At 55.5% G+C, this 115,343-nt stretch carries 107 protein-coding genes, 3 tRNA genes, 1 pseudogene and 1 other annotated feature (2 of these 112 running past the window's edge); of the genes and pseudogenes, 50 read left to right on the top strand and 61 right to left on the bottom strand.

Annotated features, from left to right (window positions below):
• Both thiP and thiQ read left to right on the top strand, forming a co-directional pair.
• Positions 1-1,000, top strand: partial view of a thiamine/thiamine pyrophosphate ABC transporter permease ThiP gene (gene thiP / locus B3B59_RS07095; RefSeq protein WP_286808513.1) — the 3' portion only. It extends 611 nt beyond the left edge of the window; the window shows 1,000 of its 1,611 coding nt (coding positions 612-1,611); its start codon lies beyond the left edge, outside the window; the stop codon is at positions 998-1,000.
• On the top strand, positions 984-1,685 hold the full coding sequence (gene thiQ, locus B3B59_RS07090; protein WP_233801948.1) for a thiamine ABC transporter ATP-binding protein ThiQ: 702 nt from the start codon (positions 984-986) through the stop codon (positions 1,683-1,685). Before thiP ends, thiQ begins: the two co-directional genes overlap by 17 nt.
• Here the strand turns inward: thiQ and B3B59_RS07085 are convergent.
• Together B3B59_RS07085 and araC are read right to left on the bottom strand one after the other, a co-directional pair.
• Positions 1,682-2,449 (bottom strand): DedA family protein, encoded by a 768-nt coding sequence (locus tag B3B59_RS07085; RefSeq protein WP_046885000.1) that lies wholly within the window; start codon positions 2,447-2,449, stop codon positions 1,682-1,684. The genes thiQ and B3B59_RS07085 overlap by 4 nt on opposite strands.
• A gap of 129 nt (positions 2,450-2,578) precedes the next feature.
• Positions 2,579-3,424 (bottom strand): arabinose operon transcriptional regulator AraC, encoded by an 846-nt coding sequence (gene araC, locus B3B59_RS07080; RefSeq protein ID WP_046885001.1) that lies wholly within the window; start codon positions 3,422-3,424, stop codon positions 2,579-2,581.
• 335 nt (positions 3,425-3,759) lie between these two features.
• On the opposite strand from araC, the gene araB reads away from it, so the two are divergent.
• The 6 genes from araB to rluA all read left to right on the top strand — a co-directional run bounded on the left by araB (position 3,760) and on the right by rluA (position 13,929).
• Positions 3,760-5,469, top strand: coding sequence for a ribulokinase (gene araB / locus B3B59_RS07075; RefSeq protein WP_286808510.1), 1,710 nt, complete (start codon positions 3,760-3,762; stop codon positions 5,467-5,469).
• Positions 5,470-5,479: 10 nt separating this feature from the next.
• Positions 5,480-6,982, top strand: a complete 1,503-nt coding sequence (gene araA / locus B3B59_RS07070) for an L-arabinose isomerase (protein WP_046885003.1) — start codon at positions 5,480-5,482, stop codon at positions 6,980-6,982.
• A 53-nt stretch (positions 6,983-7,035) separates the two neighbouring features.
• The gene (araD, locus tag B3B59_RS07065; protein WP_040077200.1) at positions 7,036-7,731 is read left to right on the top strand and encodes an L-ribulose-5-phosphate 4-epimerase; all 696 of its coding nucleotides are present in this window, start codon (positions 7,036-7,038) and stop codon (positions 7,729-7,731) included.
• Positions 7,732-7,862: 131 nt separating this feature from the next.
• Complete coding sequence (gene polB / locus B3B59_RS07060) at positions 7,863-10,220, top strand: DNA polymerase II (protein WP_286808507.1); 2,358 nt, start codon at positions 7,863-7,865, stop codon at positions 10,218-10,220.
• A gap of 130 nt (positions 10,221-10,350) precedes the next feature.
• Positions 10,351-13,257, top strand: coding sequence for an RNA polymerase-associated protein RapA (rapA, locus tag B3B59_RS07055; RefSeq protein ID WP_286808505.1), 2,907 nt, complete (start codon positions 10,351-10,353; stop codon positions 13,255-13,257).
• Positions 13,258-13,269: 12 nt separating this feature from the next.
• Positions 13,270-13,929: a bifunctional tRNA pseudouridine(32) synthase/23S rRNA pseudouridine(746) synthase RluA gene (gene rluA / locus B3B59_RS07050; protein WP_040077204.1), complete on the top strand. Its 660-nt coding sequence runs from the start codon at positions 13,270-13,272 to the stop codon at positions 13,927-13,929.
• Between the two features lie 28 nt (positions 13,930-13,957).
• Here rluA and djlA read toward each other — a convergent pair whose 3' ends face one another.
• Positions 13,958-14,776, bottom strand: a complete 819-nt coding sequence (gene djlA / locus B3B59_RS07045; RefSeq protein ID WP_040077205.1) for a co-chaperone DjlA — start codon at positions 14,774-14,776, stop codon at positions 13,958-13,960.
• A 240-nt stretch (positions 14,777-15,016) separates the two neighbouring features.
• Here djlA and lptD point away from each other — a divergent pair, with 240 nt between their 5' ends.
• The 6 genes from lptD to apaH are packed head-to-tail and all read left to right on the top strand — an operon-like array spanning position 15,017 to position 21,743.
• Complete coding sequence (gene lptD, locus B3B59_RS07040; RefSeq protein ID WP_286808502.1) at positions 15,017-17,365, top strand: LPS assembly protein LptD; 2,349 nt, start codon at positions 15,017-15,019, stop codon at positions 17,363-17,365.
• A 54-nt stretch (positions 17,366-17,419) separates the two neighbouring features.
• On the top strand, positions 17,420-18,706 hold the full coding sequence (gene surA, locus B3B59_RS07035; protein WP_040077208.1) for a peptidylprolyl isomerase SurA: 1,287 nt from the start codon (positions 17,420-17,422) through the stop codon (positions 18,704-18,706).
• Positions 18,706-19,692, top strand: a complete 987-nt coding sequence (gene pdxA, locus B3B59_RS07030) for a 4-hydroxythreonine-4-phosphate dehydrogenase PdxA (protein WP_286808500.1) — start codon at positions 18,706-18,708, stop codon at positions 19,690-19,692. The genes surA and pdxA overlap by 1 nt, the downstream gene beginning before the upstream one ends.
• Entirely contained in the window at positions 19,689-20,510 is an 822-nt protein-coding gene (rsmA, locus tag B3B59_RS07025) for a 16S rRNA (adenine(1518)-N(6)/adenine(1519)-N(6))-dimethyltransferase RsmA (RefSeq protein ID WP_046885009.1), read from the top strand. The genes pdxA and rsmA overlap by 4 nt, the downstream gene beginning before the upstream one ends.
• 3 nt (positions 20,511-20,513) lie before the next feature.
• On the top strand, positions 20,514-20,891 hold the full coding sequence (apaG, locus tag B3B59_RS07020) for a Co2+/Mg2+ efflux protein ApaG (protein ID WP_040077213.1): 378 nt from the start codon (positions 20,514-20,516) through the stop codon (positions 20,889-20,891).
• 3 nt (positions 20,892-20,894) lie between these two features.
• Positions 20,895-21,743 (top strand): bis(5'-nucleosyl)-tetraphosphatase (symmetrical) ApaH, encoded by an 849-nt coding sequence (apaH, locus tag B3B59_RS07015; protein WP_046885010.1) that lies wholly within the window; start codon positions 20,895-20,897, stop codon positions 21,741-21,743.
• 42 nt (positions 21,744-21,785) lie between these two features.
• On the opposite strand, the gene folA is transcribed toward apaH, so the two are convergent.
• From folA to B3B59_RS06945, 14 genes and pseudogenes are all read right to left on the bottom strand, one after another.
• Positions 21,786-22,265, bottom strand: a complete 480-nt coding sequence (gene folA, locus B3B59_RS07010) for a type 3 dihydrofolate reductase (protein WP_006173915.1) — start codon at positions 22,263-22,265, stop codon at positions 21,786-21,788.
• A 114-nt stretch (positions 22,266-22,379) separates the two neighbouring features.
• Positions 22,380-24,245, bottom strand: coding sequence for a glutathione-regulated potassium-efflux system protein KefC (gene kefC, locus B3B59_RS07005; RefSeq protein ID WP_286808496.1), 1,866 nt, complete (start codon positions 24,243-24,245; stop codon positions 22,380-22,382).
• The gene (kefF, locus tag B3B59_RS07000; RefSeq protein WP_286808495.1) at positions 24,238-24,768 is read right to left on the bottom strand and encodes a glutathione-regulated potassium-efflux system oxidoreductase KefF; all 531 of its coding nucleotides are present in this window, start codon (positions 24,766-24,768) and stop codon (positions 24,238-24,240) included. Before kefF ends, kefC begins: the two co-directional genes overlap by 8 nt.
• Before the next feature lie 105 nt (positions 24,769-24,873).
• Entirely contained in the window at positions 24,874-25,107 is a 234-nt protein-coding gene (locus tag B3B59_RS06995; RefSeq protein WP_046885013.1) for a YgdI/YgdR family lipoprotein, read from the bottom strand.
• 88 nt (positions 25,108-25,195) lie between these two features.
• Positions 25,196-25,684, bottom strand: a complete 489-nt coding sequence (locus B3B59_RS06990; RefSeq protein WP_233801930.1) for a toxin-antitoxin system YwqK family antitoxin — start codon at positions 25,682-25,684, stop codon at positions 25,196-25,198.
• 124 nt (positions 25,685-25,808) lie between these two features.
• Positions 25,809-29,033 carry a carbamoyl-phosphate synthase large subunit gene (gene carB, locus B3B59_RS06985; protein ID WP_040077219.1) on the bottom strand — a complete coding sequence of 1,075 codons (3,225 nt, stop codon included), beginning with the start codon at positions 29,031-29,033 and terminating at the stop codon, positions 25,809-25,811.
• An 18-nt stretch (positions 29,034-29,051) separates the two neighbouring features.
• Complete coding sequence (gene carA, locus B3B59_RS06980; RefSeq protein WP_046885014.1) at positions 29,052-30,200, bottom strand: glutamine-hydrolyzing carbamoyl-phosphate synthase small subunit; 1,149 nt, start codon at positions 30,198-30,200, stop codon at positions 29,052-29,054.
• 454 nt (positions 30,201-30,654) lie between these two features.
• The gene (gene dapB, locus B3B59_RS06975; RefSeq protein WP_286808492.1) at positions 30,655-31,476 is read right to left on the bottom strand and encodes a 4-hydroxy-tetrahydrodipicolinate reductase; all 822 of its coding nucleotides are present in this window, start codon (positions 31,474-31,476) and stop codon (positions 30,655-30,657) included.
• Between the two features lie 189 nt (positions 31,477-31,665).
• Entirely contained in the window at positions 31,666-32,616 is a 951-nt protein-coding gene (gene ispH, locus B3B59_RS06970; RefSeq protein ID WP_040077224.1) for a 4-hydroxy-3-methylbut-2-enyl diphosphate reductase, read from the bottom strand.
• 1 nt (position 32,617) lies between these two features.
• Positions 32,618-33,067, bottom strand: coding sequence for an FKBP-type peptidyl-prolyl cis-trans isomerase (fkpB, locus tag B3B59_RS06965; RefSeq protein WP_040077225.1), 450 nt, complete (start codon positions 33,065-33,067; stop codon positions 32,618-32,620).
• Positions 33,068-33,119: 52 nt separating this feature from the next.
• On the bottom strand, positions 33,120-33,620 hold the full coding sequence (gene lspA / locus B3B59_RS06960) for a signal peptidase II (protein WP_046885016.1): 501 nt from the start codon (positions 33,618-33,620) through the stop codon (positions 33,120-33,122).
• Positions 33,620-36,436, bottom strand: coding sequence for an isoleucine--tRNA ligase (ileS, locus tag B3B59_RS06955; protein ID WP_263616186.1), 2,817 nt, complete (start codon positions 36,434-36,436; stop codon positions 33,620-33,622). The genes lspA and ileS overlap by 1 nt, the downstream gene beginning before the upstream one ends.
• 33 nt (positions 36,437-36,469) lie before the next feature.
• Positions 36,470-37,408: a bifunctional riboflavin kinase/FAD synthetase gene (ribF, locus tag B3B59_RS06950; RefSeq protein ID WP_046885018.1), complete on the bottom strand. Its 939-nt coding sequence runs from the start codon at positions 37,406-37,408 to the stop codon at positions 36,470-36,472.
• Positions 37,409-37,415: 7 nt separating this feature from the next.
• Positions 37,416-37,613 (bottom strand): annotated as a pseudogene (locus tag B3B59_RS06945) (DUF2575 domain-containing protein).
• A gap of 123 nt (positions 37,614-37,736) precedes the next feature.
• Between B3B59_RS06945 and rpsT the strand changes: the two are divergent.
• Complete coding sequence (gene rpsT / locus B3B59_RS06940) at positions 37,737-38,000, top strand: 30S ribosomal protein S20 (protein ID WP_001518655.1); 264 nt, start codon at positions 37,737-37,739, stop codon at positions 37,998-38,000.
• Positions 38,001-38,059: 59 nt separating this feature from the next.
• Here the strand turns inward: rpsT and nhaR are convergent, their stop codons facing one another.
• The 4 genes from nhaR to dnaK form a co-directional block, all read right to left on the bottom strand.
• Complete coding sequence (nhaR, locus tag B3B59_RS06935; protein ID WP_286808488.1) at positions 38,060-38,959, bottom strand: transcriptional activator NhaR; 900 nt, start codon at positions 38,957-38,959, stop codon at positions 38,060-38,062.
• A gap of 60 nt (positions 38,960-39,019) precedes the next feature.
• On the bottom strand, positions 39,020-40,195 hold the full coding sequence (nhaA, locus tag B3B59_RS06930; protein WP_046885020.1) for a Na+/H+ antiporter NhaA: 1,176 nt from the start codon (positions 40,193-40,195) through the stop codon (positions 39,020-39,022).
• Between the two features lie 170 nt (positions 40,196-40,365).
• On the bottom strand, positions 40,366-41,505 hold the full coding sequence (gene dnaJ / locus B3B59_RS06925) for a molecular chaperone DnaJ (protein WP_046885021.1): 1,140 nt from the start codon (positions 41,503-41,505) through the stop codon (positions 40,366-40,368).
• 87 nt (positions 41,506-41,592) lie between these two features.
• The gene (gene dnaK / locus B3B59_RS06920) at positions 41,593-43,512 is read right to left on the bottom strand and encodes a molecular chaperone DnaK (RefSeq protein WP_040077235.1); all 1,920 of its coding nucleotides are present in this window, start codon (positions 43,510-43,512) and stop codon (positions 41,593-41,595) included.
• A 296-nt stretch (positions 43,513-43,808) separates the two neighbouring features.
• On the opposite strand from dnaK, the gene satP reads away from it, so the two are divergent.
• From satP to B3B59_RS06900, 4 genes are all read left to right on the top strand, one after another.
• Positions 43,809-44,375 carry an acetate uptake transporter gene (satP, locus tag B3B59_RS06915; protein WP_040077236.1) on the top strand — a complete coding sequence of 189 codons (567 nt, stop codon included), beginning with the start codon at positions 43,809-43,811 and terminating at the stop codon, positions 44,373-44,375.
• Between the two features lie 230 nt (positions 44,376-44,605).
• On the top strand, positions 44,606-45,679 hold the full coding sequence (locus B3B59_RS06910; protein ID WP_286808486.1) for a FecCD family ABC transporter permease: 1,074 nt from the start codon (positions 44,606-44,608) through the stop codon (positions 45,677-45,679).
• A complete protein-coding gene (locus B3B59_RS06905; RefSeq protein ID WP_414671880.1) occupies positions 45,676-46,452 on the top strand; it encodes an ABC transporter ATP-binding protein in 777 nt (258 codons plus the stop codon). Before B3B59_RS06910 ends, B3B59_RS06905 begins: the two co-directional genes overlap by 4 nt.
• A gap of 25 nt (positions 46,453-46,477) precedes the next feature.
• Positions 46,478-47,602, top strand: a complete 1,125-nt coding sequence (locus B3B59_RS06900) for an ABC transporter substrate-binding protein (protein ID WP_286808485.1) — start codon at positions 46,478-46,480, stop codon at positions 47,600-47,602.
• Here the strand turns inward: B3B59_RS06900 and B3B59_RS06895 are convergent.
• The 3 genes from B3B59_RS06895 to tal form a co-directional block, all read right to left on the bottom strand.
• Positions 47,577-48,890 carry an MFS transporter gene (locus tag B3B59_RS06895; RefSeq protein ID WP_286808484.1) on the bottom strand — a complete coding sequence of 438 codons (1,314 nt, stop codon included), beginning with the start codon at positions 48,888-48,890 and terminating at the stop codon, positions 47,577-47,579. The genes B3B59_RS06900 and B3B59_RS06895 overlap by 26 nt on opposite strands.
• Positions 48,891-49,012: 122 nt before the next feature.
• Positions 49,013-49,600 carry a molybdopterin adenylyltransferase gene (mog, locus tag B3B59_RS06890; protein WP_040077241.1) on the bottom strand — a complete coding sequence of 196 codons (588 nt, stop codon included), beginning with the start codon at positions 49,598-49,600 and terminating at the stop codon, positions 49,013-49,015.
• Between the two features lie 110 nt (positions 49,601-49,710).
• On the bottom strand, positions 49,711-50,664 hold the full coding sequence (gene tal, locus B3B59_RS06885) for a transaldolase (RefSeq protein WP_040077242.1): 954 nt from the start codon (positions 50,662-50,664) through the stop codon (positions 49,711-49,713).
• Positions 50,665-50,924: 260 nt separating this feature from the next.
• Between tal and B3B59_RS06880 the strand changes: the two genes are divergently transcribed.
• Both B3B59_RS06880 and yaaA read left to right on the top strand, forming a co-directional pair.
• Positions 50,925-52,355 (top strand): alanine/glycine:cation symporter family protein, encoded by a 1,431-nt coding sequence (locus B3B59_RS06880; protein ID WP_286808483.1) that lies wholly within the window; start codon positions 50,925-50,927, stop codon positions 52,353-52,355.
• 66 nt (positions 52,356-52,421) lie between these two features.
• Positions 52,422-53,195 (top strand): peroxide stress protein YaaA, encoded by a 774-nt coding sequence (gene yaaA / locus B3B59_RS06875; protein ID WP_286808481.1) that lies wholly within the window; start codon positions 52,422-52,424, stop codon positions 53,193-53,195.
• Positions 53,196-53,226: 31 nt separating this feature from the next.
• Here yaaA and B3B59_RS06870 read toward each other — a convergent pair whose 3' ends face one another.
• From B3B59_RS06870 to yjjY, 7 genes are all read right to left on the bottom strand, one after another.
• Positions 53,227-53,526, bottom strand: a complete 300-nt coding sequence (locus B3B59_RS06870; protein ID WP_046885026.1) for a DUF2502 domain-containing protein — start codon at positions 53,524-53,526, stop codon at positions 53,227-53,229.
• A gap of 215 nt (positions 53,527-53,741) precedes the next feature.
• Positions 53,742-55,028, bottom strand: a complete 1,287-nt coding sequence (thrC, locus tag B3B59_RS06865; RefSeq protein WP_046885027.1) for a threonine synthase — start codon at positions 55,026-55,028, stop codon at positions 53,742-53,744.
• Positions 55,029-55,031: 3 nt separating this feature from the next.
• Positions 55,032-55,961 (bottom strand): homoserine kinase, encoded by a 930-nt coding sequence (gene thrB, locus B3B59_RS06860; RefSeq protein WP_046885028.1) that lies wholly within the window; start codon positions 55,959-55,961, stop codon positions 55,032-55,034.
• 1 nt (position 55,962) lies between these two features.
• On the bottom strand, positions 55,963-58,425 hold the full coding sequence (gene thrA, locus B3B59_RS06855; protein ID WP_286808479.1) for a bifunctional aspartate kinase/homoserine dehydrogenase I: 2,463 nt from the start codon (positions 58,423-58,425) through the stop codon (positions 55,963-55,965).
• A 24-nt stretch (positions 58,426-58,449) separates the two neighbouring features.
• Positions 58,450-58,567 (bottom strand) — a sequence feature (Thr leader region).
• Positions 58,506-58,574: a thr operon leader peptide gene (gene thrL / locus B3B59_RS06850; RefSeq protein WP_072039575.1), complete on the bottom strand. Its 69-nt coding sequence runs from the start codon at positions 58,572-58,574 to the stop codon at positions 58,506-58,508. (Overlaps the previous feature by 62 nt.)
• A gap of 212 nt (positions 58,575-58,786) precedes the next feature.
• Entirely contained in the window at positions 58,787-59,473 is a 687-nt protein-coding gene (locus B3B59_RS06845; RefSeq protein WP_207292965.1) for a tRNA/rRNA methyltransferase, read from the bottom strand.
• A gap of 398 nt (positions 59,474-59,871) precedes the next feature.
• Positions 59,872-60,012, bottom strand: coding sequence for a protein YjjY (yjjY, locus tag B3B59_RS06840; RefSeq protein ID WP_085938930.1), 141 nt, complete (start codon positions 60,010-60,012; stop codon positions 59,872-59,874).
• Positions 60,013-60,107: 95 nt separating this feature from the next.
• Between yjjY and arcA the strand changes: the two genes are divergently transcribed.
• Positions 60,108-60,824, top strand: a complete 717-nt coding sequence (arcA, locus tag B3B59_RS06835; protein ID WP_040077250.1) for a two-component system response regulator ArcA — start codon at positions 60,108-60,110, stop codon at positions 60,822-60,824.
• A gap of 45 nt (positions 60,825-60,869) precedes the next feature.
• Here arcA and creD read toward each other — a convergent pair whose 3' ends face one another.
• From creD to creA, 4 genes are read right to left on the bottom strand one after another with little or no spacing between them, the layout of a single operon-like run.
• Positions 60,870-62,210, bottom strand: coding sequence for a cell envelope integrity protein CreD (gene creD / locus B3B59_RS06830; RefSeq protein ID WP_286808477.1), 1,341 nt, complete (start codon positions 62,208-62,210; stop codon positions 60,870-60,872).
• A gap of 57 nt (positions 62,211-62,267) precedes the next feature.
• Positions 62,268-63,692, bottom strand: a complete 1,425-nt coding sequence (gene creC, locus B3B59_RS06825; RefSeq protein ID WP_286808476.1) for a two-component system sensor histidine kinase CreC — start codon at positions 63,690-63,692, stop codon at positions 62,268-62,270.
• A complete protein-coding gene (gene creB, locus B3B59_RS06820) occupies positions 63,692-64,381 on the bottom strand; it encodes a two-component system response regulator CreB (protein WP_286808475.1) in 690 nt (229 codons plus the stop codon). Before creB ends, creC begins: the two co-directional genes overlap by 1 nt.
• Positions 64,382-64,395: 14 nt before the next feature.
• A complete protein-coding gene (creA, locus tag B3B59_RS06815) occupies positions 64,396-64,866 on the bottom strand; it encodes a protein CreA (protein ID WP_046885034.1) in 471 nt (156 codons plus the stop codon).
• Positions 64,867-65,079: 213 nt separating this feature from the next.
• Here creA and robA point away from each other — a divergent pair, with 213 nt between their 5' ends.
• On the top strand, positions 65,080-65,949 hold the full coding sequence (robA, locus tag B3B59_RS06810; protein WP_040077258.1) for an MDR efflux pump AcrAB transcriptional activator RobA: 870 nt from the start codon (positions 65,080-65,082) through the stop codon (positions 65,947-65,949).
• Here robA and gpmB read toward each other — a convergent pair.
• Positions 65,946-66,593, bottom strand: coding sequence for a 2,3-diphosphoglycerate-dependent phosphoglycerate mutase GpmB (gene gpmB / locus B3B59_RS06805; RefSeq protein ID WP_286808474.1), 648 nt, complete (start codon positions 66,591-66,593; stop codon positions 65,946-65,948). The genes robA and gpmB overlap by 4 nt on opposite strands.
• 49 nt (positions 66,594-66,642) lie before the next feature.
• Between gpmB and yjjX the strand changes: the two genes are divergently transcribed.
• Positions 66,643-67,158: an inosine/xanthosine triphosphatase gene (yjjX, locus tag B3B59_RS06800; RefSeq protein WP_233801901.1), complete on the top strand. Its 516-nt coding sequence runs from the start codon at positions 66,643-66,645 to the stop codon at positions 67,156-67,158.
• Here yjjX and trpR read toward each other — a convergent pair.
• Positions 67,149-67,478 carry a trp operon repressor gene (trpR, locus tag B3B59_RS06795; protein WP_286808473.1) on the bottom strand — a complete coding sequence of 110 codons (330 nt, stop codon included), beginning with the start codon at positions 67,476-67,478 and terminating at the stop codon, positions 67,149-67,151. The genes yjjX and trpR overlap by 10 nt on opposite strands.
• Before the next feature lie 56 nt (positions 67,479-67,534).
• Complete coding sequence (gene sltY, locus B3B59_RS06790; protein ID WP_233802041.1) at positions 67,535-69,472, bottom strand: murein transglycosylase; 1,938 nt, start codon at positions 69,470-69,472, stop codon at positions 67,535-67,537.
• A 219-nt stretch (positions 69,473-69,691) separates the two neighbouring features.
• Here sltY and ettA point away from each other — a divergent pair, with 219 nt between their 5' ends.
• On the top strand, positions 69,692-71,359 hold the full coding sequence (gene ettA, locus B3B59_RS06785; protein WP_040077264.1) for an energy-dependent translational throttle protein EttA: 1,668 nt from the start codon (positions 69,692-69,694) through the stop codon (positions 71,357-71,359).
• Positions 71,360-71,435: 76 nt separating this feature from the next.
• Here ettA and B3B59_RS06780 read toward each other — a convergent pair whose 3' ends face one another.
• A complete protein-coding gene (locus tag B3B59_RS06780; protein ID WP_286808472.1) occupies positions 71,436-72,335 on the bottom strand; it encodes a LysR family transcriptional regulator in 900 nt (299 codons plus the stop codon).
• Positions 72,336-72,443: 108 nt separating this feature from the next.
• Between B3B59_RS06780 and B3B59_RS06775 the strand changes: the two genes are divergently transcribed.
• Positions 72,444-73,445: a zinc-binding alcohol dehydrogenase family protein gene (locus tag B3B59_RS06775; RefSeq protein ID WP_040077266.1), complete on the top strand. Its 1,002-nt coding sequence runs from the start codon at positions 72,444-72,446 to the stop codon at positions 73,443-73,445.
• Between the two features lie 140 nt (positions 73,446-73,585).
• Here the strand turns inward: B3B59_RS06775 and nadR are convergent, their stop codons facing one another.
• From nadR to serB, 3 genes are read right to left on the bottom strand one after another with little or no spacing between them, the layout of a single operon-like run.
• Entirely contained in the window at positions 73,586-74,818 is a 1,233-nt protein-coding gene (gene nadR, locus B3B59_RS06770; protein ID WP_040077267.1) for a multifunctional transcriptional regulator/nicotinamide-nucleotide adenylyltransferase/ribosylnicotinamide kinase NadR, read from the bottom strand.
• A 35-nt stretch (positions 74,819-74,853) separates the two neighbouring features.
• Positions 74,854-76,236, bottom strand: a complete 1,383-nt coding sequence (gene radA, locus B3B59_RS06765; RefSeq protein ID WP_046885038.1) for a DNA repair protein RadA — start codon at positions 76,234-76,236, stop codon at positions 74,854-74,856.
• Between the two features lie 11 nt (positions 76,237-76,247).
• Entirely contained in the window at positions 76,248-77,216 is a 969-nt protein-coding gene (gene serB / locus B3B59_RS06760) for a phosphoserine phosphatase (RefSeq protein ID WP_286808471.1), read from the bottom strand.
• A 118-nt stretch (positions 77,217-77,334) separates the two neighbouring features.
• Between serB and B3B59_RS06755 the strand changes: the two genes are divergently transcribed.
• Together B3B59_RS06755 and lplA are read left to right on the top strand one after the other, a co-directional pair.
• Positions 77,335-77,979, top strand: coding sequence for a YtjB family periplasmic protein (locus tag B3B59_RS06755; RefSeq protein ID WP_040077271.1), 645 nt, complete (start codon positions 77,335-77,337; stop codon positions 77,977-77,979).
• Positions 77,980-78,017: 38 nt separating this feature from the next.
• Positions 78,018-79,034 carry a lipoate--protein ligase LplA gene (gene lplA, locus B3B59_RS06750; protein ID WP_040077273.1) on the top strand — a complete coding sequence of 339 codons (1,017 nt, stop codon included), beginning with the start codon at positions 78,018-78,020 and terminating at the stop codon, positions 79,032-79,034.
• 59 nt (positions 79,035-79,093) lie between these two features.
• On the opposite strand, the gene deoD is transcribed toward lplA, so the two are convergent.
• The 12 genes from deoD to B3B59_RS06690 all read right to left on the bottom strand — a co-directional run bounded on the left by deoD (position 79,094) and on the right by B3B59_RS06690 (position 90,414).
• On the bottom strand, positions 79,094-79,813 hold the full coding sequence (gene deoD / locus B3B59_RS06745; protein WP_040077274.1) for a purine-nucleoside phosphorylase: 720 nt from the start codon (positions 79,811-79,813) through the stop codon (positions 79,094-79,096).
• 130 nt (positions 79,814-79,943) lie between these two features.
• Positions 79,944-81,167: a phosphopentomutase gene (deoB, locus tag B3B59_RS06740; RefSeq protein WP_040077275.1), complete on the bottom strand. Its 1,224-nt coding sequence runs from the start codon at positions 81,165-81,167 to the stop codon at positions 79,944-79,946.
• 53 nt (positions 81,168-81,220) lie between these two features.
• Positions 81,221-82,543 carry a thymidine phosphorylase gene (deoA, locus tag B3B59_RS06735; protein ID WP_040077276.1) on the bottom strand — a complete coding sequence of 441 codons (1,323 nt, stop codon included), beginning with the start codon at positions 82,541-82,543 and terminating at the stop codon, positions 81,221-81,223.
• Between the two features lie 54 nt (positions 82,544-82,597).
• A complete protein-coding gene (gene deoC / locus B3B59_RS06730) occupies positions 82,598-83,377 on the bottom strand; it encodes a deoxyribose-phosphate aldolase (protein ID WP_040077277.1) in 780 nt (259 codons plus the stop codon).
• Positions 83,378-84,018: 641 nt separating this feature from the next.
• Positions 84,019-84,801, bottom strand: a complete 783-nt coding sequence (locus B3B59_RS06725; protein WP_040077278.1) for a TatD family hydrolase — start codon at positions 84,799-84,801, stop codon at positions 84,019-84,021.
• Entirely contained in the window at positions 84,798-85,868 is a 1,071-nt protein-coding gene (locus B3B59_RS06720; RefSeq protein WP_046885051.1) for a patatin-like phospholipase family protein, read from the bottom strand. The genes B3B59_RS06725 and B3B59_RS06720 overlap by 4 nt, the downstream gene beginning before the upstream one ends.
• Before the next feature lie 136 nt (positions 85,869-86,004).
• Positions 86,005-86,166: a DUF1328 domain-containing protein gene (locus B3B59_RS06715; RefSeq protein WP_046885052.1), complete on the bottom strand. Its 162-nt coding sequence runs from the start codon at positions 86,164-86,166 to the stop codon at positions 86,005-86,007.
• Positions 86,167-86,292: 126 nt separating this feature from the next.
• Positions 86,293-86,910 carry a molecular chaperone OsmY gene (osmY, locus tag B3B59_RS06710; RefSeq protein WP_046885053.1) on the bottom strand — a complete coding sequence of 206 codons (618 nt, stop codon included), beginning with the start codon at positions 86,908-86,910 and terminating at the stop codon, positions 86,293-86,295.
• A 304-nt stretch (positions 86,911-87,214) separates the two neighbouring features.
• A complete protein-coding gene (prfC, locus tag B3B59_RS06705) occupies positions 87,215-88,804 on the bottom strand; it encodes a peptide chain release factor 3 (RefSeq protein WP_046885054.1) in 1,590 nt (529 codons plus the stop codon).
• 90 nt (positions 88,805-88,894) lie between these two features.
• Positions 88,895-89,572: a pyrimidine 5'-nucleotidase gene (gene yjjG, locus B3B59_RS06700; RefSeq protein ID WP_040077282.1), complete on the bottom strand. Its 678-nt coding sequence runs from the start codon at positions 89,570-89,572 to the stop codon at positions 88,895-88,897.
• A 16-nt stretch (positions 89,573-89,588) separates the two neighbouring features.
• Positions 89,589-90,032, bottom strand: coding sequence for a ribosomal protein S18-alanine N-acetyltransferase (rimI, locus tag B3B59_RS06695; RefSeq protein WP_040077283.1), 444 nt, complete (start codon positions 90,030-90,032; stop codon positions 89,589-89,591).
• On the bottom strand, positions 90,001-90,414 hold the full coding sequence (locus tag B3B59_RS06690) for a DNA polymerase III subunit psi (RefSeq protein ID WP_040077284.1): 414 nt from the start codon (positions 90,412-90,414) through the stop codon (positions 90,001-90,003). The genes rimI and B3B59_RS06690 overlap by 32 nt, the downstream gene beginning before the upstream one ends.
• 101 nt (positions 90,415-90,515) lie before the next feature.
• On the opposite strand from B3B59_RS06690, the gene rsmC reads away from it, so the two are divergent.
• The 4 genes from rsmC to B3B59_RS06670 all read left to right on the top strand — a co-directional run bounded on the left by rsmC (position 90,516) and on the right by B3B59_RS06670 (position 92,010).
• Positions 90,516-91,544 carry a 16S rRNA (guanine(1207)-N(2))-methyltransferase RsmC gene (gene rsmC / locus B3B59_RS06685; RefSeq protein ID WP_040077285.1) on the top strand — a complete coding sequence of 343 codons (1,029 nt, stop codon included), beginning with the start codon at positions 90,516-90,518 and terminating at the stop codon, positions 91,542-91,544.
• Between the two features lie 147 nt (positions 91,545-91,691).
• Positions 91,692-91,777: transfer RNA gene (locus B3B59_RS06680), tRNA-Leu, on the top strand.
• Between the two features lie 28 nt (positions 91,778-91,805).
• Positions 91,806-91,891 (top strand) — tRNA-Leu (locus tag B3B59_RS06675).
• A gap of 33 nt (positions 91,892-91,924) precedes the next feature.
• A tRNA-Leu gene (locus B3B59_RS06670) sits at positions 91,925-92,010 on the top strand.
• 28 nt (positions 92,011-92,038) lie between these two features.
• On the opposite strand, the gene B3B59_RS06665 is transcribed toward B3B59_RS06670, so the two are convergent.
• Positions 92,039-92,269, bottom strand: a complete 231-nt coding sequence (locus B3B59_RS06665; protein WP_040077286.1) for a DUF1435 domain-containing protein — start codon at positions 92,267-92,269, stop codon at positions 92,039-92,041.
• A 151-nt stretch (positions 92,270-92,420) separates the two neighbouring features.
• On the opposite strand from B3B59_RS06665, the gene fhuF reads away from it, so the two are divergent.
• Positions 92,421-93,209, top strand: a complete 789-nt coding sequence (gene fhuF / locus B3B59_RS06660) for a siderophore-iron reductase FhuF (protein WP_046886516.1) — start codon at positions 92,421-92,423, stop codon at positions 93,207-93,209.
• 314 nt (positions 93,210-93,523) lie between these two features.
• Here the strand turns inward: fhuF and B3B59_RS06655 are convergent, their stop codons facing one another.
• Positions 93,524-94,867, bottom strand: a complete 1,344-nt coding sequence (locus B3B59_RS06655; protein ID WP_040077289.1) for a PTS sugar transporter subunit IIC — start codon at positions 94,865-94,867, stop codon at positions 93,524-93,526.
• Positions 94,868-95,196: 329 nt separating this feature from the next.
• Here B3B59_RS06655 and B3B59_RS06650 point away from each other — a divergent pair, with 329 nt between their 5' ends.
• On the top strand, positions 95,197-95,655 hold the full coding sequence (locus B3B59_RS06650; RefSeq protein WP_046886515.1) for a YbaK/EbsC family protein: 459 nt from the start codon (positions 95,197-95,199) through the stop codon (positions 95,653-95,655).
• 32 nt (positions 95,656-95,687) lie between these two features.
• On the opposite strand, the gene bglJ is transcribed toward B3B59_RS06650, so the two are convergent.
• Together bglJ and B3B59_RS06640 are read right to left on the bottom strand one after the other, a co-directional pair.
• The gene (bglJ, locus tag B3B59_RS06645) at positions 95,688-96,323 is read right to left on the bottom strand and encodes a DNA-binding transcriptional activator BglJ (RefSeq protein ID WP_040077290.1); all 636 of its coding nucleotides are present in this window, start codon (positions 96,321-96,323) and stop codon (positions 95,688-95,690) included.
• On the bottom strand, positions 96,320-97,054 hold the full coding sequence (locus B3B59_RS06640; RefSeq protein WP_040077291.1) for a helix-turn-helix transcriptional regulator: 735 nt from the start codon (positions 97,052-97,054) through the stop codon (positions 96,320-96,322). Before B3B59_RS06640 ends, bglJ begins: the two co-directional genes overlap by 4 nt.
• A 365-nt stretch (positions 97,055-97,419) precedes the next feature.
• Between B3B59_RS06640 and B3B59_RS06635 the strand changes: the two genes are divergently transcribed.
• The 9 genes from B3B59_RS06635 to opgB all read left to right on the top strand — a co-directional run bounded on the left by B3B59_RS06635 (position 97,420) and on the right by opgB (position 104,884).
• On the top strand, positions 97,420-98,196 hold the full coding sequence (locus tag B3B59_RS06635; protein WP_046886512.1) for a threonine/serine ThrE exporter family protein: 777 nt from the start codon (positions 97,420-97,422) through the stop codon (positions 98,194-98,196).
• A complete protein-coding gene (locus B3B59_RS06630; protein ID WP_286783758.1) occupies positions 98,187-98,660 on the top strand; it encodes a threonine/serine exporter in 474 nt (157 codons plus the stop codon). The genes B3B59_RS06635 and B3B59_RS06630 overlap by 10 nt, the downstream gene beginning before the upstream one ends.
• Positions 98,661-98,725: 65 nt before the next feature.
• The gene (locus B3B59_RS06625) at positions 98,726-99,367 is read left to right on the top strand and encodes a TetR family transcriptional regulator (protein WP_286808470.1); all 642 of its coding nucleotides are present in this window, start codon (positions 98,726-98,728) and stop codon (positions 99,365-99,367) included.
• Between the two features lie 41 nt (positions 99,368-99,408).
• Entirely contained in the window at positions 99,409-99,861 is a 453-nt protein-coding gene (locus B3B59_RS06620; protein ID WP_046886510.1) for a MarR family winged helix-turn-helix transcriptional regulator, read from the top strand.
• Positions 99,862-99,943: 82 nt separating this feature from the next.
• Positions 99,944-100,372, top strand: coding sequence for an organic hydroperoxide resistance protein (locus tag B3B59_RS06615; protein ID WP_040077297.1), 429 nt, complete (start codon positions 99,944-99,946; stop codon positions 100,370-100,372).
• A gap of 107 nt (positions 100,373-100,479) precedes the next feature.
• A complete protein-coding gene (dnaT, locus tag B3B59_RS06610; protein ID WP_046886509.1) occupies positions 100,480-101,025 on the top strand; it encodes a primosomal protein DnaT in 546 nt (181 codons plus the stop codon).
• Positions 101,022-101,759, top strand: a complete 738-nt coding sequence (gene dnaC / locus B3B59_RS06605; protein ID WP_040077299.1) for a DNA replication protein DnaC — start codon at positions 101,022-101,024, stop codon at positions 101,757-101,759. The genes dnaT and dnaC overlap by 4 nt, the downstream gene beginning before the upstream one ends.
• Before the next feature lie 76 nt (positions 101,760-101,835).
• On the top strand, positions 101,836-102,318 hold the full coding sequence (locus B3B59_RS06600) for a DUF2501 domain-containing protein (protein ID WP_046886508.1): 483 nt from the start codon (positions 101,836-101,838) through the stop codon (positions 102,316-102,318).
• 274 nt (positions 102,319-102,592) lie between these two features.
• Positions 102,593-104,884 carry a phosphatidylglycerol--membrane-oligosaccharide glycerophosphotransferase gene (gene opgB, locus B3B59_RS06595; RefSeq protein WP_286808467.1) on the top strand — a complete coding sequence of 764 codons (2,292 nt, stop codon included), beginning with the start codon at positions 102,593-102,595 and terminating at the stop codon, positions 104,882-104,884.
• Positions 104,885-104,964: 80 nt separating this feature from the next.
• Here the strand turns inward: opgB and B3B59_RS06590 are convergent, their stop codons facing one another.
• On the bottom strand, positions 104,965-105,987 hold the full coding sequence (locus tag B3B59_RS06590; RefSeq protein ID WP_286808465.1) for a zinc-binding alcohol dehydrogenase family protein: 1,023 nt from the start codon (positions 105,985-105,987) through the stop codon (positions 104,965-104,967).
• A gap of 145 nt (positions 105,988-106,132) precedes the next feature.
• Here B3B59_RS06590 and B3B59_RS06585 point away from each other — a divergent pair, with 145 nt between their 5' ends.
• Positions 106,133-107,047 (top strand): GntR family transcriptional regulator, encoded by a 915-nt coding sequence (locus B3B59_RS06585; protein ID WP_046886505.1) that lies wholly within the window; start codon positions 106,133-106,135, stop codon positions 107,045-107,047.
• 212 nt (positions 107,048-107,259) lie between these two features.
• The gene (locus B3B59_RS06580; RefSeq protein WP_212478244.1) at positions 107,260-108,621 is read left to right on the top strand and encodes an MFS transporter; all 1,362 of its coding nucleotides are present in this window, start codon (positions 107,260-107,262) and stop codon (positions 108,619-108,621) included.
• A 38-nt stretch (positions 108,622-108,659) separates the two neighbouring features.
• Here B3B59_RS06580 and tsr read toward each other — a convergent pair whose 3' ends face one another.
• Complete coding sequence (gene tsr / locus B3B59_RS06575; RefSeq protein WP_046886503.1) at positions 108,660-110,324, bottom strand: methyl-accepting chemotaxis protein; 1,665 nt, start codon at positions 110,322-110,324, stop codon at positions 108,660-108,662.
• An 86-nt stretch (positions 110,325-110,410) separates the two neighbouring features.
• The gene (gene hpaR / locus B3B59_RS06570) at positions 110,411-110,851 is read right to left on the bottom strand and encodes a homoprotocatechuate degradation operon regulator HpaR (RefSeq protein ID WP_040077306.1); all 441 of its coding nucleotides are present in this window, start codon (positions 110,849-110,851) and stop codon (positions 110,411-110,413) included.
• Between the two features lie 270 nt (positions 110,852-111,121).
• Between hpaR and hpaG the strand changes: the two genes are divergently transcribed.
• From hpaG to hpaH, 5 genes are all read left to right on the top strand, one after another.
• A complete protein-coding gene (gene hpaG, locus B3B59_RS06565; RefSeq protein ID WP_286808462.1) occupies positions 111,122-112,399 on the top strand; it encodes a 4-hydroxyphenylacetate degradation bifunctional isomerase/decarboxylase in 1,278 nt (425 codons plus the stop codon).
• A complete protein-coding gene (hpaE, locus tag B3B59_RS06560) occupies positions 112,396-113,862 on the top strand; it encodes a 5-carboxymethyl-2-hydroxymuconate semialdehyde dehydrogenase (protein ID WP_286783764.1) in 1,467 nt (488 codons plus the stop codon). Before hpaG ends, hpaE begins: the two co-directional genes overlap by 4 nt.
• Before the next feature lies 1 nt (position 113,863).
• Positions 113,864-114,715 (top strand): 3,4-dihydroxyphenylacetate 2,3-dioxygenase, encoded by an 852-nt coding sequence (gene hpaD / locus B3B59_RS06555; RefSeq protein ID WP_040077310.1) that lies wholly within the window; start codon positions 113,864-113,866, stop codon positions 114,713-114,715.
• A 9-nt stretch (positions 114,716-114,724) separates the two neighbouring features.
• Positions 114,725-115,105 carry a 5-carboxymethyl-2-hydroxymuconate Delta-isomerase gene (locus B3B59_RS06550; RefSeq protein WP_286808461.1) on the top strand — a complete coding sequence of 127 codons (381 nt, stop codon included), beginning with the start codon at positions 114,725-114,727 and terminating at the stop codon, positions 115,103-115,105.
• Between the two features lie 132 nt (positions 115,106-115,237).
• Positions 115,238-115,343, top strand: the start of a protein-coding gene (gene hpaH, locus B3B59_RS06545) for a 2-oxo-hept-4-ene-1,7-dioate hydratase (protein WP_286808459.1). The gene runs 698 nt beyond the window's last position; the window shows 106 of its 804 coding nt (coding positions 1-106); its start codon is at positions 115,238-115,240; its stop codon lies off the right edge, out of view.

Here is a 115,343-nt window from a genome sequence, read left to right as displayed (position 1 = left end):
TATGCTCTGCTTCGCCAGTTTTGCCACTGTGCTCTCACTCGGCGGCGGGCCGCAGGCGACCACCATTGAGCTGGCTATCTACCAGGCCCTGAGCTATGACTATGATCCTGGCCGGGCGGCGCTGCTGGCAATCATTCAGATGGTCTGTTGTCTGGCTCTGGTCTTACTGAGCCAGCGTCTGGGCAAAGCCCTCGCCGTAGGCACAAGCCAGCTCAGCGGCTGGCGCGATCCCCAGGACAGCCTGCGTAGCCGACTTACGGACGCTATGCTGATTACGCTGGCACTGCTGCTGCTGCTGCCGCCGCTACTGGCGGTCGTGGTGGATGGCCTTAACGGGAATCTTTTCAGCGTGCTGCAACAGCCGGTGCTCTGGCAGGCGTTAACGACCTCGCTACGCATTGCCGCAGGCGCCGGCCTGCTCTGCGTGATCCTGACCATGATGCTCCTCTGGAGCAGTCGTGAGCTCTATGCCCGGCAGGCCACTGCCGCAGGACAGCTGCTGGATTTGAGCGGCATGCTGATTCTGGCGATGCCCGGCATCGTACTGGCGACCGGCTTTTTCCTGCTGTTTACCCGCACCGTCGGGCTGCCCGCTTCGGCGGACGGCATTGTCATTTTTACCAATGCGCTGATGGCCATCCCTTATGCCCTTAAGGTTCTGGAAAACCCGATGCGCGACCTCAGCGCCCGCTATACGCTGCTTTGCGGATCATTAGGGATGCAGGGGTGGCAACGGCTAAAGGTGGTGGAACTGCGCGCCCTGAAACGCCCGCTGGCGCAGGCGCTGGCCTTTGCCTGCGTACTCTCGATTGGTGATTTTGGGGTGGTGGCGCTGTTTGGCAATGACGATTTCCGCACCCTGCCGTTCTGGCTCTATCAGCAGATTGGCTCCTATCGCAGCCAGGACGGAGCCGTTACGGCGCTTCTGCTCCTGATGCTCTGCTTTGCCTTGTTTACCGTTATTGAAAAACTTCCGGGGCGTGATGCTAAAACTGACTGATGTGACCTGGCTTTACCAGCACCTGCCGATGCGTTTTACCCTCTCTGTGCCGCAGGGAGAGTCGGTTGCCATCCTCGGCCCAAGCGGTGCGGGGAAAAGCACCCTGCTCAATCTGATCGCCGGTTTTCTGCAGCCCGCCAGCGGGACAATCTTGATAGAAAACCGGGATCACACCTGGACGCCCCCTTCCCGGCGCCCGGTGTCGATGCTGTTCCAGGAAAACAACCTTTTTACCCACCTGAGCGTTCGGCAGAACATCGGGCTGGGGATGCACCCTGGCCTGAAGCTCAATGGCGATCAACAGCGCAAGCTCGCGACCATCGCCGGCCAGATGGGTATCAGCGATCTGTTGGACAGGTTGCCAGGAGAGCTCTCCGGGGGCCAGCGCCAGCGTGCCGCGCTGGCGCGCTGCCTGGTGCGAGAACAGCCGATATTACTGCTGGACGAACCCTTTTCCGCCCTCGATCCTGCTCTGCGTCAGGAGATGCTATTGCTGGTCAAAGAGGTCTGCGAGCGTCAGCAGCTCACCATGTTGATGGTGTCGCATAGCGTGGAAGATGCGGCCCGCATCGCCAGACGTTCGATAGTCGTGGCTGACGGGCGTATCGCCTGGGACGGTGAGACCCGCGTGCTGCTTAGCGGCGACGCCAGCGCCTCGCATCTGCTGGGCATTGCGCGCGGTTAACGGCTCACGACCTTCAACAGAATCTCACCATAGACGGGCATCAGCGGGTGGCGAATAAGCGCCACCAGCGCCACCACCGCCACGCCCAGCAGCAGGGGTGCCAGCCACAGTAATCGCGATCGCGGCAGCCAGGCGCTCAGCTTATCGACGTTAGCCCGGGTACTGCGCCACAGACGCCAGCAGAGCCAGGCCGCCAGCCAAAGCAGCAATGCCGTTGCCAGCAGTAACCACTTAAAGCCGCCGCTATCCTGACCTGCAGGAATATCGATAGCCGCTCCGGCCAGAATGCCAGGCAAGAAGTAGAATGGCGGCCAGAAGAGGCAGCCAATGATATTTGGCACAATGAATTTTTTGATCGGCAGATCGAGCATGCCAGCCACCATGGGCACCAGCGGACGCGTCGGGCCAACAAAACGTCCCACCAGAATCGTAAACATGCTGTGTTGATGCAGGGCATGCTCGGTTTTATCCAGCAGCGCTTTGTTCTTTTTCATGAAAGACCAGCGATGCAGCGGCTTTTTGAAACGCCAGCCCAGCCAGAACGAGATCCAGTCGCCCAGCAGGCAACCGATAATGCCCGCCAGCCAGGCCTGCCAGAAATTAACCTCGCCGCTACCTATCAGCGCGCCAAGACCAGCCATCATCACCGTACCGGGGAGGATCAGCCCGACCAGCGCCAGCGATTCCAGAAAAGCCACCAGCGCAACGGCAATGAGGGAGTAAGTAACGGACTGGGTGATGAAGTGTTCCAGCAATGCCTGCATAACTTTTCCGGTCAGATAACGAAGCAGGGATTCTGCGAAGAGCCGCCTGCTGCGTCAAGACATCAATTGTCTGAATAGTTTACCGGGTGTGAACAGACTTGCGCCATGTCGTTTATCTTTTTTTACGCTTTATTCACAACCTGCACGGAATTCGCTGGGGCTGGCGCCGGTGCATTTCTTAAAGACGCGAGAAAAATAGAGCTGATCCTCAAACCCGACATTGCGCCCGACGCTGGCGATCGGCATGCGGGTGGTACTGAGCAACAGCTTGGCCTGGCTGATACGCTGATCTTCGCGCCAGCTCAACACGCTCACCCCCAACTGCTGGCGGAACAGATGCGAGAGGCGTGACGGCGACAGGCAGACATGCTGGGCTACGCTGGCAATATCAAACTGGCTGTCCGCCAGATGATCGCTAATGTACTGGCAGGCATCGCGCACCCGGTGATCCAGCGGCGGGTTAAGGGATTCATTGATGGCTTCCATACGTCTGAGCAGCAGTTGCTCCAGCAGGTTAATTGCCAGCAGCTCGGCATAGCGCCCCCCCGCCTGCCCTGCCTCGATGATCTGCGCAAACAGTTCACGAAACAGCGGTTGATGCACCTCGTCCGGGCGATAGAAACCGGTGTGGGCAAACATGGATGGCCAGCTCAGCCACTCCTGCCAGTAAGCGCGCGGACGGAAGTAGACCCACTGGTGATACCACTCGCTGGCATCCGGATGACGACCATAGTGGTGAACCTCCCCGGGAGGAAAGAGGAGGATGTCGCCCGGACGGCAGACAAAGGTCTGATCCTGATTTTTAATCACGCCTTCGCCACGCACCGTCAGGTTAAGGATATAGCCCTTCATACCCAGCGGGCGATCGATATAAAAATCGAGATATCCCTCAGCCTCAATAGGGGTCAGCCCCGCCACCAAATGCGCGTTGAACGAATAGCCTGGCAGTAAGGGATCGTTTTGCGTTTCAGCCATAAATTCAATACTCCTGGCAGAGGGTAAGGAAACCAATTGTCCATATCTACAGAGCCGACCTGAAAAAAGGCGTCTGAAAGCCGTGAACGGGATGACTTCTCGTTAAGGTACGGCGCTTTAGCGTACTGCGTCACATTTTCGCCGTATCAGAGGCCGATAATCAGTAACAAAAGTGTCTATAACTACGGCAGAAATGTCCACATTGAATATTTGCACAGCGTCACACTTTCCACAGGCATAGCAAAATTATCCATAAGATTAGCGAATCCTGCCTGACGATTTTTCCCCCCACTCTCTAATGTTCTTCCATACCTGTATTTTGATGGAGCAGCACCATGGCAATTGCAATTGGCCTCGATTTTGGCAGTGACTCGGTACGCGCCCTGGCAGTGGAGTGCACAACCGGTCAGGAGATAGCGACAAGCGTGGAGTGGTATCCGCGCTGGCAAGAGGGGCGTTATTGCGATGCGCCGAACAACCAGTTTCGTCATCACCCCCGTGACTACATCGAGTCGATGGAAGCGGCGATCAAAACCGTACTCGCCGGGCTGAGTGCGGACCAGCGTAGCCAGATTGTGGGCATTGGCGTGGACAGCACCGGCTCGACCCCCGCCCCCATTGATGCCGACGGCCACGTTCTGGCGCTGCGCCCTGAATTTGCCGATAACCCGAATGCTATGTTCGTGCTCTGGAAAGACCATACCGCAGTTGAAGAAGCCGAGGCCATCACCCGTTTGTGCCATCAGCCGGGTAAGAGCGATTACTCACGTTATATCGGCGGTATTTATTCCAGCGAGTGGTTCTGGGCCAAAATCCTGCACGTGACCCGCCAGGATCCCCGCGTTGCCCAGACAGCAGTGTCGTGGATCGAGTTATGCGACTGGGTTCCGGCCCTGCTGTCTGGCACCACCCGCCCGCAGGATATTCGCCGCGGCCGCTGTAGCGCCGGCCACAAATCCTTGTGGCACGAAAGCTGGGGCGGTCTGCCACCCGCGACCTTCTTTGACGAGCTCGATCCCATCATCAATCAGCATCTCGACCACCCGCTGTTTACCGATACCTGGACCGCAGACGTGCCGGTGGGCAACCTCTGCGCCGAGTGGGCTGAACGTCTCGGTCTGCCACAAACCGTAGCGATCGCCGGCGGCGCGTTTGACTGCCATATGGGCGCCGTGGGCGCAGGTGCGCAGCCAAACACCCTGGTGAAAGTCATCGGCACTTCGACCTGCGACATCCTGACCGCCGATAAAGCCAGCGTCGGCGAGCGTGCGGTAAAAGGTATTTGCGGCCAGGTTGATGGCAGCGTCGTCCCCGATTTTATCGGCCTGGAAGCGGGTCAGTCGGCGTTTGGCGATATCTATGCCTGGTTTGGCCGCGTGCTGGGCTGGCCGCTGGATCAACTGGCAGCGACCCATCCGGAACTGAAAACGCAGATTGCCGAGAGTAAAAAACAGCTGCTGGTGCAGCTCACCGATGCCTGGGCGAAAAACCCCTCCCTGGAGCATCTGCCGGTGGTGCTCGACTGGTTTAACGGCCGCCGTACCCCCTTCGCTAACCAGCGCCTGAAAGGGGTGATTACCGATCTTAACCTGGCGACAGATGCGCCGGCGCTGTTTGGCGGTCTGATTGCCGCTACCGCCTTTGGCGCACGCGCCATTATGGAGTGTTTCACGGAGCAAGGAATTGCCGTCAACAACGTGATGGCGCTGGGCGGTATCGCCCGTAAGAACCCGGTGATCATGCAGGCCTGCTGCGACGTTCTGAATCGACCGCTGCAAATTGTCGCCTCCGATCAGTGCTGCGCGCTCGGTGCCGCCATCTTTGCCGCCGTGGCCGCTGGGGTCCATGCCGATATTCCTGCTGCGCAACAGCATATGGCCAGCGCCGTGGAAAACACCCTTCAGCCGCGTACCGCCCAGGCGCAACGCTTTGAACAACTTTATCAGCGCTACCAGCAGTGGGCGAAAAGCGCTGAGCTTCACTATCTCCCTGTCGCCGCACCGGCAAAAAACAGCCCGGAATCCACGGCAACCCTGACACATTAAGGACACGATAATGACGATTTTTAATAATTATGAAGTGTGGTTTGTGATTGGTAGCCAACACCTCTACGGGCCGGAAGCCCTGCGCCAGGTGACGCAACACGCTGAACATGTGGTCAATGCCCTGAATGCCGAGGCCAAACTGCCGTGCAAACTGGTGTTGAAACCGCTGGGCACCTCCCCGGACGAGATCACCCATATCTGCCGCGACGCAAACTACGACGATAAATGCGCAGGCATGGTGGTGTGGCTGCACACCTTCTCCCCGGCAAAAATGTGGATCAACGGCCTGTCCATTCTCAATAAGCCGCTGCTTCAGTTCCATACCCAGTTCAACGCGGCCCTGCCGTGGGACAGCATCGACATGGACTTTATGAACCTGAACCAGACCGCTCACGGCGGCCGCGAGTTCGGCTTCATTGGCGCGCGTATGCGTCAGCAGCATGCCGTGGTCACGGGCCACTGGCAGGATGCTCAGGCACACAAACGCATTGGCGCCTGGATGCGTCAGGCGGTCTCTAAACAAGATACCCGTCAGCTCAAAGTGGTGCGCTTCGGCGACAACATGCGCGAAGTGGCCGTTACCGACGGCGACAAAGTGGCTGCGCAGATTAAATTTGGTTTCTCCGTGAACACCTGGGCCGTGGGCGACCTGGTACAGGTGGTGAATGAAGTTGCCGACGGCGACGTTAGCGCGCTGGTGGACGAGTATGAGAGCAGCTACCGCCTGACGGCCGCCGCGCAGATTAACGGCGACAAACGTCAGAACGTGCTGGATGCCGCGCGAATCGAACTGGGGATGAAACGCTTCCTTGAACAAGGCGGCTTCCATGCCTTTACCACCACCTTCGAAGATCTTCACGGCCTGAAACAGCTACCAGGCCTGGCGGTTCAACGTCTGATGCAGCAGGGCTACGGCTTTGCGGGCGAAGGCGACTGGAAAACTGCCGCTCTGCTTCGCATTATGAAAGTGATGTCAACCGGTCTGCAGGGCGGCACCTCCTTTATGGAGGATTACACCTACCACTTCGAAAACGGCAACGATCTGGTACTGGGCTCACACATGCTGGAAGTATGCCCAACCATCGCCGTGGAAGAGAAACCGACCCTCGACGTGCAGTATCTGGGCATTGGCGGTAAAGCGGATCCGGCACGCCTGATCTTCAATACCCGTACCGGCCCGGCTATCAACGCCAGCCTGATCGACCTGGGCGATCGTTTCCGTCTGCTGGTGAACTGCGTGGATGCGGTCGAAACCCCGCACGCCCTGCCGAAGCTGCCGGTAGCCAACGCCCTGTGGAAAGCACAGCCAGACCTGGCGACCGCCTCCGAAGCCTGGATCGTGGCGGGCGGTGCCCACCATACCGTCTTTAGCCATGCGCTGGATCTGAGCGACATGCGTCAGTTCGCTGAACTGCACGACATTGAAATTGCCGTCATTGATAACGACACCCGCCTGCCAGCCTTTAAAGACGCGCTGCGCTGGAACGAAGTCTACTACGGCTCAAAACGTTAACAGGGGAACCTTTGGCCTGCCGCAGGGCGGGCCTCTTTTTCCTGGAGGAATGCATGTTAGAAGATCTGAAACGTCAGGTACTGGAAGCGAATCTGGCGCTGCCGAAGCACAACCTCGTTACCCTCACATGGGGTAACGTCAGCGCTGTCGACCGTGAGCAAGGTGTCTTTGTCATCAAACCCTCAGGGGTGGATTACAGCGTTATGACCGCTGAAGACATGGTGGTGGTCAGCATTGCCACCGGCGAAGTGGTGGAAGGAACCAAAAAGCCCTCTTCCGATACGCCAACCCACCGCCTGCTTTATCAATCATTCCCGTCGATTGGCGGCATTGTGCACACCCACTCACGTCATGCCACCATCTGGGCTCAGGCCGGTCAGTCTATTCCCGCCACCGGAACCACCCATGCGGACTACTTTTACGGCACCATCCCCTGCACCCGTCTGATGACCGATGCCGAAATTAACGGCGAATACGAATGGGAAACAGGTAACGTCATTGTCGAAACCTTCGAGAAACAGGGGATCGACGCGGCGCAGATGCCGGGGGTGTTGGTTCACTCCCACGGCCCGTTTGCCTGGGGTAAAAACGCCGAGGATGCGGTTCATAACGCCATCGTGCTGGAAGAGGTGGCTTATATGGGCATCTTCTGCCGCCAGCTGGCGCCGCAATTACCCGATATGCAGCAAACATTGCTGGATAAGCACTACCTGCGTAAGCACGGCGCAAAAGCCTATTACGGGCAGTGAGCACCGCCTCTCCCCTGTCGGGGGGAGGGGTAAGCCAGGGCCTTCCGGCCGAACACACCTGTATAAAACCCCAGCAAAAACCCTTTAACCAGGCTATAATCACGCCTGGTTTTGTTTGATGGGATAATGGCGTGACGCAGGCGCGAGAAGGCTTTTTACTGACCCGACACTGGCGAGACACGCTGCAAGGTACCGAGGTGGCGTTCTGGCTGGCTACGGACGAGGGTCCGCTGCATGTTACGCTACCGCCGCAGGAATCGGTGGCCTTTATTCCCGAACCTCATGTTGAAAAGACCCGAACGTTGCTGCGCGACGAAAACGGCTGGCGCCTTACGCCGCTTGCATTAAAAGATTTCCAGCGCCGCACGGTGTATGGCCTTTACTGTCGCGGTCACCGCCAGCTTATGCGCTTTGAAAAAGTGCTGCGCGAGGCGGGCGTTACCCTCTATGAGGCCGATATCCGGCCGCCTGAGCGTTTTTTAATGGAGCGCTTTATCACCGCCCCCGTCTGGGTCGATGGCACCCTGCAGGGTAACCGGCTGGTCAATGCGCGGCTAAAACCAAATCCTCACTATCGCCCGTCGCTAAAATGGGCCTCGCTGGATATCGAAACCACTCGTCACGGTGAGCTCTACTGCATTGGCATTGAGGGGTGTGGCCAGCGGGTTGTCTATATGCTGGGGCCGCCGAATGGCGAGGCTTCTGGCCTCGATTTCCAGCTGGAATATGTTTCAAGCCGCCCCCAGCTTCTCGAAAAACTCAACGCCTGGTTTGCCCAGCACGATCCCGATGTGCTCATCGGCTGGAATGTGGTGCAGTTCGATCTGCGCGTTTTGCAAAAGCATGCGGAACGCTATCGTATCCCCCTGCTTCTGGGGCGCGACAACAGCGAGCTGGAGTGGCGCGAGCACGGCTTCAAGAATGGGGTCTTCTTTGCGCAGGCCAATGGACGCCTGATTATCGACGGCATCGAAGCGCTGAAATCCGCCTTCTGGAATTTCTCGTCATTTTCCCTCGAAGCGGTGGCCCAGGAGCTGCTCGGCGAAGGAAAAGCGATCGATAACCCCTGGGACAGGATGGACGAAATTGACCGCCGTTTCGCCGAAAACAAACCTGCCCTCGCTACCTATAACCTGAAAGATTGCGAGCTGGTGACCCAGATTTTCCATAAAACGGAAATCATGCCTTTTTTGCTGGAGCGCGCCACGGTCAACGGCCTGGCGGTGGATCGTCACGGGGGCTCGGTAGCGGCCTTTAGCCATCTCTATTTTCCTCGCATGCACCGGGCGGGCTATGTGGCCCCGAATCTCGGCGATGTGCCGCCGCAGGCAAGCCCTGGAGGCTACGTGATGGACTCCAGGCCAGGGCTGTATGACTCGGTGCTGGTGCTGGATTACAAAAGCCTTTATCCCTCTATCATCCGCACCTTTTTAATTGATCCTGTGGGTCTGGTAGAGGGGATGGCGCAGCCAGATGACACCCACAGCACCGAAGGCTTTCTCGGGGCCCATTTTTCCCGTCAGAAACACTGCCTGCCCGAGATCGTCAGCCAGATCTGGCATGGCCGCGACGAAGCAAAGCGTCACGGCAATTCGCCTCTCTCTCAGGCACTGAAGATCATCATGAACGCCTTCTATGGCGTGCTCGGCACCAGCGCCTGCCGCTTTTTCGATCCCAGACTGGCCTCGTCGATCACCATGCGTGGACATGAGATCATGCGCCAGACGAAGGCGTTAATCGAATCCCAGGGCTATGAGGTGATTTACGGCGATACGGACTCGACCTTTGTCTGGCTAAAAGGCCAGCAGAGCGAAGACCAGGCCATGGCCATTGGCAAACGGCTGGTCGCCTACGTCAATGACTGGTGGCAAAACCATTTGCAAAAAGAGCGGTTAACCAGCGCGCTGGAGCTGGAGTATGAAACCCATTTCTGCCGTTTCTTAATGCCCACTATTCGGGGTACCGATCAGGGCAGTAAAAAACGCTACGCCGGGCTGATTCAGCAGGGCGATGACCAGCGCATGGTGTTTAAAGGGCTGGAGACGGTGCGTACCGACTGGACGCCGCTGGCCCAGCGTTTCCAGCAAGAGCTCTACCTGAAAATCTTCCGCAATGAGCCCTACCAGGACTATGTCCGGGAGACCATTGCCAGCCTGATGGCGGGCGCGCTGGATACACAGCTGGTCTACCGTAAGCGGCTGCGTCGGCCGCTGGCGGAATACCAGCGCAATGTGCCGCCGCACGTGCGTGCTGCCAGGCTTGCCGATGAAGAGAATGTCCGTCTGGGGCGTGCGCAGCAGTATCAGAACCGCGGCACGATCAAATACGTCTGGACTACCAGCGGGCCTGAGCCGGTGGACTATCAGCGCTCGCCGCTTGACTATGATCACTACCTCACAAAACAACTTCAGCCCGTGGCGGACGGAATTTTACCCTTCCTGGACGACGATTTTGCTACACTGATGACTGGGCAGATGGGGCTATTTTGACAGGTGACGAAATCGCTGCCATCCAGTACCATAGCGCCCTTTCCATTCCCGGACCCATATTTTAATGACTGTCGATCTTCGACGGTGGTTGAACTATTGCCTGCAATTTAAAGAGTAGAGCCGAACATATATGCCTTTTACACTTGGTCAACGCTGGATCAGCGATACAGAAAGCGAACTTGGATTAGGAACGGTTGTGGCGCTGGATGCGCGAATGGTGACTCTCCTCTTCCCCGCTACCGGTGAAAACCGTCTGTACGCTCGCAATGACTCCCCTGTTACCCGCGTCATGTTCAACCCGGGCGACACCGTGACCAGCCATGAAGGCTGGCAGCTGAAGATTGAAGACGTAAAAGAAGAGAATGGACTGCTTGCCTATATTGGCACGCGCCTCGACACGGACGAGAGCGATGTGATGCTGCGCGAGGTGCTGCTTGATAGCAAACTGGTCTTCAGCAAACCTCAGGATCGTCTGTTCGCCGGTCAGATTGACCGTATGGACCGTTTCGCCCTGCGTTATCGCGCGCGTAAATTCCAGAGCGAACAGTACCGCATGCCCTGGAGCGGCCTGCGTGGCCAGCGCACCAGCCTGATTCCGCATCAGCTCAACATTGCCCATGACGTAGGCCGTCGCCACGCACCGCGCGTACTGCTGGCAGATGAGGTTGGCCTGGGTAAAACCATCGAAGCGGGCATGATCCTGCATCAACAGCTGCTCTCCGGCGCCGCCGAGCGCGTGCTGATTATCGTTCCGGAAACCCTGCAACACCAGTGGTTGGTGGAGATGCTACGTCGCTTCAATCTGCGTTTTGCGCTGTTTGACGACGAGCGTTACGCCGAAGCCCAGCACGATGCAGATAACCCCTTCGAAACCGAACAGCTGGTGATCTGCTCGCTGGACTTCGTCCGCCGGAGCAAACAGCGCCTCGAACACCTCTGCGATGCGGAATGGGATCTGATGGTGGTGGATGAAGCGCACCATCTGGTCTGGAGCGTCGATGCGCCAAGCCGCGAATATATGGCTATCGAAGAGCTGGCCGAGCGCGTGCCGGGCGTATTGCTGCTGACCGCTACGCCAGAACAGCTGGGGCTGGAAAGCCACTTTGCCCGCCTGCGCCTGCTCGATCCGAGCCGTTTCCACGATTTCGAGCTGTTCGTCGAAGAGCAAAAAAATTATCGTCCGGTTGCCGATGCGGTAGCGCTACTGCTGGCAGGCAAACATCTTTCTAATGATGAGCTTAATACTCTGAGCGATCTGATTGGCGAGCAGGATATCGAGCCGCTGCTGCAGACGGCCAACAGCGGGCATGACGGTGCAGAAGCTGCACGCCAGGAGCTGGTCTCTATGCTAATGGACCGCCACGGCACCAGCCGCGTGCTGTTCCGTAATACTCGCCATGGTGTGAAAGGCTTCCCGAAACGCGAACTGCACACCATCAAGCTGCCGCTGCCGACCCAGTATCAGACGGCCATTAAGGTCTCCGGCATTATGGGCGCGCGTAAAAGCGCTGAAGATCGCGCCCGTGACATGCTCTATCCCGAGCAGATCTATCAGGAATTCGAAGGGGATACCGGTACCTGGTGGAACTTCGACCCGCGCGTTGAGTGGCTGATGGGCTACCTGACCGCGCATCGCTCCCAGAAGGTGCTGGTGATTTGCGCCAAAGCCGCCACTGCGCTGCAGCTGGAGCAGGTGCTGCGCGAGCGCGAAGGTATCCGCGCCGCCGTGTTCCACGAAGGGATGTCCATTATCGAGCGCGATCGCGCTGCCGCCTGGTTTGGCGAAGAGGATAGCGGCGCTCAGGTACTGCTCTGCTCCGAGATCGGTTCTGAAGGGCGTAACTTCCAGTTCGCCAGCAACCTGGTGATGTTTGACCTGCCGTTTAACCCGGACCTGCTGGAGCAGCGTATTGGCCGTCTGGACCGTATTGGGCAGGCGCACGATATTCAGATCCATGTGCCTTACCTGGAAAAAACGGCTCAGAGCGTGCTGGTGCGCTGGTTCCACGAGGGTCTGGACGCGTTTGAACATACCTGCCCGACCGGTCGCACTATTTACGATCAGGTGCATGGCGATCTGATTGGTTACCTGGCCGCGCCGGAAGAGACCGAAGGCTTTGACGAGCTGATTAAATCTTGCCGTGAAAAACATGATGCGCTTAAAGCGCAGCTGGAACAGGGCCGCGATCGCCTGCTGGAGATCCACTCCAATGGCGGCGAAAAAGCACAGCGCCTGGCCGAAAGCATTGAAGAGCAGGATGACGATACCAGTCTGATCAGCTTCTCTATGAATCTGTTCGATATCGTGGGCATTAACCAGGACGATCGTGGCGAAAACCTGATTGTGCTGACGCCTTCCGATCATATGCTGGTGCCGGATTTCCCGGGCCTGCCGGAAGACGGGTGCACCATCACCTTTGAACGTGATGTGGCCCTCTCACGCGAGGATGCGCAGTTTATCACCTGGGAACATCCGCTGATCCGCAACGGTCTGGATCTCATTCTCTCCGGCGATACCGGCAGCAGTACCATCTCGCTGCTGAAAAACAAGGCCCTGCCGGTGGGTACCCTGCTGGTAGAACTTATCTACGTGGTTGAGGCCCAGGCGCCAAAACAGCTGCAGCTTAACCGCTTCCTGCCCGCGACGCCGGTACGCCTGCTGCTGGATAAAAACGGCACCAATCTTGCCGCGCAGGTCGAGTTCGAAAGCTTTAACCGTCAGCTCAGCGCGGTAAACCGCCATACCGGCAGCAAACTGGTGAATGCGGTACAACAGGACGTTCATGCCATCCTGCAACTGGGTGAAACGCAGATTGAGAAAGCGGCTCAGGCATTGATTGACGCGGCGCGCAGCGAAGCGGATGAAAAACTCTCTGCCGAGCTCTCTCGCCTCGAAGCCTTGCGTGCAGTGAACCCGAACATTCGTGATGATGAGCTGGCGGCGATTGAGAGCAACCGTCAGCAGGTGCTGGAAAGCTTGCAGCAGGCTGGCTGGCGTCTGGATGCGCTGCGCCTTATCGTCGTGACGCATCAGTAACCGGAGCGCAGCATGCAAATGGAGCCCTACAATCCGCCGCAGGATCCCTGGCTGGTTATCCTGTATCAGGATGAACATATCATGGTGGTCAACAAGCCGAGCGGTCTGTTATCCGTACCGGGCCGTCTGGATGAACACAAAGACAGCGTGATGACGCGCATTCAGCGCGATTATCCGCTGGCAGAGTCGGTTCATCGTCTGGATATGGCCACCAGCGGCGTGATTGTGGTGGCGCTGACCAAAGCGGCGGAGCGGGAGCTTAAACGCCAGTTCCGCGAGCGTGAGCCCAAAAAAGAGTATGTTGCCCGCGTCTGGGGGCACCCGGAGAAAGCCGAAGGGCTGGTGGATCTGCCCCTGATTTGCGACTGGCCTAACCGTCCGAAGCAGATGGTCTGCTATGAGACAGGCAAACCGGCGCAGACTGAGTATGAAGTGCTGGAGTACGCGCCGGATAATACGGCGCGGGTCCTGCTAAAACCGATTACTGGCCGTTCACACCAGCTGCGCGTGCATATGCTGGCATTGGGGCATCCGATTCTTGGGGATCGCTTCTATGCGCCACCGGAGGCGCGCGCGCTGGCGCCTCGCCTGCAGCTGCATGCCCGGATGCTGACCATCACCCATCCCGCTTTCGGGAATGCGATGACCTTTAAAGCCCCGGTCGACTTCTAAAATAACGCCCGGCTATACCGGGCGTATCTTATTTAAAGCCTTTCTGCTCTTTTATGAGCTCATACGCTTTCTGAATCTCCTGCGCTTTCTGCTTCGCCATCTCCATCATTTCTGGCGGTAACCCTTTCGCCACCAGCTTATCCGGATGATGTTCGCTCATCAGTCGACGATAGGCGCGCTTAATGGTTGGGCCATCGTCCGTTGGCTTCACGCCCAGCACGTTACAGGCATCTTCCAGCGTCGGGCCACGTTGCGCCTGCTGCCAGCCGCCGCCAGAAGATTGCTGCTGTTGGTAACCGCCACCGAACTGCGCTCCGCCCTGCATCATGCGCAGGAACTGGTCAAACTGCATTCGTGAGATACCGAGCTCTTCCGCAATGACATACAGCACGTCGCGTTCGTTCGGATGAAGCGAACCATCGGCAAAGGCTGCCTGAATCTGGATCTCAAGGAACATACGAATCAAATCAAAACGACCGAAACAGACGCTGCGGAACTGACGCATCTTTTCACGCAGGGGATAGTTATCCGCCTTACCTACGCGAAATGCATGTTGCGCCGCCGCACGCGAATCCCCGTGCAGGTTCATTCGGTCCATAAACTGGCTGGCGACATGAATGTCCGCCTCCGTCACGCGCCCTTTTGATTTAGTCAGATGCCCCATCACTTCGAAGGTCGTCGCAAAAAAGAGAGCCTGACGCTGTTGCTGATTGGCGAACCAGGCCATCTTACGACTGCGAGCTTTATCAAACATATGGCCGATAATCAGCCCCAGAATGATGCCCCAGAAGCCTGCGCCCATCATTAATGCGAACGCCACGCCGATAATTTTTCCCCAATACTGCATATACTCCCCAAATGGTGATGGATCTGATCCTGTGCAATGCCATCATTCCTGTGGGCTCGCCACGGTCAATTGAAGGACATCGCCTATAATTTGCATTATCATACTCGTCATTCAATAGCGAGCCTATCACCACGGCTCGCAAACGGGCAGGATTAACGCTGGCACTGCGATGATGAGTAAGATAGTCTCTGACCGTTTGCCAGCGTATAGCCACTGATGACGGAACAACAAATAAAACGTATGAAAAAACGTATCCCCACCCTTCTGGCCACAATGATTGGCACTGCCCTCTATACTCAACAGGGACTGGCAGCCGATCTCGCCTCGCAATGTATGCTGGGTGTTCCCAGCTATAATCGCCCGTTGGTTCAGGGTGATACGAACGACTTGCCGGTCACCATCACTGCGGATAACGCAAAAGGTAATTACCCTGACAATGCCGTTTTCCACGGCAATGTCGATATTGCACAGGGTAACAGCCGTCTGCAGGCCGATGAGGTTCAGCTTCATCAAAAACAGCCTGACGGTGCCGCCGAACCGGTGCGAACTGTTGATGCGCTGGGTAATGTGCACTATGACGATAATCAGGTCATTCTGAAAGGTCCGAAAGGTTGGGCAAATCTTAATACCAAAGATACCAACGTCTGGGAAGGCGATTACCAGATGGTGGGTCGTCAGGGTCGCGGTAACGCCGATCTGATGAAACAGCGCGGTGAAAACCGCTATACCATTCTGGAAAACGGCACCTTCACCTCCTGTCTGCCCGGCTCTAATACCTGGAGCGTAGTGGGAAGCGAAGTGATCCATGACCGCGAAGAGCAAGTTGCAGAGATCTGGAACGCCCGCTTTAAGCTCGGCCCGGTGCCGATCTTCTACAGCCCATACCTGCAGCTGCCGGTTGGCGATAAGCGCCGTTCAGGTTTCCTGATCCCGAATGCGAAATACAGCACCAGTAACTACTTCGAGTTTTACCTGCCGTACTACTGGAACATCGCGCCGAACATGGATGCCACGATTACGCCGCACTATATCCATAAGCGCGGCAATATCATGTGGGAGAATGAGTTCCGCTATCTGTCGCAGGCGGGCGCGGGTGTCATGGAGCTGGATTATCTGCCTTCAGATAAAGTCTATGAAGATGAGCATCCCACTGAAGGCGATCGCCATCGCTGGTTGTACTACTGGCAACACTCCGGAGTGATGGATCAGGTGTGGCGTTTTAACGTCAACTACACCAAGGTCAGCGACTCGAATTACTTTAACGATTTCGATTCCAAATACGGTTCCAGTACCGATGGCTATGCGACGCAGATTTTCAGCGCCGGCTATGCGGTACAAAACTTCGACGCGACGGTTTCTACCAAGCAGTTCCAGGTCTTCAGCAACCAGACTCGCAGCACCTATGCTGCCGAGCCACAGCTTGATGTTAACTGGTATCAAAATGATGTCGGTCCGTTCGATACCCGCGTTTATGCGCAGGCGGTGCACTTCGTTAACACCAATGACGATATGCCAGAATCCACGCGTGTGCACATTGAACCGACTATCAACCTGCCGTGGTCGAATAACTGGGCGAGCCTGGATACCGAAGCCAAGCTGATGGCAACCCACTATCAGCAGGAGAACCTGGACTGGTATAACAATCGTTATGGCACCGATCTGAAAGATTCTGTTAACCGTACCCTTCCGCAATTTAAGATGGACGGTAAGCTGATTCTTGAACGCGACATGAACCTGGCGAACGGCTACACCCAGACGCTTGAGCCGCGCATTCAGTATCTTTACGTCCCTTATCGCGATCAGAGCAACATCCAGAACTACGACTCGTCCTTCCTGCAGTCTGACTACAGCGGCCTGTTCCGTGACCGTACCTACGGCGGTCTGGACCGCATTGCTTCTGCTAACCAGCTGACGACCGGGGTAACAACCCGCATCTTTGATGATGCTCAGGTTGAACGTTTTAACGTTTCTGTTGGTCAAATCTACTATTTCACCGAGTCTCGTACTGGTGATGACGATATCAACTGGGAAGAAGACAACAAAACGGGCTCCCTGGTCTGGGCCGGAGACACTTACTGGCGCATGACCGATCGTTGGGGCCTGCGCGGCGGCGTACAGTACGATACCCGTCTGAATAACGTCTCCACCGGCAGCGGCTCCATCGAGTATCGTCGTGATGAAGACCGTCTGGTGCAGTTGAGCTACCGTTATGCCAGCCCGGAATACATCCAGGCGACATTGCCGAGCTTCGCTACGGCGCAGCAGTACAAAGAGGGCATTTCGCAGGTGGGTGGCACAGCAAGCTGGCCGATCGCCGATCGCTGGTCCGTTGTGGGTGCGTACTACTTTGACACCAACACCAGCAAGCCGGCCGATCAGATGGTGGGGCTGCAGTATAACTCCTGCTGCTACGCTATCACTGTCGGCTACGAACGTAAGCTGAACGGTTGGGATAGAACTCGCCAGCAGAGCGAATACGATAAAGTTATCGGCTTTAACATCGAACTGCGTGGCCTGAGTTCGAATTACGGCCTGGGTACTCAGCAGATGCTGCGTTCTAACATTCTGCCGTACCAAAATTCTCTGTGATGTACTTGAATGACAACGTAATCCGCATTTGCGGTTAATTGAAATGGAAAAAGTATGAAGAACTGGAAAACGCTGCTGCTCGGTATCGCCATGGTTGCGAATACCAGCTTCGCGGCCCCACAGGTTGTCGATAAAGTCGCAGCCGTTGTGAACAACGGTGTAGTACTTGAGAGCGACGTTGATGGTTTAATGCAGTCTGTGAAGCTCAACGCGGGTCAGGCAGGTCAGCAACTTCCGGATGATGCCACGCTGCGTCATCAGATCCTTGAACGTCTGATCATGGATCAGATCGTTCTGCAGATGGGTCAAAAAATGGGTGTGAAGATCTCTGACGAACAGCTCGATCAGGCGATCGCGAACATCGCTAAACAGAACAACATGTCTGCAGATCAGATGCGCAGTCGTCTGGCCTATGACGGTATTAGCTACTCAACCTATCGTAATCAGATTCGCAAAGAGATGCTGATTTCTGAGGTGCGTAACAACGAAGTCCGTCGTCGTGTCACCATCCTGCCTCAGGAAGTGGATCAGTTGGCGAAACAGGTGGGTAACCAGAACGATGCCAGTACAGAGCTGAACCTGAGCCACATCTTGATCCCACTGCCGGAAAATCCGTCCTCCGATCAGGTTGCTGATGCGGAAAACCAGGCGCGTTCCATCGTCGATCAGGCGAAAAACGGCGGTGATTTTGGCAAACTGGCAATCACTTACTCTGCCGACCAGCAGGCGCTGAAAGGCGGCCAGATGGGTTGGGGCCGTATCCAGGAGCTGCCGTCTATCTTCGCTCAGGCTTTGAGCACCGCGAAGAAAGGTGACGTCATTGGTCCGATCCGCTCGGGCGTTGGCTTCCACATCCTGAAAGTGAACGACCTGCGCGGCCAGAGCCAGAGCATCTCGGTCACGGAAGTGCATGCCCGTCATATCTTGCTGAAGCCATCACCGATCATGAACGACGATCAGGCACGCGTGAAGCTGGAGCAGATTGCTGCAGATATTCGTAGCGGAAAAACCTCTTTCGCCAATGCGGCAAAAGAGTTCTCTCAGGATCCAGGCTCTGCTAACCAGGGCGGCGATCTGGGCTGGGCGGCAGCCGATATCTACGATCCGGCCTTCCGTGATGCGCTGATGAAGCTGAACAAGGGCCAGATGAGCGCGCCGGTTCACTCCACCTTTGGCTGGCACCTGATCGAACTGATGGATACCCGCAGCGTGGATAAGACCGATGCGGCGCAGAAAGATCGCGCGTATCGCATGCTGTTCAATCGTAAATTCTCGGAAGAAGCGGCGACCTGGATGCAGGAGCAACGCGCCAGCGCTTACGTGAAAGTATTGAGCAACTAATGAAACACCACCGTGTTGTCATCACTCCCGGCGAACCCGCCGGGATTGGTCCGGACCTCGTTGTCCAGCTCGCGCAACGTAGTTGGCCGGTAGAGCTGGTCATCTGTGCTGACGCCAAACTGTTACAAGACCGGGCGGCACTGCTCGGTCTGCCTTTATCTCTCCTCCCCTATGATGCCGCCCTGCAGCCGGTTCCACAGCAAGCGGGGACCTTAACCCTGCTCAATGTCCCGCTGCGCACACCCGTGATTCCCGGCCAGCTCAGCACCGAAAATGGTCACTACGTGGTTGAGACCCTGGCGCGTGCCTGCGATGGCTGTCTGAACGGCGAATTTGCGGCGCTGATTACCGGTCCGGTGCACAAGGGGGTGATCAACGACGCAGGTATTGCCTTTACAGGGCATACCGAATTCTTTGAAGAGCGCTCGCATAGCCCGAAAGTGGTGATGATGTTGGCCACTGAAGAGATGCGCGTGGCGCTGGTCACCACCCACCTGCCCATTAAGGCGATTCCTGATGCCATTACCCCGGCACTTTTGCGGGAAATTATCGGGATTCTGCATCACGATTTGCAGACTAAATTCGGTATTGAGCAACCGCACGTACTGGTCTGCGGCCTGAATCCCCATGCCGGGGAAGGCGGGCACATGGGTACAGAAGAGATCGACACCATTATCCCGGTCCTCAACGAGATGCGTGCGAAAGGGATGAATCTCAGCGGGCCACTGCCTGCCGATACCCTTTTCCAGCCCAAATATCTTGAGAATGCCGATGCCGTGCTGGCGATGTACCACGATCAGGGCCTTCCCGTGCTAAAATACCAGGGATTTGGCCGCGGCGTGAACATCACCCTCGGTTTACCCTTTATTCGAACGTCCGTTGACCACGGTACTGCACTTGATTTAGCAGGCCTGGGCCAGGCAGATGTCGGCAGTTTTATTACGGCGCTTAATCTCGCCATCAAAATGATTGTTAATACTCAATGAATAATCGCGTCCATCAGGGCCACTTAGCCCGTAAACGTTTCGGGCAAAACTTCCTCAACGATCAGTTTGTGATCGAAAGTATTGTTTCGGCTATCAATCCACAGAAAGGCCAGGCGATGGTCGAGATCGGCCCAGGTCTTGCTGCGTTGACTGAACCGGTCGGTGAGCGTCTCGACGCGCTGACGGTTATCGAGCTGGACCGCGATCTGGCGGCGCGCCTGCAAACGCACCCCTTCCTCGGGCCGAAGCTGACTATCTATCAGCAGGATGCGATGACCATGAACTTTGGCGAATTGTCAGAGAAAATGGGCCAGCCGCTGCGCGTATTTGGTAACCTGCCGTACAACATCTCGACGCCGCTGATGTTCCACCTGTTTAGCTATACTGATGCCATCGCCGACATGCACTTTATGTTGCAGAAAGAGGTGGTGAATCGACTGGTTGCAGGGCCGAACAGTAAAGCGTATGGTCGACTGAGTGTAATGGCGCAATATTATTGCAACGTCATCCCGGTACTTGAAGTGCCGCCGACGGCCTTTACGCCACCGCCAAAGGTAGACTCTGCGGTAGTGCGTCTGGTTCCTCATACCACGATGCCTTATCCAGTAAAAGATCTGCGCGTACTGAGCCGCATTACGACGGAAGCCTTTAACCAGCGCCGGAAAACGATCCGCAACAGCCTGAGTAACTCGTTTACCGTTGAGGTGTTATCTGAGCTGGGCATCGATCCGGCAATGCGTGCGGAAAATATTTCTGTCGAGCAGTACTGCAAGCTGGCTAATTACATCAGCGAAAATACGCCGCCGAAGGAGAGCTAAGCCATGATTGATTCGCCCCGCGTATGTGTTCAGGTGCAAAGTCTCTATATCGAATCGCAATCCACGCCGGATGAAGAGCGTTATGTCTTTGCCTATACCGTCACCATCCGTAACCTGGGGCGAACGCCTGTGCAACTGCTTGGGCGCTACTGGCTGATCACCAATGGCAACGGCCGTGAAATCGAAGTCCAGGGGGAAGGCGTCGTTGGTGAACAACCGCATATCGCCCCTGGCGAAGAGTATCAATACACCAGCGGTGCGGTCATCGAAACGCCGCTGGGCACCATGCAGGGCCATTACGAAATGGTCGATGCCGACGGCAATACCTTCCGTATTGCCATTCCTGTTTTCCGTCTGGCTGTCCCAACACTCATTCACTAAAACATGTCTACATACCTTATTGGCGACGTTCACGGTTGCTACGATGAACTGATCGCGTTGTTAAAGCAGGTGGAGTTTACACCGGGCAAAGACACGCTGTGGCTGACGGGCGATCTGGTCGCGCGCGGCCCAGGCTCGCTGGAAGTGTTACGCTACGTTAAATCACTCGGCGATAGCGTTCGCGTCGTACTGGGCAACCACGATCTCCATCTGCTGGCGGTCTATGCCGGCATCAGCCGTAACAAGCCAAAAGATCGTATCACTCCGCTGCTGGATGCGCCGGATGCCGATGAACTCATCAACTGGTTACGCCGTCAGCCGCTGCTGCAAATCGATGAAGAGAAGAAGCTGGTGATGGCCCACGCGGGGATTACGCCGCAGTGGGATCTGCAAACCGCTAAAGAGTGCGCGCGTGATGTAGAAGCGGTGCTGACCAGCGACTCTTACCCCTTCTTCCTCGATGCCATGTACGGCGACATGCCGAATAACTGGAGCCTTGAGCTGAGCGGTCTGGCACGCCTGCGATTTATCTCCAACGCCTTTACCCGCATGCGTTACTGCTTCCCGAACGGTCAGCTGGATATGTACTGCAAGGATGTTCCCGAGAGTGCGCCTGCGCCGCTGAAACCCTGGTTTGCTATCCCCGGGCCGGTGACGGAAAGCTATAGCGTGGCCTTTGGTCACTGGGCATCACTGGAGGGGAAAGGCACGCCAGAGGGCATTTATGCTCTGGATACCGGCTGTTGTTGGGGAGGTGACCTCACCTGCCTGCGCTGGGAAGATAAAGCCTGGTTTATTCAACCATCGAATCGTCAGCCGGATTTAGGCGACGACGAGGCGGTTGCCTCTTAAGGAAAGTACGCACCTCTCGTCAAAAAGAGGTGCGTAACGCAGTTAGCGACGCTCAAGGATCTCAAAGCAGTAGCTGTGCGAGTTTTGTGCGTCCGCATCGTGAAACTCACTGAATACCGACTCCCATTCATCCGGATCGTAATCCGGGAAATGGGTATCGCCTTCCACTTCCGCATCAATATGGGTCAGGTAGAGTTTCTGGGCTTTTGGCAGGAACTGCTCGTAAACACGGCCGCCGCCAATCACCATAATTTCTTCCGCGTCGCCACAGGCGGCGATAGCTTCATCGACAGATTTAACCCACTCAACGCGATCATCGGTGCCTGGCTGGCTACTGATGACAATGTTCTTACGGCCAGGTAAAGGGCGACCAATTGACTCCCAGGTCAGGCGGCCCATCACTACTGGCTTGTTCAGCGTCGTACGTTTAAACCATGCGAGATCGGCAGGCAGGTTCCATGGCATGGCGTTTTCCATACCGATAACGCGATCTACCGCCAGCGCTGCAATCAGACTGATCATTGAAAAATTTCCCGGATATAAAAATTGCCGCCACTATACGTAAAGCTTAATCTTTCGTCGACGGGCGGCAGAGTAAAGAAGCGGAAATATTTAAATATTGCTGTCGAGGCCTCTTCAGGTCATAGGTTTACTCTCTGGCTCATCCGCAGGGTTGCCCGTATGCTTACCCTCTTCGGTCCCTTGCCATCCATGACGCTGAATCAGTGAAAGATGATTACGATCTTCGCTGATGATTTCAGTCAGCATCGCGCTGGTACGTTTGACGACCGCGGCACGCGACGACGCGTCACTTTCGGTCATTGCGGCCATCTCTTCCACCATCTCAATGTTAAAGCGGCGGAACAGATCGGCACGCTCTCGCGCCTCGTAGGCACCCAGCCCCAGCTTTTCCAGCGCCAGACGCCCTGATTTAAGCGCCCCTTCGAAGGTTTCACGCTCGGGAGCTTCAACACCGGCCTGCCGTAGCTGGATGTAATGATCCACATCGCGCGCACGAGAGATGATCTTCAGGTGTGGGAAATGTTCCTGCGCCAGCTTCGCCAGCTGCAGGCTGGTTTCAGGATCGTCGATGGCGTTGATCAGCACCTCAGCCTTACTGGCACCCGCCGACTCCAGCAGATCGACCCGGGTGGCATCGCCATAGAATACCTTCATATCAAATTTACGCAGCGTTTCGATATGGTCCGGATCGTGATCAAGTATGACCATCTTTACGCCGCTCGACAGCAGTAAGCGGCCAGTAATCTGACCAAAGCGGCCAAACCCGGCGATAATCACGCGAGGTTGTTCTTCATCAATCTCATCAGCCTCACGCTCGTGGCCGCTGCCCGCATTTTCCAGGCGAGTTAACAGTACTAGCAAGAGTGGCGTAACCGCCATCGAGAGCGCCACCGCCAGGGTTAAGGCTTTTGCCCATTCAGGATCCAGTACGTTCGCCATCTGCGCCGCGCCAAAAACCACGAAGGCAAATTCACTCCCCTGCCCCAGCAATACGGCAAACCAGCGACACTGTTGATTAGGCACGTTCAGCGGACGGGCAATCAGCCATAACACCGCCATCTTAATGACCAGGAAACCGACCAGTAGCACCAGGATCCGCAGCGGATGCGTCACCAGCGTACCAAAGTCGACCGACATCCCAACGCCAATAAAGAACAGCCCAAGCAACAAGCCTTTGAATGGCTCAATATCGCTTTCCAGCGCATGACGATATTCCGAGCTGGCCAGCAGTACCCCGGCCAGGAATGCCCCCATCGCCATCGATAATCCGGCCTCTTCCAGCAGCAAACCGAAGCCAAAGACCAGGAACAATGCCACGGCGCTGAAGACTTCACGCAGGCCAGAGCGCGCGACAAAGCGCAGCAGCGGCCGGGTAACATAGCGTCCCAGCAGGATCACCAGCGCCAGCGCGCCCGCAACTTTCAGTGCCGAGAGCGCAAACGCCCCCAGCGTTGTCGAGGCGCCAGAGGCTGCCAGTAGGGGGATCATTGCCACCAAAGGAATGGCGGCAATATCCTGGAACAGCAGCACCGAGAACGTGCTGCGCCCCATTTGCGAAACAGTCAGATTACGTTCGTTCATCGCCTGCATGGCAATGGCGGTAGAGGAGAGCGCCAGCGTCATGCCGATCAACTCCGCCACTTTCCACTCCATACCCAGCAGCATACAGAACCCACCCAGCAGCAGGCCGCAGGCAATCATCTGTAGCGCCCCGCCGCCAAATACCGATGCCCGTAGCGTCCATAAACGACGCGGATCCAGCTCCAGACCGATAACAAACAGCATCAGCACTACGCCGATTTCCGCAAAATGCAGGATCGACTCGGCATCTGTTACTAAGCGCAATCCCCAGGGGCCAATGACACAGCCAGCGATGAGATAACCGAGAACCGATCCCAGCCCCAGCCGTACCGCAACCGGCACGATCAGTGCCGCCGCGCCTAAATAGATCAGCGCCTGAATCAGCGTATGGCTATCCATGGTGCTTCTCCTGCAAGTCGAGTAAACGTTGTTTATAATGACGCGCCTGCGCTTGCAGCGTTTCATCGTCGCAAACGAAGGTGCAGTGCATCGCGAAAGGCGGGAGCCAATGTAATCCACAATAGAGCGCGGTCGCCTGAAGTGGCTGCGCCAGCACATCAAAGCCCGGGAAATCGCCGATATCGAAGTGGCTCTCTCCCCCGCCGGTGGTCACCGCCCAGAGCAGACTTTTGCCCTGCAGCGCTTGACCGTTGTGGCCATACGCCCAGCCGTGCGAGAAGACTTTATCGATCCAGAGTTTTAACAGAGGTGGCGTGCTGTACCACTGCATAGGATGTTGCCAGACGATGAGATCGGCACGAGATAGCGCTTCTTGTTCGGCGGCGATATCGATATTGAAATCGGGATAGAGTTGATACAGCGAGCGTACTTCTACGCCGTCGAGATTCCTTACCTGCTCCAGCATCCGCTTATTCGCATGCGAGTGCTGCGGATAAGGGTGAGCATAAATAATTAAGATCATGTATTAGCCTGTTGATTTACTGCTCTCTTTTAAGGAAAGAGTGTAGTCAGTAATCTAACAGGCTAATAGTGAATAATATTGACGAGCTAAATGGGTAAATCTGAACTAGTTATCCAGTTCGCCCATTGATTTTACCTGATCGCGGTTAATCTGCTCTGTCTGCCCGGTTTCAGCATTTTTGTAAGAAACCAGACCCGTATCATCATCCACCTGCGGTTTGCCGTCGGTGACAATAGTTTTACCGTCAGTCGTTTTTACTGACTGGTTAGAAGAGCAGCCGGCAACGGTAAACAGAGCAGCGGCAGCAAAAATGGAGGTCATCAGCAGTTTGTTGTTCATTGTATTCTCCCTGGGTCAGTCAAGACGTGTCGTTTAGCGTAATACTATAGTGGAATATTCCGCCTGCAGGGGTAAATACAGAACACTCTTAGCTTTTTACCGGCAGGCCCTCTTTATAGATCACCGTCTTCACCACTTTTCCGTTGGCATCGTAGGTCTTCGCCTCTCCGTTAGCCTCACTCTCTTTAAAGGTGATGGTCGAATGCAGTTTGCCGTCCTGGGTGTAGCCCTGAGAAACCCCGTTGGCTTTGCAATTGACCAGCGGCGTATGGCTTCTTAACACGCCATTGGGATAGTAGACATCAATGTACTCATCAAAACAGCGGTTTTTGACCACGGTTTCAAACTTCTTGCTGCCATTGTCGTACTTCTCCACCAGCTTGCCTTCCGGCACGTTGTCCGCCACCTTCACCTCAGGTGTCGTGAGCTTTTTCTGCCCCTCCAGATCCTCTTTCAACCCTTTGGCATAGTCGGGCGTCATACCCATGCTATCGATGGTATTGGTAACAGAGGAGGCGAAATCCGCGCATCCAGAGAGCAACGCCACCAGCGAGATCAGCGCAATTGTACGATTCACAAGAAACTCCTTTTAAGATGAGTGCGCTAACCATGCGGCCACTATTCTGTAAGCGCAACCGCCAATATTGGTCGTAAAGGCAATAAAAAACCCGCCGAAGCGGGTTTTAAGAGCATTCTGATGCTTACTTCGCGATTTGCGCGTGCATTTCCTGCACTGAAATCACCTTCTCTGTAGCGTCTGCATTCAGCGCCATCGCGGTGGCGAAACCGCCATTCAGCGTGGTGTCATAATGCACTTTATACTGCAGCGCACTGCGGCGAATCAGCTTGGAGTCTTCAATCGCCTGACGGCCCGCGGTGGTGTTGATGATGTAGGTGTACTCGCCATTCTTGATACGGTCCTGAATGTGCGGACGACCTTCATGCACCTTGTTCACCAGACGTGGGTTGATGCCCGCTTCACCCAGTACAATCGCCGTACCGTGAGTTGCATCCAGCTCGAAGCCGTACTTCAGCAGCTTAGCGGCCAGGTCGACCACACGCTCTTTGTCGCCTTCGCGTACGGAGAGCAACGCACGACCCTGTTTCTTCATGGTGGAATTGCTGCCCAGCTGTGCTTTGGCGAACGCTTCCGCGAAGGTGCGGCCCACGCCCATCACTTCCCCGGTAGAGCGCATTTCAGGCCCTAACAGCGGGTCAACGCCCGGGAACTTGTTGAACGGCAGCACCACTTCTTTCACCGAGTAGTACGGCGGGATGATCTCTTTGGTCACGCCCTGCTGCGCCAGCGTCTGACCAGCCATCACGCGCGCCGCTACTTTCGCCAGCGGTACACCGGTGGCTTTAGAGACGAACGGTACTGTACGTGCCGCACGCGGGTTCACCTCAATCAGGTAAACTTCGTTGTCTTTCACCGCGAACTGGACGTTCATCAGGCCGCGAACCTGCAGCTCAAAGGCCAGCTTCTGCACCTGCTGACGCATCACGTCCTGAATTTCCTGACTCAGGGTGTAGGCTGGCAGAGAACAGGCGGAGTCACCGGAGTGCACGCCCGCCTGCTCGATGTGCTCCATGATGCCGCCAATCAGCACCATTTCGCCATCGCAGATCGCATCCACATCGACCTCTACCGCGTCATCCAGGAAGCGGTCGAGCAGAACCGGCGCATCGTTAGAGACGCTCACCGCCGTCTGGAAGTAACGGCGCAGGTCGGCTTCGTCGTAGACGATCTCCATCGCGCGGCCGCCCAGTACGTAGGATGGACGCACCACCAGTGGGTAACCAATCTCTTTCGCCTTCTCCACCGCCATTTCAATCGCGGTCACGGTGGCGTTCGCCGGCTGCTTCAGCTTCAGACGGTCAACCGCCTGCTGGAAACGCTCGCGGTCTTCGGCGCGGTCAATCGCATCCGGGCTGGTGCCGATAACCGGTACGCCTGCTGCTTCCAGCGCGCGCGCCAGCTTCAGCGGGGTCTGGCCGCCGTACTGCACGATGACGCCCTTCGGCTTCTCGATGCGCACGATTTCCAGCACGTCTTCCAGGGTAACCGGCTCGAAGTAGAGGCGGTCAGAGGTGTCGTAGTCGGTCGAGACGGTTTCCGGGTTACAGTTGACCATGATGGTCTCGTAACCGTCTTCGCGCAGCGCCAGCGAGGCGTGGACGCAGCAGTAGTCAAACTCAATGCCCTGGCCGATACGGTTAGGACCGCCGCCCAGTACCATGATTTTGTCGCGGTCGACAGACGGATTCGCTTCACACTCGTCTTCATAGGTGGAGTACATGTAGGCGGTGTCGGTGGAGAATTCCGCCGCGCAGGTATCCACGCGCTTGTAGACCGGGTGCAGGTCATACTGGTCGCGCAGCTTGCGGATTTCCGCTTCGCGCACGCCAGCCAGCTTAGCCAGACGCGCATCGGCGAAGCCTTTACGCTTCAGGACGCGCAGGAAGTCAGCGTCCAGGCCGTTAATGCCCAGCTCTGCCACTTTCTCTTCCAGACGCACCAGCTCTTCAATCTGCACCAGGAACCAGCGGTCAATGTTGGTCAGGTTGAACACGCCGTCAACGGAGAGGCCAGCACGGAAGGCATCGGCGATGTACCAGATACGCTCAGCGCCCGCGTCTTTCAGCTCGCGGCGAATTTTGGTCAGAGCTTCCGGATCATCCAGGCTCACTTTCGGGTCAAACCCGGTGGCGCCCACTTCGAGGCCACGCAGCGCTTTCTGCAGGGATTCCTGCTGGGTGCGGCCAATGGCCATCACTTCGCCGACAGATTTCATCTGGGTAGTCAGACGGTCGTTCGCGCCGGCAAATTTCTCGAAGTTGAAGCGTGGAATTTTGGTCACAACGTAGTCGATAGAGGGTTCGAAAGACGCTGGCGTGCGGCCGCCGGTGATGTCGTTCATCAGCTCGTCGAGGGTGTAACCTACTGCCAGTTTCGCCGCCACTTTCGCAATCGGGAAGCCGGTGGCCTTGGAGGCCAGCGCAGAGGAACGGGAAACACGCGGGTTCATTTCAATAACAATCAGACGACCGTTTTTCGGGTTGACCGAGAACTGGACGTTAGAGCCGCCGGTTTCTACGCCAATCTCACGCAGTACCGCCATCGAGGCGTTACGCATGATTTGGTACTCTTTGTCGGTCAGGGTCTGGGCCGGGGCCACGGTGATGGAGTCACCGGTGTGGATGCCCATCGCATCGAAGTTTTCGATAGAGCAGACGATGATGCAGTTGTCGTTTTTATCACGCACCACCTCCATCTCGTACTCTTTCCAGCCAATCAACGATTCGTCAATCAGCAGTTCGTTGGTTGGAGAGAGATCCAGGCCACGCGCACAAATCTCTTCAAACTCTTCCCGGTTGTAAGCGATACCGCCGCCGGTGCCGCCCATGGTAAAGGAGGGACGGATAATGCACGGATAACCCACATCAGCCGCGACGGCCAGCGCCTCTTCCATATTGTGCGCAATACCGGAACGCGCAGTATCGAGGCCGATTTTCTTCATGGCAACGTCGAAGCGACGGCGATCTTCCGCTTTATCAATCGCATCGGCGGTGGCGCCAATCATGGTTACGCCGAACTCTTCCAGTACGCCCTGACGCTCCAGCTCCAGCGCACAGTTCAGCGCGGTCTGGCCGCCCATGGTTGGCAGAACCGCGTCCGGGCGCTCTTTCTCAATAATTTTGCGTACGACTTCCCAGTGAATCGGCTCGATGTAAGTCGCATCGGCCATTTCCGGGTCGGTCATGATGGTGGCCGGGTTGGAGTTCACCAGGATAACGCGGTAACCCTCTTCACGCAGGGCTTTACACGCCTGCGCACCGGAGTAGTCGAATTCACAGGCCTGACCGATAACAATCGGGCCAGCGCCAAGGATCAGGATGCTTTTTATGTCTGTACGTTTTGGCATGGTCTTCTCGGCTCCTGATTATTTAGCGGTCTTACGGTATTGCTCGATGAGTTCGATAAAGTGATCGAACAGCGGTGCGGCATCGTGCGGGCCAGGGCTGGCTTCCGGGTGACCCTGGAAGCTGAACGCGGGCTTATCGGTGCGATGAATCCCCTGCAGGGTGTGGTCAAACAGCGACTTGTGCGTCACGCGCAGGTTCGCAGGCATAGAAGCTTCATCGACGGCAAAGCCGTGGTTCTGCGCGGTAATCATCACCGTGTTGTTGTCGATATCTTTTACCGGGTGGTTACCCCCATGGTGACCGAACTTCATCTTCACGGTTTTGGCACCGCTCGCCAGCGCCAGGAGCTGATGGCCCAGGCAGATGCCGAAGACCGGGATATCGGTTTCGAGGAAAGCTTTGATCGCGTCGATAGCGTAATCGCACGGCGCCGGGTCACCGGGACCGTTGGAGAGGAAGATGCCGTCCGGGTTCATTTTCAAGACTTCATCGGCCGGGGTTTTCGCCGGAACAACCGTCAGGCGACAGCCGCGATCCACCAGCATGCGCAGGATATTGCGCTTGGCACCGTAATCGTAGGCCACTACGTGGAAAGGCAGTTCACTCTCTTTTTTGGCTTCTGGCAGGTCGCCAGCCAGCGTCCAGCTACCCTGCGTCCAGCTATAAGCTTCTGCGGTAGTGACTTCTTTCGCCAGGTCCATGCCGTTGAGGCCGGGGAAGGCTTTTGCTTTTTCCAGCGCCAGCGCCGCATCGAGGTTGTCCCCTGCGATAATGCAGCCGTTCTGTGCGCCTTTTTCGCGCAGAATCCGGGTCAGCTTACGGGTATCGATATCGGCGATTGCCACAATGTTATGGCGCTTCAGGTATGAAGAGAGGTCTTCAGTGTTGCGGTAGTTGCTGGCAATCAGCGGCAGGTCACGAATGACGAGGCCTTGTGCATGTACCTGGGAAGATTCTTCATCGGCGGCATTGGTGCCGACATTGCCGATATGGGGATAAGTAAGGGTGACGATTTGGCGGGAATAGGAAGGATCAGTGAGGATTTCTTGATAACCGGTCATTGAAGTATTGAAAACGACTTCCCCAACCGCCGAACCTGTTGCCCCTATGGCCCGACCGATAAACTGGGTTCCGTCTTCCAGAACCAATAGCGCTGACTTAATCAAAACACCCTCCAGAGAATATTCACTCACTTTATCTGCATATTAATTCACAACCATGTTGCGGATCAATGCAAATTTGTTGCCTGTGGATTTTCGGCAAACGGCGGCATTCTGGAGATTTCAGGGGGGAAAGTCAACTTAAAACGCGTATTTTATTTGTTATTTTGCGTCACTGGTGGCAAAGAGAGGTTTTAAGCGCTGAAAAGATCAAATAAATCACACAGGAAATCGCTTGCGGAGCGGTTTAACCAACAATTCTCAATGAGGAGGGTCTAAAAGTGGACCAGATGGTCAAATTTTACAAAAACGCAACGATAAATACGCAGATAATTGTTAATAACAACTGCTTTAAAGCAATAACTAGACATAAAACCTAAAATAAAGGGGCAATAAAATATTGCCCCGTGCAATCAAGTGCTTATGACTGCCATAACCACATCACGAAGGGTAATAATCATCATAAATTGTTGAGATCGAGTACATCTCTCATATCAAAAAGACCTTTTTCCTTATCTTTTAACCACAAACCCGAACGAATCGCCCCGTTGGCGAATGTCATACGACTCGAAGCCTTATGGGTAATCTCTACGCGCTCGCCGATATCGGCAAACATAGCAGTATGCTCGCCTACAATGTCGCCTGCGCGAACGGTAGCAAAACCGATAGTACCTGGCACACGCTCGCCAGTATGTCCTTCACGAGAGTACACCGCGCAGGACTTCAGATCTTTATCCATGGCCTGAGCAATGGCTTCGCCCATTGCCAGCGCTGTCCCGGATGGGGCATCCACTTTGTAACGGTGATGCGCTTCGATAATTTCGATATCGGTGTAATCACCCATGACTTTTGCCGCCTTCTCCAGCAGCTTGAGCATCACATTGACGCCGACGCTGAAGTTGGCCGCAAAAACGATAGCGATCTCTCCAGACGCGTCCTGAATGGCCTGCTTACCCGCGTCATCAAACCCGGTAGTCCCAATGACCATTCCCTTGCCGTGCTGACGGCAAAACGCCAGGTGATGCAGTGTGCCCTCTGGACGCGTGAAGTCGATGAAGACATCGAAATCCTCTTTTACCGCCTCAAGGCTGCTCTGAACGGTGACGCCAGTTTTCGCGGTTCCTGCCAGTTCACCGGCATCAACCCCCAGCAGAGAAGAGCCTTCGCGCTCCAGTGCGGCACCCAGCGCAACGCCATCCATCTGGAGCGTAGCCTGAATCAACTGACGGCCCATACGGCCGCCTGCGCCCGCGATTGCGACACGGACCTGTGCATCATGCATAGTTATTCTCTTACGTTAAAATGATGTAAATCGTTTTCAGATTAACCAGCCTCCGCCGAAGCCGCCATCTGAAAACGTCGATAATTAGAATTTAATGATAAACAGCAGGAACTATCAGTAAAAGACATGATTTACCGCACTGGGCGGTAAAACAAAAAAGCCAGCAATGAATTGCTGGCTTTGGAAGGATTACTCCACTTCTCGTGCGTCGATTCGCAGCTCTTTAGGGACTTCGAAGACAATATTCTCTTCGCGCCCTTCCAGCGGTACCGCCTCGCCGCCGCCCAGTTCCTGCAGACGGGAAATGACGTTCTGCACCAGGATATCCGGCGCGGAAGCTCCGGCCGTTACGCCAACGCAGGCTGCGTTTTTCACCCACGCTTCCTGAATATCCGTAGCGTCGTCGATCAGAAACGCCGCTTTCCCCATACGCTGGGCCAGCTCGGCCAGGCGATTGGAGTTTGAGGAGTTTTTCGATCCGACCACCAGCACCACATCCGCCTGTTCAGCCAGCGCACGCACGGCTTCCTGACGGTTGGTGGTGGCGTAGCAAATGTCGTCTTTACGCGGCCCGACGATTTTCGGGAAGCGCTGGCGCAATGCGTCGATTACATCAGAGGTGTCATCAACGGAGAGCGTGGTCTGGGTCATAAACGACAGCTTCGCTTCGTTTTTCACGTTCAGCGTTATTACATCTTCCGGCGACTCAACCAGATACATCCCCCCTTCCGGGTTACTGTACTGGCCCATCGTGCCTTCGACTTCCGGGTGGCCTGCGTGACCAATCAGAATAGATTCTTCACCACGACGGCTGGCACGCGCGACTTCCATATGTACTTTTGTCACCAGCGGACAGGTGGCATCAAACACAGTCAGATCGCGGCTTTTCGCCTCGTTACGTACCGCCTGGGAGACGCCGTGGGCGGAGAAGATGAGGATCGCCCCGTCCGGCACTTCACTGAGCTGTTCAATGAAAATGGCGCCGCGCTCGCGCAGGCTGTCGACCACGTAGCGGTTATGCACCACTTCATGACGCACGTAAATAGGGGCGCCGTAAATTTCCAGCGCATTTTCAACAATGCTGATAGCGCGGTCTACACCGGCGCAGAAACCGCGCGGGTTAGCCAACAGGATCTGCATTTCAGGCCTCCAGTGCCGGATCGATCTCCAGCACTTCGATATCAAAATGGACCGTACGCCCGGCAAGGGGATGGTTGAAATCGACGGTAATAGAGTCACCGTTAATTTCGCGGATCACGCCAGGCATTTCGCTGCCATCCATTGCGGTAAAGAGCATAATTGCCCCAATCTCAGGTTCACCCGCATCCATAAATTCACGGCGCGAGAAATACTGGATCAGGTCCGGGGTCGGCACGCCAAATGCCGCGTCCGGCTCCAGAGAAAAGGCTTTTGTCTCACCCTCTTTCAACCCCAGAAGCTGCTGCTCCAGGCCTTCAGAAAGCGAGGTATCACCAAGACGAAACAGCGCAGGCTTACCATTATTGCGGGTAGACTCAGCCGTGGAACCGTCATCAAGTTTCAGAGTGAAGTGAACGAGGATCGCGCTGTTGCTCTGTACGGATTTAGACATGCAAGTTGCTCGCTGGTTTTGCCCGGTGACGCTACACCACCGGGCGAGTATGTTACGCCTGCTCTTTTGCGGCCGGTTTCGGCAAGAAGCCTTCCAGCACGATTAACACCGCGCCTACGCAAATTGCGCTATCGGCCAGGTTAAAGGTGGCGAAGTGCCAGTTGCCGACATAGAAGTCGATCATATCGACCACAAAGCCGTGCCACAGACGGTCAAACAGGTTGCCCAGCGCGCCGCCAATGATCAGCGCGTAAGCGATATTGTTAAGCTTCTGCGTCGCCTTAGCGCGGTACATCAGCACTGCCAGCACCACACAGATACCGAAAGCGATACCCGCAAAGAACCAGCGCTGCCAGCCGCCGCTGTCGGCGAGGAAGCTAAAAGCCGCACCGTAGTTGCGCGCATAATGCAGATTAAGCGACGGGAACAGCGGGACCGTATCCCCCAGAGCGAAATTCTGGAGGATCAGGAACTTGCTACCCAAATCGATAATCAGCACAACCACGACCAACCACAGCCAGCGCAGTCCCGTTGAACTCAGAGATTTACTCATCAGGCAAACTTACGTTTTTCGCCATCACCGGCGACGTTGCTGACACAGCGTCCGCAGATATCTGCGTGTTCCGCCACCTGGCCAACATCGGTGGTGTAGTGCCAGCAGCGCGGGCACTTCTCACCGTCGGCTTTGCTCAGCGCGACTTTCAGTCCTTTGAGCAGTTCACTCTGCTGAGCATCAGCAGAAGCGTCAGCATAATCCGCAACTTTCGCACCGGAGGTCAACAGGACAAATCGCAATTCATCGCCCAGCGCCGTCAGTTTTGCCGCCAGCTCAGGTTCCGCGTACAGGGTGACTGCCGCTTCCAGTGAACCGCCAACTTTCTTGTCAGCACGCGCCTGCTCAATCACCTTGTTCACTTCGCCACGCACTTTCAGCAGCGCGTCCCAGTAAGTATGGTTCATCGCTTCAGTGCTGGAGAGATCAAACAGACCTTCATACCACTCACCGGTGAAGACATACTTCTCGCGATCGCCCGGCAGGTAGCCCCAGATTTCATCTGCGGTGAAGGACATGATCGGTGCCATCCAGCGTACCAGCGCTTCTGCAATGTGATAAAGCGCGGTCTGGCAGCTACGACGCGCCACGCTGTCCGCTTTCGCGGTGTACTGACGGTCTTTGATGATGTCGAGGTAGAACGAGCCCATTTCGATGGAGCAGAAGCGCATCAGGCGCTGCACCACTTCGTGGAAGTCGTAAGACTCGTAAGCTTTTACGATGTCTTCCTGCGCCGCTTTGGCGCAGCCTACCGCCCAGCGGTCCAGCACAACCATCTCTTCCGGTTTCACCATGTCTTTTGCCGGATCAAACCCGTTAAGGTTCGCCAGCAGGAAGCGCGCGGTGTTACGGATACGACGATAGCTGTCGGCGGCACGTTTCAGAATTTCATCAGAAACGGCCATTTCGCCGGTGTAGTCGGTAGAGGCAACCCACAGACGCAGAATGTCCGCGCCCAGTTTGTTCATCACGTCCTGCGGAGAGACGGTGTTGCCGATAGATTTGGACATCTTACGGCCCTGACCATCGACGGTGAAACCGTGGGTCAGTACCTGACGGTATGGCGCTTTACCTTTCATGGCGGTGGAGATCATCAGCGATGACATGAACCAGCCGCGGTGTTGGTCAGACCCTTCCAGATACATATCGGCGGCGTGACCGGCAAACTCAGGGCGCACATCCACGACGGAAGAGTGGGTAGAACCGGAGTCAAACCACACGTCCAGAGTGTCTGGCACTTTCTCGTAGTTGTCTGCGTCCGCGCCCAGGATGTCGCGGGCGTCGAGATCCCACCACGCCTGAATGCCGTCAACTTCGACGCGCTTCGCCACTTCTTCCATCAGCTCCAGCGAGTTCGGATGCAGCTCTTGCGTCTCTTTATGGACGAACAGAGACATCGGCACGCCCCAGGTACGCTGACGGGAGATACACCAGTCAGGACGGTTAGCCACCATAGATTCGATACGCGCCTGGCCCCAGTCCGGGATCCACTGCACGCCTTTGATCTCTTTCAGCGACTGCGCGCGCAGACCTTTCTGATCCATGCTGATGAACCACTGCGGGGTCGCACGGAAAATGATCGGTGATTTGTGACGCCAGCAGCACGGATAGCTGTGCTGCATTTTCTCAACGTGCAGCAGCGCGCCGCTGTCGCGCAGCATGTTGACGATAATGTCATTCGCTTTAAAGACGTTGATACCGTCCAGCGCCGGGTAAGTGCCTGGCAGGTAAGAGCCGTCCGGACCCACTGGGTTCGCGATCTCCAGACCGTATTTCAGGCTGATGTTGTAGTCGTCAGGACCGTGGCCACCGGCGGTGTGAACCGCACCGGTACCCGCGTCCAGCGTCACGTGGTCACCCAGGATGGCCGGAACGTCGAAGTCCAGGAACGGGTGTTTAAAGCGCATCAGCTCCAGGGCGTCACCTTTGACGGTGCCCAGAATGCTGTAGTCGGTGATGTTCGCGCGTTTCAGTACGCTCTCGACCAGATCTTTCGCCAGGATAACCGCGCGGCCTTCAATCTGCACCAGCGCGTATTCAAACTCGCTGGAGAGGGAAATTGCACGGTTGGCTGGCAGGGTCCACGGGGTGGTGGTCCAGATCACCAGAGAGATCGGGCCATTTACGCCAGGCAGACCGAATTTACCTTTGACTGCATCCTGATCGACCGCTTCGAAAGCAACGTCGATAGATGGCGAGGTTTTGTCGTAATACTCAACTTCCGCTTCTGCCAGCGCAGAACGGCAGTCCACGCACCAGTGCACCGGCTTCGCGCCTTTATGCAGGTGGCCGTTACCGATGATTTTGCCCAGCGCACGGATGATGTTGGCTTCGGTTTTAAAATCCATGGTCAGGTACGGGTGCGACCAGTCGCCCAGCACGCCCAGACGGATAAAGTCTTTACGCTGACCATCAACCTGCTGTGCTGCGTATTCGCGGCATTTTGCACGGAACTCGGCCGCGGTGAACTTCTCACCCGGTTTGCCATATTCCTGCTCTACTTTCAGCTCGATTGGCAGACCATGGCAGTCCCAGCCCGGTACGTAAGGCGAGTCATATCCCGCAAGTCCTTTGGACTTCACGATAATGTCTTTCAGAATCTTGTTTACAGAGTGACCAATATGAATGCTGCCATTCGCATATGGAGGGCCATCATGCAGAATGAAGGTTTTTTTGCCTTTCTTGGCTGCACGGATGATGCCGTACAGGTCATCATCGGTCCAACGCGCCAGCATTCCCGGTTCGCGCTTGGCGAGATCGCCGCGCATTGGGAACCCTGTTTCCGGCAAATTCAGGGTTGATTTATAGTCACTCATCAGATTCTCGGTTCCGTATTTATCACTCAGGCGTTACGCCGGGTTTGAAAGCCCAAAAAATTCCCGGGCCGTTAACTCATCTCTCGCGATTTGCGCTTTCAACTCATCAAGCGAAGCGAATCGCTGCTCATTGCGTATTTTTTTACGCAGGATTACATCTATATGGCGACCGTAGAGGTCCATTACAACGTCCAGCAGATGCACTTCCAGTTGCTGACGTACGCCAGCAACTGTCGGACGGGTGCCAATATTGGCCACGCCCGGCAAGGGCTTATCGCCCAGTCCTGTCACTTCTACCGCATAGACCCCTTTTACCGGGGAGACCTGACGACGCAGCGGTAAGTTCGCCGTCGGAAAACCAATGGTGCGGCCCAGCTCATCACCATGCACGACGCGTCCGGAAATAGTAAACGGACGCCCTAGCAGGTTCTCTGCCGCGTCGAGTTTATCTTCCGCCAGCGCTTGCCGCACAGCCGTGCTGCTGACGCGCACTCCGCCTTCACAGAAAGTTTGCGTGCTGGTCACGTCAAAGCCGTACTCGAGGCCAGCCTTCTGTAATAGCAAGAAATCCCCCTGACGACCAGCGCCAAAGCGGAAATCATCACCCACGGCGAGAAACTGTACGCCAAGTCGCTTCACCAACAGGTCGCCAACAAAATTTTGCGCCGTCAGTGCGGCAAAACGTCTGTCAAAACGCACGCACAGCACGTAGTCGACGCCGCATTGCGCCAGATAGCGCAATTTCTCGCGCAGGCGAGTCAGACGCGCAGGGGCTTTTTCGCTGGCAAACAGCTCCAGCGGTTGTGGTTCAAATATCATGACCACTACCGGCAGGCCACGCGCCCGCCCCTCTTCGCGTAATCCTTGCAACAGCGCCTGATGCCCACGATGCACGCCGTCGAAATTACCAATAGTCAGCACACACCCGTGCGGGGCCTGACTGAGATTATGTATGCCGCGTATCAGCTTCATGACTGGCTCAAAACAGTGAAAATCGCCCGAGTATACCTTGTACAGCGATTAAGGTTAACCGGCGATTGTCGCCGTAAAAGAGAAAGCCGTAATGATTTCATCACGCTTGCCTTTCAAAGCGAAAAAATCTGCCTGTGTTAGACGTTTTTTGTGCCGAAAAGCTGTATTCAGCCCTCACAAGCTGGTAGAATCCTGCGCCATCAATACGTAACGAGCGTTGTCACACTAACGGCGCTTATTTGCACAAATCCATTGACAAAAGAAGGCTAAGAGGTCATATTCCTCGGCCTTTGAATTGTCCACATAGATCATATTTGGGAGTTGGACCTTGGCTAATATCAAATCAGCTAAGAAACGTGCCGTTCAGTCTGAAAAGGCTCGTAAGCACAATGCAAGCCGTCGCTCTATGATGCGTACTTTCATCAAGAAAGTATACGCAGCTATCGAAGCAGGCGACAAAGCTGCTGCACTGAAAGCATTTAACGAAATGCAACCAATCGTGGATCGTCAGGCTGCTAAAGGTCTGATCCACAAAAACAAAGCAGCGCGTCATAAAGCAAACCTGACCGCGCAGATCAACAAACTGGCTTAATCGCCGCTTGTTGTTGCTTGTTTTAAAAGAACCCGCTTAACGCGGGTTTTTTTATGCCCTTAGCGCACGAGTGGCGTAAACAGCGACGCGTAGTTCTGATTACAGATGCGCTGCACCGCCGGGTGCTGGATCATTCGTTCAGCAAAAATGGCGTGGTACTCTTCCATCACATTGTCCACTCTGCCAATCTCGGTCACTCTGTCGTCGGTATAGAGATCGTGTGCATAAAGCGTCGGTGCCACGAAGATAGCGTTGTGCGCCTCGCCGAAAGCTTTCATTAGTGCGGCATCATCAAACTCCCCCAGAATCTCAACATTAAGCCCCTGTGAGGTAAACCAGTTCAGCAGCTTGCGTCCTAACATAGAACGACGACCTGGCACCAGCAGGCGACGCTCTTCAAGACAGGCGGGGAAGGGTTTTTCCGGCGGAGGATTGATGCACCAGAAACTGACACCGCATTCGCCGATTTTTACCGAGAACAGCCCTTCCTGCTGCGTGGAATCAATGGGGCAGTCGGAGATAATAATATCCAGCTTATGCTGGCTCAGTTGCTCCAGCAGCATCTCGTGGGTCGATTCAAAACAGCGCAAGTGAATTTGTTCATCTGCCACCACCGCCGCATCCAGCACGCCGCTCACCAACCGTTTTGAGAGCGCATCCGCCACCCCCACATCGAAGAGCAAGTTCGACTCTTTGCGGTAGTTAACGATATCCAGCATCTCCTGGCTCAGGGTGAACATTTTATCGGCGTAGCGGAACACCAGTTCGCCCAGTTCGCTTGGTTCAATGCCCCGTCCTTTACGCTTAAAGAGTTTGCCCTGCAGGCGTTCTTCAAGCGCTTTGATCTGCCCGGTAATGGTCTGGGGCGTGAGATAGAGCGCCTCAGCAGCCCCTACCACCGAGCCCTCTTTATAGACGTGCCAGAAGTAGTACAGATGGTTGTAATTAATATGAGACATGCGTGCTTCTCTCCCTGCTAATTTTGACGGGAGGGCACCCTTGCCCTCCCCCGATTCTCTTTAGGCCGGATGCTGCTGCTCCGGTAGTTTCATCTTCAGTAAGGTGTAGCCCACAAACGCGGCCAACAACGAGCCTGTTAAAATGCCCAGTTTAGCCCAGACGATAAGCTCCGGGGCATGCGAGCCAAACGCCAGCGTCGAAATGAAAATCGACATTGTAAAACCGATACCACATAGCACGCCGACCGCCATAATTTGTCGACCGGTGGTGCCGTGCGGCAGCGATGCCAGCTTCAGTTTCAGCGCCAGCCAGCAGAACAGGCTAATCCCCAGCGGCTTACCAATAAACAGCCCGGCGATAATCCCCAGCGGCAACATGGAGGTCAGGCCCGCCAGCGTTACACCGTCCAGCGATACCCCCGCGTTCGCAAAAGCAAACAGCGGCAGGATCAAAAAGGCGACCCACGGGTGTAAAACATGCTCGAGCTGTTTCGCCGGAGATTTACCCTCCTGCTGCTTCAGGGGGACGAAGAAACCGACGATGACCCCGGCCAGGGTCGCATGGACCCCCGATTTCAGTACCGCCGTCCATAAGACCATGCCCACCAGCACATAGATGCCCACCCGGCGCACGTTACAGATATTCAAAAGTGCCAGTACCGCAATCGCGGCCGCCGCGACGCCCAGAGAGAGCATCGACAGATCGCTGGTGTAGAACAGTGCGATGATTATAATCGCGCCCAGATCATCGATGATAGCCAGCGCCATCAGGAAGATTTTAAGCGCCATGGGCACGCGATTGCCGAGCAGTGCCAGCACCCCAAGGGCAAACGCAATATCGGTCGCAGCCGGTATCGCCCAGCCGTGACGCGCAACAGGATCCTGGTAGTTAAACGCCAGGTAAATCAGCGCTGGCACCACCATCCCGCCAAGGGCGGCAATCACCGGAAAGGCTGCACGCTGCCGGCTGGCCAACGATCCCAGTACCAGTTCGCGCTTCACCTCCAGGCCCACCAGCAGGAAGAAGACCGCCATCAATGCGTCGTTAATCCACAGCAGCATGTTTTTATTGATCTCCAGAACCCCGACTTTTAGCTCGACGGGGGTTTCCAGAAAAGCGTGATACATGCTCTGGGTGACATTCAGGTTCGCCAGCATCATTGCCAGCGCCGCGGCAATAATCAGAATGATGCCGCTGGACGCTTCGCTATTAAAGAAACGCTGTAATAATTTCATTTAAGTTCTCTCTTACCACAATACCTCGATAAAACCATAATACCAAGCCACACATATCGGTAAAAACAGATATATATTGCCAATACATTCAGTTTTACCGAGCAATCTCTGCAAAAACAAAAAGCCCGGAATCGCTTCCGGGCTTTCAGAGACAGGCTTCTGCTAAGTGATTAGCGAGTCAGGTCATCAAAGAATTTTTTGACGCCATCGAAGAAGCTTTTAGAACGCGGGCTATTCTTTTCACCCGTCGGACCGCCGAAGCTCTCCTGCAACTCTTTCAGCAGCTGTTTCTGCTTATCATTCAGGCCGACCGGGGTCTCTACCACCACGCGGCACAGCAGGTCACCCTGCGCACCACCGCGGACAGATTTCACGCCTTTACCGCGCATACGGAACAGCTTGCCGGTCTGAGTTTCACCTGGCACTTTCAGGTTCACGCGCCCATCCAGCGTCGGCACTTCGATTTCACCACCCAGCGCAGCCATGGCGAAGTTGATCGGCACTTCACAGTAAAGGTTATTGCCCTCACGCTCAAAGATAGCGTGCTGCTTCACCTGAACCTGAACGTACAGATCGCCTGCCGGTGCACCGTGCTCGCCCGCTTCGCCTTCGCCAGCCAGACGGATACGATCGCCCGTATCCACACCTGCCGGGATTTTAACCGACAGCGTTTTGGTTTTCTCGACGCGACCGTGGCCATGACACTTGTTGCAAGGGTCTTTAATCAGCGTACCGCGACCATGACAGTGTGGACACGCCTGCTGTACCGCGAAGAAGCCCTGACGCATCTGTACCTGGCCGGAACCGTGACAGGTCGGACAGGTTTGCGGCTGCGTACCCGCTTTGGCACCGCTACCGTGGCAGATGTCGCACTCTTCCAGAGTCGGAATGCGGATCTCTTTAGTCACACCGCGAACGGCTTCTTCAAGAGACAGCTCCATGTTGTAGCGCAGATCGGCGCCACGCGCCGCGCGCTGACGACCACGGCCGCCGCCAAAGATATCGCCAAACACGTCGCCAAAGATATCGCTGAAGTCCGCACCGCCGCCGCCGAAGCCACCGCCGTATCCGCCCCCACCGCCTTGTTCAAACGCGGCGTGGCCATACTGATCGTAGGCAGCACGTTTTTGGGCGTCGGTCAGGATCTCATACGCTTCTTTAATCTCTTTAAATTTCGCTTCGGCCTCTTTGTCACCCTGGTTACGGTCCGGGTGAAACTTCATGGCCAGGCGCTTGTAGGCCTTTTTGATTTCACGCTCTTCCGCACTTTTCGGAACGCCTAAAATCTCGTAATAGTCTTGCTTTGCCATTGTTTTTTTTAAGCCCCTTAACATGCAAGCACGGGCGGAGAGGAAACCTCTTCGCCCGTGCCGGTTAATTACCCTGCATCAGGGCGATTATTTTTTGTCTTTAACTTCTTCGAACTCAGCATCGACAACGTCGTCGTCTTTTGCGTTGTTCTGGGAAGCGTCAGCACCCGCGCCAGCCTGCTGCTGAGCGTGTTGCTGCTGAGCGATTTCCATCAGTTTCTGGGAAACCTGCGCCAGCTCCTGCATCTTCGCTTCGATATCTGCTTTATCTTCGCCTTTCAGAGACGTTTGCAGTGCAGTCAGCGCCGCTTCGATTGCAGTTTTGTCGTCAGCTGGCAGCTGTTCGCCTGCTTCTTCAACCTGCTTACGGGTGCTGTGCAGCAGATGGTCGCCCTGGTTACGGGTCTGTACCAGCTCTTCAAACTTACGGTCGGATTCGGCGTTTGCTTCCGCTTCCTGAACCATTTTCTGGATCTCTTCTTCATTCAGACCGGAAGAGGCCTTGATGGTGATCTTCTGCTCTTTACCGCTGTTTTTGTCTTTCGCGGAAACGTGCAGGATACCATCAGCATCGATATCGAAGGTCACTTCGATCTGCGGCATGCCGCGCGGTGCCGGGTTGATACCATCGAGGTTAAACTGACCCAGAGATTTGTTATCGCCGGCACGTTTACGCTCACCCTGCAGCACATGGATGGTTACCGCAGACTGGTTGTCTTCAGCGGTAGAGAACACCTGGCTGTGCTTGGTCGGGATGGTGGTGTTTTTGTTGATCAGCGCAGTCATCACGCCGCCCATGGTTTCGATACCCAGAGAGAGCGGGGTAACGTCCAGCAGCAGTACGTCTTTCACTTCACCAGTCAATACACCACCCTGAACGGCAGCACCGATAGCAACGGCTTCGTCCGGGTTAACGTCTTTACGCGGCTCTTTACCAAAGAATTCAGCGACTTTCTTCTGAACCATTGGCATACGCGTCTGACCACCGACCAGGATAACGTCCTGGATGTCAGACACGGACAGGCCAGCGTCCTGCAGTGCAACTTTCAGCGGCTCGATAGAACGGTTAACCAGGTCTTCTACCAGGCTTTCCAGCTTCGCACGGGTCACTTTGATGTTCATGTGTTTAGGACCGGTCGCGTCTGCAGTGATGTACGGCAGGTTCACGTCGGTCTGCTGAGCGGAAGAGAGTTCAATCTTCGCTTTCTCAGCGGCTTCTTTCAGGCGCTGCATCGCCAGCGGATCGTTACGCAGGTCAATGCCCTGATCTTTCTTGAATTCGTCAACGAGGTAGTTGATCAGACGGGTATCGAAGTCTTCACCACCCAGGTGGGTATCACCGTTGGTTGCCAGAACTTCGAAGGTTTTTTCGCCATCAACTTCGTCGATTTCGATAACAGAGATATCGAAGGTACCACCACCCAGGTCGTAAACCGCGATAGTACGGTTGCCAACTTCTTTATCCAGACCGTAAGCCAGTGCAGCCGCGGTTGGTTCGTTGATGATACGCTTAACTTCCAGACCTGCGATACGGCCAGCATCTTTGGTTGCCTGACGCTGAGCATCGTTGAAGTATGCAGGAACGGTAATAACTGCTTCAGTTACCGGTTCGCCCAGGTAATCTTCCGCCGTTTTCTTCATTTTCTTCAGCACTTCTGCAGAGATCTGCGGTGGTGCGGTTTTGGTGCCTTTCACATCAAGCCATGCGTCGCCGTTATCGGCAGCAATGATTTTGTACGGCATGATGGAAACGTCACGCTGCACTTCTTCGTCCTGGAAGCGGCGGCCAATCAGGCGTTTGATCGCAAACAGGGTGTTTTGCGGGTTTGTCACTGCCTGACGTTTAGCCGGCTGACCAACCAGAGTTTCACCATCCTGGGTATAAGCAATGATAGAAGGCGTGGTGCGATCGCCCTCGGCGTTCTCCAGCACACGTGCAGTAGTGCCGTCCATAATCGCTACACAAGAGTTGGTAGTACCCAGGTCGATACCAATAATTTTACCCATCTAAACGTCTCCACTAAAAATTCGATCAACATGTGGTTGTGTACCTGTAATAAGGGCAGAAGGTGCTTTTTCAACTGCCCAGATCTGTTTTTTTTCAGGTCCACTCACTGCGGTTGACTACAAGATGGGGTCGCCACGGCATCCATCAAGGGGGAAGGATAAAAAATATTTTAATTTCACCCTGATCAGATCATAGACGGCATCGATAGCGCCCATTATGATGCCGCGCCCCGTCAGGGAGAATTGACGCGGGATTCACCATTTCACCATATTAATGATGATTTTTTTGAGGACTTATGGGCAACACTAAGTTGGCTAATCCGGCTCCGCTGGGCCTGATGGGTTTTGGCATGACCACCATCCTGCTGAACCTGCATAACATCGGGCTCTTCCCGATGGATGGCATTATCCTGGCGATGGGCATTTTTTACGGCGGTATCGCGCAAATCTTCGCGGGCCTGCTGGAATATAAGAAAGGCAATACCTTCGGTTTAACGGCATTTACCTCCTACGGTTCGTTCTGGCTGACGCTGGTCGCAATTCTGCTGATGCCTAAAATGGGTCTGACAGAAGCGGCGAACGGCCACTTCCTGGGTGTCTACCTGGGCCTGTGGGGCGTCTTCACCCTGTTCATGTTCTTCGGTACGCTGACCGGCAACCGCGCGTTGCAGTTTGTGTTCCTGAGCCTGACCGTCCTGTTTGCCCTGCTGGCAATCGGCCATCTCGTGGATAACGAAGGCATCGTTCATGTCGCGGGCTGGATTGGCCTGGTTTGCGGCGCAAGCGCTATCTACCTGGCAATGGGTGAAGTGCTGAATGAGCAGTTTGGTCGTACCGTGTTGCCTATTGGTGAAAAACACTAATCCGCTCTTTAACGTGCCTGCCCTCGCAGGCACGTCTCCTCACCCGCTTACTTTTCCAGCAAAACCCAAACAATTAATCAATGAAAGAGCAATAACTCCATCATTGAATTGATAAGCATTATCACTTTGCATACCCTCCCCCGGTATCTCCCGGATAATGGATATCAGGCAGCACGACCAACAGGAAGGTGGGAGACAGACGATTTTGTTGTGTTGCTTAAGGTTATCCAATGAATTCCAGCCTTGCCGCCGCCGTAAAGCCTGACGAAACGACCGTTGCCGCCCACTATCGCCGTGTGGTGCTACGCCGCTACGCACTCGCGGGCGTGCTTCTGCTATTTATACTCTGCTCGCTGCTGCTTGATTTCACCCTTGGCCCTTCGGGCATGTCGGTATCAACGCTCTGGCATACGCTATTCCATGCCGAAGCCGCTGATGCAGGTACGCGCGTTATCGTCTGGGATATCCGTCTTCCTTTCGCCCTGATGGCGATCGTCGTCGGGATGGCGCTGGGACTGGCGGGCGCAGAGATGCAGACCATCCTGAATAACCCCCTTGCCAGCCCCTTTACGCTGGGCGTTTCGTCGGCCGCCTCGTTTGGCGCCGCGCTGGCAATCGTGCTTGGTCTTGGCATCCCCGGCGTACCGGATCAATGGTTTATCTCAGTCAACGCCTTCATCTTTGCCCTGATGGCCTGTTTTATTCTCGATGGTATTAGCCGTTGGACGCGCGTGGCGACCTCCGGGGTGGTGCTCTTCGGCATCGCCCTCGTCTTTACCTTTAATGCGCTGATCTCAATTTTGCAATTTGTTGCCAGCGAAGACACGTTACAAGGGCTGGTTTTCTGGACCATGGGCAGCCTCGCCCGCGCTTCATGGGATAAGCTTGGCATCCTGACACTGGTCCTGCTTGTCGTCGCGCCGCTGTCATTGAAAAACGCCTGGAAGCTCACCGCCCTGCGCCTTGGTGAAGATCGTGCCGTGAGCTTTGGCATTAATGTTCGTCAGCTACGCCTGGCAACCTTGCTGCGCATCAGCATCATTTCAGCGTTGACCGTGGCCTTCGTCGGTCCGGTGGGCTTTATCGGCCTGGTGGCCCCTCATATTTCACGCATGATGTTTGGCGAGGATCACCGTTTCTATCTGCCGGGCAGCATGTTTATTGGTGCGCTGGTGTTGTCGCTGGCGTCGGTGATGTCTAAAAATATCGTCCCTGGCGTCATCATTCCTGTGGGCATTGTCACCTCGCTGGTCGGCGTACCCTTCTTCCTGAGCATTATCATTCGCCACCGGGGTACGCTGTGATGGACGGCCTGCTGATTCGCGATCTTCATACGGGCTACCGTAAAAAGAACATTATCGAGGGGCTCACTACCCCACTTCTGCCGCGCGGCAAAATCACTGCCCTGCTGGGGCCCAATGGCTCAGGCAAATCCACGCTGTTGCGCGCGCTGGCCGATCTTAATCCGGCCGAAGGCAGCATTGAACTCAACGGCGAAAACCTGATGCACTTGTCGGGCGCTGAGCGCGCGCAAAAAGTCGTTTATCTGCCCCAGTCGCTGCCTGCAGGAGTGCATTTGCACGCGCTGGAGTCGGTGATGGTGGCGCGCCGCGCCAGCGGATATCAGCAGCAGGGTAATGCCGAGCAAGAGGCCTTTGCGATCCTCGACAAGCTGGGGGTTGCTCACCTGGCCATGAGCTTCCTCGACCAACTCTCCGGCGGACAGAAACAGCTGATTGGTCTGGCGCAGTCGCTGATCCGCCAGCCCGATCTGCTGCTGCTGGATGAACCCTTAAGCGCTCTCGATCTCAATTATCAGTTCCACGTCATGGATATCGTCGCACGGGAAACGCGCCTGCGAAATATCGTCACCCTGGTGGTTATCCATGACATCAACATCGCGCTGCGCCACGCCGAGTACGCCACGATGTTAAAAAACGGCGCGCTCATTGCCAGCGGCAGGCCCGACGAGGTCGTTACGCCCGCCAATCTGGCGACGGTATATGGCGTAGAAGGCCGGGTGGAATATTGTTCGCAAGGGCTGCCACACGTGGTAGTGGATGGTTTAACGATATAACTAGAATCTGCAGACAGGGGAAATCATGGCAATAAAGAAAGCACTTCTTGGCGTAGCGCTACTGCTCTCGCCACTACTGGCGCTGGCACAAACCTGGCCCGTTACCGTAAAAGATATTGATAACCGCACGGTGACCATTCCACAGGAGCCGCAGCGCATCATATTGCAGGATGGTCGGGATATCCTCACCCTGGCAATGCTGGAACCTAAAGACCCCTTCGCCAAAGTTGTGGCCTGGAACAATCTGCCTAAAAAACAGGACACCGAAACCTGGAACGTTTTGAAGCGCAAATGGCCGGAGGCTGAGCGCATCCTCGGCATGAAATTCTCCGACCAGGGCAATGTGGATTTGGAAACTGTCATATCGCGTAAGCCGGATCTGATGATTGCCCAACTGCGGGCCAAACCCGCTCTGACCCAGAGTGGAGTCTTAACACAGCTTGAGGCCCTGCATGTGCCCGTGGTGTTTGTGGATTACGAGTTACATCCCGTTGAAAACACCCGCGCCAGCATTTCTCTGTTAGGCAAGGTGCTGGGCCAGCCCGAGCGGGCGCAGGCTTATGTCGACTTCTATCAACAGCGCCTGGACCAGATCCATCAACGCCTGGCCAAAGCCGGGAAAAAACCGCTGGTATTTATTGAGCCCATAGCCGGTGTTGCGGGGCTCGACAACGGCTGCTGCTTTACCCATGCGCGAAACGGCTGGGGCGGTCTGGTAGAGGCTGCGGGTGGGGCAAATATCGGTTCTGCCCTGCTGCCGGGCGCGACGGGGACAGTCTCGGTAGAAAAGATCATTTCAATGAACCCTGACTATTACCTGATGACCGGCTCCAAACGCCCGGGCAAAGGCACCGCCATCATTCCGTTTGGCTACAACGTACAGGCGAATACGGTGCAATCGGCCTTCACGGCGTTACTGGCGCGACAGGGGGTTAGCAGTATCCCGGCGGTAGAGAAAGGCCATACCGGGGCGCTGTATCATCATTTCTACAACAACCCCTACAACATCATTGCCATCGAAGCGTTGAGTAAAATTTTCTACCCAACGCTGTTTGCCGACGTGGATCCGCTGGCGGATTATCATCTGCTTATCACACGCTTCACTCAGATTCCGGATGACAACATTATTTTGAGCTATACCCCTCATTAACCGGCGCAGGCGCCATCATCTGATGGCGCTCACCGCGTAACCAGAGACCGATTCCCAATCCCATCAATGAGAGCGCCAGTACGTACCAGGCGGGTGCCATCGGCGATACGCCCATTAACAACGTAACGGCGATGGGGGTTAAGCCACCGAAGATGGCGTACGAGACGTTATAAGAGAATGAGATGCCGGTGAAACGTACCTCTGGCGGGAAGGCGCGAACCATCACGTAGGGCACTGCCCCCACGACACCCACGCAAAGCCCCACCGTGCCATACAACAGGAACAGCTGTTCTGGATGGGCTCCCGCCAGATGATAGAAAGTCCAACTGGCGCCGGCCAGCAAAAGGCTTCCGATAATAAAGGTCACGCTGGAGCCAAAACGATCCACCACCAGGCCGGCAATCAGGCAACCGAAGCAGAGCATAATCGTGGCGATGCTGTTGGCCTGCAGGGTTACCGCCGGCGCGAAGCCATACTGTTTTTGCAGCCAGACGGGCGACATCAGGATCACGACCACGATACCGGCGGAGAGCAGCCAGGTCAGCAGCATGGAGACCACGACGGCTCGTTTATGACGTACCACTACCGCCTTCACCGGCAACTCTTGCGCCAGCGCTTTACGCTGCTGCATCTCCAGGAAGATGGGGGTTTCTTGCAGCCAGCGGCGAAGATACATCGCCACCAGGCCAAATGCGCCGCCCAGCAGGAACGGGATACGCCAGCCCCAGTCATGCACAGCCTGTTGCGTCATGCTGGTATTGATAAGGGTAGCGACCACCGAGCCGAGCAGGATCCCTATGGTTAACCCGGCGGTTAAGGTTCCGCAGGCGATACCAATGCGGCGTGCCGGAACGTGTTCCGCCACAAAGACCCAGGCGCCGGGGACTTCGCCACCGATGGCTGCACCCTGCAGCAGGCGCATCAGCAGCAGCAACAGCGGAGCAACGATACCCATTGAGGCATAGGTTGGCAGCAGACCGATCGCCAGCGTCGGTACTGCCATCAACAGAATACTGAGCGTAAACATCTTCTTACGCCCCACCAGATCGCCAAAATGCGCCATGATAATGCCGCCCAACGGACGCGCCAGATAGCCTGCAGCAAAAATGCCGAAGGTCTGAACCTGACGCAGCCATTCCGGGATATCAGCCGGGAAGAAGAGCTCTCCTACCACGGCCGCAAAAAAGACGAAGATGATGAAGTCGTAAAACTCCAGCGCGCCACCTAAAGCAGCGAGCGTGAGCGTTTTATAATCCTGACGATTCAGAGGCCGGGTGTAATGTGACATAGCGAACCTGTTTATCTGTGTTGTTGATTTATTTTTACAGCGATCGTAAAGAAAAAATTACTATACCGAAAAACCAACCGCACGCTATCAGCGCTGCAGCTTATGTCACAAAAGCACTAATTTCAGGAGATTGTTTCGCGTCGCGCGCTTTTAGGACGAAAAGCTGCTATCACCTGCGGATCGGTTTCGACGTAAGGACCATCCAGCAGCTGTATACAATACGGTACACTTGCAAAAATACCGGCGACGACCACTTTTCCATCTTCCTCTTTTACCCCTTCCAGCGTCTCTTTAATCGACTTTGGCTGGCCTGGCAGGTTGAGGATCAGTGCTTGCTTACGAATCACTCCAACCTGTCGAGAGAGAATAGCCGTCGGCACAAAGTGCAGGCTAATTTGTCGCATCTGCTCGCCGAAGCCCGGCATTTCGCGATCGGCGATGGCGAGGGTGGCATCCGGTGTCACGTCGCGCCGTGCAGGGCCGGTGCCGCCGGTGGTTAATACCAGGTGGCAGCTCATCTCATCCACCAGCTCGCACAGTGTCTGTTCGATGATGGCCTGTTCGTCGGGGATCAGCCGGGTCTCTATTTCAAATGGGGTTGTCAGTGCGCTGCCCAGCCACGCTTCTAGCGCAGGCAGGCCTTTATCCTGATAAACACCGCTGGAGGCGCGGTCAGAAATCGAGACTAAGCCGATGCGTAAGGTATTCATATTCATTCCATTCAAACAATACTGATTGAAGTGAATGATACACGCAGAGGAGGAATTCAGACAGGAGACAAAAGAAGACGCGTGACCGGGAGTCCGGTCACGCAGAGTGATTACAGCAGATCGCCGATCATTTTTTCCAGTTTTTCCTGGTCGATAGCAAATTTACGGATACCATCCGCCAGCTTGTCTACAGCCATTGGATCCTGGTTGTGCTGCCACAGGAACTCAGACTCGGTAATGCGCTCTGGACGCGCTTTCACTTCGCCGGTGTAAGAGAGTTTACGCTCAATGGCACCTTCGCTCTCTGCCAGCTCTTTCAGCAGCGCAGGGGCGATGGTCAGGCGGTCACAGCCAGCCAGTTCGATGATCTCACCAACGTTACGGAAGCTTGCGCCCATAACGACGGTCTCGTAACCGTGCTGTTTGTAGTATTCGTAGATCTCAGAAACAGAAACCACGCCCGGATCTTCAGCAGCGGCATACTCTTTCTTGTCGGTGTTGGCTTTGTACCAGTCCAGAATACGGCCCACGAACGGAGAGATCAGGTACACGCCCGCTTCCGCACATGCACGCGCCTGCGCGAAGGAGAACAGCAGAGTCAGGTTACAGTTGATACCGTCTTTTTCCAGCTGCTCGGCAGCACGGATACCCTGCCAGGTAGAAGCCAGTTTGATCAGGATACGGTCATTGCTGATGCCCGCATCGTTGTACAGTTTGATCAGACGTTTTGCTTTGGTAATTGACGCTTCGGTGTCGTAGGACAGGCGGGCATCAACTTCAGTAGAGATACGACCTGGAACCAGTTTCAGGATTTCCAGACCGATGTTAACAGCCAGTTTATCAGTGGCATCCACAACCTGCTGCGCACGGTCGTTGCTCTGCGCTTTCGCCCAGGTAACAGCGTCGTCGATCAGCTTGCGGTATTCAGGGATCTGGGCGGCGTTAAGGATCAGAGAAGGGTTGGTGGTGGCATCCTGCGGCTGATACAACTTCATTGCCGCGATATCTCCGGTGTCAGCTACGACAGTGGTGAACTGACGAAGGGAGGTCAATTTATCCGTCATGATAGTGTTTCTCTTTACTTGCCCTGGATAATTCACGTAACCGGCAGGATGCCAGAAACGGAAAAATGACAGGTTTACTTGTTAGGGGGATGTAACCGGTCTGCCCTGATGATAACACGACGGAATGACAGCGCAACCGCAGACAATGCGCTTACGGAGAGTATGATAAACTCAAGAGATTATCTGCTCGCCAATGGCCTGGTTGTTCAATCAGTCATAGCCCTTATCTATGCACTTCGGCATCAACAAGAGGGATGTTAATGCCTGATTTCTTATCCTTTATTAATGAAATTCTCTGGGGTTCGGTGATGATCTACCTGCTTTCTGCGGCAGGTATCTGGTTCACCTTTCGATGCGGTTTTATTCAATTTCGCGCCTTTCGCTACCTCGGAAAAAGTCTGAAAAACAGCCTCTCCCCGCAGCCGGGGGGATTAACCTCATTTCAGGCGCTCTGTACGAGCCTGGCGGCGCGCGTCGGCAGCGGTAATCTTACCGGCGTGGCGCTGGCCATCAGCGTCGGTGGCCCTGGCGCCGTTTTCTGGATGTGGGTCACCGCGCTCTTCGGGATGGCCACCGCCTTTGCCGAATGCTCGCTGGCTCAGTTGTATAAAGAGCCGGACAAGCAGGGACAGTTTCGCGGCGGCCCGGCCTGGTATATGGCACGCGGCCTGGGCATGCGCTGGATGGGCGTGCTGTTCTCCATCTTGCTTCTCATCGCCTATGGGCTAATTTTTAACACCGTTCAGGCTAACTCGGTCTCTCACGCCCTGCGTTTTGCCTTTGATTGCCCGGAAATTGTCACCGGCAGCGTGATGGCAATGGCGACGTTGCTGGTGATTGTCACCGGTATTAAAGGGGTTGGCCGCATAATGCAGTGGATGGTGCCGGTCATGGCGCTGCTGTGGGTAGCGGCCAGCCTGGTAGTGAGCGCGCTCAATATTGAGCAACTTCCCGATATCTTCAGGCTAATCATGAACAGCGCCTTCGGCTGGCGCGAAGCGGGCGCCGGAGTAATGGGCTATACCCTGAGCCAGGCGCTGGCTGCGGGTTTCCAGCGCGGCATGTTTTCAAACGAGGCCGGGATGGGATCTACCCCCAATGCCGCTGCGGCTGCCGCCTCCTGGCCACCGCATCCGGCTGCGCAAGGGATCGTGCAGATGATTGGCGTTGTTGTGGATACCCTGGTTATCTGTACCGCCAGCGCAATGATTGTGTTGTTGGCCGGGCCTGTTGATGATGAGCAGAACGTGGCTGGCATCCAGTTGGTACAGCAGGCGCTCATGAACCTCGCCGGCGGCTGGGGCGCCGGTTTCGTGGCGCTGATTGTCATCCTCTTCGCCTTTAGCTCCATCGTGGTGAATTATATCTATGCGGAGAATAACTTAATCTTTCTCCACCCCACGGCCGGCAAATCGCGCTGGCTGCTGCGCGGCAGTGTAGTCGCCATGGTGGTGATGGGATCGTTACTGAGCCTGCCGCTGGTCTGGCAGCTGGCTGACGTGATCATGGCGCTGATGGCGATCACCAACCTGACCGCTATCCTCCTGCTCTCGCCGGTGGTGCTGCTCATTGCCCGGGATTATCTGCGCCAGCGGAAGCTTGGCATCCAGCCCGTCTTTGATGCAGCCCGCTACCCGGACATCGAGGCGCAAATCGCCCCCGGTGCCTGGGATGATTTGCCGCGTCAATAACAGCTATTGATCAACCGTAACGGTTTATTTGATAAAATCGCACCAAATTTCCCGCAAGGACTGGATATGCTGATTCTGATTTCACCTGCCAAAACGCTCGATTACCAGAGCCCGCTTGCCACCGAGCGCTATACCCAGCCTGAGCTGTTGGATCACTCACAACAACTGATTCGCGAAGCGCGCAAACTCAGTGCCCCGCAAATCGCGAAGCTGATGAGTATCAGCGATAAACTGGCGGATTTAAATGCTACCCGCTTCCACGACTGGCATCCCGATTTCACACCGGCTAACGCCCGCCAGGCGATTCTCGCCTTTAAAGGTGACGTTTACACCGGTCTGCAGGCGGAAACATTTAGCGAAGCTGACTTCGATTTTGCACAGAAGCACCTGCGCATGCTCTCGGGTCTGTATGGCGTGCTGCGCCCGTTGGATCTGATGCAGCCCTACCGTCTGGAGATGGGTATTCGTCTGGAGAATGCGAAAGGCAAAGATCTTTACCATTTCTGGGGCGAGACCATTACCCAGACGCTGAATGACGCGCTTAAAGAGCAAGGCGATAACGTCGTCATTAACCTGGCCTCTGACGAATACTATAAATCTGTGAAGCCAAAACTACTGAATGCCGTGATCATCAAACCGGTCTTCCTTGATGAGAAGAACGGCAAGTTTAAAGTCATTAGCTTCTACGCCAAAAAAGCCCGTGGGCTGATGACCCGTTACATCATTGAAAATCGCCTGACACAACCGGAACAGCTGACCGCGTTTAATAGCGAAGGGTACTTCTTCGATGAAGAGGCTTCCGAAAACGGTGAGTTAGTCTTTAAGCGTCACGAGCAGTAATAACAAACCCCGCCATCAGGCGGGGTTCTTGTTAGTGGTGCTTCCAGCCCGGTCCCGGACGGCGATCGTCCCGGCGGTCGTGGTGGTCATGGTGGTCATGGCGGTCACGATGCGCGTCATGGGCGCGCCAGCGGTTATCACGCCATTCGTAATGTGACTTCCACCAGCTATGGTCGCGCCAGTGGCCGCCATCCCAGTAGTGTCCGTGATTATCCCGATCGCCAATCTGCAGTTTTACCGCAGGTAACAGCGTGATTTCCGATGCCTGTACCGCCATGGGAGCGACCAGCATCAGTGAAAGTGCGATGAGAGCAGGTTTCAGTGTAGACATGGGTGACTCCTTATTCAGCTTGCCCAGCGTGGGCCGATGTAAGGAGATTACGCGAGGAGTTAAGAGGACGTTATTCTCTGCAATCCTATTCTGTAAGTTACCGCATTTATTGGGAATTTCTGCTTTTTTACTGCTATTTTTCTCCATAATTTCTTCACAAAAAAGCCCGAAAAGGCGATCTCGCCTTTCCGGGCCTGTGTCACTGCTAAGGGCTTTTACGCGCGCGTCATCATCAACTTACGCAGCTCGGCAAAGTCTGCCGGCAGCGTATGGGAGAGCAGCGGTAAATCGGCTCGATCCGCCAGCTCTTTTGGCAACGGCAGCGATTCACCCAGAATTTCATCCACGCTCTCCTTAAACTTCGCCGGATGCGCCGTGCCAAGGAACAGACCATATTCACCCGGGTTCAGTTGATCGCGCAGGGCGCGATACGCCACCGCCGCGTGCGGCTCGGAGGTGTATCCCAGTTGCTTCAGTTCGCGCATGGTCTCTTTAGTGGTTTCATCGGTGACAGAGGCGTAGCCCAGGTCGCCCAGACGCCAGATCTTGCGACGGAACAGCTCTTCCACGCGTGGCCAGTTGTTAGGCTGGGAAACGTCCATCGCATTCGAGAGCGTCGCCTGCGTCGCGTTTGGCGTCCATTTGCCCTCTTTCAGGAAGCGCGGCACCGTATCGTTCGCGTTGGTGGCGGCGATAAAGCGCTTCACCGGCAGCCCGAGCGATTTTGCCAGCAGGCCTGCCGTCAGGTCGCCGAAGTTACCGCTCGGAACAGAGACCACCAGCTGATTACGCGCTTCCTGCGGCAGCTGCGCCACGGCTTCGAAGTAGTAACAGATTTGCGCCAGCAGACGGCTGATGTTGATGGAGTTTGCCGAGTTCAGGCCCAGCGCCGTTTTCAGCTCTTCGTCATCGAAGGCCTGTTTTACCAGCGCCTGGCAGGCATCGAAATCCCCGTCGATAGCGACGGTTTCAATATTGCCGCCGAGGGTGCAGAACAGTTTTTCCTGCAGTGGGCTGATTTTGCCCTGCGGATAGAGAATGACTACGCGGACGTTTTTCAGACCATAAAACGCATGCGCCACGGCCGCACCGGTATCACCGGAGGTCGCGGTCAGAATGGTTACCGGCTTGTCGCCGCTGATGTGCGTCAGCATCTGGGCCATAAAACGGCCGCCGAAATCTTTGAATGCCAGGGTCGGGCCGTGGAACAGCTCCAGGCACCCTACGTCCGGCTCCACTTGGCTCACCGGCGCCGGGAAGGCAAACGCCGCGCGAACGCGCTCTTCCAGCAGCTCCTGCGGAATTTCGTCGCCAATAAACGCGGAGAGAATTTTGGTGCTGCGGCTGACAAAATCCATCTCCAGCATCGCATCAATATCGGTCAGGCTAAATTCCGGCAGATCGTGCGGAAAGAAGAGCCCCTGGTTTTTACCCAGCCCCTGAGTCACCGCCTGCGCGAAGCTGACCTGCTCATTGTGATCTTTAAGATTGTAGAGTTTCATCGATTATCCCAGTACTCGTGCGCCCGCCGTGTCCAGACGGCAAATATGAACAAAGCCTTCCTGATTTTGCAGGTAATTTTTACCCAGCCACTCCGCGACGCGCTGCGCGGTATCCGGCTTATCGCACAGTGCGAACAGCGTCGGACCGGAGCCGGAAATACCGCACGCGACCGCGCCGATCTCCAGGGCGGCGCTACGCGCCTCGTTAAACCCTGGTAGCAGCCTGGTGCGGTACGGCTCGGCTATTACGTCTTTCATCAATTTCGCCGCCAGTTGAGGCTGACGGGTATAACAGGCATGAATGAAGCCTGCCAGGTGACGACCATGCGCGATACAGTCCTGGCGACGATACTGCGCCGGCAGAATGGCACGCGCTTCGGCGGTCGAAACTTTAATGCCCGGATAGGCCAGCACCCATAGCCACTCATCAAAGCCGGGGACCTGCTGACTGATGATGCCATTCTCTTCAATCATCAACTGCATGCCGCCCAGGAAGCAAGGGGCCACATTGTCGTAATGAATGCTGCCAGAGATGCGTCCTTCCAGCTCGCCCATCAGCGCCAGCAGACGGGTATTGTTCAGCGGTTTGCCGCAGTGTTCGTTCATCGCGACCAGGGCCGCAACGACGGAGCAGGCGCTGGAGCCCAGACCTGAGCCAATCGGCATCCCCTTTTCAAGGGTCATAGCCACCGGAACGGTTTTCCCTATCTCCTGACAAAAACGTTCCCAGCACTGGTAAACAATGTTTTCACGCGGTTCCGTTGGCAGCTTGCTGGCAAAACGCCCTACATTTTGCAGGCTAAACGTCTGAGCCGCTTCGACAGTGACGATATCGCCCAACAGAGAGCCCTCGGTTGGCGTAACAGCCGCCCCCAGAACATCAAACCCGACGCTCATATTGGCGCTGGAAGCCGGGGCATAAACTTTAACCATCTTAAACTCCTAACTTCCATGACAGGGTACGCAACAGATCGGCAAATACCCCCGCCGCTGTCACATCATTCCCTGCGCCATAACCGCGAAGCACTAACGGCAATGGCTGATAATAGTGACTGTAAAATGCCAGCGCATTCTCGCCGTTTTTAACTTTGAACAGCGGATCGTTACCGTCCACTTCTGCAATTTTCACGCGACAGACGCCGTCCTCTTCGATATTGCCAACATAGCGCAATACGCAACCTTCATCACGGGCTTTCGCTACGCGAGCAGCAAAGAGATCGTCCAGCTGCGACAACCGGCTCATAAAGTCAGCCACGTCGCCCTTGTCATCGAAGGATGCGGGTAGCACAGGTTCGATCACTATGTCGCTCAACTCCAGTTCGCGCCCGGTTTCACGGGCGAGGATCAGCAGCTTACGCGCCACATCCATACCAGAAAGATCATCACGTGGATCCGGCTCGGTGTAGCCCATCTCACGGGCTAATCGGGTAGCTTCAGAGAGGCTCATGCCCTCGTCGAGTTTACCGAAAATGAACGAGAGCGAGCCTGAGAGGATCCCGGAGAAACGTTGCAGTTCATCGCCGGCATTCAGCAAGTTTTGCAGGTTTTCGATAACCGGCAGCCCTGCCCCGACGTTGGTATCGTAAAGGAATTTGCGTCGCGATTTTGCCGCTGCGTGGCGCAGTTGATGGTAATAGGCCATCGACGAAGTGTTGGCTTTTTTGTTCGGGGTGACCACGTGGAAGCCTTCCCGCAGGAAGTCGGCGTACTGATCGGCGACGACCTGGTTCGACGTACAGTCGACAATGACCGGGTTGAGCAGATGGTACTCTTTCACTAGGCGGATCAGGCGCCCAAGGTTAAAGGGCTCTTTGGCTTCGGCCAGTTCAGCCTGCCAGTTTTCCAGATTCAGGCCATGCACGTTGGTCAGCAGCGCTTTTGAATTCGCCACGCCACAGATGCGCAGATCGATATGTTTGTTCTTCAGCCACGTCTGCTGGCGCTTGACCTGCTCCAACAGCGCGCTGCCGACGCCGCCTACACCGATCAGGAACACTTCGATCACCTGATCGGTGTTGAACAGCATCTGGTGGGTAACGCGCACACCGGTCGTCGCATCGTCATTATCCACCACCACGGAGATTGAACGCTCAGAAGAGCCCTGCGCAATGGCCACGATGTTGATATTGGCGCGAGCCAGTGCGGCAAAGAACTTCGCGGAGATGCCGCGCAGGGTACGCATGCCATCGCCTACAACCGAGATAACGGCCAGACGCTCCTGAATGGAGAGCGGCTCAAGCAACTCCTCTTTCAGCTCCAGATAGAACTCCTCTTCCAGCGCCCGGCGTGCACGCAGACAGTCGCTCTGAGGGACGCAAAAACTGATGCTGTACTCAGAAGAGGATTGGGTGATCAGTACCACCGAGATGCCATTGCGCGACATGGCGGCAAACACGCGGGCCGCCATCCCGACCATGCCTTTCATTCCGGGGCCAGAGACGCTGAACATCGCCATGTTGTTCAGGTTAGAAATGCCTTTCACCGGCAGGCCATCTTCATCGCTGCTCGCCCCAATCAGCGTGCCAGGTGCCTGCGGATTACCCGTATTTTTAATCAGGCAGGGGATCTGGAATTGGGCAATCGGAGAGATGGTACGCGGGTGGAGCACTTTGGCGCCGAAGTAGGAGAGCTCCATCGCCTCCTGGTAAGACATTGACTTCAGCAGGCGCGCATCCGGCACCTGGCGCGGATCGCAAGTATAGACCCCATCGACGTCAGTCCAGATCTCACAACAGTCGGCGCGCAGGCAGGCCGCCAGTACCGCGGCAGAGTAATCAGAACCATTACGCCCCAGCACGACGAGCTCGCCTTTCTCATTTCCGGCGGTGAAGCCCGCCATCAGGATCATGTGGTCGGCAGGAATTTTCCCTGCAGCGATACGACGGGTTGATTCGGCAATATCAACGGTAGATTCGAGGTAGTGACCTACGGCGAGAAGCTTTTCCACCGGATCGATCACGGTGACGTTATGGCCACGTGCTTCCAGTACGCCTGCCATGATGGCGATAGAGAGTTTTTCACCACGGCAGATGAGCGCCGCATTGATGCTATCCGGGCATTGCCCTAACAGGCTGATACCATGCAGTACGTGTTTGATCTGCGCGAACTCTTGCTCAACAAACGCTTTCAGTTGCGCGAGGGGAAAACCGGGCTGGGCATCGGCCAGGCCCTGCAACAGCTCGGCGAAAATGCGTTCGGCGTCGCTGATATTCACCAGCGCGTCCTGGCCACCGATGGTTTTTTCAATCATCGCCACCAGATGGTTAGTAATTTTGGCCGGGGCAGAGAGCACCGTTGCTACCTGCCCCTGCCTGGCATTGCTTTCCAGGATGTCGGCAACCCGCAGAAAACGTTCTGCATTTGCCACTGATGTACCGCCGAACTTCAACACTCGCATGGTATTACCTCATGATCTTTGGCCGAAAAAAAAGCCCGCACTGTTCAGGTGCGGGCTTTTTTCTGTTTTTCCTGTACGCGTCAGCCCGCATCGTTACCTGTGGTAATGATGGTGGTTGTAGTAATGGTGGTGATGCTGATGCGTTTCATGGATGTTGTGTACTCTGTAATTATTATCTGTCTGTGCTGTATCCCTATATTGGTTAAAGTATCCGGGCGGCTAAGTCAACGAATTTCTATTTTAAGCCCCTGACAGGGAGCTTTTACGTCTCGCTGCTGAGGGGTTTATTTCATTCCGGATCGGACCGAAATAGCTCACCAAACCCGGAGCTTTATCCATAACAAAAAGTGATAACAGAATTTTACTCTGCCAGTTTTTTTTCAATATCGTGCAGCAATCGGTGCAACATTGCCGTGTCTCGTTGCTCAAGTAAGCCAATGCGCTGGGCTATCCAGTCAGCCATTTTTTGATCATCTGCCACATTCAGCGTCGATAAAAGACGTTCTACCCTGGCACGCAATGCCTGAAGCTGATTTTCATCTGCCTGGTCGACAGGCGCTGCGGGAATTTGCATTAGGGAAGCTAATTGATAACAGTAAACCATCACCGCCTGACCCAAATTGAGTGAAGGATAATCGGCCACCATAGGCACCCCTGTCAGCACATCGGCGAGCGCCAGTTCTTCATTAGTGAGACCCGAATCCTCCCTTCCAAAGACCAGCGCCGCCCGATTTATCCATTGGCTTTTTTCCTGCATCAGCGGCACCAGTTCGGCGGGCGTCGCATAGTAATGGAATTTTGAACGACTGCGTGCGGTGGTCGCGACGGTAAAGGAAACATCGTGCAGCGCGGCTTCAAGCGTTTCGTAAGTAGTTATATTATCGAGTATTTCCCCCGAACCATGGGCAACGCGACGGGCACCCTCTGCCAGGTGCGCTTCGCTGGCTACGATGCGCAGATCGGTAAACCCCATGGTCTTCATAGCGCGTGCGGCAGCGCCGATATTTTCCGCTCTTGCCGGGGCTACCAGCACGATAGACAAATGCATTAATGCTCTCTTTTTAGGCAGTTAGCGCGTAAAATTGTGATGTCCATCAACATATTACGCAGCACGAATTTACAAAATTGCAACACGAATCACCGAAATAGCGTTTCATAACAAATTAAAATCGCTAAACTATTTATGAACGAAACTTCAGCGATAATGTTAAAAAAAGCTGGTTATCCTCATGTTTATTAATGATAATATCATTACAAGATGTTGCAGGACATTGGATTCGCCTCGTTTATCAATCAATCAGCGCAACTAGTTGGTTTATTGAAAATTTGTGACAAAGGCTAGCAATCCGCTACGAGGATTTCATCAAACTGTTAACGTGCTACAATTGAACTTGATATATGTCAACGAAGCGTAGTTTTATTGGGTGTCCGGTGTCACTTAGCCTGTTATGTTGCTGTTAAAATGGTTAGGATGACAGCCGTTTTTGACACTGTCGGGTCCAGAGGGAAAGCACCCACGACCAAGCTAATGATGTTGTTGACGTTGATGGAAAGTGCATCAAGAACGCAATTACGTACTTTAGTCACGTTACGCCGGTCATGTTAATTTGCGACATGTATCAGGCAGGTCAGGGACTTTTGTACTTCCTGTTTCGATTTAGTTGGCAATTTAGGTAGCAAACATGCAGACCCCGCACATTCTTATCGTTGAAGACGAGTTGGTAACACGCAACACGTTAAAGAGCATTTTCGAAGCAGAAGGCTACGATGTCTTTGAAGCGACCGATGGCGCAGAGATGCATCAGATCCTTTCTGAAAATGATATCAACCTGGTTATTATGGACATCAATCTGCCCGGGAAAAACGGCCTTCTGCTGGCGCGCGAATTGCGTGAGCAGGCGAACGTGGCGCTGATGTTCCTGACAGGCCGCGACAATGAAGTGGATAAAATCCTCGGCCTGGAGATCGGTGCGGATGACTACATCACCAAACCTTTCAACCCTCGCGAGCTGACCATTCGTGCGCGCAACCTGCTGTCCCGTACCATGAACCTGGGCACAATCAGCGAAGAGCGCCGCAGCGTAGACAGCTACAAGTTCAACGGTTGGGAATTAGATATCAATAGCCGCTCCCTGGTTAGCCCGAATGGCGATCAGTATAAACTGCCACGCAGTGAGTTCCGCGCTATGCTGCACTTCTGCGAAAATCCGGGCAAAATTCAGTCTCGTGCAGAACTGCTGAAGAAAATGACCGGCCGTGAGCTGAAGCCGCACGACCGTACCGTCGATGTCACTATTCGTCGCATTCGTAAACATTTCGAATCCACGCCGGATACCCCGGAAATCATCGCCACTATCCACGGTGAAGGTTACCGTTTCTGCGGTGATTTGCAGGAATAATCCAGCAAAAGACGTAAAAACGGCGCATCTCGCGCCGTTTTTTTTTTATTTCCATAGCCGCATTGAATCCTCATCTGGCTCACGCGGTTTTACGGTTGAAAACGCATACCAGTCCAGATGACGCGTCAGGTACATCACTGCAAACAGCGCCAGCACCAGTACGCCTGAACCCAGTAGCAGCGCGCTATCTTCAGAACGCAGCAGGAACCACATCACCGTATCCAGCATCAATAACGCGATGACGAAAACGACGCCGCGCTTCCAGCTTTTGAGCACCGCCTGTAAGTAAATGCCGTTCATCATTGCTCCCAGCAGGCTGGCAATGACCCATGCCGGCGTGAATCCTACATGCTCTGAGCAGGCCAGCAAAACCAGGTAAAAGAGCACTAGCGACAGGCCAACCAGCAGATACTGCATCGGATGCAGACGCAGCCTGGTCAGGGTTTCGTAGACGAAAAAGGCCATAAACGTCAGGGTAATAAGCAAAATCGCATATTTGATGGCACGGTCCGTCAGCTGATATTGATCCGCCGGCGTCGCCACCGTGACGCTAAACGCAGGGACGTTGTGCCATTCGGGGAGGGCTTTCTCGCTGAACAGGCTTTCAAGGTTATTCGCAAACCAGCTACTTTCCCAGTGTGCCTGGAACCCTGAGGCAGTGATGTCACGCTTTACGGGCAGATAGTCACCCATAAAGCCGGGATGCGGCCAGTTACTCGTCAGGTTAAGCTGGCTATTGCGCCCTACGGGCACCACCGAGAAGCTTCCTGTACCGTTCAGACTGAGTGACATCTCCAGGGCGATCGTTTTCTCTTCCAGAATTTTACCGCTCAAGGGAATATGAATGCCCGGCAGCTGCCCGGCCACACCCGAGCCGGGTTCAACGGTGAGCGTTTCGCCGTTGACGGGCGATACTTTCACCGCGCTAATACCTCGGGCATCCCCTACGCCGACCACAATAAACGGCTGCCCCAATGTCAGCGTTTCGCCTGTCAGTTGCGCCAGTTTTTCGGTGTTATACCGCGCCTGAAGCTTAAGATCGGTATGCCAAATCTGACCGTCATAAATGCCGATATTCCGGGACTCAACCTGCTGATTTCCGTCAACCACCAGGGATTCCGGCAGCAAAAAATGGAGGGAGCTGCGCTTATGCTCAACTTTTTTATCCTCCTCGAATTTGTAAAAGACCTCGGTAACCGGTATAGCGATTAACGGGCCCACCAGCTGCTGTGAACCACTGGTACTCTGGCGCAGCGCACTCTCCACCTCCTCGCGATAGCTGGCGCGCTCATCGGTCAGGTTACTGACCATCAGCAAGGGAACGAGCAGCAGCATAATGCAGCCGATAAGGGTAGTAACTTTCCAGAACAGGGGGGATTTTTTCATAACCTTCTCCTTTGTGATGGAGAAAGCGTACGGCAGCTCTGTGCGGGTAATTTGAAGTTATGTGAAGGGACGGTGAAGTTCCAGTACGGCCTCTAACCCACCCTCTTTGCGGTTGTGAAGATGGATCTCTCCCTGATGAAGGCGCGCCACTTCCTGCACAAAGGCCAGCCCCAGCCCACTGCTCTTAAGGCCGTTTTCCCGCGGTAAGGAGTAAAAGCGCTCGAATACGCGCTGCAGGGCGTAGTCAGGGATCCCACTGCCGCTGTCCGTCACGCACAGCATAACCCGCTGATGCGCTTCGCGGGCCGCAAACGCAAGGGTTCCTTCTGGCGACGAGAAATCCATCGCGTTATCCAGCAAATTCCCCAGCGCCTGCTCCAGCAACTCCTCATCACCCTGAACCATCAGCGATGATGTCGGGCAGATGACGTTAAGCTTTTTCGCCTGAATCTGTGCAGCACGGGCATCAAGGAGGCGGCGGAACAGTGCATCCACCGAAACAGCCGTAGCGCTGATTTCGATACGGTTTTCCAGCCGCGCCTGCGCCAGCAGCTTTTCGACCAGCGTCTGCATCCGCGCATTTTGCACCAGGATGTTATCCGTAAAGCGCGCAGTGACATCCGGCGGGGGCAATTCCCGTAAGATTTCTGCCGCGCCGCGAATGGCGGCTAGGGGGCTCTTCAGCTCATGGGTCAGGGCGTGAACATACTGCTCTATGTAATTTTTACCTTCCAGACGCATACGCATATTCTCCAGCGCCTGCGCCAGTTTGCGAAGCTCGCTACTTCCGGGATCGGGCAGCGGTAGCGGGTTGTCGCCGCTGACGGAATCGGCATAGCGTGACAGCGCGCTTATCGAACGGTTAATCCACCAGGCCACCGCCAGGCCAATAATCAGGGCAATACCCAGCAAAGCGCCACCGGCCCACAGAATACGGCGCTCACTGCGCTTGATCACCGGTGCCATTGCGCTATTGGGTTTGCCAACGCTCAGTACGCCAATAATTTTGTCGTTCTCCGTTACCGGAGCGGCCACATACATTACTGTGCTTTCGGGATCTGCGGGGTTGCTCTGCGTGCTCCGGGCGCCGTATTCACCGCGAAGCGTCAGCCAGACATCATTCCAACGCGAATAATCCTGCCCCACGGCTTTGCCAGCGGAGTCAAACACCACTCGCCCCTGGGCATCGGTCATGTAGACGTGATACTCGTTACGGACTTTATGAATCCCGCCAATATCGGCGCGAAACGGGCGCGCAGCGAGCCGGGAAAATGCCTGGGCCAGCTTGCCGTTTAGCGGGTCGCCCGACAGCAGGTCGTCGCGCCCGACTTCGGCCAGTAACGTAGCGGTATCGATGAGCGTCCCTTCGGTGGCGCGGCGAACCCCAGGTTTGACCTCTTGTACGAAGATGGAGAGCACAAACCAGGCGGCGATCGCCACAATCAAAAAATAACCCAGTAACAACCGCATTCCGATGCGCATTAATTCAGACCCAGACTGTAGCCGAGCCCACGATGGGTGCAAATGGGTGACAAATCGCCATTGATAGCCCGCAGCTTGGCGCGCAAGGTTTTGATGTGAGTATCTACGGTGCGGTCAAAACTGTCGCCCTCATCTCCCCAGACCATGTCCATCAGCTGCTGCCGTGAGTAGACGCGTCCTGGGGCACGCAGCAGCGTCTTCAAGAGTAAAAATTCATAGCGGGTCAGCTGCAGCGGTTTGCCGCACCAGCTGATGTGCGCCGCGGGCTCATTAAGCGCAAACTGTCCGATGTGTACGATCTCTGCAGGTGTGGAGAATTTCTGCAAGCGCCGCAGAATAGTCCGGACCCGGGCGCACACTTCACGTGGTGAGAAGGGCTTCGCCACATAGTCATCGGCCCCCATCTCCAGACCCAGCAGCTTATCCACCTCATCACTGCGGGCAGTGAGAAATAACACCGGCAGCAGAGGATGCTGCGCCAGCAGCTGGCGGCACAGCTCAAAACCGCTGATATCAGGCAAACCAACGTCAAGGATTGCCAGCGCCGGAAGTTGATGCCGGGCTTCCTCCAGCGCAGGCAGACCCCTGGCAAACGCTTTGACCCTAAACCCCTCCTGCGAAAGCATATAAATGAGGGTGTCGGCAATGCTGGCTTCATCCTCAACCAGCCATATCAACGGTTGCTGCATGCTGCGTCCTTATATTAATGCCACGGCATAATTGGCACCGCGCTGAGCGCGTTTTTCGGCGATCCTTCTACCACTTTATCGGAGTAGGCCAGGTAGGCCAGGGTGTTGCGCTTTGCATCGTAAAAACGCACGACCTGCAGTTTTTTGAAGACCAATGACGTGCGTTTCTGGAAGACCACATCCCCTTCTGTCTTACCCTTTTTGATCTTGTCGCTGAGCTCAATAGGGCCCACCTGCTGGCAAGAAATAGCCGCATCGGAGGTATCTTCAGCCAGCCCCAGGCCGCCCTTGATGCCGCCCGTCTTTGCCCGACTGATGTAGCAAGTCACATTCTTCACATCAGGATCGTCGAAAGCTTCAACCACGATTTTGTGGTCAGGGCCAAAGACTTTAAAAACGGTGTCAACGGAACCAATTTGCTCGGCCAGCGCGGAATGAGCGCCAGCAAAAAGGAGCGTGAAAGCGATCAAACTCTTGTATTTCATATTGTTACCATATCAGAAAATTGCGTTGCGTAATTATTCAACACGTGAGTAGAAAAAGGTAGCAAGATCACAGGATTAGAAAATAGTTCTCATATCCACTGGTCAAAACGCATCAATGCGCAAAAAAAACACCGAATGCTTAAACATCAAAAAATGCTATTATCCGCTAACCTGTTAGCAGGGCTCTTGCTGTTTTAAGGATGAGGATAGTATATGGATCAGTCTGGAATTATTCGCGATCTGCTTACCTGGCTGGAAGGCCACCTGGACCAACCTTTGTCACTTGATAATGTGGCGGCAAAAGCGGGTTATTCCAAGTGGCATTTACAACGGATGTTCAAAGATGTCACCGGCCACGCTATCGGTGCCTATATCCGCGCTCGTCGGCTCTCTAAATCAGCCGTCGCGCTTCGCCTTACCGCGCGTCCGATTCTGGACATCGCGCTGCAATACCGTTTCGACTCGCAGCAAACCTTTACCCGAGCCTTTAAAAAGCAGTTCTCGCTCACGCCGGCGCTCTATCGCCGCTCGCCGGACTGGAACTCCTTTGGGATGCGACCGCCGCTGCGCATGGGTGAATTCACTATGCCTAAGCATGAATTCATTACCCTGCCTGAAACGCACCTTATCGGCACCACGCAGAGCTACTCCTGCTCACTGGAGCAGATTTCAGAGTTTCGTCATCAGATGCGCGTACAGTTCTGGCGTGACTTCCTGAGCCATGCCCCGGCCATCCCGCCGCTGCTGTATGGCCTGAACGAAACGCGTCCGAGCCAGGAAAAAGATGACGAACAAGAGGTGTTCTACACTACCGCGCTGACGCCAGAGATGGCCAACGGCCATGTCCATGATGCCAAACCGGTGGTAGTGGAAGGCGGTGAGTATGTGATGTTCACCTATGAAGGGCTGGGAACCGGGGTGCAGGATTTCATTCTGACGGTTTACGGCACCTGCATGCCTATGCTCAATCTGAACCGCCGTAAAGGGCAGGACATTGAGCGTTACTACCCGGCCACCGATGTGAAGCCGGACGAACGCCCAATCGACCTGCGCTGCGAATACCTGATTCCGATTCGTCGTTAACGCTGCAGTTCGTCCAGTGCAGGGGCATCCAGATGCGAAATGTCCCCTGCCATCTCCACCACCCATCCCGACGCCAGCCACGGGCTTTCCTGATAGTCGATACGGGAAAGCGAGCAGTTGCGCAGACGCAGGCGGCGCTCAGCGTACGCCGGCAGTCCTAAAATAGTACTCACCAGGCAGCCCAGCGCCATACCATGGCTTACCAGCAACGGACGACTCCCCTCCGGCAGCTTCAGGCACTCTCCCAGCGCCGCGTGCATACGCTGGCTCAGCTCAAGCATGGACTCACCTTCAGGAATACGTCCATCTTCCGTACCGTTAACCAGCGTTCTACGCCAGTTCTCCTCTTCTTCTGTCAGGGAATCGACGTGACGCTGCTCCAGCACACCCATGTCCAGTTCGCGCAGGCGAGAGTCCAGGGTGATCTCGCATCCGCAGGCATCTGCGATAATGCGCGCCGTTTGTTGAGTGCGGCCCAGGTCGCTGGCAATGACGTGGGTGATCCCCAACGTTCTTGCACGCTCCGCTACTTGCCACGCTTGTTCCACCCCTTTGGAGGTGAGAGGACTGTCTGACTGGCCTTGAATACGTCGCTCGGCGTTCCACTGCGTTTCACCGTGGCGAACAAGGTAAACCTGTAACATGTTATTTTCCGTTATACTGCGATGAGTTTTTTTTGAATCGAGTTCAATTATGCACCATGTTGTCTCTGCTACCACTAATCCTGCCAAAATTCAGGCAATTCTAAAGGCTTTTGAAGAGATCTACGGCGAAAGATCGTGCCACATTGACGCCGTCAGCGTCGAGAGCGGCGTCCCGGAACAGCCTTTCGGCAGTGAAGAAACACGGGCTGGCGCACGTAATCGCATTGCCAATGCCAAAGCCGCGATACCGGACGCCGATTTTTGGGTCGCCATTGAAGCCGGTATCGACGAAGGGGCGACATTCAGTTGGGTGGTGATTGAAAGCCGGGATCAGCGCGGCGAAGCCCGCTCCGCAACCCTGCCGTTACCCGAGAAGATTTTAAGAAAAGTGCAAGAAGGTGAAGCGCTCGGGCCGGTGATGTCGCACTACACCGGCATCGATGAGATTGGTCGTAAAGAGGGGGCGATCGGTGTCTTTACTGCCGGGGCACTCACGCGCGCGAGCGTCTATCACCAGGCGGTGATCCTGGCGTTGAGTCCGTTCCACAACGCTATCTATCGCTGATCGCCCAGTAGAACAGAGTCGAGCCAGTGACGAAGCTCTACGGGAGCCGATTTCAGGCTGTTTGAGCCTCGGGTGATGGTGGCAATACCGGCGCCAAGTTCGCTTTTCAGCTCGCGCTGGCTCATCTTACCGCGCAGAAGCTCTTCGATAATACGCACCCGCGTGCCCAGCGCTTCGCGCTCATCGGGGGTGAGCATTAACTGCAGCAGCGGTAAGTGCAAGTCTTGCTCATAAGATTGACGAAGCAGCTCCACAAAACGAAGCCACTCCTGGTTGCGTTGTTCGGCCATTGCCGAGGAATACGGGGAATGCTGGGTCATGTTATGCCGCCTGTTGTACTCTTAAACGAGTACAAGCATAACATAACCCACCGCGATCAGTAACGTCGCTGCCACTCACTCTCACTCAACAGGGTATCTTTCTGCCCCATGAAGTGACGATAGTAGGCATCATAAGCCAGCACGTTTTTCACATAGCCGCGGGTTTCAGAGAACGGAATGCTTTCAACGAAGGCGACCGCGTCAATACGCCCGGCGCTGTTATTCAGCCAGGTGCGTACGCGTCCAGGACCGGCATTATAGGCCGCTGAGGCGAAGATACGGTTGTTACCAAACTGCTCATAAACATGCTGCAGATAGCTGGTGCCGATATTGATATTCATCTCCGGCTCCAGCAGCTGCGCAGAGCTACTGTAACCCGGGATATTAAACATCTTCACCGTATGCGTCGCCGTGGCGGGCATCACCTGCATCAGGCCACTGGCACCTACCGGCGAACGTACTTTTGGATTCCAGGCGCTCTCCTGGCGGGCGATCGCCATCGCGTAGCTCTGTGGGATCGCTTTGCCAGTGACGTACTGCGCAAAGAGATCGTTATAGGCCAGCGGGAAACGCTCCTCGAGATGATCCCACAGCTTGCCGGCGATCGTGGCCTGCACGCTAAGATCCCACCAGTGATTGTTAAAGGCATAGCGGGCCAGCTGCGCTTTTTCATCCTGGGTACGACTGGTCACCAGATTGGCCCACTCACTGCGCGCGGTATTATCCAGGTTCCAGTACATTAACTCGCGTACGCGCGCCATCTCTGGCCCCTGCACCAGCGCCGGGTCGATCGTTGTCGGCGCTTTATCGATCTTGTAGGTGTACTCTTCACCAAGACGCTGAGCGGAGATCATCGGATAGAAACCGCGCTGCTGCATCAGGGAATGCAGGATCGTCTTCGCCTCTTCCTCCCGGCCACGCTCCATCAGCAGATCGGCCTGCCAATAACGCCACTCGTCTTTCTCTTTCGCATCCATTGGCAGACGCGCCAGCCAGGTATTCAATCCCCGGCGATCGCCGCTTCCCAGCGCCATACGGACACGGCGCTCCACCAGCGAGGTAGAGTTCGAACGCATGATGGCATCATCACGCCAGCGTGCCTGTTCATCGGTAACATCATTGCCCATCAAACGCCAGGCAACGATGTCCCGTAGCGCTTGCGTCTGCTCCTCGTTGAGCTGCTGTGCCTCTGCCAGCGACGGGATCATCAGGCGGGCGTTTTCCGCATCCTCCCGCGCCACGCTGGTAAAGGCCACCTCCGCCATCTGACGCGTGAAATCGGTCGCGCCGGTCGTGCGGGCAAAATCCATCACCGTGTCTGGATTGTTCGCTAACTGGATAACCGCAGAGGAGATAGTTTGATACTCCGACGGCATCTGCCCGGCAAGGGTGGTCACCAGACGGGTGTTGCCAGCTTTCATTGCCAGGCGAATGCGTTCGAGCCAGGCCAGCGGATCTTGTTTGCCGGAGGCACGCCAGGCGCCGAAGAGGGAATCACAGGCGTTTGGCTGGCTTTTTCCGGACAGCCACAGCGCTTTCGCCCCCGCCCAGGCCTCGTCCTGCTGACCGGTAACCCATTTGGCGTAGTAGTAGTTGCACTGTGCTTCTGTGGTGCCCGGTTTTTCCGGGCTGAAGGCCAACAACCCGCGCCAGTCTTCCCGGCGCGCCAGTTCATTCACAAAACGTGACTGCAGAGTACGCGCAGGCGGCAACGTTGGGTTGGCCTGGATGAAATTGGCGACGGCGACGGTCGGCTGGTTCATCAAATCGTCAGTCAGCTGACGATATTCCAGGTAGGGATACAGCGGATAGTCTTTGAGGCTGGGCATCAGCGCCTGGACGGTGTCCATCTGGCGGCTGTCCCAGGCCTGCTTGATCTGCGCATAGCGGTTACGTTGTTCATCCAGTGAATCGGCGCGAGCCACGTGGTTTATCGTCATCACGCATACGCTGGCAGCCAGCAGACGCCAGACCACCTGTTTGGCTTTTTCCACAAGCTCTTCCTCTTGATTCATCATTAAATGCAGCATCTTGCCGCGTAAAAGCGTCACCCACTTATGCTAACCAGGCATCCGGCAGCGCGCCACGTTGCGGACACTTTTTTACCTTTTCTGCGCGTTTTAACACTCCAGGCGTCGGTGGCTGGGATTAGGGCGGGAAAAAGGCTACACTTCGCAGCTATTCTCATCACGATAAAAGAGGCGAAGTCCAACGTGGCTCAATTCGTTTATACCATGCATCGTGTCGGCAAAGTCGTACCGCCGAAACGTCATATTCTCAAAAATATCTCGCTGAGCTTCTTCCCGGGCGCGAAAATCGGGGTTCTGGGTCTCAACGGTGCCGGTAAGTCCACCCTGCTGCGCATCATGGCCGGCATCGATACAGACATCGAAGGCGAAGCCCGTCCGCAGCCTGGCATCAAGATCGGCTACCTGCCGCAGGAGCCGCAGCTGAATCCGGAACACACCGTACGTGAATCCGTGGAAGAGGCGGTTGCCGAAGTGGTTAACGCTCTCAAAGGGCTGGACGAGGTGTACGCAAAATACGCCGAGCCCGATGCGGACTTCGACAAGCTGGCTGCTCAGCAGGGCAAGTACGAAGAGATCATTCAGGCGCACGACGGCCATAACCTGAACGTGCAGCTGGAGCGTGCGGCGGATGCCCTGCGTCTGCCAGACTGGGATGCGAAGGTCGAGAAGCTTTCCGGTGGTGAACGCCGCCGCGTGGCGCTGTGCCGCCTGCTGCTGGAAAAACCAGACATGCTGCTGCTCGACGAACCAACTAACCACCTGGATGCAGAATCCGTGGCCTGGCTGGAACGCTTCCTGCACGACTTTGAAGGTACCGTCGTGGCCATTACCCACGACCGTTACTTCCTCGACAACGTGGCGGGCTGGATCCTGGAGCTGGACCGTGGCGAAGGTATTCCATGGGAAGGTAACTACTCCTCCTGGCTGGAGCAGAAAGACCAGCGTCTGGCGCAGGAAGCCTCTGCTGAAGCGGCGCGTCGCAAGTCTATCGAGAAAGAGCTGGAGTGGGTGCGTCAGGGTGCGAAAGGCCGTCAGTCTAAGGGTAAAGCCCGTCTGGCACGCTTCGAAGAGCTGAACAACACCGAATACCAGAAACGTAACGAAACCAACGAACTGTTTATTCCGCCTGGAGCACGTCTGGGGGATAAAGTGGTGGAAGTCAGCAACCTGCGTAAATCCTACGGCGACCGCCTGCTGATTGACGATCTGAGCTTCTCCGTGCCGAAAGGGGCGATCGTCGGCATCATCGGTCCGAACGGCGCGGGTAAATCCACCCTGTTCCGCATGATGTCCGGTCAGGAACAGCCTGACAGCGGCTCTATCACCCTGGGTGAGACCGTGAAGCTGGCCTCCGTTGACCAGTTCCGTGACGCGATGGATAACAGTAAAACCGTGTGGGAAGAAGTCTCCGGCGGTCTGGATATCATGCGTATCGGCAACACCGAGATGCCAAGCCGCGCCTACGTTGGCCGCTTTAACTTCAAAGGCACCGACCAGGGTAAACGCGTGGGCGAGCTCTCCGGTGGTGAGCGTGGTCGTCTGCACCTGGCGAAACTGCTGCAGGTAGGCGGAAACGTGCTGCTGCTCGATGAACCGACCAACGACCTGGATATCGAAACCCTGCGCGCGCTGGAAAACGCCCTGCTGGAGTTCCCGGGCTGCGCGATGGTTATCTCGCACGACCGTTGGTTCCTCGACCGTATCGCGACCCACATTCTGGACTACCAGGACGAGGGTAAAGTGGAGTTCTTCGAAGGTAACTTCACCGAATACGAAGAGTACAAGAAACGCACGCTGGGCGCTGATGCGCTGGAGCCAAAGCGTATCAAGTACAAGCGTATCGCGAAATAAAAGCAAAACGGCAACTTCGGTTGCCGTTTTTTATATTTGTCCCCGCTCCCCGTGGGAAGGGCATCAGGCCCCTTTTTCACACCCCCACGTAAAACCGCTTCACCTCATCAAACTGCATTGCAAACTCGATATAACTCATTAGCGCAGGCGAGTTCAGTTTGCGGCTCGGATAGGCCAGCCACAGGTCGTTTCCCTCGACGTTCCACTCCGGCAGCACCTTTACCAGCGCCCCTGTCTCAATCTTATCTTCCAGCAGGAACGCGGGAAGCAGCGTGATCCCGGCCCCGGCGATAGCACACTCCCGGGCGTAGACCAGGTTATCGGTCAGATGGGCATTATCCGGCAGATAGCGGTAATCCTCGCTCTCTCTTTGCAGCAACCACTCTGACCAGGCTTTATGAGTAATACAGCGGTGCTCTACAAGCAGGCTGGGATGGGTGAGCGGAGCCCGACTCGCCAGATAGTCCGGCGAGGCCAGCATGTAACGAGGACAGTGGCCAATCATGCGGCCAATCAGGGAGGAGTCCTGCGGCTTGCCGGTGCGCAACGCGACGTCAAAGCCCGACTCAACCAAATCCACCACGTCATCAGAGATGGACACATCCAGCGAAACGTCCGGATAGCGGCGCTGAAATTCGGCATTCAAATGGGCCAGCAACGTCGCGCCGAGACCCGCCGGGCAGGTGATGCGCAGCCGCCCGCTGGGGTTATCCCGTAGCCGCTGAATGGCATACTCGGCGCGTTCACTGGCGGCAAGCATCTCCCGACAGTGAATCAGGTAATGCTCCCCGGCAAACGTCAGATTGAGTTTGCGGGTCGTTCGGTTGAGCAGGCGGATCCCTACCTGCTGCTCAAGCTGGCTAATGCGCTGACTGACGCTCGACTTCGGCAGACCCGCCTTTAGCGCAGCCGAGGTAAAGCTGCCCAACTCCGCTACCAGCGCAAAGAGCGCCATATCCTGCAGCTGTTTAAACATGATTGTTCACCTTATGCGAACACTTCGTTCTTGATTGTCCATCTTATCACGCAACTGATGGCTTAATAGACTAGCCTCAACACAGCGCATTCCAATGAGGAGATCACCATGTCAGTTAAAGCCATTGCCGTTAACCCAGCGAACCCCGCCGCTTTTATTGAAATCACCCCGCCGATGCCGCAGCCTGGTGAGCACGATCTCCTGGTTGAAGTGAAGGCCGTCTCCATTAACCCGGTCGATACCAAAGTCCATGCCGGGATAGCTAAAAACGGCCTACAGGAACCGCGTATTCTCGGCTGGGATGCCAGCGGCATAGTCAAAGCCGCAGGAAGCGCCGTCACGGGTTTTAAAGAAGGTGATGAGGTCTGGTATGCCGGCGATATTACCCGTCCAGGCAGCAACACTACGCACCAGCTGATTGATGCACGCATTGTTGGCCATAAACCCACCCGCCTCGACTGGGCTGCTGCTGCCGCCCTGCCCCTGACGGCACTCACCGCCTGGGAGGGACTGTTTGAACGACTCAACGTGCAGGATGCCGACGCGGATAAAACGCTGCTGATTATCGGTGGCGCGGGCGGGGTCGGCTCGCTGGCGATCCCGTTTGCGAAGCACAACAGCAAGGTGAAGGTGATTGCCACCGCATCGCGTGAGGATTCCGCGCAGTGGTGTCGGGATCGCGGTGCGGATATGGTGGTGAACTACCGCGATCTAAAAGGTGAGCTGGCGAAACAGGGGATTAACTTCGTCGATTACATCTTTATTCTTAATGATACCGATGGCCACTGGGATGCAGTCAGTGAGCTGATTGCGCCGCAGGGGCATATCTGTACCATCGTTGAGAACGCGCATCCGTTGAATCAGGACAAGCTGAAGTCCAAATCCGCCGCCCTGCACTGGGAGTTTATGTATACCCGCAGCATGTACCAGACCGCAGATATGGCTCGTCAGGGCGAGATTTTAAACGCAGTGGCGAAGCTGGTGGATGAAGGTGTGGTGGAGAGTTCCCTCAGCGAGACGCTGCATGGTCTGAGCGTAGAGAGCATCACTGAGGCGCACCGTAAAGTGTTGGAGGGGCATATGCGCGGGAAAGTGGTGGTGGCGTATTGAGCGGTCTGCTGCCCTCACCCCGACCCTCTCCCAGAGGGAGAGGGAGGTGATAGGCTACTCACCCTGTAAGCAAAGGCGAAAAGACGACTCTGAACGATCCCCTCTCCCTGTGGGAGAGGGTTAGGGTGAGGGGTGGCAATCTACCCCTGCTCCCCCATCATCGCCTTCACCAGCTCTACGCAGCGCAGGAAACGGGTGTCGTAATCCGACGCTTCAACGTGCACAAACTCAACGTTATTTTCGTTAAGCATCTCCACCAGCATGGTCTGGAACTCTTTCCTGTCCACAGAACTGCCGAGGCTACGCATACCGTCTGCAACCCACGGCGTGTTGTTCTCCAGCAGGATCACCAGGTCGAAGCGATACTCATCAATCAGCGCCTGTACGAACGGGTGCTCGCGCCCTTCGTACTTTTTACAGAACGCCTGAGTAGTAACGAAATCGGTATCGATGAAAGCGACCTTATTGGCATATTTCACCGCGAAATCAATGTACTGGGCATGCCCAAGCGCAATTTTATCGTAATCAGAATACTGCAGCGCCATCTCGTCACCGCCCAGATGTGAGAAGACGTAATCCCGCCCGTACTCCCATGCGCTGGTAGTGTTAAAGATGTTTGCCAGCTTGTTCACCAGCGTCGATTTACCGCTCGACTCACCGCCCAGAATCGCCACGGTACGCACGAAGAATGGCTTAACCTCGGTGGGAATGTACTCCCAGTAGCGGAACGGGTTTTCGCGGATCTGCGCGCCGCTGATGTTCATGAACGTCCGTTTAGGATCGATAAGCACCGTTTCGGTTCCCAGATGCTGCAGATACTGGGATGCGTCAGACTCTTCAGAGGTGTAGATCGAGTTCGGCTGAATCCCCTTCTCTTCCATAAACGCCCGGATGCCATTACTCCAGACGTCCCAGCCGTGGGGATACGGCTCCATCCCCTCTTCGTTGAAAGCGTGGATACGGATATTTTTTTGATACTTAAAGGTCTGCAGCAGCCAGCGCAGACGATCCGACACCGTCGGCTGCTGGGACATCGCACTCGCCTCAAACAGCTCACGGTCGCGTTTATCGTCGTAGCCCATGATGATGTGCAGCTCATCCACCTGGCTACAGGCGCGCTGAATCAGATAGATATGGCCCGTATGCAGGGGGTAAAATTTGCCGAACACCACCCCGATGTTCTTCTGAAGGCGCGGGAATTCGAGCCCCAGAAAACGGTGCAGCGCTTCAAGTTTTTGCGCACTGGGGCTTTTGATTTTGGCGTTAAGCAGTTGGCTTAGGTAGCCTTTGGTCATGCCGCTGGCTTCCGCCACCTGCTGTAACGTACAGCCCTTCTGGCGAATCGCGGTCTTGATATAGTCAAATGACGACATAAATTACGGTGCCTCCTGCAACATCGAATGCATAATTATAAGTCGTCAAAAACGCTTAACGCATCAGAGAGTTTTTTAACCGGGAAGACTTTCATCCCTTCAGGCAATTTTTTCGGTACGTTGGCTGCCGGCACAATGGCCCGACGGAAGCCATGTTTTGCGGCCTCGGAGATACGCTCCTGGCCGCTCGGTACGGGGCGAATCTCCCCGGCCAGCCCCACTTCACCAAAGACCACCAGATCCTGCGGCAGCGGCCTGTCACGCAGGCTCGAGACCATCGCCAGCAACAATGCAAGGTCAGCGCTGGTCTCAGTGACCTTCACGCCGCCCACGACGTTGACAAAGACATCCTGATCCGCCATCTGCAAGCCACCGTGACGGTGCAGCACCGCCAGCAGAATGGCCAGGCGGTTTTGCTCAAGCCCCACCGCCACGCGGCGCGGGTTGCCCATCATGGAGTGATCCACCAGCGCCTGAATCTCCACCAGCAGCGGACGGGTCCCTTCCCAGACCACCATCACCGAACTGCCAGAGGTCACTTCATCGCCGCGACTTAAGAAGATGGCCGACGGGTTGCTCACTTCACGCAGCCCCTGTTCGGTCATGGCAAAGACCCCCAGCTCATTGACCGCGCCAAAGCGGTTTTTATGGCTGCGCAGAGTACGGAAACGGGAATCGGCGTCGCCATCCAGCAGTACCGAACAGTCGATACAGTGCTCAAGCACTTTTGGGCCGGCCAGCGAGCCATCTTTGGTCACGTGGCCCACCATCACAATGGCCACACCCCGCGTTTTGGCAAAGCGCGTCAGGTAGGCTGCGGTTTCACGCACCTGGGCCACGCTGCCCGGCGAGGACTGGACATCGGCCATGTGCATCACCTGAATGGAGTCGATCACCATCAGCTTAGGCTGCTCTTCATCAGCGATCATGCAGATCTGCTCGATGCTGGTTTCCGACAGCATGTTCAGGTTGCCGGTGGGCAGACCCAGGCGGTGGGCGCGCATTGCCACCTGCTGCAGCGACTCTTCCCCGGTGACGTACAGGGTTTTCATCTGTTCGCTCAGTTTGCACAGCGTCTGTAATAGCAGCGTGGATTTCCCGGCGCCCGGGTTTCCGCCAATCAGAATGGCGCTTCCCGGCACAACGCCGCCGCCCAGCACGCGGTCAAACTCTTTGAAACCGGTAGAGAAACGCGGCAGCGCTTCCAGGCTGATTTCAGACAGCTTCTGGACCTTCGAAACGCCCGCATTACCCGCATAGCCCGTCAGGCGCTCGTTGCGGGCAACGGTTGGCGAAGCGGCCACACGCACTTCGGTGATGGTGTTCCAGGCATGACAGGCGCTGCACTGCCCCTGCCAGCGCGGATAATCCGCACCACATTCATTACAGACAAATGCGCGTTTTGGAGCTTTCGCCACGGTTTACCTCGTTATTTCTGATTCAGGCTACCGGAGAGGATGCAGAACACCCCCATCAGGTCAGCATGACGGATAGTCACTTCCGTCTTTTCATTAACTTTTGGCTTGGCATGGTATGCCACGCCCAGCCCTGCCGCTTTAATCATTGGCAGATCGTTCGCGCCGTCGCCGATAGCCACGGTTTGCTCGAAGGGTATGGCGTATTTCTCTGCCAGACTCAGCAAGGTGTTCGCTTTGTACTGGGCATCCACGATATCACCGATCACCTGGCCGGTGAGTTTACCGTCCCGGATCTCCAGTTCGTTCGCCACCACCACGTCAAGACGCAGTTTATCGCGCAGATAGTCAGCGAAGAAGGTAAAGCCGCCAGACGCGATAGCCACTTTCCAGCCGAGCGTCTCCAGCTTGAGCACTAACTGCGTCAACCCTGGCATCAGCGGCAGCGTTTCACGCACCTGCATCAGGATATTGGCATCGGCATCTTTCAGGGTGGCTACGCGCTGTTTCAGGCTGGCGGTAAAGTCCAGCTCACCGCGCATCGCGCGCTCAGTGACTTCTGCCACCATTTCGCCGGTCCCCGCCAGTTTGGCGATCTCGTCGATACACTCAATCTGGATAGCCGTTGAATCCATATCCATCACCAGCAGGCCCGGCGTTTTCAGATGCGGGATTTTCCCCAGCGGCGCAACGTCCATCCCGGCATCATGTGCCAGGCGCGTGGCGCGCTGCGTTAAGGAGCCCGCCAGACGGATGACCTGATAATCTTCTACGCACCAGGCCGCAACGATAACCATCGCCGCGCCCAGCTTGCGCTGATATTTCGTCAGTTGCTGTTTATCCAGGCCGCGTCCGTACAGCAGCCAGCCGCTACGGCCAGCGTGGTAATCCAGTGGCATTACCTCATCGCCACTAAGAGAGAGCGGCAACCCTGGCCAGAGAGAGACATCATTAGGCAGGTCGCACCAGGTAATGTTTGGCATTAAAGCTCCTGTAAAATCGTTCGCGCCGGGAATCATCCAGGGGGAAAATAACGCATGAGGCTACCTTGTAACCATCACTTCTGGCAACATTAAGCCGAAAATTTTCAGCAGGTGGAATATGGCTCGCGCAAAACTGAAATTCCGGCTTCACCGTGCCGTGATTGTCCTCTCCTGTCTCGCCCTGTTAGTGGCGTTGATGCAGGGAGCGTCGTGGTTCAGCCAGAACCATCAACGACAACGGAATCCCCAGCTTGAAGAGCTGGCCCGCACACTGGCGCGACAGGTATCGTTGAATGTCGCCCCGATGATGCGTACCGAAACGCCCGATGAAAAACGTATCAGCCAGGTGTTGCGGGTGTTAACCGAAGAGAGCCGCATTCTGGATGCCAGCATTTACGACGAATCTGGCGAACTGGTTGCCCGCTCCGGCGAGCACGTCGAGGTGCGTGACCGACTGGCGCTGGATGGCAAAAAAGCGGGCGGATATTTTAACCAGCAGATTGTTGAGCCGATCCAGGGCAAAAACGGTCCGCTGGGTTACCTGCGCCTGACCCTCGATACCCACACGCTGGCAACCGAGGCCAAGCAGGTGGATAACACCACTAACATTCTGCGCCTGATGTTGCTGCTGTCGCTGGCAATCGGCGTGGTGCTGACGCGAACCCTGTTGCAAGGGAAACGTACCCGCTGGCAACAATCGCCCTTCCTGCTGACCGCCAGTAAATCGGTGCCGGAAGAGGAAGAGAGCGAAAAGAAAGAGTAGTGGTACAGTTGACTCCCCTTTCAGAAAAGGAAATCTGCATGTCTACATTACGCCTGCTTATCTCAGATTCATACGATCCCTGGTTTAACCTTGCGGTGGAAGAGTGCATCTTCCGCCAGATGCCCGCCACCCAGCGCGTGCTGTTCCTGTGGCGTAACGCCGATACGGTGGTCATTGGTCGGGCGCAAAACCCCTGGAAGGAGTGCAACACCCGGCGCATGGAAGAGGACAACGTGCGCCTGGCGCGCCGGAGCAGCGGCGGCGGCGCGGTGTTTCACGACCTGGGTAACACCTGCTTTACCTTTATGGCGGGTAAACCGGAGTATGACAAAACGATCTCGACCGCCATCGTGCTCAATGCGCTCAATTCGCTGGGCGTGACGGCAGAAGCCTCGGGTCGTAACGATCTGGTGGTGAAAACCGCGGAGGGCGACCGCAAAGTGTCCGGCTCTGCCTACCGGGAGACCAAAGATCGGGGCTTCCACCACGGCACGCTGCTATTGAATGCCGATTTGAGCCGTCTGGCAAATTACCTCAATCCGGACAAGAAAAAGCTACAGGCTAAGGGGATTACCTCGGTGCGTGGCCGCGTGGCGAATCTGGTGGAGCTGCTGCCGGGGATCACTCATCAGCAGATTTGCGACGCCGTGCGCGAGGCGTTTTTCGCCTATTACGGCGAGCGCGTGGAAGCAGAAGTCATCTCACCAGACAAAACGCCGGATCTGCCCAATTTCGCTGAGACTTTTGCGCGCCAGAGCAGCTGGGAGTGGAATTTCGGCCAGGCGCCGGCATTCTCACATCTGCTGGATGAGCGCTTTACCTGGGGCGGCGTAGAGCTGCATTTCGATGTTGAAAAAGGGCATATCACCCGCACGCAGGTCTTTACCGATAGCCTGAATCCGGCCCCGCTGGAAGCATTGGCGGCGCGTTTACAGGGCTGTCTGTACCGGGCCGATATCCTGCAGCAGGCGTGCGATGCGTTGTTAGGGGATTTCCCGGAGCAAGAGAAAGAGTTGCGGGAGTTATCGACATGGATTGCGCGGGCAGTACGGTAACGGGCGGTCTGATAACCGCATTCCAGCCCTCTCCCAAAGGGAGAGGGAGGACGAGATGATTAGGCTTTATCGCCCAGCAGAACGGATTCCAGCGCGATTTTAATCATGTCATTAAAGGTGGTCTGACGCTCAGCAGCAGTGGTCTGCTCGTGGGTACGGATGTGGTCAGACACGGTGCAGATGGTCAGCGCTTTTGCACCAAATTCCGCCGCGACGCCGTAGATGCCCGCCGCTTCCATTTCCACGCCCAGAATGCCGTACTTCTCCATCACGTCGAACATTTCACCGTCCGGAGAGTAAAACAGGTCTGCGGAGAAGATGTTGCCCACGCGCGCATCCACGCCCAGGTTTTTCGCCGCGTCTACCGCGTTACGCACCATATCGAAGTCCGCGATGGCGGCAAAGTCGTGATCTTTGAAACGCATACGGTTGACTTTGGAGTCGGTGCAGGCACCCATACCGATGACGATATCGCGTAGCTTAACGTCCATACGCACGGCGCCGCAGGAGCCCACACGGATGATCTTCTTCACGCCGAAATCGGTGATCAGCTCTTTGGTGTAGATGGAGCAGGATGGGATGCCCATACCGTGACCCATAACAGAGATTTTGCGGCCCTTATAGGTACCGGTGAAGCCGAGCATGCCGCGAACGTTGTTCACTTCACGCACATCTTCCAGGAAAGTTTCAGCAATGTGCTTAGCGCGCAGCGGGTCGCCCGGCATCAATACGACGTCAGCGAAATCACCCATTTCTGCATTAATGTGAGGAGTTGCCATCTTTCAGTTCCTTTTCATTGAGATTTTCCCTCTCCCTGTGGGAGAGGGTTGGGGTGAGGGCATCAGACCGCACCCTTGTTTATTATGTGCGAGGGCCGGGGTGCCGGCATCAGGCCGCACCCCTGTCACATCAGAACATGGCCTTGCCATATTCCATGTCGGACGTACCAAAGTATTTCGCGATGGTCTGGCCAATATCCGCGAAAGTTTCACGGTGTCCCAGAGAGCCTGGTTTCACTTTCGGGCCGTACACCAGCACCGGAATGTGCTCACGGGTGTGGTCGGTACCGGTCCAGGTCGGGTCACAGCCGTGGTCGGCGGTCAGGATCAGAATGTCGTCCTCACCCACCAACTCCATCAGCTCAGGCAGACGACGGTCAAATAACTCCAGCCCACCGGCGTAGCCTGCAACGTCGCGACGGTGACCCCAGGAGGAGTCAAAGTCTACGAAGTTAGTGAAGACAATGGTCTTATCGCCCGCCTCTTTCATCTCTTTGATGGTGGCATCAAACAGCGCGTCCAGACCGGTGGCTTTCACTTTTTTGGTGATGCCGCAGTTGGCGTAGATATCTGCGATTTTACCCACGGAAACCACCTGGCCATCTTTCTCGTCGACCAGTTTTTGCAGCACGGTCGGTGCCGGTGGCTCAACGGCCAGATCGTGACGGTTGCCGGTACGCTGGAAGTTACCCGCTTTGTCGCCGATAAACGGACGCGCGATGACGCGGCCAATGTTGTAGCCGCCTTCGGTCAGCTCTTCACGGGCGATTTCGCACAGCTCGTAAAGTTTATCCAGGCCAAACGTCTCTTCGTGGCAGGCAATCTGGAACACGGAGTCAGCGGAGGTATAGAAAATCGGCTTACCGGTTTTCATATGCTCTTCGCCAAGCTGGTCCAGAATCACGGTACCGGAAGAGTGGCAGTTACCAAGGTAACCCGGCAGGTTAGCGCGCTTAACCAGTTTATCCAGCAGCTCCTGCGGGAAGCTGTTTTCGTGATCGGAGAAATAGCCCCAGTCGAACAGAACTGGCACACCGGCGATTTCCCAGTGGCCTGACGGGGTATCTTTACCGGAAGAGAGCTCGTGCGCCCAGGCATAGGCGCCCACCACTTCCGCGTTACCGTCCATACCGGCGGCGATTTTGCCCGTCGCGCCTTCGTGGGCCTTCACCAGGCCAAGGCGGGTCAGGTTTGGCAGAGTCAGAGGGCCTTTACGACCGTTGTCCGCTTCGCCTTTTGCGCAGGCTTCAGCGATGTGACCCAGGGTATCGGAACCCACGTCACCAAAACGTTCTGCATCTTCGGTTGCGCCGATGCCGAATGAGTCCAGCACCATAATAAATGCACGTTTCATAATTGTTCTCCGTACGTAGTGCTTCAAAAATGAGTGATCAGATCAGTATACCGCTATTCAGTGACACGGCGATAGACCGTTGGCGTGGTTTCCGGCGCTTTATCGTCAAGGGAAATTGCCGCTTTCACCGCCTTCGCCGCTTCCTGCCAGCTGGCTTCGTCTTTCGCGTGGATCACTGCCAGCGGACGCTGTCCGTCAACGCTGTCACCCAGGCGGGCCATGTCGGTGAAACCTACGCTGTAATCAATAGTGTCCGAGGCCTGACGGCGACCGCCACCCATCGAGACGACCGCCATGCCAAGCGCGCGGGTATCCATCGCTGAGACGAAGCCTTCGGTATCGGCATACACGGCTTTGCTGAGCGTCGCCGTCGGCAGGTATTTGGCATAGTTTTCGACGAAGTCGGTTGGCCCTTTTTGCGCGGCAACCATCCGGCCAAAGATCTCGGCCGCTTTGCCGTTGTCCAGCACCGCCTGCAGCTTCGCCCGCGCCTCTGCATCGTCTTTGGCAAGCTTGCCGGAGATTAACATCTCGACGCACAGCGCCATGGTCACGTCGAGCAGACGTGGGTTACGGTACTCTCCGGTCAGGAACTGCACCGCTTCACGCACTTCGACGGCGTTACCCGCGCTGGAGGCTAGCACCTGGTTCATATCGGTCAGCAGTGCGGTGGTACGCACGCCCGCGCCGTTGGAGACGCCAACGATCGCTTCGGCAAGCGCTTCAGAGAGCTCATAGGTTGGCATAAAGGCGCCGCTACCCACCTTCACGTCCATCACCAGCGCATCCAGCCCTTCCGCCAGCTTTTTCGCCAGAATAGAGGCGGTAATCAGCGGGATGGAGTCCACGGTGGCGGTGATGTCGCGGGTGGCGTAGAAACGCTTGTCCGCTGGCGCAAGCGAACTGGTCTGGCCGATAATCGCCACGCCAACGTCTTTAATAATATCGCGGAAGCGATTGTCATCCGGGAAGATATCGAAGCCTGGAATGGCTTCCAGTTTGTCGAGCGTACCGCCGGTATGACCCAGGCCACGCCCGGAGATCATCGGGATGTAACCGCCGCAGGCTGCCACCATCGGGCCCAGCATCAGGGAGGTGACGTCACCGACTCCGCCGGTGGAATGTTTATCGACGATCGGGCCGTTAAGGTTAAGACTTTTCCAGTCCAGCACCGTTCCTGAATCCCGCATCGCCATGGTTAGCGACACGCGCTCAGGCATAGACATATCGTGGAAGAAGATGGTCATCGCGAGGGCGGCAATCTGCCCTTCAGAGATGGTGTTATCGCGAATGCCGTTGATAAAGAAGCGGATCTCTTCGTCGCTTAAGGCCTGACCATCACGTTTTTTACGAATAATTTCTTGTGCGAGAAACACGGTAACCTCCCGAAAATAGGCCGGGAGCGCAACGCGTCACCCGGCAATTCATACTTAGTAGCTGCTGGCGCTCTTACCGTCGCCATGACCCAGCGCTTTCAGCAGGCTTGCCAGCAGGCTGGATGCGCCGAAACGGTAGTGACGGGAATCCGCCCACTCTGCGCCAAAGAGTTCATCGGCAATGGCGAGGAACTGCTGGGCGTCTTCTGCGGTACGCACGCCACCAGCCGGTTTGAAGCCGACGGTTTTTTCCACACCCATGTCGCGGATCACTTCCATCATGATGCGCGCGCTTTCCGGGGTTGCGTTCACCGGCACTTTACCGGTAGAGGTTTTGATGAAATCGGCGCCCGCTTTGATCGCGATTTCAGACGCTTTACGAATCAGCGCCTCTTCTTTCAGCTCGCCGGTTTCGATGATCACTTTCAGCAGCACGTTTGCCGCGGCACAGGCCTCTTTACAGGCTTTCACCAGGTCAAAACCGACCTGCTCGTTGCCAGCAATCAGCGCACGATACGGGAAGACCACATCCACTTCGTCAGCACCGTAGGCAATGGCGGCGCGGGTTTCGGCCAGCGCGATCTCAATGTCGTCGTTCCCGTGCGGGAAGTTGGTAACGGTCGCTATGCGAACTTCCGGCGTGCCCTGCTCTTTCAGCGTTTTACGCGCAATCGGGATAAAACGTGGATAGATACAGACGGCAGCGGTAGTCCCCACCGGGGTTTTGGCCTGATGACACAGGGCGATCACTTTTTCATTAGTGTCGTCGTCATTCAGGGTAGTCAGATCCATCAGTTTCAACGCGCGCAGGCTGCTTGCGGTTAAATCGGTCATATCAGTCTCCAACGGCTTTGCCGTAAAATTTCACCTTGCGGGTCTGTGAATATTCTAACATCCGCCCGCATATACACTTCGACATTCATCACAGTTAATGAAAACTGCATACAAATTTGCATTACTGTAATGAGATCCAGTTCAAACAATCTCACCCTGACGGCTGAGGACGACGTCAGGCAGACGCGTAGTTTTTAAAAACCAGCCGCCACACGCTCTCTCCAGGTGGCTCATGCCAGACCGTAGTGCGTATTGTTATAATTCTAACACAGGAGGAAATTGAGCGTCGCGTAAAACAAATCTGCCGTCATCGCTATTGCGCTCGGCCTGAAGCCTTTTTGTAAGTGTATATCTGCCTGAAAGATGTGCACGTCACACGCACGAATGTATGCGCAGACGTAGAGTGGAAGACGACTGAGACAATTTTAACGTTGATCTATTATGCGCAGATGACGCCGGAAGTTCGCTGTTGGAGTTGGCAAAAGATATTTGCTTGTGCAGAAAATTTTACCTTAGCATCACATCGATGGATGATAAAATTTTCACAAATGGCGTTATTTCGTGGTCAGTTGTGACAACACACTGCCGCTGACAAAGATATCGGCGCAAGCGGGATCATAACGATCCCTCAGGCACAATCTTCAGAGCGGCAGATCAAAGAGCGCGCGGGTATTATCCAGCAGCGCCCCGGCGATCACCTCTGGGGGTTCATTTCGCAGTTCGCAGAGAGTGGCGAAGACCCGGGCCGCCTGCTCGGGGCGATTCGGTTGCCCCTGAAAACCGTTAAGCGGCATGTCAGGCGCATCGGTCTCCAGCAATAGCGCGGAGAGTGGCAGCTGCGCCATCACATCACGCGTTTTACTGGCACGCGGGTAGGTAATGGTGCCGCCGACGCCAATTTTGTAACCCATGTCGATAAACCGCTGCGCCTGCTGCAGGCTGCCGGCAAAGCCGTGCACCACCCCGGTACGCGGAAGATCCTGCCGCTTAAGGTGCATAGCCAGCTTATCGTGAGTACGGCGGGAGTGAAGAATCACCGGTAGCTCATAGCGTTTTGCCAGTTTTAACTGGGCCTCGAGGATCGCTTCCTGACGCGCAAACTGGGGATCAGCGCGATACAGATCGAGGCCGATCTCGCCGATGGCCACCAGCTTTTCAGGCCTGGCCTGAAGCGCCGCTTCCAGCGCCTCCAGATCGCGCTCCTGATGGGTTTCGATCACGATAGGATGCAGGCCGAGCGCAGCATACAGAGCCGGATGCTCGCCTACTAATTGCAATACCTGCTCAAAGCGCGCTGCCTGAATAGCGGGCACGATGATCGCTTCCACGCCCACCTTTGCCGCCCTCTCGATGCTGGCCGTCTCATCGCCAGTAAACGGGGGAAAATCGAAATGGCAATGGGTGTCTACAAAGCGGTAACTCACGCTAAATCCTCGTTATCAAACAGCGTATCGTTCGCCTGGGGAATATCCACCAGCGGCGTGGTAACGGCATCGTTGGCCACAGTTGCAGGCGGTACCACCACCGTAGCCGGGGGGATAAGCCGCGTATGGCGGCGCAGCGGTGGACTTTCCGCCAGCAGCTTGCCGAGGGTGGCAAGAAAATAACGCCCACACTGGCGCCCTGTTTTGTAATCTTCCCGCAGCGCGGGCAGACGACTGCCCAGCGCCATACTGCTTAAAGGCCTGGGCGGATAGATTTCGATGACGCGCACCTTTCCCGGCGGCTTATCGATGAATTGCTGGATCGCGTGATAGGTCGTCTCATGATGATGTACGAGGTTCATCAGCGGCTGCAGGCTGCTCTCCCCAAGCCAGCGCTCCATGCGCTTAAACCACTGGGGGGTGTAGTACATCTGGGAGGGAACCGTGCGGATCACCACGATTGTCTGTGCTCCACGCCGGGCCGCCTCCTGCACCGGAATGGCATCGCTAACGCCGCCGTCCAGATAGTTAATGCCATCCAGCGTGGCGCCATTGCGATAGAAACCCGGTATGGCACTCGAGGCGCGGATAATATCCAGCCAGTTCTCTTTCAGTGGGGAAAAATAGCCCGGCGTATAGTCATCGCTGCGACTTGCGCACATCCAGAAAGATTTACCGGTCTCAAACAGCCTCGCGGCGGTGTCCATCGCCAGCGGCATTTGACGAGAGGTAGAGTCCAGTAGCCAGTCGAGGTCGATCAGGTTTCCTCCCCGCACAAAACGTACCGGGTCAAAAAACTCCCGCGAGGTGGTGTAGCGCATAATGACCTTGCGGGCATAACCGGGCTGATTACAGACATAGGCAGAGAGATTTTGCGCACCCGCAGAGGTGCCGAAATAGAGATCGAAGGGGTTAAATTGCGCGCGCATAAACTCATCCAGCACCCCTGCTGTGAAGATGCCACGCTGCCCCCCGCCTTCGCAGACTAATGCTATCTGCCCGGGGCGAAAGGGTTTTATCGCCAGCGGCGCAATATTGCCGAGCGTAACGGGAATTCGCTGACCCACCTCTGCCTTCCTGTTTTTAATTATTGTGTCAGGACACAGTAACGCAAACGTGGCCTGTTCCTCAAACGGGAAAAGCCAGTCGCAAGGACTGGCTTTTAAGATGCTCCGGTATATCCGTGCTACGGATTAGCTGTTGCTACGGACGGCGTCGTCCGGTGAACAGGCTGACCAGGAACAGAACAATACCGACAACGAAGACAATTTTCGCCGCGCCAGCCGCGGTACCCGCCAGTCCGCCAAAACCAAGAGCGGCGGCAATTAACGCGATAACCAGAAATATAATGCCCCAACGAAACATAAGCCTCTCCTTTACCATAGTTAATGTCGACCGCTAAATCTGAGCGCTCAGATGCTCACGCGATATCTACAGGTGTAATTCTGATCTCGCCTTCTGGCCTCAGCCAGAAGGGCGAATTTAGATTTTTTATTTCGATTTCAGGTCGTTTTTAACGCTTTTCACGCCATCAACCGCTTTCGCGATGCTTTCAGCGCGGTCTACCTGCGCCTGAGAGTCAACCGTACCGGAGAGCTGAACCACGCCATCGGTAGTTTCAACTTTCACTTTACGTGACGGAACGATGTCATCTGCTAACAGTTTAGCTTTGATTTCGCTGGTGGTTGCAGTATCGCCTGCATAGCCTTTAACGCCCTGCTCTTTGCCATCACGGACATGCAGTTTGTCGCTGACTGAGGAGACACCCTCAACCTCTTTCGCCACTTTCACAGCCTGTTCGGCTTGTGCCTGGCTTTCAACGAAGCCACTCAGGGTGACGACAGCTTTTTCCGTTTTCACGGAGATATCGGTGCTCTTGATATTATCGTGATCCACCAATGCCGCTTTAACTTTAGCCGTGATAGCACTGTCATCCATGAAATTACCGACTTTATTCATAGAGCTATCGATTTTTTCACCTGCGCTGCTCGCGCTGTTTTGCGCCTTGTCCGTGGTGGTTTCTTCCGCCAGCGCGGAACCACTTACCAGGGCACTGCCCAACATGACGGCCAGCAGGGTTTTTGAAATCTTCACACTTTTCATATTCATCGATGTACTCCTGTTATCTACTCGTTATTCGAGCGACGAATATCCCTTAGATTCAGTCTTTAATATTGTGAGAGAACACAGGGTGAGGATGAGAGACTTATCAACACGCATTGAACAGAGCTTTCATCCACACCCGGTGTTAAACACTGAGTTAAATATAGATCACAATTTTAACGCCGCTTTCAGAATCGAGGAAAAAATGAACAACCAAAAGCAAATCGCGGTGATTTAAGAACATTCCGCAAGGAGTTAATAAGGCAGGGAATTAAGCAGAGCACGGCGGCAGCCGTGCTCTGAGAGGGGATTAGTGCTCGCGGGTTTTGCGGAACTGTACGTCAGGATAACGTTCTTGAGTGAGGTTCAGGTTCACCATGGTTGGCGCGATATAGGTGAGGTTATCACCCCCATCCAGCGCCAGTTGAACTTCGTTTTTGCGCTTGAACTCTTCGAATTTCTTCACATCGGCACATTCTACCCAACGGGCGGTCGCGACGTTGACCGATTCGTAAATCGCTTCCACGTTGTACTCGCTCTTCAGACGGGCAACCACCACGTCGAACTGCAGTACACCCACCGCCCCTACGATCAGATCGTTGTTGGCGATAGGGCGGAATACCTGTACCGCACCCTCTTCGGAGAGCTGGACCAGCCCTTTGAGCAGCTGTTTCTGCTTCAGCGGATCGCGCAGACGAATACGGCGGAACAGTTCCGGAGCGAAGTTTGGAATACCGGTGAACTTCATCATTTCACCCTGGGTGAAGGTATCGCCAATCTGGATAGTACCGTGGTTGTGCAGACCAATGATGTCACCCGGATACGCCTCTTCTACATGCGAACGGTCGCCCGCCATGAAGGTCAGCGCGTCGGAGATCACCACGTCTTTACCGATACGTACCTGGCGCAGTTTCATGCCCTTTTCGTACTTGCCGGACACCACGCGCATAAAGGCGACGCGGTCACGGTGTTTCGGATCCATGTTGGCCTGAATTTTAAATACGAAGCCGGTGAATTTCTCCTCCTGCGCTTCCACTTCACGGGTGTCAGTTTTACGTGGCATCGGCTTCGGCGCCCACTCCACCAGGCCGTCGAGCATATGGTCTACGCCAAAGTTACCCAGCGCGGTACCAAAGAAGACCGGGGTGATATCCCCGCTCAGGAACAGCTCTTTATCGAACTCGTGAGAAGCACCTTTGACCAGCTCCAGCTCATCACGCAGCTGCGCCGCCAGCTCTTCGCCAACCGCCGCGTCCAGATCCGGGTTATCCAGCCCCTTCACGATACGGACTTCCTGGATGGTGTGGCCTTTACCGGTCTGATAGAGGTAGGTTTCGTCTTTATAGAGGTGATACACCCCTTTGAACAGCTTCCCGCAGCCAATCGGCCAGGTGATAGGCGCACAGGCGATCTTCAGCTCGTTCTCCACTTCATCCATCAGCTCCATCGGATCGCGGATGTCACGGTCGAGTTTGTTCATGAAAGTAAGGATCGGCGTATCGCGCAGACGGGTCACTTCCATCAACTTACGGGTCCTGTCTTCAACACCTTTCGCGGCGTCGATCACCATCAGACAGCAGTCCACCGCCGTCAGAGTACGGTAAGTATCTTCGGAGAAGTCTTCGTGGCCCGGGGTGTCCAGCAGGTTGACCAGGCAGTCGTGATAGGGGAACTGCATCACGGAGGTGGTAATAGAGATACCACGCTGCTTTTCCATCTCCATCCAGTCAGATTTTGCATGCTGGCTAGAGCCGCGACCTTTTACGGTACCGGCGGTCTGGATCGCCTGTCCGAACAGCAGCACCTTTTCGGTGATGGTGGTTTTACCGGCATCCGGGTGAGAAATAATGGCAAAAGTGCGGCGCTTGGCCACCTCCTGCAAATAAGGAGACAACGTCATAATTAATCTTCTAAGTAAGCACGGCGAAGCGCCACGCATGATGAATACGAAAAATTGCGGCTATTTTACCCATCAACGGGGGGGAGGCAATCAGTGTTTACACAGGAGCTGCTCCAGTTCGCTCAACGAGGTAACGGTCCAGGTCGGTTCGATGCCTTCAGGCAGCGCGCGACCGTGCGCATTTAGCCAGCAGGTAGCCAGCCCGGCGTTCATGCCGCCGCGAATATCAGACTCTGCGGTATCGCCCACCATCAGTACGCGGGCGCGATCCGGATTACCGGCAAGCTCCAGCGCATAGTCAAAAATACGCGGATCCGGTTTTGGTACGCCGACCTCTTCTGAGATCACCAGCGCATCAAAGTAGTCACGCAGACCCGTGCGTTCGAGGCGGATCTGCTGCAGTGCTGTAAAGCCATTGGTGATAATCCCCAGCTTCGCTTTGCCTTTCAATGAATCCAGCAAAGAGACGGCACCCGGCAGCGGAGCGCAGATTTCAGCCATCGCATTAAGGAAGGCATCATTCAGTACGCCAGGGCTGACGTTCAGGCGGCCGGCCCAGAGGTCAAAACGCTGATGTTGCAGCTGTAACGCAGTGATGGCGCCATTCTGGTAATCGACCCACAAAGGTTTGTTCACCGCCTGGTAATCCTGAAAATCCTCAGCGGTAAAGGTGATGCTGTAATCCAGAAACATCCGCTGTAAGCCGCCAAACGAATCGAAAGTAAACAGCGTTTCGTCGGCATCAAAGAAAATCCAGTCCCAGTTCATTTTACAACCTTTTTAGTTATCCAAGCGGTAGAGCCATGATGATGGCGTCTTCACGTCCTTCTGCAGTGGGGTAATAGTTACGGCGAATCGTCGCCTCGTTGAAGCCTAAGCTTTCATACAGGGCGATGGCGGCGACGTTCGATGCACGTACTTCCAGCCACAGCGTGAATACGTCTCGTGTTTCCAGCTCGCGAATAAGGTGCTCAAGCAGCGCCCTGCCCAGGCCACGGCGCTGGAAAGCAGGATCGACTGCGATGTTAAACAGCGTCGCTTCATCCAGAACAACCTGCGTGATGGCGAAAGCCGCCATAGTGCTATCGACATCCATGCGATAGTTCAGATACCGCTCACCCTGGTTGCTGGCGAAGGTTTTTTCACTCCACGGAAAGGCGTGGGCGCGTTTTTCAATGGCAAACGCCTGCGCTAAATCAGTCGTCGTGAGGGAAGAAATTGTGTTCATGTTCGCAGATTTGTTGCCACAGCGCGCTGAGGGCGGCCGGGTTGGCTTTAAGTTCGTCCAGCGCTGGGGTAGCAAGATTGCTGCCGTTAAGCGCCATCGCTTCCGTCACGCCGAGCTGCCAGCTGTTACAGCGACTCCCTTCTGGCAACATCGCCACGCGCTCCGGAGTGAGCTGTAGCACCTCATCGGGCGTCAGCTTCAGGGCGCGAAGGACATCGGTCACGAAAGGCTCGCTCAGCGCGGGCAGATTATTTGCCACCATCACCAGGCGCACATGCGCAGGGAGGGAGATGGCGATTTCGCCCTGCAATGCCGCCGGGCGGCGCAGCGCCCACTGGGTAATGCCCAGCTGCTGTAATTGCCTGTCTCGTCGGGATGTCATTGCGAAAACTCCTGTCTGTCAGGCGCGCAAATATACCAAACTCGTCGAATCTGCGCCAACAAACAACTATAATCGCCGCCACTGATTATTGAGGAACAACTATGTCTGCATTTACCCCGGCAAGTGAAGTCTTGCTGCGTCACAGTGATGATTTCGAACAAAGCCGTATTCTGTTTGCCGGAGATATGCAGGATGACCTGCCTGCCCGTTTCGATTGTGCCGACAGCCGAGCGCACACTCAGCAGTACCACCACTGGCAGGTTTTAAGCCGTCAGATGGGCGAGCGTGCGCGCTTTAGCCTGGTCGCGGAGCAGAACGATGTGGCTGACTGCGACACCCTGATCTATTACTGGCCAAAGAATAAGCCGGAAGCCCAGTTCCAGTTGATGAACCTGCTCTCACTGCTTCCGGTGGGCTGCGATATCTTCATCGTCGGCGAGAACCGCAGCGGTGTGCGTAGCGCCGAACCGATGCTGGAAGAGTACGTCACGCTGACCAAAGTCGACAGCGCCCGTCGTTGCGGCCTCTATCATGGCCGTCTGGACAAAAAACCGGCGTTCGATGCCGAAAAATATTGGGGAGAATACGCCCTCGATACGCTCACCATCAAAACCCTGCCGGGCGTCTTCAGCCGTGACGATCTGGACGTAGGAAGCAAACTGCTGCTTTCAACCCTGACGCCACATACCAAAGGTAAAGTGCTGGACGTGGGCTGCGGTGCAGGGGTGCTCTCCGCGGTGCTTGCCAGCCATTCGCCGAAGGTGCGCTTAACCCTGTGTGACGTGAGCGCGCCGGCCATTGAAGCCAGCCGCGCGACGCTTGCCGCCAATGGTATTGAAGGTGAAGTGTTCGCCAGCAACGTCTTCTCGGACGTGAATGGTCGTTTCGATATGATCATCTCAAACCCGCCTTTCCACGATGGTATCGAAACCAGTCTTGAAGCGGCCCAGACCCTGATTCGTGGAGCGGTGCGCCATCTGAACAGCGGCGGCGAACTGCGCATCGTCGCGAACGCCTTCCTGCCATATCCAAAAATCCTGGATGAAACCTTTGGCTTCCATGAAGTGTTAGCCCAGACCGGCCGGTTTAAAATTTATCGCGCCATCATGACACGCCAGGCGAAAAAATAACGTCTCCTGCCCGGCGTAAGCCGGGCACCGTTAAAGCCCATTTTTGCACCGTTCACGCTGCCCCTACGCATTTTTCTGTTGACGTCCTTCTTAAAACATCTAGAATGCGCCTCCGTGGTTACGATACTTTTAAAGTATCGATGGTTTGCGAAGGTGGCGGAATTGGTAGACGCGCTAGCTTCAGGTGTTAGTGTCCTTTGGATGTGGGGGTTCGAGTCCCCCCCCTCGCACCATAAATCACGTTGATATTGCTCGCACTGGGCGAAGGTGGCGGAATTGGTAGACGCGCTAGCTTCAGGTGTTAGTGTCCTTAGGATGTGGGGGTTCGAGTCCCCCCCCTCGCACCAACGAGGCGATATCAAAAAAAGTAAGATGACTGTGCGAAGGTGGCGGAATTGGTAGACGCGCTAGCTTCAGGTGTTAGTGTCCTTAGGATGTGGGGGTTCGAGTCCCCCCCCTCGCACCAAATCTTACCTTCTCTCTTGCAGTACCCTTCACTTCAGATTCATCATCAGCACCAACATCCCACTGATTAGCGCAACACACGATGGCAGCAACACAAAGTGCCGTAATGTTTTATGCCAGATCATGACCGATGTCAGCAGTAACCCAGTGACGATAATCCCTTTCCAGATCGCCATAGGCAGATCGACAAAGGCCAGCGTGGCGATAATCATCGCCGGCAGTAATATCCCCCACCCACTCCCCAATGCTCTGCTTAACATAGTCTGTCCCGCACACTGATAATGATAACCAATATCATATGGTAATATTTCTCATTTGTCAGCACAGGCGGGAGTAAAATCCCTTGCGATCGGTTTTATCTATAGTTAGGATTGGCAATCATTATCATTTAGATTTTTATCCAATCCGCTTATGGCCATACAGTCCGCACAAGCCGTTGAAAATATTCTCTGGCGCGCACCTCTTCCCACCGGGAGGTCGGCGCTTGCGGATGCGTTGCACAACACCATCGCCCAGACGCGTGAGCATCTGCTGGAGTTCATTAAACTGGATGAAGCTCCCCCGCACAGCAGTATGACCCTGGCGCAGTGGCGCCGTCCGGTTGAGCTGCAATCGCTGTTGGCCGCCTATTCGGATCACATCTACCGTAATCAACCCAGCCTGACGCGTGAAAACAAGCCGCTCCTCTCTTTGTGGGCGCAGTGGTATGTCGGACTAATGGTGCCGCCGCTGATGTTAGCGCTGCTTGCGCAGGATACGGCGCTGGATGTCTCTCCCGAACATTTCCATGTGGAATTCCATGAAACCGGGCGTGCCGCCTGCTTCTGGATCGACGTCCATGAGGATAAGCAGACGTCCCGGCTTTCAGCTCAGCAGCGAATGGAAGTGTTGATTACGCGGGCGCTGGTTCCGGTCATTGAGGCGCTGGAAAAGACCGGGCAGATAAACGCGAAACTCATCTGGAGCAATACCGGTTACCTGATCAACTGGTATCTGAATGAGATGAAACCGCTGCTGGGGGAAGAGAACGTTGACGCATTGCGTCACGCCTGTTTCATGGACCGCTCGCTTTCTGATGGCAGCGATAACCCCCTTTTCCGCACCGTTGTTCTGCGCGACGGTTTGCTGGTGCGCCGTACATGCTGTCAGCGTAACCGCCTGCCCGATGTGCAGCAGTGCGGCGATTGCACACTGAAGTAGGTTTTTGAGGGCGGATGCCCTTCCCCACGGCCCCGCAACGAAATCGGTGCTTCGCACTGCGCTCACCTCCCGACCTCCTGCCTGCGGTCGGCTCAACTCGACGTCCCTGTCTCGCTTCGCCTCTGGCCGCCATCCATGGCGTCCAGCCCTTGTCATCCGGTCTCCGGTTCGCCGATTTCAGCGGGGAGTCAACACCCGTGCACCGGTCAGGCCGCAGAGGAACCGGCATAAAGCAGAGATGCCTTAGTGAACGGAACGATTCCACCGTGCTTAACCGATCGGCATTATAACCTCAGTTGCCGGTTTGCTTTTACCTAAGCCACCTGCTGGCTCTCCTCTTCCGCGCGCTGCGCCTCTTCAGCCTCCTGCGCGAGCAGCTGTTTCTCGTACACCTTGAAGAACGGGTAATAAATAATGGCAGAAACCAGCGCCAGCAGTATCACCAGTACGGCGGCCCTGAAATCCCAGCCCAGTGCCCATGCCGCGCCAACCGGAGCCGGGGCCGTCCAGGGGACCACCGATATCACGCGTCCAATCAGATCCAGTTTCATTGCCGCCCATGCCAGTACCGCATTGACCATAGGTGCCAGCAGGAAGGGGATAAAGAAAACGGGGTTCATTACGATAGGGGTGCCAAAAATCACCGGTTCGTTAATGTTGAAGATGCTTGGCACCACACTCAGACGCCCAATAGAGCGTAAATGCGCAGACCTGCTACGTAAGTAGCAGAAGACCAGCCCCATGGTTGCACCCGAGCCGCCAATCACGATAAAGAAGGTCCAGAACGCCTCCATAAAGATGTGCGGCAGCGGTGCGCTCTGTGCCAACGCCGTCTGGTTCATCCCGAGGTTAGTGAGCCAGAACATCTGCAGCATGCCAGAGACGATGGCAGCCCCATGGATCCCTGCAAACCAGAGCAGGTGCCCAATCAGCACCGCCAGCAGAATGGCTGGCAGCGAATCGGCAGCCGACACCAGCGGTTTGAAGATAGCCATAATGGCCTGCGGGATGAGCATATCGAACTGCGACTGAATAAACAGGCTCAGCGGATAGAGAGTTAACACCACCACCAGGACGGGAATCAGCAGATCGAAGGAGTTTTTGATCATTGGCGGCACCTGGTCAGGCAGGCGAATACCAATGTTGTGCGCTTTCAGGAAACGCATCATCTCCACGCAGTAGATCGCGACAAGGATGGCCGTAAAAATCCCCGTCCCGCCAAGGCTGTCTACCGGCATCGCCCCTTTCGTTTTAGGCGCGGCGATGAGTAAAAACGCCATTAAGGAGAGCATGGCGCACATGAACGGGTCAAGCTGATGCGAGTTAACGTAATGCTTGCCCAGGTTGTAGGCAATGGCCGCGCAGATGTAAATGGACATAATGCCCATGGTCATATCAAACGGGGTCAGGATTTGGCCTTCAAACTGTTTTGCCATATCAAGCCAGGCGCGGGCAAAGCCCCAGGTGGTATCTGGCGAGAATGGCGGATAGGCAAACACCAGCAGGAACGAACCCACAATCATAAACGGCATGGCTGAGATAAAGCCGTCGCGGATGGCCATAACGTGGCGTTGGGCAGAGATACGCCCGGCAACAGGACTGACATAATTTTCGACAAAACGGAATATCAGGTTAAACGCAGCATGGTTGGCAGACATAACGGCTCTCCTGTCACAGGTTCGTTTCGGGCGCCTGCGCGCCGCACGGTGTTCCATAAACCACTTTCACCACCTTGCTGGTTCGTCTACCAGCGGTACTGCTCAAACGGATAGGTTTCATAGTCGACTCTTATTATTGGATACAGGGGGAGTTACGTATTCAGTATTAATCTCTGCATACGGCAACTGCAACCGGTTACTGTAACCGGTTTCCGTGAATGTGAAGGCGATCCAGAAATCACTGATACGGGATTTTTGTTACTTAAGGGATATTTACAGAGCATAATTTGATATGAAAGATTACGCAGACTATTTCGCAGGAGAAAACAATGAGTTTGCAGTCTGTAAGGCAATTTTTTGCCGACAATGCCCCGGACATTGAAGTCATCGAGCTCAGCCAGAGTACCGCTACCGTTGCGCTGGCTGCGGCGGCACACAACGTTGCCCCCGGCCAGATCGCCAAAACCCTTTCACTGAAGGTTAAAAACGAGGTGATTTTAGTGGTGGCAAAAGGTGACGCCCGCCTGGATAACAAAAAATTAAAAGAGGCCTTTGGCGCCAAAGCACGCATGCTCAGCAGCGACGAAGTCGTGACCGTAACCGGCCATCCTGTAGGCGGCGTTTGCCCTTTTGGGCTGGAAAATCCGCTGGCAGTTTACTGCGATGTCTCTCTGCGGGAGTTTGAAGAGGTGTTACCCGCTGCGGGGGCCATTCACAGTGCCGTTCGCATTTCACCGGAGAGAATGGCCACGCTGACGGATGCCACCTGGGTGGATGTCTGTCAGTAAGCAGGGCGCCAGAGAAACCTCTGGCGTCATGTTCAGGAGTGATAAAGCATAAAGTTTTGTGGATTACGGCGATCCGGCATCGGGAAGTGGCTCAGGATGTCGGCAGCATTCAGCAATCCCATGTCGGAGTGAACACCCAACTTAACCATGGCGTTAAACTTATGTGCGCGAATGGTTTTGATATTGCGATCCAGACGCGTGGCAATCTCCGGGATTGAATATCCGCTGGACATAAATTGCAGAATGGCGCGCTCTGTCGGGCTCAGTAAGCGTCCACGATGCAGGTTCCAGTGATTATGAATACTGTCACTGCTCCGCCGCGTTTCGCTTAACAGCGCACCTAACTGCTCCTGTAACGCTTTGACCGATTCCGATTTAATCACAATACCGTGCAAATGCGACGGGGAGAGATGGTTGATAAGACTGGCCTCTTTAGTATCAGACGCCAGAACAATACGCTGAATATGGCTATGATTGGCGGCCAGCGACTTTAAACATTCCAGACAATAACGGCGCTCATTTCGCGAATCGGAAAGCGAATAGATAAGTGCTGAAAATGGAATAGTCTCAAGTGCTTCATTAAATTGCGCAATATCGCTGAAAATAGAGGGATGATAATTTTTAAGAGTCGGGCTGGAAAACAGATGTTCCAGACCAACGGCACTCATTGTGCACTTTTCGACGATAGCGATAGGTCTCTTAACGGCGCTCTTTTCCATTCGTCCTGTTCTCCATAGGCTGAAAAAAGATTCAGCTCTTTCATTCCCTTGTTACTGTTAATCCACGCGTACATTTCGGCATTACTGCGTAATGACAGTCGCCTCATGGCGCTATTTTTTTGGGCACTGACCGTTTTGTTGCTTTTTTTAAGCAAGGCGGCAATTTGATTTATGCCCCAGCCTTTTCCTAGTAGGCGTAATACCTTGCGTTCAGAGTGAGTCAACATCACCTCATCCCGACTTTCGTCGAGCTCCTCCAGCTCCGGTTTTAGCAGCGTCTGGCTAATGCGTTCTGCACTCTGGCTTCCGCCACGAATGGCGTTAATCACACCTTCAATGGGCTCGATATCTGAAAGCAATGAACTCTCTGGTCGTAGCAGAAGCTCTACCGCACAGGGATAGACCCGACGTGAAACTAAAAATATCCAGTGAATATCACGGTAATGATTCTGCAAAGAATAATATTCTTCGCAAATTCGACGCGGGTTACGTTGATCCCCGGAGATATCGGCAATAACAACATTCGCCCGACGTAATTGAAGAAGTGTAAGCTCTTCCTGAGAGCGGCAATAGGAAACTTCATAATCAGGCAAATTACGTGAGATAATACAACCTAAGCCCGTTTGCATTACCGGTAATTTACTGATAATAATTGCGTGCTGACAACTTATTGGCGTCATTTTTGTTTTGAGTCCTTTCCTGACGTTGATCAAACGCCGTTATCTTTATCGCATCCTCGATAAAGTAGTGCATCCTGTTTTTATACACCGCAAAAGTCGCTTACAATATCGCACACCCTGCCGAACTTGATAATGTACTATCACTGATCATTTTAAAAAGGTGAAGTTAGAAATTCTAAATATAACAAAAAGCGGAATGGATAGATTAATCATATAAAAATCCAGAATTAATAACGCTATTAATAACGCGAAAAATAAAATACCGATAGCCGAAAGTTTGATCTGCCTCAGCACCGGCGTTACAGCGATGTGTTGTAAAAGTAACCATTACGGGCTTTCAGGCATCACCATCGTCAGGGTAATCCATGCAGGTAGATCAATCATCGCAGCGCGCAACGACGCGGCTGTGTATTCAGTGCGGTCTGTTTTTATTACAGCACGGTGCGGAAAGCACGCTTGTTGAGGAGTTGTCCACCCGCCTGGGGCTGGCGCTGGGCATGGACAGCGTCGAAAGCGCCATCTCCTCCAATGCCATTGTGCTGACCACCATCAAAGAGGGTCACTGCCTCACCTCTACGCGCAAAAATCACGATCGCGGAATCAACATGCACGTGGTGACCGAGGTACAACATATCGTCATCATGGCCGAGCACAAGCTGCTGGATGGCAAAGATGTTGAAAAGCGCTTTAACCAAATCAAACCGCTCCGCTACCCTCGCTGGCTGGTAGTGCTGATGGTGGGGCTCTCCTGCGCCTGTTTCTGCGTGCTCAATAAAGGCGGCTGGGACGGGGCTGCCATTACCTTTGCCGCCAGCGCGCTGGCGATGTATGTGCGTCAGGTCCTTACCCACCGACAGATTCACCCGCAGATCAACTTCTGCATCACCGCCTTTGTGGCAACAACCGTCTCCGGCCTGCTGCTGCGGCTACCCGGCTTCGCCAGTACGCCCACTATCGCGATGGCCGCCAGCGTGCTTCTGCTGGTGCCTGGCTTTCCGCTGATCAACGCCGTGGCCGACATGTTCAAAGGCCATATCAATACTGGCCTTGCCCGTTGGGCTATCGCCAGCTTACTCACGCTTGCCACCTGTATTGGCGTCGTGACGGCCATGACCTTATGGGGGCTTCGCGGATGGGCGTAATCACGTTTTTACTGGCGTTAGTGCAGGACATGCTGCTGGCGGCAATTCCGGCTGTCGGCTTTGCCATGGTCTTTAACGTTCCCCAGCGTGCGCTGGCCTGGTGCGCCTTGCTGGGGGCTATCGGGCATGGTTCACGAATGGTGATGATGACAGCCGGACTCAATATTGAATGGGCAACCTTTATCGCCGCGATTCTGGTCGGCAGCATTGGCATCCAGTGGTCGCGCTGGTATCTGGCCCATCCGAAGGTGTTTACCGTCGCCGCGGTCATTCCCATGTTCCCCGGCATTTCGGCCTACACAGCGATGATCTCGGCGGTCAAAATTAGCCATCTCGGTTACAGCGAGCCCCAGATGATTATGTTGCTGACAAACTTCCTGAAGGCCTCCTCGATTGTCGGCGCGCTCTCCATTGGTCTGTCGATCCCCGGTTTGTGGCTATATCGCAAACGCCCTCGGGTATGAAATTTGTGTTCCCGGTCGGCCCCAGAGATAATCGCCTGACCCACCCGGCAATAAAAGGAAGCGATGTGGCATACCCTGACAGCGAAGCTGGCGAAATCACTGACGAATCCAGCCTGAAAGACAAAATTTTCCTCAGCGCCATCGCCCTGTTCGCCGAATACGGCCTGAACGGCGCGCGTATGGAGCAGATTGCCGAGAAGGCAGGTACCACCAAGCGCATGGTGGTTTACCATTTTAAAAATAAAGAGAATCTCTATCTGCTGGTGCTGGAGTATGTCTATACCCAGATCCGCGCCAGTGAAAGACAGTTGAGCCTCGATGGCATGCCTCCCGTCGAAGCGCTGGTGCATCTGGTGGAGACCACCTTCGATTACCACGCCGATCACCCGGACTATATTCGCATCATCTGCATGGAGAATATGCAGCGTGGCCGCTTTATGCAGCAATCCAGCTATTTGCGGCAGGTCAACCGCAGCGCACTGGAGTTGCTGGAGGCCATCCTCACGCGCGGCAAAGCAAAACAGCTGTTTAACCAGAGCGTGGATGCCCGGGATCTGCACCGTTTGATCAGCAGTTTTAGCTTTCATTATGTGGCGAACAGTTACACCTTTACCCTACTCTTTGAAGAGGGGGCAGACGAGCAGGCCCAACGACAGCACTACCGTAAGATGGCGGTACAGGTCGCCCTGCGTTACACCTGCCCATAAAATCGCTTGCAATTAAATTGCGCACTACCTATATTGAAGACATGAAAACGACACCCACTGATAACACCGCTGCGCTGTTGCTGGATAACCAGCTCTGTTTCGCCCTCTATTCGGCGAACCTGGCGCTGAACAAGCTCTATCGGCAACTGCTGGCGCCGCTTAATCTCACCTACCCGCAATATCTGGTGATGCTGGTGTTGTGGGAGCAGGATGACATTACCGTGTCGGATATTGGTGAACGTCTCTTTCTGGATTCCGCTACCTTAACGCCGCTGTTAAAGCGTCTTGAGGTTGCGGGCTTAATCGTTCGCCAGCGTTCGCGCCAGGATGAGCGTCAGGTGGCCGTCACCCTTACTGAAGCAGGTACTGCCCTGCAACAGCAGGCGCTGGGTATTCCCAATGCCGTAGGCTGCGCAGCCCAGTGTGATGTCGACACGCTGTCCGTCCTGAAACAGCAGCTGGAACAATTACGTCATCAGCTTCACCGCGCGTGAAGCTATAGTTTATATGTTTGCCACACGTAACTAAATCGCTCGCTATTAAATAGCAAGCAAAACACAAGATAAGGAACCTGCCATGTCTTTAGAAAAAGTTGTCTACACCGCCAAAGCGACCGCTACCGGAGGCCGTGACGGCCGTGCTACCTCTTCCGATGGCGTTCTGGATGTTAAACTGGGCGTACCCAAAGAGATGGGCGGCGCGGGCGGCGAAGCCACCAACCCAGAGCAGCTGTTTGCTGCGGGTTACTCCGCCTGCTTCCTCGGTGCCATGAAGTTTGTTGCGGGTCGTGACAAAATCAGCATGCCGAAAGAGGCCTTTATTGAAGGCGAAGTGGGTATCGGTCCGCTGCCGACCGGTTTCGGGATTGAAGCCAAACTGAACATTCACCTGCCAGGTATGGATCAGGCAGAAGCGAAAAAACTGGTCGATGCGGCCCACATTGTCTGCCCTTACTCCAACGCAACGCGCGGCAACATTGATGTGACTCTCAACATCATCGCGTAATCCGCTGGCTGCCCTTATCCTCTGGATAAGGGCACATTCATCCCCCCTTCTCTCTGTGCTACTATGTGCTGTAATCACGCCCGCAGTAATCCAGTTGAGAAAGTGCTATGTCCTCCAGAATCCTGACAACCCGCGTCACTGGCCTTGATGCCCTCACGCACGATCCTCGTGGCGTGCTGGCCAATGCCGAAGGCGGCGCCATCGCGGTCTTTGTCGATAATGCGCCTGCTTTTTACGCCATTACCCCGGAACGTCTGGCGCAGTTGTTGGAAACCGAAGCGCGGGTTGCCCGCCCGGCCAGCGATGTCACCCTGGATACGCAATTTTTCGAAGAACCTACCAGCGCCCCGGTCGCCGTACCGATGGGCAAATTTGCCATGTATGCCGGCTGGCAGCCGGATCCCGATTTTCAGCGTCAGGCGGCCTTGTGGGGCATTGCCCTCACCCAACCCGTCACGCCGGAAGAGCTGGCGGCGTTTACAGCTTACTGGCAGGCTGAAGGCAAAGTTTTTCACCATATTCAATGGCAACAAAAACTGGCGCGCAGCGTACAGATCAACCGCGCCAGTAATGGCGGCCAGGCCAGACGCGATATCAATTCATTTTCAGAACCGGATAAACAGATCCCCCACGGATTCCGAGGTGCCAAATGAAAGAGTTCGGCGAACTGATGAAACGCCTGCAGAAGATCATGCCGGCGAACGTAAAACCGGCGTTTACCACCGGCGAAGAGCTTCTGGCGTGGCAAAAAGAGCAAGGTGAGATCCGCGCCGCGGCGCTGGCCCGCGAAAACCGGGCCATGAAAATGCAGCGCACCTTTAACCGCTCCGGCATTCGCCCGCTGCATCAGAACTGCTCGTTTGAAAACTACAAGGTAGAGAGCCAGGGGCAACTGGCGGCGCTGACGCAGGCGCGTCAGTACGTGGAAGAGTTCGACGGGAATATCGCGAGCTTTATTTTTAGCGGCAAACCCGGCACCGGCAAAAACCATCTTGCCGCGGCCATCTGCAACGAGTTGCTGCTGCGCGGTAAGTCGGTGCTGATCATCACCGTAGCCGATATTATGTCGGCAATGAAAGACACCTTCAGCAATCGCGAAACCAGTGAAGAGCAGTTACTCAACGATCTGAGCAACGTCGACCTGCTGGTCATTGATGAAATTGGCGTCCAGACCGAATCCCGTTATGAGAAAGTGATCATCAACCAGATTGTCGATCGCCGCTCCTCCTCCAAGCGCCCCACCGGCATGCTGACCAACCACAACATCGATGAGATGACCCGTCTGCTGGGTGAACGCGTTATGGATCGTATGAAGCTCGGCAACAGCCTGTACGTAATATTTGACTGGGAGAGTTACCGTAGCCGTGTCACCGGGAAGGAGTATTAAGAAATCTCCCCGGGAAGTGTCTGGCCGTGGGGTTTATACTGGCCCCACTTCCGCCCCAACTCTTTGAGTAAGTCTTATGAAAACAGCATCTCTTCTCAGCGCCGTATTAAGCGCCACGTTAGTTCTGGGTTCCGCCCACGCCGCATCCTGGCAGGATTCGCTCTCCAGTGCCGCCAGCGAACTTTCCAAAAGCAGCGGTTCAGAAAGCGGCGGCCTCTCAGCCGGTACCCTGACCGGCCTGCTGGGCAACAGTAACCAGAGCCTGAGCGCGGGCACCATGAACAACGCCGCCGGGATCCTGGAGTATTGTGCGAAACAGAAACTGGCGTCGGTCACCGACACGCAGAATATTAAAAACCAGGTTCTGGGTAAGCTGGGTCTGGATACGCAAGAACAACAAGAAGATACCAATTTTATGGACGGTATCCAGGGTCTACTGAATGCACAGAATGGTCAGCAGCTGAACCTGAACACGCTGGGCGACTCCGCGCTGGGTAAAAAGGTCAAAACCAAAGCCTGCGATTTAGTATTGAAGCAGGGACTTAACTTCCTCTCCTGATCCTCCCCCTTTTTGACGACATCACGCCGCGATTAACAGCTTACGCTCGCCTTGCGGCGTGCACCCTTTATTTCCCCTGCCTGACATTGCCTGAGCCCCCGTATCGAGGGATGAGACGGCGCTCAAAGTTTGCAATATCTAAACCAAATCCTAACAACAGCACAATTTGATGACACTAGAATTGCAGCTACATGGCATCGCAATTACATTGTATTACCCAAAAAATAGACAGTTGGTTTGTTAACCCGCGGCTGCAATCGTTGAGGATAAGCTGTTGTCAGAGTTACTTTCTTTTACCCTGTTTCTCGCTTCGGTAATGGTTTATGCCTGGAAAGCGGGTCGCAACACCTGGTGGTTTATTGCCACGCTGCTGGTGCTGGGGCTTTTTGTTGTTTTAAATATTACCCTGTACGCCAGCGATTACTTTACTGGCGATGGCATTAACGATGCCGTTCTTTATACCCTGACCAATAGTCTTACAGGCGCGGGGGTTAGTAAGTACATACTTCCCGGTATCGGGATCGCTACCACGCTGGTCCTGGTGTTTGGTCTGTTGGGCTGGGTGTTGCGCCGTCGTCGCCACCATCCGCACCATCTTGGCTATAGTCTGCTGGCGCTGATACTGGCATTGGGCTCTGTGGATGCCAGCCCGGCATTTAATCAGATCACCGAGCTGGTAAAATCCCAGTCTCGCGACGGTGACCCCGATTTTGCCGCCTGGTACAAAGAGCCCGCAAAAACCATCCCCAACCCCAAACTGAACCTCGTTTATATCTATGGTGAAAGCCTGGAGCGCACCTACTTTGACAACGAGGCCTTCCCGAATCTGGCGCCGGAGTTAGGGGCGATCAAAAATGAAGGGATTGATTTCAGCCATACTGCTCAGCTGCCGGGTACCGATTACACCATTGCGGGCATGGTGGCCTCCCAGTGCGGTATCCCGCTGTTCGCCCCGTTTGAGGGCAATGCCTCGGCCTCGGTATCGAGTTTCTTCCCGCAAAATATCTGCCTGGGCGACATCCTGAAAAACTCCGGCTATGAGAACTATTTTATGCAGGGCGCCAACCTGCGCTTTGCCGGGAAAGATGTCTTTCTGAAATCTCACGGCTTCGACCATCTCTACGGGGCCGAGGAGTTAAAAACCACCGTCGCCGACCCGAGCTATCGCAACGACTGGGGCTTTTACGATGATACGGTCCTGGACGAGACCTGGAAAAAATTCGAAGCGCTGTCCAGGTCCGGTAAGCGTTTCTCGCTATTCGCCCTGACGGTGGATACCCATCACCCGGATGGCTTTATCTCCCGCACCTGCCAGCGCAAGAGCTATGCCATTGATGGCAAACCGAACCAGTCGTTTAGTGCCGTTGGCTGTAGCCAGGAGCACATTGCAGCGCTGATTGAGAAAATCAAAGCCTCGCCGTACTTTAAAAACACGGTGATTGTGGTCTCTTCCGATCATCTGGCGATGAAAAATACCGCCTGGGACGAGCTGAATAAGCAAGATCGCAGCAATCTGTTCTTCGTGCTGCGCGGCGATAAGCCGCAGCAGGAGACGCTCGCCGTTAAGCGCAACACCATGGATAACGGCGCCACGGTGCTGGATATTCTCGGCGGCGATAACTTCATCGGTCTGGGCCGCAGCAGCCTGTCAGGGCAATCCTTGTCAGAAATTTTCCTTAATATGAAAGAGAAAGTGCTGGCCTGGAAACCGGATGTCATCCGCCTGTGGAACTTCCCGAAAGAGCTAAAAGCGTTCACCGTCGATAGCGATAAAAATATGATGGCCTTCTCCGGCAGCCATTTCCGCCTGCCGCTGCTGCTGCGCGTTTCGGATAAGCGCGTCGAGCCGCTGCCAGAGAGCGAATACTCCGCGCCGCTACGCTACCAGCTGGCAGATTTTGCTCCGCGCGATAACTTCGTCTGGGTCGATCGCTGCTACAAGATGGGCCAGCTCTGGTCACAGCCGCTGGCGCTCTCTACCGACTGGTGCGTCTCTCAGGGCCAGTTGGGCGGTGAGCAGAACATTCAGCGTGTGGACAAGCCTCAGTGGCAGGGTAAAACAGCGTTCAAGGATACGGTCATCAGCACCGACCACTATAACCGCAACGTCGAGATGCTGAAGGTGGCCGATAACGACATTCGCTATAAAGCCGACAGCTTTGTCTTTAACGTCGCCGGTGCGCCAGAAGAGGTGAAGCAGTTTAGCGGCATCTCGCGTCCGGAATCCTGGGGCCGCTGGTCTAACGCCCAACTGGGCGACGAAGTGAAGATTGAATATAACCAGCCCCTGCCGGCGAAGTTTGACCTGGTCATCACCGCCAAGGCCTTTGGCCCCAATGCCAATCGCCCTATCCCGGTGAGGATTGGCCAAAGCGAGCAGACCCTGAAGCTCGGCAACGAGGTGACCACCACCACGCTGCATTTCGACAACCCTTCACGCAGCAGCACCCTGGTCATTGTACCGCCGGATCCGCAGTCCACTAACGAGGGCAATATCCTTGGTCACTCTCCGCGCCAGTTGGGGATTGGGATGGTGGAGATTAAAATCGTCAACGCCGAAGGCTAACCGCAGGAGAGGGCTGCCTCTCCTGCGCGGCAATAAAAAAACAGCGCCCAACACCACCCCGGGCGCTGTATGGCAAGACGTTAAAAGGCAATCACCCCTTTAATCAGCTGACGATTATTGATCACCCCCGGTTCGTAACTCTCTGCCAGCTCGTGAAAAGCGTAGCGGTGCGTCAACATCATGTCTGCGCTCAGCTTGCCCTCCGCCATCAGCCTGCCGACCTTTGCAAAATCCTCTGCGGTGGCATTCCGGCTGCCCATCAGGGTGGTCTCTTTCTTGTGAAATTCGGGATCCGAAAAACAGAGATCGCCCTTAAACAGGCCGACAAAAACAATGCTCCCCCCGTGACGAATCAAGTTCACGCTGTTGTTCATGGCGTGCGGGTTGCCGGTAGCGTCGATCACCGTCTGCGCCAGCGCCCCGTCAAAGTGCGCCCGTAGCTGGTCGGTAAAGTCCGCCGCCGCAGGGTCAACCGTCGACAGTCCAAGAGACCCGGCAACATGTTCACGCCTGGAAGCGCTGGTATCCGCAACGACCACCCGGGCGCCATCCGCATGGGCAATCGCCGCCGCCCCCAGCCCAATGGGCCCGGCCCCTACCACCAGCACCGCATCGCCGGGCTGTACGGCCGCACGGCGGACCGCATGGGCGCTGATGGCGAAAGGCTCAATCAACGCCGCCGCTTCGGGGTCGATACCCTCTGCCAGCAGCAAATTAGTAACGGGTACGGCGAGATACTCGCAGAAGCCGCCATCCTGATGCACGCCAATGACCGAAATCGCCTCGCAGCAGTTGGTCCTGCCGCTCAGGCAGGCGGGACAGCGCTGACAAGCCACATAGGGGATCACCGCCACCTGTTGCCCCGGGCGCAGCGTACGAATATTTTCCCCCACGCTAATGATTTCGCCACATATTTCATGGCCTAACACCCGGGGGTAATTAAAAAAGGGTTGATTCCCACCCCAGGCGTGAATATCGGTGCCACAAATCCCGACGGTTTTTATTTTTATTAGCGCTTCGTTTTCGCCCGCCACGGGAATGTCTCGCTGCGCCCAAATAAGTTTTTTTGGTTCCTGACACACCAGCGTATTCATTGTTGCCATTTTTTTGCCTCCCGTTTTTTTGTGGATTCAGATATTGATGAAAATAAGAAATAACGGGCAGGCAAAAAGCTGAAATGTGAAATCACGCGCACAAAGCCGTTTTAAATAGGGTTTTAATGCCCCTCCACCGGCAAAAGGAGCCCGTATGAGCCGCTCACAAAATTTGCGTCACAACGTGATTAACCAGGTCATCGACGATATGTCACGGGGGCATATTCCCTCGCCGCTGCCGTCGCAAAGCGCGCTGGCGGAGATGTATAACATTAGTCGCACCACCGTTCGCCACATCCAGTCTCACCTGTGCACCCGCGGCGTACTGGCCCAGGTGAACCATGACTATGTGATTATCCGTCAGCCCACCAGCGAGGATGGCTTCACCTGCGACGCGGCCCCGCTGGCCGAACAAAACCGATTATTTGAGCAGGCATTTTTTTCAATGATTAACCAGCGCCAGCTGCGCGCAGGTGAATCCTTTTCCGAGCTGCAACTTGCTCGTGCCGCCGGAGTCAGCCCTGTGGTAGTGAGGGAGTACTTACTTAAGTTCAGCCGCTACAACCTGATTGAGAGCGACAAACGCGGCCAGTGGAGTATGAAGCAGTTCGACCAGTCCTATGCCGAGCAGCTCTTTGAACTGCGCGAGATGCTGGAAACCCACGCCCTGCAGCACTTTCTGAACCTGCCAGACAACGATCCGCGCTGGCTACAGGCGAAAACCCTGCTTGAGGAGCACCGAGCCCTGCGCGACAGTATTGGCGACAGTTTTCGCACGTTTTCCCTGCTGGATCGCGACTTTCACTCGCTGCTACTCAGCGCCGCCAATAATATCTTTTTCAACCAGTCGCTGGAGATCATCTCCGTGATCTTCCATTTCCACTACCAGTGGGATGAAAGCGACCTCAAACAGCGCAACATCATCGCCATTGACGAGCACATGACCATTCTCAGCGCGCTTATCTGCCGCAACGATCTGGATGCCAACCTGGCGTTGCGTAACCACCTCTCTACCGCAAAACAGTCCATGATCCGCTCCCTGCAACAGAGCGCGACGGTCTTTTATTAAGTACCGATTAAAAACGACAAACTATTAAGGGCAGCACGCTTCCGATAAAAGGCCCGCGCGAGAAAAAAAAGGCTGCCTATGCTCACGAGAAGTCGACCTGGTGTTATTTCCCGTGAGTGACAGTGAATTTAAATTTACATCACTTGTCGTTATCAACATTCCTCTTATTTATAAAAAAAGAGAAATAATCAAAAATATTTCAGGAGTCAGGTGTGGAAAAAAACAATATTACTCTCGACCCGCAAACCACCTTCGACAAAGAAAAAACGCGGGATATTCCCGTACCGCCGGTGGGTGCCGTAGCGCGTTCTCCGCGTATTAAACGCATTCAGACGACCGCCATGCTGTTATTATTTTTTGCGGCGGTGATTAACTACCTTGACCGCAGTTCGCTGTCGGTGGCAAACCTCACCATTCGCGAAGAGCTGGGGCTAAACGCGACCGAAATCGGCGCCCTGCTCTCCATTTTCTCGCTGGCCTACGGTATCGCACAGTTACCCTGCGGCCCGCTGCTGGACCGCAAGGGCCCACGGCTTATGCTGGGGATAGGGATGTTTTTCTGGTCGCTCTTCCAGGCGCTCTCCGGCATGGTGCAGAACTTTACCCAGTTCGTGCTGGTACGCATCGGGATGGGGATTGGCGAAGCGCCCATGAACCCCTGCGGCGTTAAAGTGATTAACGACTGGTTTAACATCAACGAGCGTGGCCGCCCTATGGGCATCTTCAATGCCGCCTCCACTATCGGCGTGGCCATGAGCCCACCTATCCTGGCCGCGATGATGCTGGTCATGGGCTGGCGCGGTATGTTTATCACTATCGGCGTGCTGGGGATTTTCCTCGCCATCGGCTGGTACATGCTCTATCGCAACCGTGAAGAGTTATCGCTGAGCGGCCAGGAAGAGGCTTACCTGAACGCGGGCAGCGTCAACGCCCGCCGCGATCCGCTCACTTTTGCTGAGTGGCGGAGCCTGTTCCGCAACCGTACCATGTGGGGGATGATGCTCGGCTTCAGCGGCATCAACTACACCGCCTGGCTCTACCTTGCCTGGCTGCCAGGTTACCTGCAAACGGCTTATAACCTCGATCTGAAAAGCACCGGTCTGATGGCGGCCATTCCGTTTATCTTTGGGGCGGCAGGGATGTTAACTAACGGCTTCGCCACCGACTGGCTGGTCAAGCGGGGGATGGCGCCGGTGCGGAGCCGTAAAATCAGTATTGTTATTGGTATGCTCTGCTCAGCGGCCTTTACCTTTGTGGTACCGCAGGCAACCACGCCGATGAGTGCTGTTTTATTGATTGGGATGGCGCTGTTCTGCATCCACTTTGCGGGTACATCGTGCTGGGGATTGATTCATGTCGCCGTCGCTTCGCGCATGACGGCCTCGGTAGGTAGCATTCAAAACTTTGCCAGCTTTATCTGCGCGTCCTTTGCGCCCATCGTGACCGGATTTATCGTGGATACGACCCACTCCTTCCGCCTGGCGCTTATCATCTGCGGCTGCGTCACCGCACTGGGGGCGCTGGCCTATATTTTCCTGGTTCGCAAACCGATCGACGATCCTCGTCAGGCGTAAGTCTGAAATACGCGCCCCGGAACGGGGCGCGTGATTTATCAGAAGGTTTCCCAGTTGTCGCCAGCATCAGCGGTTGCGGTTTTACGCGCCATCGCCGGGGCAGCAACAGGTTTCAGCGACGCGTTAGCGCGCGCTTTCTGCTGCTCCTGCTGAATGCGGAAGACCGCTACAGCCTGCGTCAGACGGCTCGCCTGCTCTTCCAGCGCGGCGGCGGCGGCGGCGGACTCCTCCACCAGCGAGGCGTTCTGCTGAGTCACGCGATCCATCTCCGCAACGGCCAGACCTACCTGGTCGATACCGCGGCTCTGCTCATCAGAGGCCGAAGCAATTTCGCCCATGATGTCCGTAACGCGGGTTACGGCATTAACGATTTCACCCATGGTTTCACCGGCGCTCTCTACCAGGGTAGAGCCCAGATCCACGCGGCTCACGGAGTCTTCAATCAGACTCTTGATCTCACGCGCGGCCTGCGCACTGCGCTGGGCCAGGTTACGCACTTCGCCAGCAACAACCGCAAAACCACGGCCCTGCTCGCCCGCACGCGCCGCTTCAACGGCGGCGTTGAGCGCCAGGATGTTAGTCTGGAAGGCAATGCCGTCGATCACGCTAATGATGTCGGCAATTTTTTGCGAACTGCCGGCAATATCACGCATGGTCTGCACCACGTTATCCACCACTTTGCCGCCTTTCTGCGCGGTTTCAGAGGCGCTCAATGCCAGATGGCTCGCCTGACGGGCGTTCTCGGCGTTCTGCTTCACGGTGGCGGTAAGCTCTTCCATGCTGGCGGCGGTCTCTTCCAGAGAAGCGGCCTGCTGTTCAGTACGGGAAGAGAGATCGTTGTTACCCATGGAGATTTCGCTCGCGCCGCTGTAAATCGCGTTCGCGCCATTACGCACGTCGCCGACGGTACGCACCAGCTCACCCTGCATATGACGCAGCGTTTCAGCCAGCTGACCCATCTCGTTAGTCCCTTCCACATCGATGCGCTTCACCAGATCGCCGCTGGCGATATGACGAATGCTATCGATCAGACGGTTCATCGGGGAGATCAGGGCCTGACGGATACCCAGCCACACGCCAACAATCACCACCAACACCGCAACCAGAATGCTAATCAGCACCCAAATCGCCTGGCTGTAAGAGCTGTTGCTGTCATCAACCGCAGTCTGGTACAGCTTGTCGTTCTGCTGCAGGTAGTTAACGTACTCTTTCTCGAAAGCGTCCTGATAACCCTGAGTCGGCTGGTCAAAGAATTCGTTAATTTTACCCGCGCCCAGCAGCTGGATCAGCTCGGCCAGTGCGCCATGATAGATATCGTAGTTACGTTTAATTTCCAGCGCTGCGGCGTCGTTCTGACGCGGGTCGCGCGGCAGAGCTTCGTAGTCAGCCCAGTTTTTTTCCGCCTGCTTCAGGGAAGCCGCAGCAATCTGCATCAGATCGTTCACGGTCGCGCCGCTGCCGATATTATTCTGATCCATCATGTAGCGGATACCCGCACGGTTCAGGGTATTACGGGTTTGCAGCAACGCGACCCAACTGCCGTTAAGCGTGGATTGTTGCTGACGAATGGTTTGCAGAACGGTGAAGTTTTCTTTGTCATGCTTCAGGGCATTAAAGAAAAGACCACCGGATGTGAGTTGTAAAAGGCCAAAAATAGCTAATACTATCAACAAGCTAGTAACAATCTTAATACGATTTAACATTTTTTCTCTTTCCACCAGACAGATAACAGAATTTTCGGCCTGGTAAGGGAAAACTTTACGAAAATCGTCCTGATCGTTTGCAGAATTTACTCTTCATCCTGTCTGGCGGAGCGCTGCTGACCCAGCGCAATAAACTCCCGCAGTAGTCCGGTCAACTGCTGCATCTTCTCTGCGGTAAATTCCGCCTCGATCTGCTGATACACCTCTTCCACTTCGGCCTGGGCGTGGGCGTACAGCGCCTGCCCCTCTTTGGTAAGCGAAACATAGAGTTTGCGCTGGTCATTCACCGGTTTTAATCGCAACACCAGCCCTACGCTCTCCATCCGGGTGAGGATGCCGGTCAGGCTGGGGCGCAGAATGCAGGTTCGAAAGGCGAGATCGTGGAAATCCATATTCGGGTTTTCAGCCAGCACGCGCACGATGCGCCACTGCTGCTCCGTCAGATTATGGCGTTTGACGATGGGGCGAAACCAGGCCATCGCCGCTTCCCTGGCCTGAAGCAAAGCAATGGTGAGTGAGTCGTGCATAGCACCTCCCTTAAAATCATTAACAAGCTAACAATCATCTCCGACGGACTCTGACTGCCGCCTTCACGTGAAGAAAAAAGTCTAACAGAAAACAGATAAAAAAATTAACTCACTGTATATAAACATAATTATTATAAATATGTAAATTTATTGTTATTGATATCACAAATATTTCACTTCCGTTTGCCAATGTCCGAACGAAAGCCTAAAACCTATTCATTAATATATTAACGAACTCAAAACCGGGCAACAGAGCCTGAGGAGAGAGCAATGAAAGGTACGGTTTTCGCAGTCGCCCTCAACCACCGCAGCCAGCTTGCCGCCTGGCAAGAGGCATTTGGACAGCCCCCCTACAACACACCGCCTAAAACAGCGGTATGGTTTATCAAACCGCACAATACGGTGATTCAGGCCGGTGAGCCGATCCCCCACCCCGCCGGTGAAAAGGTGCTGAGCGGGGCGACGGTTGCGTTGATTGTTGGCAAAACCGCCAGCCGCGTGCGGGTAGACGAGGCGCAGCACTACATTGCCGGTTACGCGCTGGCGAACGACGTGAGCCTGCCGGAAGAGAGCTTTTACCGCCCGGCCATCAAGGCGAAATGCCGCGACGGCTTTTGCCCGCTCGGTGAACTGGCCGCCGTTGATAATATCGATAACCTGAACATCATCACCGAAATCAATGGCCGCGAAGCTGACCACTGGAACACCGGCGATCTCGAGCGCAATGCCGCCGAACTGCTGAGCGCCCTGAGCGAATTCGCCACCCTCCAGCCCGGTGACGCCATTCTGCTGGGTACCCCGCACACCCGCGCCGAGATCCGTCCCGGCGATCGCGTGCGCATTCTGGCTGAAGGGTTCCCGCCGCTGGAAAACCCGGTAGTGGATGAGCGCGAGGTCGCCATTACACCGGCCACACCCCCGCACGCCACGCTGTTTGCCCTCGGGCTGAATTACGCCGATCACGCCAGCGAACTGGCCTTCACTCCCCCTACCGAGCCGCTGGTGTTTATTAAAGCGCCGAACACCCTTAACGGTGATAACCAGACGTCGGTGCGCCCGAACAACGTCGAGTACATGCACTATGAGGCGGAGCTGGTGGTGGTCATCGGCAAAACCGCGCGTAAGGTCAGTGAGGCCGACGCGATGGACGTTGTTGCGGGCTACACCCTCTGCAACGATTACGCCATCCGCGACTATCTCGAAAACTACTACCGCCCCAACCTGCGGGTGAAAAGCCGCGACGGGCTAACGCCGATCGGCCCGAACATCGTGCCGAAAGCCGCCATTCCCGATCCGCACAATCTCACCCTGCGCACCTTCGTTAACGGCGAACTGCGACAGGAAGGCACGACGGCAGACCTCATCTTCAGTATCCCGTTCCTGATCGCGTATCTGAGTGAATTTATGACCCTGCAGCCGGGCGACATGATCGCCACCGGCACGCCGAAGGGGCTCTCCGACGTGGTCCCGGGCGATGAAGTGGTGGTGGAAGTGGAAGGCGTAGGTCGCCTGGTCAACCGGATTGTCAGCGAGGAGACGACAAAATGAAAAAGATAAACCATTGGATCAACGGCAAAAACGTGGCGGGTAGCGACTACTTCCACACCACCAACCCGGCCTCCGGGGAGGTCTTAGCGGAAGTGGCCTCCGGCGGTGAAGCGGAGATCCATCAGGCGGTCGCCGCCGCGAAAGAAGCCTTCCCGAAATGGGCCAACCTGCCGATGAAAGAGCGCGCGCGCCTGATGCGCCGGCTGGGGGAGCTGATCGACGAGAACGTCCCGGCGATCGCTGCCATGGAGACCGCCGACACCGGCCTGCCGATCCACCAGACCAAAAACGTGCTGATCCCGCGCGCCTCGCACAACTTCGAGTTCTTCGCCGAGGTGTGCCAGCAGATGAACGGCAAAACCTACCCGGTCGACGACACCATGCTCAACTACACCCTGGTGCAGCCGGTGGGCGTTTGCGCGCTGGTCTCACCGTGGAACGTGCCCTTTATGACCGCCACCTGGAAGGTCGCGCCGTGCCTGGCGCTGGGTAACACTGCGGTACTGAAGATGTCTGAACTCTCCCCGCTGACCGCCGACCGCTTAGGCGAGCTGGCGCTGGAGGCGGGTATCCCGGCGGGGGTGCTGAACGTGGTGCAGGGCTATGGCGCGACGGCCGGTGATGCGCTGGTGCGCCATCACGACGTGCGTGCCGTCTCGTTCACTGGCGGCACCGCCACCGGGCGCAACATCATGAAAAACGCCGGGCTGAAAAAATACTCAATGGAGCTGGGCGGCAAATCGCCGGTGCTGATTTTTGAGGATGCCGACATCGAACGCGCCCTGGACGCTGCCCTGTTCACCATCTTCTCCATCAACGGCGAGCGCTGCACCGCCGGTTCGCGCATTTTCATTCAGCAGAGCATCTACCCGGAATTTGTTAAACGCTTCGCCGAACGCGCCAGCCGCCTGCGGGTGGGCGACCCGACCGATCCAAACACCCAGGTTGGCGCGCTGATTAGCGCCCAGCACTGGGAAAAAGTCTCCGGCTATATCCGCCTCGGTATTGAGGAAGGGGCGACCCTGCTGGCGGGCGGGCCGGATAAACCCACCGATCTGCCTGCTCACCTGAAAGGCGGCAACTTCCTGCGCCCGACGGTGCTGGCGGATGTCGATAACCGGATGCGGGTGGCCCAGGAGGAGATCTTCGGGCCGGTGGCCTGCCTGCTGCCGTTTAAGGACGAAGCGGAAGGGCTGCGCCTGGCCAACGACGTGGAGTATGGCCTGGCGTCGTATATCTGGACCCAGGACGTCAGCAAAGTGCTGCGCCTGGCACGCAACATCGAAGCGGGCATGGTGTTTGTCAACACCCAGAACGTGCGCGACCTGCGCCAGCCGTTTGGCGGCGTGAAGGCCTCCGGCACCGGGCGCGAGGGCGGCGAGTACAGCTTTGAAGTGTTCGCCGAGATGAAAAACGTCTGCATCTCGATGGGCAACCATCCGATTCCAAAGTGGGGTATCTGATATGGGCACCTTAGCGTTAGCGGCAAAAATCACCCACGTGCCGTCGATGTACCTTTCCGAACTGCCGGGCAAAAACCACGGCTGCCGCCAGTCGGCCATTGACGGGCATAAAGAGATCAGCAAGCGCTGCCGCGAGCTGGGGGTCGATACCATTATCGTCTTCGACACCCACTGGCTGGTGAACAGCGCCTATCACATTAACTGTGCGGACCATTTTTCCGGCGTCTACACCAGCAACGAGCTGCCGCACTTTATCCGCGACATGACCTACGACTACGACGGCAACCCGGAACTCGGGCAGTTGATCGCCGACGAGGCGGTGAAGCTCGGCGTGCGCGCCAAAGCGCACAACATCCCGAGCCTGAAGCTGGAGTACGGCACGCTGGTGCCAATGCGCTACATGAACGCGGATAAGCACTTCAAAGTGGTTTCCATTTCGGCGTTCTGCACCGTTCACGATTTTGCCGACAGCCGCAGGCTCGGCGAGGCCATCGTCAGCGCCATCGAAAAATATGACGGCACCGTGGCGGTGCTCGCCAGCGGTTCGCTCTCGCACCGCTTTATTGACGACCAGCGCGCGGAAGAAGGGATGAACAGCTACACCCGCGAGTTTGACCGTCAGATGGACGAGCGCGTGGTCAAGCTGTGGCGCGAGGGCCAGTTCAAAGAGTTTTGCAGCATGCTGCCGGAGTACGCCGACTACTGCTACGGCGAAGGCAACATGCACGACACGGTGATGCTGCTGGGGATGCTCGGCTGGGACAAATACGACGGCAAAGTAGAGTTCCTCACCGAGCTGTTCGCCAGCTCCGGTACCGGTCAGGTTAACGCCGTTTTCCCGCTGCCCGCGTAAGGATCCATCATGCCGCACTTTATTGCTGAATGTACCGACAACATCCGCGAGCAGGCCGACCTGCCGGGGCTGTTTGCCAGGGTGAACGCGGCGCTGGCCGCCACGGGTATCTTTCCGATCGGCGGTATCCGCAGCCGCGCCCACTGGCTGGACACCTGGCAGATGGCCAACGGTAAACACGATTATGCCTTCGTGCACATGACGCTGAAGATTGGCGCGGGGCGCAGCCTTGAGAGCCGTCAGCAGGTGGGCGAGATGCTGTTTGCGCTGATTAAAGACCATTTCGCCGGGCTGATGGACGCACGCTATCTGGCGCTGTCGTTTGAAATCGAAGAGCTGCATCCGACGCTCAATTACAAGCAAAACAACGTGCACGCGTTGTTTAAATAATAGCGGCACAGCCAGTCCCCTCTCCCTTTGGGAGAGGGTTAGGGTGAGGGAAATCTCTGCGGCCTGACTGACGCCCTCACCCCGGCCCTCTCCCACAGGGAGAGGGAGAAAACAATACAACAGGATATCGCCATGCTCGACAAACATACCCACACCCTGATCGCCCACCGCCTGCATCAGGCGGAACAGTCCCGGGAGCAGATCCGCGCGATCTCGCTGGAGTATCCGGAGATCACCA

Source organism: Leclercia sp. UBA2479 (assembly GCF_002341985.1).
In the GTDB taxonomy this organism is placed as follows: Bacteria; Pseudomonadota; Gammaproteobacteria; order Enterobacterales; family Enterobacteriaceae; genus Enterobacter; species Enterobacter pneumoniae.
Note: the sequence above shows the minus strand (reverse complement) of the source record. Positions and strands in the feature narration are given on the sequence as shown.

Coding starts and splice junctions, on each gene's coding strand:
- thiQ (WP_233801948.1), top strand. CDS start 984: ATGCTAAAACTGACTGATGTGACCTGGCTTTACCAGCACCTGCCGATG.
- B3B59_RS07085 (WP_046885000.1), bottom strand. CDS start 2,449: ATGCAGGCATTGCTGGAACACTTCATCACCCAGTCCGTTACTTACTCC.
- araC (WP_046885001.1), bottom strand. CDS start 3,424: ATGGCTGAAACGCAAAACGATCCCTTACTGCCAGGCTATTCGTTCAAC.
- araB (WP_286808510.1), top strand. CDS start 3,760: ATGGCAATTGCAATTGGCCTCGATTTTGGCAGTGACTCGGTACGCGCC.
- araA (WP_046885003.1), top strand. CDS start 5,480: ATGACGATTTTTAATAATTATGAAGTGTGGTTTGTGATTGGTAGCCAA.
- araD (WP_040077200.1), top strand. CDS start 7,036: ATGTTAGAAGATCTGAAACGTCAGGTACTGGAAGCGAATCTGGCGCTG.
- rapA (WP_286808505.1), top strand. CDS start 10,351: ATGCCTTTTACACTTGGTCAACGCTGGATCAGCGATACAGAAAGCGAA.
- rluA (WP_040077204.1), top strand. CDS start 13,270: ATGCAAATGGAGCCCTACAATCCGCCGCAGGATCCCTGGCTGGTTATC.
- djlA (WP_040077205.1), bottom strand. CDS start 14,776: ATGCAGTATTGGGGAAAAATTATCGGCGTGGCGTTCGCATTAATGATG.
- lptD (WP_286808502.1), top strand. CDS start 15,017: ATGAAAAAACGTATCCCCACCCTTCTGGCCACAATGATTGGCACTGCC.
- surA (WP_040077208.1), top strand. CDS start 17,420: ATGAAGAACTGGAAAACGCTGCTGCTCGGTATCGCCATGGTTGCGAAT.
- pdxA (WP_286808500.1), top strand. CDS start 18,706: ATGAAACACCACCGTGTTGTCATCACTCCCGGCGAACCCGCCGGGATT.
- rsmA (WP_046885009.1), top strand. CDS start 19,689: ATGAATAATCGCGTCCATCAGGGCCACTTAGCCCGTAAACGTTTCGGG.
- apaG (WP_040077213.1), top strand. CDS start 20,514: ATGATTGATTCGCCCCGCGTATGTGTTCAGGTGCAAAGTCTCTATATC.
- apaH (WP_046885010.1), top strand. CDS start 20,895: ATGTCTACATACCTTATTGGCGACGTTCACGGTTGCTACGATGAACTG.
- folA (WP_006173915.1), bottom strand. CDS start 22,265: ATGATCAGTCTGATTGCAGCGCTGGCGGTAGATCGCGTTATCGGTATG.
- kefC (WP_286808496.1), bottom strand. CDS start 24,245: ATGGATAGCCATACGCTGATTCAGGCGCTGATCTATTTAGGCGCGGCG.
- kefF (WP_286808495.1), bottom strand. CDS start 24,768: ATGATCTTAATTATTTATGCTCACCCTTATCCGCAGCACTCGCATGCG.
- B3B59_RS06995 (WP_046885013.1), bottom strand. CDS start 25,107: ATGAACAACAAACTGCTGATGACCTCCATTTTTGCTGCCGCTGCTCTG.
- carB (WP_040077219.1), bottom strand. CDS start 29,033: ATGCCAAAACGTACAGACATAAAAAGCATCCTGATCCTTGGCGCTGGC.
- dapB (WP_286808492.1), bottom strand. CDS start 31,476: ATGCATGATGCACAGGTCCGTGTCGCAATCGCGGGCGCAGGCGGCCGT.
- ispH (WP_040077224.1), bottom strand. CDS start 32,616: ATGCAGATCCTGTTGGCTAACCCGCGCGGTTTCTGCGCCGGTGTAGAC.
- fkpB (WP_040077225.1), bottom strand. CDS start 33,067: ATGTCTAAATCCGTACAGAGCAACAGCGCGATCCTCGTTCACTTCACT.
- lspA (WP_046885016.1), bottom strand. CDS start 33,620: ATGAGTAAATCTCTGAGTTCAACGGGACTGCGCTGGCTGTGGTTGGTC.
- ileS (WP_263616186.1), bottom strand. CDS start 36,436: ATGAGTGACTATAAATCAACCCTGAATTTGCCGGAAACAGGGTTCCCA.
- ribF (WP_046885018.1), bottom strand. CDS start 37,408: ATGAAGCTGATACGCGGCATACATAATCTCAGTCAGGCCCCGCACGGG.
- nhaR (WP_286808488.1), bottom strand. CDS start 38,959: ATGTCTCATATTAATTACAACCATCTGTACTACTTCTGGCACGTCTAT.
- nhaA (WP_046885020.1), bottom strand. CDS start 40,195: ATGAAATTATTACAGCGTTTCTTTAATAGCGAAGCGTCCAGCGGCATC.
- dnaJ (WP_046885021.1), bottom strand. CDS start 41,505: ATGGCAAAGCAAGACTATTACGAGATTTTAGGCGTTCCGAAAAGTGCG.
- dnaK (WP_040077235.1), bottom strand. CDS start 43,512: ATGGGTAAAATTATTGGTATCGACCTGGGTACTACCAACTCTTGTGTA.
- satP (WP_040077236.1), top strand. CDS start 43,809: ATGGGCAACACTAAGTTGGCTAATCCGGCTCCGCTGGGCCTGATGGGT.
- B3B59_RS06910 (WP_286808486.1), top strand. CDS start 44,606: ATGAATTCCAGCCTTGCCGCCGCCGTAAAGCCTGACGAAACGACCGTT.
- B3B59_RS06900 (WP_286808485.1), top strand. CDS start 46,478: ATGGCAATAAAGAAAGCACTTCTTGGCGTAGCGCTACTGCTCTCGCCA.
- B3B59_RS06895 (WP_286808484.1), bottom strand. CDS start 48,890: ATGTCACATTACACCCGGCCTCTGAATCGTCAGGATTATAAAACGCTC.
- mog (WP_040077241.1), bottom strand. CDS start 49,600: ATGAATACCTTACGCATCGGCTTAGTCTCGATTTCTGACCGCGCCTCC.
- tal (WP_040077242.1), bottom strand. CDS start 50,664: ATGACGGATAAATTGACCTCCCTTCGTCAGTTCACCACTGTCGTAGCT.
- B3B59_RS06880 (WP_286808483.1), top strand. CDS start 50,925: ATGCCTGATTTCTTATCCTTTATTAATGAAATTCTCTGGGGTTCGGTG.
- yaaA (WP_286808481.1), top strand. CDS start 52,422: ATGCTGATTCTGATTTCACCTGCCAAAACGCTCGATTACCAGAGCCCG.
- B3B59_RS06870 (WP_046885026.1), bottom strand. CDS start 53,526: ATGTCTACACTGAAACCTGCTCTCATCGCACTTTCACTGATGCTGGTC.
- thrC (WP_046885027.1), bottom strand. CDS start 55,028: ATGAAACTCTACAATCTTAAAGATCACAATGAGCAGGTCAGCTTCGCG.
- thrB (WP_046885028.1), bottom strand. CDS start 55,961: ATGGTTAAAGTTTATGCCCCGGCTTCCAGCGCCAATATGAGCGTCGGG.
- thrA (WP_286808479.1), bottom strand. CDS start 58,425: ATGCGAGTGTTGAAGTTCGGCGGTACATCAGTGGCAAATGCAGAACGT.
- B3B59_RS06845 (WP_207292965.1), bottom strand. CDS start 59,473: ATGCATTTGTCTATCGTGCTGGTAGCCCCGGCAAGAGCGGAAAATATC.
- arcA (WP_040077250.1), top strand. CDS start 60,108: ATGCAGACCCCGCACATTCTTATCGTTGAAGACGAGTTGGTAACACGC.
- creD (WP_286808477.1), bottom strand. CDS start 62,210: ATGAAAAAATCCCCCCTGTTCTGGAAAGTTACTACCCTTATCGGCTGC.
- creC (WP_286808476.1), bottom strand. CDS start 63,692: ATGCGCATCGGAATGCGGTTGTTACTGGGTTATTTTTTGATTGTGGCG.
- creB (WP_286808475.1), bottom strand. CDS start 64,381: ATGCAGCAACCGTTGATATGGCTGGTTGAGGATGAAGCCAGCATTGCC.
- creA (WP_046885034.1), bottom strand. CDS start 64,866: ATGAAATACAAGAGTTTGATCGCTTTCACGCTCCTTTTTGCTGGCGCT.
- robA (WP_040077258.1), top strand. CDS start 65,080: ATGGATCAGTCTGGAATTATTCGCGATCTGCTTACCTGGCTGGAAGGC.
- gpmB (WP_286808474.1), bottom strand. CDS start 66,593: ATGTTACAGGTTTACCTTGTTCGCCACGGTGAAACGCAGTGGAACGCC.
- yjjX (WP_233801901.1), top strand. CDS start 66,643: ATGCACCATGTTGTCTCTGCTACCACTAATCCTGCCAAAATTCAGGCA.
- trpR (WP_286808473.1), bottom strand. CDS start 67,478: ATGACCCAGCATTCCCCGTATTCCTCGGCAATGGCCGAACAACGCAAC.
- B3B59_RS06780 (WP_286808472.1), bottom strand. CDS start 72,335: ATGTTTAAACAGCTGCAGGATATGGCGCTCTTTGCGCTGGTAGCGGAG.
- B3B59_RS06775 (WP_040077266.1), top strand. CDS start 72,444: ATGTCAGTTAAAGCCATTGCCGTTAACCCAGCGAACCCCGCCGCTTTT.
- nadR (WP_040077267.1), bottom strand. CDS start 74,818: ATGTCGTCATTTGACTATATCAAGACCGCGATTCGCCAGAAGGGCTGT.
- serB (WP_286808471.1), bottom strand. CDS start 77,216: ATGCCAAACATTACCTGGTGCGACCTGCCTAATGATGTCTCTCTCTGG.
- B3B59_RS06755 (WP_040077271.1), top strand. CDS start 77,335: ATGGCTCGCGCAAAACTGAAATTCCGGCTTCACCGTGCCGTGATTGTC.
- lplA (WP_040077273.1), top strand. CDS start 78,018: ATGTCTACATTACGCCTGCTTATCTCAGATTCATACGATCCCTGGTTT.
- deoD (WP_040077274.1), bottom strand. CDS start 79,813: ATGGCAACTCCTCACATTAATGCAGAAATGGGTGATTTCGCTGACGTC.
- deoB (WP_040077275.1), bottom strand. CDS start 81,167: ATGAAACGTGCATTTATTATGGTGCTGGACTCATTCGGCATCGGCGCA.
- deoC (WP_040077277.1), bottom strand. CDS start 83,377: ATGACCGATTTAACCGCAAGCAGCCTGCGCGCGTTGAAACTGATGGAT.
- B3B59_RS06715 (WP_046885052.1), bottom strand. CDS start 86,166: ATGTTTCGTTGGGGCATTATATTTCTGGTTATCGCGTTAATTGCCGCC.
- osmY (WP_046885053.1), bottom strand. CDS start 86,910: ATGAATATGAAAAGTGTGAAGATTTCAAAAACCCTGCTGGCCGTCATG.
- prfC (WP_046885054.1), bottom strand. CDS start 88,804: ATGACGTTGTCTCCTTATTTGCAGGAGGTGGCCAAGCGCCGCACTTTT.
- yjjG (WP_040077282.1), bottom strand. CDS start 89,572: ATGAACTGGGACTGGATTTTCTTTGATGCCGACGAAACGCTGTTTACT.
- rimI (WP_040077283.1), bottom strand. CDS start 90,032: ATGAACACAATTTCTTCCCTCACGACGACTGATTTAGCGCAGGCGTTT.
- B3B59_RS06690 (WP_040077284.1), bottom strand. CDS start 90,414: ATGACATCCCGACGAGACAGGCAATTACAGCAGCTGGGCATTACCCAG.
- rsmC (WP_040077285.1), top strand. CDS start 90,516: ATGTCTGCATTTACCCCGGCAAGTGAAGTCTTGCTGCGTCACAGTGAT.
- B3B59_RS06665 (WP_040077286.1), bottom strand. CDS start 92,269: ATGTTAAGCAGAGCATTGGGGAGTGGGTGGGGGATATTACTGCCGGCG.
- fhuF (WP_046886516.1), top strand. CDS start 92,421: ATGGCCATACAGTCCGCACAAGCCGTTGAAAATATTCTCTGGCGCGCA.
- B3B59_RS06655 (WP_040077289.1), bottom strand. CDS start 94,867: ATGTCTGCCAACCATGCTGCGTTTAACCTGATATTCCGTTTTGTCGAA.
- B3B59_RS06650 (WP_046886515.1), top strand. CDS start 95,197: ATGAGTTTGCAGTCTGTAAGGCAATTTTTTGCCGACAATGCCCCGGAC.
- bglJ (WP_040077290.1), bottom strand. CDS start 96,323: ATGAGTGCCGTTGGTCTGGAACATCTGTTTTCCAGCCCGACTCTTAAA.
- B3B59_RS06640 (WP_040077291.1), bottom strand. CDS start 97,054: ATGACGCCAATAAGTTGTCAGCACGCAATTATTATCAGTAAATTACCG.
- B3B59_RS06635 (WP_046886512.1), top strand. CDS start 97,420: ATGCAGGTAGATCAATCATCGCAGCGCGCAACGACGCGGCTGTGTATT.
- B3B59_RS06630 (WP_286783758.1), top strand. CDS start 98,187: ATGGGCGTAATCACGTTTTTACTGGCGTTAGTGCAGGACATGCTGCTG.
- B3B59_RS06620 (WP_046886510.1), top strand. CDS start 99,409: ATGAAAACGACACCCACTGATAACACCGCTGCGCTGTTGCTGGATAAC.
- B3B59_RS06615 (WP_040077297.1), top strand. CDS start 99,944: ATGTCTTTAGAAAAAGTTGTCTACACCGCCAAAGCGACCGCTACCGGA.
- dnaT (WP_046886509.1), top strand. CDS start 100,480: ATGTCCTCCAGAATCCTGACAACCCGCGTCACTGGCCTTGATGCCCTC.
- dnaC (WP_040077299.1), top strand. CDS start 101,022: ATGAAAGAGTTCGGCGAACTGATGAAACGCCTGCAGAAGATCATGCCG.
- B3B59_RS06600 (WP_046886508.1), top strand. CDS start 101,836: ATGAAAACAGCATCTCTTCTCAGCGCCGTATTAAGCGCCACGTTAGTT.
- B3B59_RS06590 (WP_286808465.1), bottom strand. CDS start 105,987: ATGGCAACAATGAATACGCTGGTGTGTCAGGAACCAAAAAAACTTATT.
- B3B59_RS06585 (WP_046886505.1), top strand. CDS start 106,133: ATGAGCCGCTCACAAAATTTGCGTCACAACGTGATTAACCAGGTCATC.
- tsr (WP_046886503.1), bottom strand. CDS start 110,324: ATGTTAAATCGTATTAAGATTGTTACTAGCTTGTTGATAGTATTAGCT.
- hpaR (WP_040077306.1), bottom strand. CDS start 110,851: ATGCACGACTCACTCACCATTGCTTTGCTTCAGGCCAGGGAAGCGGCG.
- hpaG (WP_286808462.1), top strand. CDS start 111,122: ATGAAAGGTACGGTTTTCGCAGTCGCCCTCAACCACCGCAGCCAGCTT.
- hpaE (WP_286783764.1), top strand. CDS start 112,396: ATGAAAAAGATAAACCATTGGATCAACGGCAAAAACGTGGCGGGTAGC.
- hpaD (WP_040077310.1), top strand. CDS start 113,864: ATGGGCACCTTAGCGTTAGCGGCAAAAATCACCCACGTGCCGTCGATG.
- B3B59_RS06550 (WP_286808461.1), top strand. CDS start 114,725: ATGCCGCACTTTATTGCTGAATGTACCGACAACATCCGCGAGCAGGCC.